The following is a 113,469-nucleotide window of genomic DNA, read 5'->3' on the forward strand; positions in this document are numbered from 1 at the left end:
GGACCACGGCGCCGGTGCGCTTGGCGGTATCGACGATCTCGAGGGCCGACTGATCGATCAGGCGATAGTCGAAGGCTTTCAGGCGGATGCGGATCTTCTGGTTCTGCATGATGTATTTCCTAAAGAGCTGATACTGCGAAAAAAGAGCGCAAAGAGCGATGGGGCGGCTCCGCGAGAGCCGCCCCGGATCGAGCGATTACTCGATGATCTTGGCGACGACGCCGGCGCCGACGGTACGGCCACCTTCGCGGATCGCGAAGCGCAGACCTTCTTCCATGGCGATCGGGGCGATCAGCTTGACGGTGATCGACACGTTGTCGCCCGGCATGACCATCTCGGTGCCCTCGGGCAGCGAGATCGAACCGGTCACGTCGGTGGTGCGGAAGTAGAACTGCGGACGGTAGTTGTTGAAGAACGGGGTGTGACGACCACCCTCTTCCTTCGACAACACGTAGATCTCGCCGGTGAAGTGGGTGTGCGGGGTGATCGAACCCGGCTTGCACAGCACCTGACCACGCTCGACGTCTTCACGCTTGGTGCCGCGCAGCAGCACGCCGACGTTGTCGCCGGCCTGGCCCTGGTCGAGCAGCTTGCGGAACATCTCCACGCCGGTGCAGGTGGTCTTGACCGTCGGCTTGATGCCGACGATCTCGATTTCCTCGCCGACCTTCACGATGCCGCGCTCGACACGACCGGTCACCACGGTGCCGCGACCCGAGATCGAGAACACGTCTTCGATCGGCAGCAGGAAAGGCTTGTCGATCGCACGCTCGGGCGTCGGGATGTAGCTGTCCAGCGCGTCAGCCAGGCGGAAGATCGCCGGCTCGCCGATGTCCGACTGGTCGCCCTCGAGCGCCTTCAGCGCCGAACCCTTGACGATGGGGATGTCGTCGCCGGGGAAGTCGTACTTCGACAGCAGCTCGCGCACTTCCATCTCGACGAGCTCCAGCAGCTCCTCGTCGTCGACCATGTCGCACTTGTTCAGGAAGACGATGATGTACGGCACGCCGACCTGACGGGCCAGCAGGATGTGCTCGCGCGTCTGCGGCATCGGGCCGTCGGCGGCCGAGCACACCAGGATCGCGCCGTCCATCTGCGCGGCACCGGTGATCATGTTCTTGACGTAGTCGGCGTGGCCCGGGCAATCGACGTGCGCGTAGTGACGGCTCGCGGTCTCGTACTCGACGTGCGCGGTGTTGATGGTGATGCCGCGCGCCTTCTCTTCGGGCGCCGCGTCGATCTGGTCGTAGGCCTTCGCCTCGCCGCCGAACTTCTTCGACAGGATGGTGGTGATCGCAGCGGTCAGCGTGGTCTTGCCATGGTCGACGTGGCCGATGGTGCCGACGTTGACGTGCGGTTTGGTACGTTCGAACTTACCCTTCGCCATGTTCTCGGGTCCTTGAGTTGAGGTTGCTGAATAAGGTTGCGGTCTGGGTTACTTGCGGCTGCTGATCACGGCCTCGGCCACGCTCTTCGGCGCCTCGGAGTAATGCTTGAACTCCATCGAGTAGGTCGCGCGACCCTGGGTCAGCGAGCGCAGCTGGGTAGCGTAACCGAACATCTCGGCCAGCGGCACCTCGGCCTTGATCTCCTTCATGCCACCCGGGATGTCGTCCATGCCCTGAACGATGCCGCGACGACCGGAGAGGTCGCCCATCACGTTGCCCATGTAGTCTTCCGGGGTCTCGACGACCACCGCCATCATCGGCTCGAGCAGCGCCGGGCTGGCGCGCCGCATGGCTTCCTTGAAGGCCATGGAGCCAGCCATCTTGAACGCGTTTTCGTTCGAGTCCACATCGTGGTACGAACCGAAATGCAGCGTGACCTTGACATCGACCACCGGGAAGCCGGCGAGCACGCCGTTCGGGATGGTTTCCTGGATGCCCTTGTCGACCGCCGGGATGTATTCGCGCGGAACCACACCGCCCTTGACCGCATCGACGAACTCGTAGCCCTTGCCCTGCTCGGCCGGCTCGAGGTTGATGACGACGTGACCGTACTGGCCGCGACCGCCGGACTGCTTGACGAACTTGCCTTCGACATCCATCGCGGCCTTGCGGATGGTTTCGCGGTAGGCCACCTGCGGCGCGCCGACGTTGGCTTCGACGTTGAACTCGCGCTTCATGCGGTCGACGATGATCTCGAGATGCAGCTCGCCCATGCCCGAGATGATGGTCTGACCCGACTCCTCGTCGGTACGGACGCGGAAGGACGGGTCTTCGGCAGCGAGACGCGACAGCGCGAGGCCCATCTTCTCCTGGTCGCCCTTGGTCTTGGGCTCCACGGCGACGTGAATCACCGGATCCGGGAAGACCATGCGCTCGAGGATCACCGGTGCGCTGGTGTCGCACAGGGTCTCGCCGGTCGTGACGTCCTTCAGGCCGACCACGGCGGCGATGTCGCCCGCGAGCACTTCCTTGATCTCCTCGCGATCATTGGCATGCATCTGCAGGATGCGGCCGATGCGCTCCTTCTTGCCCTTCACCGAGTTCAGCACGGTGGAGCCGGACTCGAGCACGCCCGAATAGACACGGATGAAGGTGAGCTGGCCGACGAAGGGGTCGGTCATCAGCTTGAACGCCAGCGCCGAGAACTTCTCGTCGTCCTTGGCGTAACGGACCACTTCCTTCTCGTCGTCATCCACGCCAGCGACCGGCGGGATGTCGATCGGCGAGGGCAGGTACTGGATGACCGCGTCGAGCATGCGCTGCACGCCCTTGTTCTTGAACGCGGTGCCGCACAGCATCGGCTGGATCTCGCAGGCGAGAGTGCGCGCACGCAGGCCGGCGATGACCTCCTCCTCGGAAAGCTCGCCTTCCTCGAGGTACTTGTTCATCAGGTCTTCGTTGGCCTCGGCGGCCGCCTCGACCATGCTGGCACGCCACTCCTCGGCGGTCGCGACGAGCTCGGCGGGGATCTCGTGGTAGTCGAACTTCATGCCCTGGGAGGCCTCGTCCCAGATGATCGCCTTCATCTTGAGCAGATCGACGACGCCCTTGAAGGTGTCTTCGGCACCGATGGGGATCACCACCGGGACGGGGTTGGCCTTCAGGCGGGTCTTCATCTGGTCGACGACCTTGAAGAAGTTCGCACCCGAGCGGTCCATCTTGTTCACGAAGGCGAGACGCGGCACCTTGTACTTGGTGGCCTGACGCCACACGGTCTCGGACTGCGGCTGCACACCACCCACGGCGCAATACACCATGCAGGCACCGTCGAGCACGCGCATCGAACGCTCCACCTCGATCGTGAAGTCCACGTGTCCCGGAGTGTCGATGATGTTGAAGCGATGCTCCGGATAGGAGCTGTCCATACCCTTCCAGAAGCAGGTCACCGCAGCCGAGGTAATGGTGATGCCGCGCTCCTGCTCCTGAACCATCCAGTCGGTCGTGGCCGCGCCGTCGTGCACCTCACCCAGCTTATGGCTCACGCCGGTATAGAAGAGGATACGCTCGGTCGTAGTCGTCTTGCCTGCGTCGATGTGAGCGGAGATACCGATGTTGCGGTAACGCTCGATGGGTGTCTTGCGAGCCACGTTATACCTGCCTTCTGTTGTGCGCGCTTTTGGCACGCTGAACGAATTCTTGCGTTAGAAAACAATCGAGCCCTTCACAGGGCCCGAGATACCGCCACCAAGGAAGATCAGAAGCGGTAGTGCGAGAACGCCTTGTTAGCTTCGGCCATGCGGTGAACTTCTTCACGCTTCTTCATGGCGGAACCACGCCCCTCGGAGGCCTCGAGCAGCTCGCCGGCGAGGCGCTGGGCCATCGACTTCTCGGCGCGCTTGCGGGCCGCCTCACGCAGCCAGCGCATGGACAGCGCCATGCGGCGGGACGGGCGGACCTCCACCGGGACCTGGTAGTTCGCACCGCCGACGCGGCGACTCTTGACCTCGACCACCGGCTTGACGTTCGCAACCGCGACCGAGAAGACCTCGAGCGGATCCTTGCCGGACTTGGACGAGATGTGATCGAACGCACCATAGACGATGCGCTCTGCGACGGACTTCTTGCCCGACTGCATGATCACGTTGATGAACTTGGAAACGTCCTGGTTACCGAACTTGGGGTCCGGCAGGACTTCGCGCTTGGGTACTTCACGACGACGCGGCATGGCAACCTCTCGCTAAATTTCTTTGACCAACAATCAGGCTTTCTTCGGGCGCTTGGCACCGTACTTCGAGCGCGACTGCTTGCGATCCTTGACGCCCTGAAGGTCGAGCGAACCGCGGACGATGTGGTAGCGCACACCCGGAAGGTCCTTCACACGACCGCCGCGGATCAGCACGACCGAGTGCTCCTGCAGGTTGTGACCTTCACCGCCGATGTACGAGATGACCTCGAAACCGTTGGTCAGGCGCACCTTGGCGACCTTACGCAGCGCCGAGTTCGGCTTCTTCGGGGTCGTGGTGTAGACGCGGGTGCAAACGCCGCGCTTCTGCGGACAAGCCTCGAGTGCCGGAACCTTGCTCTTGGCAACTTCCAGTTGGCGCGGCTTGCGAACAAGCTGATTGATTGTTGGCATAGCTTAAGAATTTCCCATAAGACCGCGGCAGCCCACCATGGGCCGCCGCGGGCGGATTATTCCGGCTGAGACTGACTACGATTGGTCAGCCCACAAAAAAGAGGCCGGAGTTTAGTCCGAGACTGTCCGAAAAGTCAACTCGCCTCGATGTCCTGCTGTGTTTCCACAACCTCTTCCGCCTGCGCCCAGGCATGCCCCGCACCGAGATCGCGCCCCTCTTCCTGCGCCTTGCGGCTGCGGTGGTAGGCCAGACCGGTACCGGCCGGGATCAGGCGACCGACGATGACGTTCTCCTTCAGGCCGCGCAGTTCGTCGCGCTTGCCCATGATCGCCGCCTCGGTCAGCACGCGGGTGGTCTCCTGGAAGGAGGCCGCGGAGATGAAGGAGTCGGTCGACAGCGAGGCCTTGGTGATGCCCAGCAGCACGTTCTCGTACTGCGCCGGCAGCTTGCCTTCGGCTTCGACGCGGTCGTTCTCGTCCAGCACCTCGGAGCGCTCGACCTGCTCCTCGCGGATGAACCGGGTATCGCCCGGATCGGTGATGACCACGCGACGCAGCATCTGGCGGACGATCACCTCGATGTGCTTGTCGTTGATCTTCACGCCCTGCAGGCGATACACGTCCTGCACCTCGTCGATGATGTAGCGCGCGAGTTCGCTGATGCCCTGCAGGCGCAGGATGTCGTGCGGATCGGACGGACCATCCACGATCAGTTCGCCCTTGTTAACCACCTGGCCGTCGTGCACCATCAGGTGCTTGTCCTTGGGGATCAGGAACTCGTGCGAGGTCCCGTCCGGCTCGGTGATCACCAGACGCTGCTTGCCCTTGGTCTCCTTGCCGAAGGACACCGTGCCGGTGTACTCGGCGAGCATGCCGGCATCCTTGGGCGCACGCGCCTCGAAGAGCTCAGCCACGCGCGGCAGGCCGCCGGTGATGTCGCGGGTCTTCGCCGACTCCTGCGGGATGCGCGCGAGGATGTCGCCGACGTTGATCTGCTGGCCGTCCTTCACGGTGATCAGGGAGCCGACCTGGAAGGTGATCGCAACCGAGTGCTCGGTGCCGGCGATCTTGACCTCCTCGCCGTTCTCGTCCAGCAGCTTGACCTGCGGGCGGACGCCCTTGGGGCTGCCGGTGGACGAGCGACGCTTGGCATCGATGACCACCAGCGTGGACAGACCGGTAACTTCGTCGATCTGCTTGGCGACGGTGACGCCCTCCTCCACGTTCTCGAACTTCACCGTACCGGTGTATTCGGTCACGATCGGGCGGGTGTGCGGATCCCACGAGGCGAGCTGCGTGCCAGCCTTGACGGGAGCAGCGTCATCGACCAGCAGCATGGCCCCGTAGGGCAGCTTGTGGCGCTCGCGCTCGCGGCCCATGTCGTCGGCCACCACGAGCTCGGCCGAGCGCGCGATGACGATCTTTTCGCCCTTGGCGTTCGAGACGTAGCGCATGTTGCCGGCAAAGCGGATCGAACCTGCCGACTTGGCCTCGACGCCACTCGCGGCGGCGGCTCGCGAAGCCGCCCCCCCGACGTGGAAGGTCCGCATGGTCAGCTGCGTGCCCGGCTCGCCGATCGACTGCGCCGCGATGACGCCGACGGCCTCGCCGACGTTGACCCGGGAACCACGACCCAGATCGCGGCCGTAGCACTGTGCGCACAGGCCGTAGCGGGTTTCGCAGGTGAGCGGCGTGCGCACCTTGACCTCGTCCACGCCCAGGCTCTCGATCAGGTCCACCGCGTCCTCGTCGAGCAGGCTTCCCGCCTCGATCATGGTTTCCTGGCTTTCCGGATTGACGATGTCCTCAACGCAGACGCGGCCCAGGATGCGCTCGCGCAGCGGCTCCACGACCTCGCCGCCCTCGATGAGGGCCTTCATGTTGAAGCCTTCGCGCGTGCCGCAGTCGTCCTCGATGACCACGAGATCCTGGGTCACGTCGACGAGACGGCGAGTCAGGTAGCCCGAGTTCGCGGTCTTCAGCGCGGTGTCGGCCAGGCCCTTACGGGCGCCGTGCGTCGAGATGAAGTACTGCAGGACGTTGAGGCCTTCACGGAAGTTGGTCGTGATCGGGGTCTCGATGATGGAACCGTCCGGTTTCGCCATCAGGCCGCGCATGCCGGCGAGCTGCCGGATCTGCGCCGCGGAACCACGCGCGCCCGAGTCGGCCATCATGTAGATCGCGTTGAAGGACTCCTGGTCGACGTCCTGCGCGACCGCCTTCTCGCCGCTCGCGTACACCTGCTTCCAGAACTGCTCGCGCGGCAGGCCCTTGAAGCGGTCCTGCGCCTTCTCCTTGCCGAGCTGCTCCATCATCGCCTTGGCCACCTGGTCGCCGCAGCGGCCCCAGATGTCCACGACCTTGTTGTAGCGCTCGCCGTCGGTCACCAGACCCGAGGTGTATTGCTGGGCAATCTCCTTGACCTCGGCTTCCGCCGCGCGGATCAGCTCGTGCTTGGCATTGGGGACGAGCATGTCCTTGACCGCGATCGAAAGGCCGGCGCGGGTCGCCAGACCATAGCCGAACTGCATCAGCTTGTCGGCGAAGATGACCGTCGCGCGCAGGCCGCAGCGCCGGTACGAGGCGTTGATCAGCTTGGAGATCTCCTTCTTCTTCAGCGGCTTGTCGATGACGCTGAAGGGCAGCCCGGCAGGCAGGATCTCGGACAGGATCGCACGTCCGGCGGTGGTGTCGTGGCGCACGATCTTCTCGATGCGCTCGCCATTGGGGCCCAGGTCGGCCTCCTTCAGGCGCACGGTGACGCGCGCATGCAAGGCGATCTGGCCGGATTCGTAGGCGCGCTTCACTTCGGAGACGTCGGCGAAGATCATGCCTTCGCCCGGCACGTTCACCCCTTCGCGGGTGGCGTAGTAGAGGCCGAGCACGATGTCCTGCGAGGGCACGATGATCGGCTCGCCGTTGGCGGGCGACAGCACGTTGTTGGAGGCCAGCATCAGGGTGCGGGCTTCCATCTGTGCCTCGAGCGACAACGGGACGTGCACAGCCATCTGGTCGCCGTCGAAGTCGGCGTTGAAGGCCACGCAAACCAGCGGGTGGAGCTGGATCGCCTTGCCTTCGATCAGCACCGGCTCGAAGGCCTGGATGCCGAGGCGGTGCAGCGTCGGGGCGCGGTTCAGCAGCACAGGATGCTCGCGGATCACCTCCTCGAGGATGTCCCACACCACCGGCTCCTGCGACTCCACCATCTTCTTGGCCTGCTTGATGGTCGTGGCCAGCCCCATCAGCTCGAGCTTGTTGAAGATGAAGGGCTTGAACAGCTCGAGCGCCATCAGCTTGGGCAGGCCGCACTGGTGCAGCTTGAGTTGCGGGCCCACGGTGATGACCGAGCGTCCGGAGTAGTCGACGCGCTTGCCGAGCAGGTTCTGGCGGAAGCGGCCGCCCTTGCCCTTGATCATGTCGGCCAGCGACTTCAGCGGACGCTTGTTGGCGCCGGTCATGGCCTTGCCGCGGCGACCGTTGTCGAGCAGCGAGTCGACAGCCTCCTGCAGCATGCGCTTTTCGTTGCGCACGATGATGTCGGGCGCCTTGAGCTCGAGCAGACGCTTGAGGCGGTTGTTGCGGTTGATGACGCGACGGTAGAGGTCGTTCAGATCCGAGGTGGCGAAGCGGCCACCGTCCAGCGGCACCAGCGGGCGCAGGTCGGGCGGGAGCACCGGCAGCACCTCGAGCACCATCCACTCGGGCTTGATGCCCGACTGCTGGAAGGCCTCGAGCACCTTCAGGCGCTTGGAGAACTTCTTGATCTTGGCTTCGGAGTTGGTGGTCTCCAGGTCGCCACGCAGCTTCTCGGCCTCGAGGTTGATGTCGAGCGTGCGCAGCAGGGAACCGATACCCTCGGCACCCATGACCGCGTCGAACTCGTCACCGTACTCCTCGACCTTGGCGAGATAGTCGTCCTCGGTCAGCAGCTGGCCGCGGTTGAGCGGCGTCATGCCCGGCTCGACGACGACGAAGGCTTCGAAGTAGAGCACGCGCTCGATATCGCGCAGGGTCATGTCGAGAACCATGCCGAGACGGCTCGGCAAGCTCTTCAGGAACCAGATGTGGGCGACCGGCGAGGCCAGCTCGATGTGGCCCATGCGCTCGCGCCGCACCTTCGACAGCGTCACCTCGACGCCGCACTTCTCGCAGATCACGCCACGGTGCTTGAGGCGCTTGTACTTGCCGCACAGGCACTCGTAGTCCTTGACCGGCCCGAAGATCTTGGCGCAGAACAGGCCGTCACGCTCGGGTTTGAACGTGCGGTAGTTGATCGTCTCGGGCTTCTTGACTTCGCCATAGGACCACGAGCGGATCTTGTCCGGCGAGGCGAGGCCGATCGTGATCGCGTCGAACTCTTCCTCGTTCGGCAGGGTTTGCTTGAACAGGTCAGCAAGCAGGCTTTTCATGGTTCACTCCATCCGGGCCGCCGCGTCGTGGGCGGCGGCCCCGGGATTCAATCGCAGGCAGGGGACGGGAAGGAAATCGCGACGCTCACTCGCGGTCGAGGTCGATGTCGATCGCCAGCGAACGGATTTCCTTCACCAGCACGTTGAAGGATTCCGGCATGCCGGAATCGATCTTGTGCTCGCCCTTGACGATGTTTTCGTACACCTTGGTCCGGCCGGTCACGTCGTCGGACTTGACCGTCAGCATCTCCTGCAGCGTGTAGGCGGCGCCGTAGGCTTCCAGCGCCCACACTTCCATCTCGCCGAAGCGCTGGCCGCCGAACTGCGCCTTGCCGCCCAGCGGTTGCTGTGTGACGAGCGAGTACGGGCCGGTCGAACGCGCGTGCATCTTGTCGTCGACCAGGTGGTGCAGCTTCAGCACATGCTTGTAGCCCACGGTGACCTTGCGCTCGAAGGCCTCGCCGGTGCGGCCGTCGTAGAGGGTGACCTGGCCGCCGGTGGGCAGGCCGGCCAGCTCGAGCATCTGCTGGATTTCCTCTTCCTTGGCACCGTCGAACACCGGGGTCGCGAAGGGCACGCCCTTCTTGAGGTTGCCCGCGAGCTCGCGAACGTCCGAGTCGCCGAGGTTGGCGATGTCCTCGGGGTGGCCGCTGCCGTTGTAGATCTGCTCGAGGAAGCCGCGCAGCTCCAGCGCCGAGGCCTGCGCCTGCAGCATCTTGTCGATCTTCTGACCGAGTCCCTTCGCTGCCCAGCCGAGGTGGGTCTCGAGGATCTGGCCGATGTTCATCCGCGACGGCACGCCAAGCGGGTTGAGCACGATGTCGAGCGGGGTGCCGTCTTCCATGTACGGCATGTCCTCGACCGGGACGATCTTGGAAACCACGCCCTTGTTGCCGTGACGGCCGGCCATCTTGTCGCCCGGCTGCAGGCGGCGCTTCACCGCCAGATACACCTTGACCATCTTCTGCACGCCCGGGGGGAGCTCGTCGCCCTGGGTGAGCTTCTTCTTCTTGATCTCGAAGGCCTGCTCGAAGTCCTTGCGGGTGTTCTCCAGACCTTCACGCACGGCCTCGAGCTGCACCGCGAGGGTCTCGTCGGCGAGGCGGATGTCGAACCAGTGGTAGTGCTCCAGGCTGTCGAGGTAGGGATCGGTGAGCGCCGCACCCTTGGCGAGCTTCTTCGGACCACCGTTGGCAAGCTGGCCCACGATCATGCGGCGGATACGCGCGAAGGCGTCGCGCTCGACGATGCGCATCTGGTCGGCGAGGTCGGTCTTGAAGCTGCGCAGCTGCTCGTCGATGATCGACTGCGCGCGCTTGTCGCGCTCGATGCCCTCCCGGGTGAACACCTGCACGTCGATGACGGTGCCGACCATGCCCGAGGGCACGCGCAGCGAGGTGTCCTTCACGTCGGAGGCCTTCTCGCCGAAGATCGCGCGCAGCAGCTTTTCCTCGGGGGTGAGCTGGGTCTCGCCCTTGGGCGTGACCTTGCCGACCAGCACGTCGCCGGCCTCGACCTCGGCACCGATATACACGATGCCCGACTCGTCCAGGCGCGACAGCTGCGCCTCGCCGAGCGAGGCGATGTCGCGGGTGATCTCCTCGGGTCCGAGCTTGGTGTCGCGGGCGACGACGGTGAGTTCCTCGATGTGGATCGAGGTGAAGCGGTCGTCGGCGACCACGCGCTCGGAGATGAGGATCGAGTCCTCGAAGTTGTAGCCGTTCCAGGGCATGAAGCCGACCAGCATGTTCTGGCCGAGCGCGAGCTCGCCGAGGTCGGTGGAAGCGCCGTCGGCCACCACGTCACCGCGGGCGATCAGGTCGCCCACCTTCACCACCGGGCGCTGGTTGATGTTGGTGTTCTGGTTGGAACGGGTGTACTTGATCATGTTGTAGATGTCGACGCCGACTTCACCCGGCAGGGTCTCGTCGTCGTTCACCCGGATCACCACCCGGTTCGCATCCACGTAGTCCACGATGCCGCCACGGGTGGCCTGCACCGCAGTGCCCGAGTCGACCGCCACGCGGCGCTCGATGCCGGTGCCGACCAGGGGCTTTTCCGGGCGCAGGCAGGGCACCGCCTGGCGCTGCATGTTGGCGCCCATCAGCGCGCGGTTGGCGTCGTCGTGCTCCAGGAAGGGAATCAGCGAAGCCGCGACCGACACGATCTGGCCCGGGGCCACGTCCATGTACTGCACCATGTCCGAGGTGGCGAGCAGGAACTCGCCCTTGTGGCGGCACGACACCAGGTCGCCGGCGAGCATGCCCGCCTCGTCGATCTCGGCGTTCGCCTGCGCGATCACATACTGCCCCTCCTCGATCGCCGACAGGAAGTCGATCTGGTCGGTGACCTTGCCGTCATTGACCTTGCGGTACGGCGTCTCGAGGAAGCCGTGGCGGTTGGTGCGCGCATACACCGCGAGCGAGTTGATCAGGCCGATGTTCGGACCTTCCGGGGTCTCGATCGGGCACACGCGGCCGTAGTGCGTCGGGTGCACGTCGCGCACCTCGAAGCCGGCGCGCTCACGCGTCAGGCCGCCCGGGCCCAGTGCCGAGACCCGACGCTTGTGCGTGATCTCGGACAGCGGGTTGGTCTGATCCATGAACTGCGAGAGCTGGCTGGAGCCGAAGAACTCCTTGATCGCCGCCGAGATCGGCTTGGCGTTGATCAGGTCGTGCGGCATCAGGTTGTCGGACTCGGCCTGCGACAGGCGCTCCTTGACCGCGCGCTCGACGCGCACCAGGCCCGCACGGAACTGGTTCTCGGCGAGCTCGCCCACCGAACGCACGCGGCGGTTGCCGAGGTGGTCGATGTCGTCGATCTCGCCGCGGCCATTGCGCAGCTCGACCAGCACGCCCACCACCGCGAGGATGTCGTCATTGACCAGCACGCCCGGGCCGTCCTCGCCCTGCGCGCCGACGCGCTGGTAGAAGCGCTTGAGCCAGCCCGGCGCCTTGTCGTCGATCTTCTCGGGGTAGGCGCGGCGATTGAACTTCATGCGGCCGACCGAGGACAGGTCGTAGCGCTCCTCGGCGTAGAACAGCCCCTGGAAAAGCCCCTCTACGGCATCCTCGGTGGGCGGCTCGCCCGGACGCATCATGCGGTAGATCGCAACCTTGGCCGCCCACTGGTCGGCGGTCTCGTCGATGCGCAGCGTCTGCGAGATGTAGCCACCGCGATCGAGGTCGTTGATGTACAGCGTGCTCAGGCCGGTGACGCCGGCCAGGCGCAGCTTGTCGAGCAGGTCCTCGGTGATCTCATCGTTGGCGCGCGCCAGCAGCTCGCCGGTGGCCGGATCGACGACGTTGGTCGCGATCACCCGGCCGAGCAGGAAGTCGTCCGGCACCGCCATGGTCTTCACGCCGGCCTGGTCGATCTCGCGGATGTGCTTGGAGGTGATGCGCTTCTCGCGCGCGACGATGATCTTGCCGTCGGGCGTGGTGATGTCGAAGCGCGCGACTTCGCCGCGCAGGCGCTCGGGAACGAGCTCGAACTGCGCACCCTCGCCCTGCAGGTGGAAGGTGTCGGTGTCGTGGAAGGTCGCGAGGATCTCCTCCGGCGTCATCCCGATCGCGCGCAGCAGGATGGTGACCGGCATCTTGCGCCGACGGTCGACGCGGAAATACAGGTAGTCCTTGGGATCGAACTCGAAGTCCAGCCAGGAGCCGCGGTAGGGAATGATGCGCGCCGAGAACAGCAGCTTGCCCGAGGAGTGGGTCTTGCCGCGGTCGTGCTCGAAGAACACGCCCGGCGAACGGTGCAGCTGCGAAACGATGACGCGCTCGGTGCCGTTGATCACGAAGGAGCCGGTGGTGGTCATGAGCGGGATCTCGCCCATGTAGACCTCCTGCTCCTTGACCTCCTTGATGGTCTCCTTCGGCGCCTCGCGATCCATGATGACCAGACGCACGCGCGCGCGCAGCGGCGAGGCGAAGGTCAGGCCGCGTTGCTGGCATTCCTTCACGTCGAAGGCGGGCTCGCCCAGCATGTACTGGACGTACTCGAGCCGCGCGTTGCCGCTGTGGCTCGAGATCGGGAAGATCGAGGTGAACGCGGCCTGCAGCCCCTGGTTGCGCCGGACGTCCGGCGGGGTGTCGGCCTGCAGGAATTCGGCGAAGGACTCGATCTGGGTGGCGAGCAGGAAAGGCGCATCGAGCACGGCCGCGCGCTTGGCGAAGCTCTTGCGGATACGTTTCTTTTCGGTGTAGGAATACGCCATGGATGCTCCGGCTAGAGGGCTAACATCGGAAAGACAGGACACAACGTTCGGGCGGCTCCGGCAGCCTGCAGCCTGACTGCAAGCCCGGCCGGACGATCGGCAAACGCTCTGGCCTGCCATCGAGAAGTGCGGCTCGACCCGCAATCTCGATTACAAAGCACGAAAGGGCCGGCACTCCGAAGAGTGCCAGCCCCGCTGGGAAGCCGAATATTACTTGATTTCGACCTTCGCGCCAGCTTCTTCCAGCTGCTTCTTGAGCGCCTCGGCGTCGGCCTTCGGAGCGCCTTCCTTGACGGTCTTCGGCGCGCCGTCGACCACGTCCTTGGCTTCCTTCAGGCCCAGGCCGGTGGCGGCACGGACGACCTTGATGACCTCGACCTTCTTGGCGCCGGCTTCGAGCAGCACGACGTCGAATTCGGTCTTCTCTTCCACCGGGGCGGCGGCGGCACCGGCGCCCGGAGCGGCCACGGCCAGCGAGGCCGCGGACACGCCGAACTTCTCTTCGAACGCCTTGACCAGGTCGTTCAGTTCCATCACGGTCATGCCGGCGACGGCTTCCAGGATGTCTTCTTTGCTGATTGCCATTTCAAATCACTCCAGAATCGATAATCTTGCGAAAATTTTCGTAGCGGAAGGCTGCGGTCAGGCGGCAGCGCCTTCTTCCTCGCGCTTCTTGGCGAGGGCGGCGAGCGCACCGGCAAAACCGGACACCGGCGCCTGCATGACGCCCAGCAGCTTGGCGAGCAGCTCTTCGCGGCTCGGGATCGAAGCGAGCGCCTGCACGGCGGCCTTGTCGAGCGTCTTGCCCGCGTAGGAACCGGCGCGCAGCACGATCTTGTCATTGCCCTTGGCGAAGTCGTTCAGCACCTTGGCTGCAGCGACCGGATCGGCCGAAATGCCATAGATCAGCGGACCGGTCAGATCGCCCGCCAGCCCCTCGAACGGGGTGCCGGCGATCGCACGACGGACCAGGGTGTTCTTCAGCACGCGCAGGTACACGCCAGACTCGCGGGCCTTGGCACGCAGCGCGGTGAGGTCGCCCACCGCAATGCCGCGATACTCGGCCACCGCGATCGTCTGGGCATTGGCCACTTGTGCCGACACCTCAGCCACTACGGCTTTCTTGTCATCGAGATTGAGACCCACAGGTCTTTCCTCCTTTCAAGTCAACACGCGAACCGCTCGCGCGGCTCGCACCTACGGCGACCTGGATCAGGAGCGCGGCCGGCGAACCGGCCAAATCCTGTTCTGAGCACACCGTCTACGCAGGCCATTCACATGCTTAAGCGGCACCTTGCCGGGGCCACACCTGCGGTCTTTGACGATCCGCAGCCCCGGACTGGCGGCTACGGCTCAAAGTTCGGCGGAGCGTCCGCCCTCTGGGCGGACGTCCTGGCAATCAGGCAGGGTTGAGGCTGCCCGGCTCCACGCGCACGCCGGCACCCATGGTGCTGGAGACGGCGATGCGGCGCAGGTAGATCCCCTTCGCCGCGGCCGGCTTGGCCTTGACGAGGGCATCGACGAAGGCGGTCAAGTTCTGCTGCAGCGCATCGACCTCGAACGAGGCGCGGCCGATGGTGGCGTGCACCAGGCCCGCCTTGTCGGTGCGGTACTGCACCTGGCCGGCCTTGGCGTTCTTCACCGCGGTGGCGACGTCCATGGTCACGGTGCCGACCTTGGGGTTCGGCATGAGGCCGCGCGGACCGAGAATCTGGCCGAGCTGGCCGACCACGCGCATGGCGTCAGGGGTCGCGATGCAGACGTCGAAATCGAGATTGCCGGCCTTGACCTGCTCGGCGAGATCGTCGAAGCCGACAACCTCGGCACCGGCGGCGCGGGCGGCCTCGGCCTTGTCGCCCTGGGCGAACACGGCGACGCGAACCGACTTGCCGGTACCCGCGGGCAGCACGACCGAACCGCGTACGACCTGGTCGGACTTGCGCGCATCGACACCAAGGTTGACCGCGATGTCGATCGACTCGTCGAACTTGGCAGTGGCGCACTCCTTGACCAGACGCAGGGCGTCGGCAACCGGGTAGGCCTGGTTACGGTCGACCTTGGCGCGCAGCGCCTGAACTCGCTTGGACAGCTTCGCCATGATTACAGGCCCTCCACGGTGATGCCCATGCTGCGGGCGGAACCGGCGATGGTGCGCACGGCGGCTTCGAGGTCGGCAGCGGTGAGGTCAGGCTGCTTGGCCTTGGCGATGTCCTCGACCTGGGCACGAGTGATCTTCCCGACCTTGTCGGTGTGCGGCTTGGCCGAACCCTTCTGGATCCCGGCGGCCTTCTTGATCAGGATCGTGGCCGGCGGAGTCTTCATGATGAACGTGAAGGACTTGTCGGCGAAGGCGGTGATCACCACCGGAATCGGCAGACCGGGCTCCATGCCCTGGGTCTTGGCGTTGAACGCCTTGCAGAATTCCATGATGTTCAGGCCGCGCTGACCGAGCGCCGGACCGATCGGGGGGCTGGGGTTGGCCTTGCCGGCCGGAACCTGCAGCTTGATGTAGCCAGTGATTTTCTTTGCCATCTAGGCTTGCTCCTGTGATGAGTGCTAGCGCACCGGAGAACCCGGCGCTCCTCGCAGTGCCCGCGCTCGTCGGCCGAGTGCACGGGCTTCGGCAGGCCTCGCGGCCTGCCGTCTTGCTCAGGTCTTCTCGACCTGGGCGAAATCGAGTTCCACCGGCGTGGCGCGACCGAAGATGGTCACCGACACGCGCAGCTTGTTCTTTTCGTAGTTTGCATCCTCGACGCTGCCATGGAAGTCGGTGAACGGCCCTTCCTTGACGCGAACCACCTCGCCGATCTCGAACAGCACCTTGGGACGCGGCTTGTCGACGCCTTCCTGCATCTGCTGCATGATCTTCTCGACCTCCTTTTCGGAGATCGGGGCGGGCTTGTTCGCCGTACCGCCGACGAAGCCGGTGACCTTGGGCGTCGACTTCACCAAGTGCCAGGACTCGTCGTTCATTTCCATTTCGACGAGAACATAGCCGGGGAAGAACTTGCGCTCGGTGACGGTCTTCTGGCCGCCGCGCATCTCGATGACCTCTTCGACGGGCACCAGGATCTGACCGAAACTATCCTGCATGCCCGACCGATTGACGCGGTCGATCAGCGCGCGCTGAACGGACTTCTCGAAGCCCGAATAGGCGTGAACCACATACCAACGCTTGCTCATATCACTTCCAACCCAGGACCAGATCGTACAGGACCCACTCCAGGCTCTTGTCCGTCAGCCACAGGAAGAGCGCCATCACCACCGCGAACGCGAACACCAGACCGGTGGTCTGCGTGGTTTCCTTGCGGCTCGGCCAGACGACCTTCTTCGTTTCGGTGATCGATTCGCGGGCGAAACCGATGAAGCGGCGACCCGGCTCGGAGAGGGCGGCAACGGCGATGCCGGCACCCAGGCCCGCAAGCACGGAAAGCACGCGCAGCACGAGAGGCTGCTCGGACAGCACGTAGAAGCCGACTACGCCGGCTGCCAACAGTGCCAGCGCCAGCGCAAATTTCAACTTATCGGCCATTGCGGATGAACACCCGGAAAATGTTGGCAGGGGCAGAGGGAATCGAACCCCCAACCTTCGGTTTTGGAGACCGACGCTCTGCCAGTTGAGCTATACCCCTGCAGCGGACACTGCAAGGCGCACCCGAGCGGGTGCGCCTGTCTGGCAATAATCGAGCAATTACTCGATGATCTTGGCGACGACGCCGGCGCCGACGGTACGGCCACCTTCGCGGATCGCGAAGCGCAGGCCTTCTTCCATGGCGATCGGGGCGATCAGCTTGACGGTGATCGACACGTTGTCGCCCGGCATGACCATCTCGGTGCCTTCGGGCAGCGAGATCGAACCGGTCACGTCGGTGGTGCGGAAGTAGAACTGCGGACGGTAGTTGTTGAAGAACGGGGTGTGACGACCACCCTCTTCCTTCGACAGCACGTAGATCTCGCCGGTGAAGTGGGTGTGCGGGGTGATCGAACCCGGCTTGCACAGCACCTGACCGCGCTCGACGTCTTCACGCTTGGTGCCGCGCAGCAGCACGCCGACGTTGTCGCCGGCCTGGCCCTGGTCGAGCAGCTTGCGGAACATCTCCACGCCGGTGCAGGTGGTCTTGACCGTCGGCTTGATGCCGACGATCTCGATTTCCTCGCCGACCTTCACGATGCCGCGCTCGACACGACCGGTCACCACGGTGCCGCGACCCGAAATCGAGAACACGTCTTCGATCGGCAGCAGGAAAGGCTTGTCGATCGCACGCTCGGGCGTCGGGATGTAGCTATCCAGCGCGTCAGCCAGGCGGAAGATCGCCGGTTCGCCGATGTCCGACTGGTCGCCCTCGAGCGCCTTCAGCGCCGAACCCTTGACGATGGGGATGTCGTCGCCGGGGAAGTCGTACTTCGACAGCAGCTCGCGCACTTCCATCTCGACGAGCTCCAGCAGCTCTTCGTCGTCGACCATGTCGCACTTGTTCAGGAAGACGATGATGTACGGCACGCCGACCTGACGGGCCAGCAGGATGTGCTCGCGCGTCTGCGGCATCGGGCCGTCGGCGGCCGAGCACACCAGGATCGCGCCGTCCATCTGCGCGGCACCGGTGATCATGTTCTTGACGTAGTCGGCGTGGCCCGGGCAATCGACGTGCGCGTAGTGACGGCTCGCGGTCTCGTACTCGACGTGCGCGGTGTTGATGGTGATGCCGCGCGCCTTCTCTTCGGGCGCCGCGTCGATCTGGTCGTAGGCCTTCGCCTCGCCGCCGAACTTCTTCGACAGGATGGTGGTGATCGCAGCGGTCAGCGTGGTCTTGCCATGGTCGACGTGGCCGATGGTGCCGACGTTGACGTGAGGCTTGGTGCGCTCGAACTTACCCTTAGCCATATCGCTATCCTTAAAATCAGAACCATAAAAACCGGCGCGGCGACCACACTCGTTGGCCGCCGCCCAGGCCAGGCAGAAAATGGATGGTGCCCATGACGTGGATTGAACACGTGGCCTCTCCCTTACCAAGGGAGTGCTCTACCACTGAGCTACATGGGCCCCGAAACCTCGGGCAAACCGCAGCGAACCTGGAGCGGGTGAAGGGAATCGAACCCTCGTCATAAGCTTGGAAGGCTTCTGCTCTACCATTGAGCTACACCCGCACACGCCTGCAACTGTGTTCTCTTGCCTGCGCGCAACTCCGCGCCTATCACAACTCGCAGCCATACACTGCATTTGCCACGCCGACCGTGACGAGCACGGCACGACTGAAACTTGGTGGAGGGAGAAGGATTCGAACCTTCGAAGGCTGAGCCGTCAGATTTACAGTCTGATCCCGTTGACCGCTTGGGTATCCCTCCGTCCGGGAAGCCCCGCACTATAGAGGCCTTCCCCGGAGAAGTCAAAGCCTTTTGAAAAAAACTTTCGAGCCTCGATGTGCGAGCTGCGCCGCCTGCGCTTCGCCGGAGGCGCGGCTGGCGCGAATCCGGCGTCGACAACCCACGCGGCTCGGCGGCGGATCATCGAACTGGGGCGGTATGATCCCCCGGTTCGGATCCTTTCGGCAGACACGCCATGCCCCCCGCCCTGAAGGCCCTCCTCGCCCAGCTCGCCGGTCTGGCCGCCGCGGTCGCGCTCGCGCGCACCGGCGCGCTCGTCGGACTGTGGCCGCTGGTGAGCGTGCAGGCGCTCATCGCGGCGACGGTCGCGGCCGGCTTGCGCAGCGCGCGCTGGTGGCTGCCGATCCATCTCGGCTTCTTGCCGCTGGCGGTGGTCGCGCACGGCGCGGGCATCCATCCCGGGTGGTATCTCGCCGCCTTCGTCATCCTCGTACTGGTGTATTGGACGAGCTTCCGCACCCAGGTCCCGCTCTACCTCAGCAACCCGGCCACCGCAGCGGCGGTAGGGAAGCTGCTGCCGGCCCATCCGGCGCGGATGCTCGACATCGGCGCCGGCACCGGTGCGCTGCTGCGCCCGCTCGCGCAGGCGCGTCCCGACTGCCGCTTCACCGGCATCGAGCTGGCGCCGGCGACGTGGGCGATCGGACGCCTGCTGCTGCGCCGTCACGCCAACATCGAGTGGCTGCGCGGCGACCTCTTCTCCGCCGACTGGAGCGGCTACGATCTGGTGTACGCCTTCCTCTCGCCGGTGCCGATGGCGGCGGTCTGGGCCAAGGCGTCCGCCGAGATGCCCCCGGACAGCACCCTGGTCAGCAACAGCTTCGAGGTGCCCGGCCACGAGCCGGACGCGGTGATCGACGTCGGCGACCGCCGTGGCACGCGCCTCTTCCTCTATCGCATGGGCGCACGCGGAGAGCGCCGAAGCGGCTGACGCGGAGAGCGCCGAAGCGGCTGAATTGGCCCCGCGAAGCGGCGCTTTTCCGCGCTCGCCCGCTTGCGTGCGGCGTCGATAATCCCCGTCATGCAAGGACTGCATGCAAAGGACTGAAGCGTCATGGCTGAGATCATCTGCGTGATCGGCAACAAGGGCGGTACCGGCAAGACCACCCTCTCGCACATGCTGTGCCAGGGCCTCGGCCTGCTTGGCCAGCGTGCTGCCTGCGTGCTCACCGACACGTCGCGCGAGCCGCTGGTACCCGCCGGACGGCGCTACGTGCTGGCCGACGCGCGCACACGCGACTCGCTGACCAAGGTGGTCGACAAGCTGCGCACGCTGGAGAACTGGATCGGGGTCATCGACGGCGGCGGCAACCGCACCGAGATGGACCGCAAGCTCTACGCGCTCTCCGACCTCGTGCTGCTGCCGTTCCGCGAGTCGCACGAAGACATCCGCACCGTGCTGCGCGACCTCGAGATGTTCCCGCGCGCCTACGCGATCCCCACGCAGTGGCCCACCAACCCCTGGCAGCGCGAGGCCGCCGACCGCAGCGTGGCGCGCCTGCTCGGCGCGCACCGCGATCGCATCCTGCGCCCGGTCAACGCGCTCTCCTCCACCAAGCTGCTGCTGCAGAAGCAACTGCCCGAGCAGCTGCCGACCCCGCTCGCCAACGCCTGCCGCGCGGTCGCGCGCCAACTGCTGGAAGTGCTGGAGATCGACTTCATCGACCACAACGAGGACACCTCCGGCGAAGAGCAGGATGAGCGCCTGTCGCCCGCCGAGATGCCGATGCGCCTGGTCGGCGGCGCTCGACGATCGCACTGAGCCGCGAATCGCGGCACGACGATTCTCTCAGGACTCCTCGTTCCTGCGCGAGAGCAGCACCAGCGCCTGGCTGCGGCTGCTCACCCCCAGCGCGCGGTAGATCGCCGTCATGTGCACCTTCACCGTCCCCTCGGTGAGGCCCAGCCGACTGGCAATCTCGCGATTGCTGCCCCCGGTGGCGAGGAGTTCCATCACCCTGGCCTGGGCGAGGGTCACCCCGTAGCGCTCGGCGGAGCGACGCGTGCGGGCGCTCGTCGCGGACGGGCTGGCACGCGGCGTCGGCATGCCGCCCTCCAGGACTTCGCGCACGGCCTGGGCCAGCACCTCGCCGGAACTCGCCTTGGAGACGAAGCCAGAGGCGCCGGCCGCGAGGGCGCGGCGCACCGCGGCGTCGTCGTCCATCGCCGACACCACGATCGCCGGCAGGTCGGGGTAGCGCTTCGCCAGCACGCCGAGCAGCGAGAACCCGCTCGCCCCCGGCAGCATCAGGTCGACGATCGCCAGATCGACGTCGTCATGCGCCTCGAGCAAGGCCAGCGCCTCGTCCGCGCGCGCCGACTCGAGACACACCAGGTCGGGCTCCAGGCGCCCGATGCGCTGCGCCATCGCCTCGCGCACCAGCGCATGATCTTCCACGATCAGGATCTTCGTCATACCCTCCCCTCCGCGTGCCTCTTTCCGCACCGAACATAGCATGAGGCGGCCGCCGGGCTTCACGCTCCATGCGAGCGCAAGCGCTACGCCGGCGCCGATAAACGCAGGAGAATCGACTCCCCGGGCGGAGTCCCACCGTCGGCAAGCCTCGCAGAACGGTCTTGCCGTCCACGGCTCGCCCCGCCCCACCGGAGGCCCTCGCCATGCCCGCCCCTTCCTGCCCTGCCGAACCCCGCAATGCCGTGCCGAGGAGGCGGCCTTGATCCACCGTTGGGGCATCCGCGCCCGCGTCACGCTGGTCGCCTTCATCCCGATGCTGGTCCTGGCCGGCCTGATGACGGCGACCCACACCACGCTGCGCCTGGGCGAACTCGACAACGCCTTGCGCGCACGCGCTCAGGCCTACGTCCGCCAGACCGCGGTGGCGAGCGAGTACCCGCTGTTCATCGGCGACCACATCGCCCTGCAGCAGCTGCTCGACAGCCTGCTGCTCGAGGAGGACATGGCGGCACTCGCGCTCATCGCACCGGACCGCAGCCTGATCGCCCGGGCGGGCAGTTTCGAGCACACCACGCCGCCACAGGCGGCCGTCGCGGGCACGACGCGGAGCGCAGGTCGCCTGCGCATCGTCGAGCCGATCCGCCCGCGCCCGCTGCCGATCGACGCCGTGTCCGATCCCGTGCCGGCGGACGAACTCCTCGCCACCCTCATCATCGAGATGTCCCTGGAACGCCTCGACCAGCGCCGCGCCGAGCTGTTGTGGATCGCCGCCGGCTGGATGCTGATGGTCGCCGTCGGCAGTCTCGCGCTCGCAAGGGGGATGAGCTACAGCGTCAGCGGCCCGATCCGCAACATCGCGGACACCGTGCTCCGCATCGGCCGCGGCGAACTCGACCGCCGTGTCCCGGTGGTCGGCGGTGGCACGCTGCGCATCCTGGCCGAGGGCGTGAACGAGATGGCCGGGCGCCTGAGCACCGCGCACGCATCGATGTCGCGCCAGATCGAAGAGGCGACCGCCGAGCTGCGCGCACGTCGCGACGAGGCCGAACGCGCCAGCATCGCCAAGTCGCGCTTCCTCGCCGCCGCCAGCCACGACCTGCGCCAGCCGCTGCATGCGCTCGGGCTGTTCGTGTCCGAGCTCTCCCAGCACGAGCTCGACGCGGGCAGCCGGCAGATCCTCGAGCGCATCACGGCCGCGGCCGAGACCATGGACGGCCTGCTCGGCAGCCTGCTGGACATCTCGCGACTCGATTCGGGTGCGCTCACCCCGGTGCCGCAATCCTTCGACCTGCAGGCGCGCCTCGAGCGTCTGGTCGCCGGTCAGTCGGCCGTCGCCGCCGAGCGCGGGCTCGACCTGCACCTGCGCTGTGCGCCCTGTCGCGCCCACACCGATCCGCTGCTCCTCGACCGCATCCTCGCCAATCTGTTGTCGAATGCCATCCGCCACACCCCGCACGGCCGCGTGCTGGTCGCCTGCCGGCGTCGCGGCGACCGGCTGCGCGTGGAGGTACGCGACAACGGCCCCGGCATCGCGCCGGAATCGCAGGAACTGATCTTTCACGAGTTCGTCCAGCTCGACAATCCGGAGCGCGGCCAGGACAAGGGCCTCGGGCTCGGGCTGGCGATCGTGCGCCGCCTCAGCACCCTGCTCCGGCTGCCGCTCGACCTGCGCTCGCGGCCCGGCCACGGGACGGTGTTCGCGGTGGAGGTCCCCGCCGCACAGCCGGAAGGCGCCTCCCGGGCGCATACGCCGGGCAGCTTCGAAGGGGTCCGGGTACAGCTTGCCGGCGCGGATCCCGCCGCCCTCGAGGCGACCGCCGAGCTGCTCGCCGACTGGGGCTGCACGGTGGACGACGGCACCCGCACGGCGCCGGCGGACGACCGCCCCCACGGCACCGAGCTGCTGATCCTCGCGCCGGTGCCCGCCGGCACGGCCGACGGCCTTGTCCTGCTCGCAGCCCTGCGCATGCGCCCCGACCTGGCCGACGTGCCCGCGATCCTGCTCGTCGTCGACAGCACCGACGAGCAGCGCGATCGCGCCCGCGCCCTGAATGCCCATCTGCTCGCCCGTCCGCTGCGCCCCTCGCGCCTGCGCGCCCTCATGAACCGCCTGCTCGGCGCGCGCGACGGCGATGGAGCGCAGGGCAGCGGCATCGGGTAATATTGTTCCGTCACCTCAACCCCCCGAACGGAGCAGCCCGATGTCCAATGACCAGAACGCCCAGGATCCGCTCGAGTTCGTGCGCGGCATGTGGAACCAGATGGGTTTCTCCCTGCCCGGCATGGTCACGCCCACGCTCGATGTCGATGAGCTGGACAAGCGCATCACCGACATGCGCGCGGTCGAGGGCTGGCTCAAGATGAACCTGAACATGCTGCAGATGAGCATCCAGGGACTCGAGATGCAGCGCGCCGCGCTCGCCGCGGTCAAGGCGATGAGCCAACAGGCCCAGCAGGCAGGCGAAGGCGGCGGCGCGACCGAGCCTGGAGCCAATCCCTTCGCCGCCGCGGCGGCGATGTGGCCGTGGAACCTGATGGGCGCGCAGGCGGCCGCCACGCCCGCTCCCGCGACCCCGGCCGAAGCGAAGGAAGGCGCGCGTGGCACCCGCCGCAAGCCGGCCACCGACAAGTAATCGACCCGCCGCGGGCTACACCACGCCCGCGCCCCGCAGCCGGGCAAGCTCCTCGGCATCCACGCCGAGCGCCTCCAGGATCGCATCCGTATCCGCCCCCGCACACGCCGGTGCCGGCGCGTCGGGTATCGGCGGCATCCCGCCCAGACGCACCGCCGCGCCGGCGTGGCACAGGCCGTTCGTCTCCACCACCATGCCGCGTGCGCGCAGCTGCGGGTCGCGCAGGCTCTCCTCCAGGCGCAACACGGGCGTCACGCAGCAATCGACCGGGTCGAACACCTCCACCCACTCGCGCTGGCTGCGTCCGCGGAAGATCGTCGCAAGCTCGCCCCGCACGCGTGCTCCGTCCGCCCCGGTGGCGAGATGCCCCGGGATCAGGTCCGCACGCCCGAGCGTAGTGCACAGCAGCCCCCAGAACTTCTCCTCCAGCGCACCCACCGCCATGTAGCGGCCGTCCGCGGTCTCATACACGCCGTAGCAGGGCACCCCGCCGGTGAGCAGGTCCTCGCCGCGCGGCCGCACGCCACCGTGGGCAAGCACCTCGGCGAGCGGGAAGATCATGTGCGCGAACGCGGCGTCGGTCATCGACACGTCGACCTCGCGGCCGCGGCCGCTGCGGCGCGCGTCGAACAGCGCCACCAAGATGCCCATCACCGCGCCCATGGTGCCGCCGAGCAGGTCGCCGATCTGCAGGTTCGACAGCGCCGGCGCGCCGCCGGCGCAGCCGATCTGGTCGAGCACGCCGGCGTAGCCGAGATAGTTGATGTCGTGACCGGCACGCAGTGCGTACGGCCCGGTCTGTCCGTAGCCGCTGATGCTGCACAGCACTACGCGCGGATTGCGCTCGGCGAGCACGGCGTAGCCGAGGCCGAGGCGCTCCATCACCCCCGGGCGGAAGCCCTCGACCACCACATCGGCGCTTTCCACCAGACGCAGGAACAGCGCACGCCCCGCCTCCTGCTTGAGGTCGAGCCGCAGGCTGCGCTTGTTGCGGTTCACCAGTTGGTAGAACCAGCTGGTGTCGCCCCCCATCGCGCCCATCGTGCGCGCGTAGTCGCCGGCACCGGTGTCTTCCACCTTGATCACCTCGGCGCCGTAGTCGGCCAGGTGCTGGGTGGCGAGCGGCCCGGGCAGCAGCCGGGTGAGGTCGAGGATGCGCACGCCGGCGAGCGGCGCGCGTGCGGGAGCGTTCGATGCGGGGTTCATGTGCGCGTCCATCGTTTTGCGGGAAGACGGCAGTATGCCAGCGGGAGGCACCGGGACACGCAGGGACAGGGCCTCCTCGGGGCTATTCGTAGGTGCGCACGTCGTCGATGACCTTGCCGTCGTTGGCGAGCGCGCCCGCGGGCAGGAAGGCGACCTCGCCGCGCAGCTTGGTCAGCTCGCGGATGCTGGCGGCAACGGCAGCGGCGAGGGCCTCGCTGCCGCCACCGGCCGCCTCGCACATCAGCGTCATGCGATCGTTGAGCTCGGGGTTGTCCACCACCAGGCGCGCGCGCGTGATCTCGGGGTGGCGGCGCACAACCTGCGCGATCTGCCCCGGATGCACGAACATGCCCTTGACCTTGGTGGTCTGGTCGGCGCGCCCCATCCAGCCCTTGATGCGCACGTTGGTGCGCCCGCAGGGCGAGTCCCCGGGCAGCACCGCGGAGAGGTCGCCGGTGCCGAAGCGGATCAGCGGGTAATCGGGGTTGAGGGTGGTCACCACCACCTCGCCCACCTCGCCCGGCGCTACCGGGTCCCCGGTGCCGGGGCGGACGATCTCGAGCAGCACATCCTCGTCCACCACCATGCCCTCGCGCGCCGGCGTCTCATAGGCGATCAGGCCGATGTCTGCAGTGGCATACGCCTGGAAGGCCATGATGCCGCGCGCGGCAAGGGCGTCGCGCATGCTGGGCGGAAAGGCCTCGCCGGAGACGAAGGCCTTGGTGAACGACACCCGCACGCCGAGCTCGTCCGCCTTGTCGAGCAGGATGCGCAGGAAGGACGGCGTGCCCACGTAGGCGTTGGGCTGCAGGTCGGCGATCGCCGCGAGCTGCTGCTCGGTCTGGCCGACGCCGGCGGGAAAGACGGTGCAGCCGAGCGCGTGCGCGGCCGTCTCCATCATCGAGCCGGCGGGCGTGAAGTGGTACGAGAAGGTGTTGTGCACCAGGTCGCCGGCACGGAAGCCCGCGGCGAACAGCGCGCGCGCCAGGCGGTAGTAGTCGGGCCGTGCGCCTTCGGGTTCGTAGAGCGGGCCGGGCGAGGCGAACACCCGCCTGCACGCCGCACCCCAGCCCACCGCCGAAAAGCCGCCGAAGGGGCGCGCCGCCTTCTGCAGCTCGAGCAGTTCCGACTTGCGTGTGACCGGCAGCGTGGCGAGCGCCTCGCGACTGGTGACCGAATCCGGGTCGACGTCGGCCAGCAGGCGGCCGAAGGCGGGCGCGGCGGCGCGCGCATGGGCGATCTGCGCCGGCAGGCGGCTCAGCAGCTCGCGCTCGCGCGCCTCGGGATCGCGGGTCTCGCGCGTGTCGTGGAAGTTCATCTCGGCTCCCCTGCTCGATGCATTGTCGGGTGATGTCGCGGCGGCGGTGGCGCTCAGCTCAGCCAGCGCTTGCGGCGGCGATAGTGCTTGATGTCGCGGAAGCTCTTGCGGCCCTCGCCCGCCAGACCGAGGTAGAACTCCTTGACGTCCTCGTTGCTGGCCAGATCCTTGGCGGCACCTTCCATCACGATGCGGCCGTTTTCCATGATGTAGCCGAAGTCGGCATAGCGCAGCGCGACCATGGTGTTCTGTTCGGCGAGCAGGAAGCTCACCCTTTCCTTGGTGTTGAGATCCTTGACGATCTCGAACACCTCTTCCACGATCAGCGGTGCAAGGCCCATCGAGGGCTCGTCGAGCAGCACCAGCTTGGGCTTGGCCATCAGCGCACGACCGATCGCGCACATCTGCTGTTCGCCACCCGAGGTGTAGGCGGCCTGGCTGTTCCGTCGCGTCTTCAGGCGCGGGAAATAGTTGTAGACCTTCTCCAGCGTCTCTTCGACCGCGGCCTTGCCGTCGCTGCGGGTGTAGGCGCCGGTGCGCAGGTTTTCTTCGATGGTGAGGTGGCCGAAGCAATGCCGCCCCTCCATGACCTGGACGACACCGCGCTTGACGAGGTCCGCCGGCGTCAGCGCGTCCACGCGTTCGCCGTTGTAATCCACCGAGCCCTTGGTCACCTCGCCACGCTCGCCCTTGAGCAGGCTGCTCACCGCGCGCAGCGTGGTGGTCTTGCCGGCGCCGTTGCCACCGAGCAAGGCGACGATGCTGCCCTCCTGCACCGACAGCGACACACCCTTCAGCACCAGGATGACGTGGTTGTAGATGACCTCGATGTTGTTGACGCTGAGGAAGGCCGGATTGGGAGCGTTCATGTTCGATTCCAGGAAAAGGCCTCCGCACCGCGCGGCGCGGAGGCACGTTTCAACTCAGTTTCAATTTACTGCGCGCACTGCTCCGCGGTACGGCGCTGCAGATTCTTCTCGGCGGCATACTTCGAGGCCGCCTCGAGCACCATCGGCCGCAGCACCTTGTCGTCGGCCTGATACCAGTCGGAGCTGAACGCCCACTTGCTGCCATCCCACGTATGCACGCGCACCCACGACGAGCCCATGTGGTCGGTGCACGACGTCTGCACCGGGCGCATCACGCCGGCAAAACCCATCGCATCGAGCTTGCCCTGGTCGAGGTTGAGGTTCTCCAGGCCCCAGCGCACCTGCTCGCCGGTCATGACCTTGCCCTTGCCGTAGCGCTCCTGCGCCTGCCGCACCCCTTCGACACCCAGCATCGCCGAGATCAGGCCGCGCATGTAGAGCACCGAGCCCACCTCCTCCTTCGGGCCGGTGCCCTGGCCCTTGTCATGCACCATCGCCAGCATGTCCTTGACGACCTTGCTGTTGGGCTCCGCGCCGTGCTGAAGCGTCAGGGCGCTGTAGCCCTTGGCACCCGCGCCGACGTCCTTGACGTCCGGCTCGGCGCCCGCCCACCAGATGCCGAGCATCTTCTCGCGCGGGTAGCCCGTGGCCTGGGCCTCCTTGATCGCGGTCGAGTTCATCACGCCCCAGCCCCACAGCAGCACATGGTCGGGACGATCGCGGCGGATCTGCAGCCAGGTCGCCTTCTGCTCCACGCCGGGGTGGGCTACCGGCAGCAGCTGCAGCTCGAAGCCATGCATCTTCGCGCGCTCCTGCAGCAGCGGGATCGGCTCCTTGCCGAAGGGGCTGTCGTGATAGACCAGCGCGATCTTCTTGCCCTTGAGCTTGTCCAGCCCGCCCTCCTGCTTGCCGATATGCTGGATCGCGACGTCGGCGCCCACCCAGTACGAGCCCAGCAGCGGGAAGTTCCAGGTGAACACCGAGCCGTCCTGCGACTCGCTGCGGCCGTAGCCGGCGGTGATCAGCGGGATCTTGTCCACGGTGGCCTTGTCGGTGAGCGCAAAGGTCACGCCGGTCGACAGGCTCTGGAACAGGGTGGCGTTCTTGCCCTTCAAGCGCTCGTAGCACTCCACCCCGCGGTCGGTGGCGTAGCCGAACTCGCACTCCTCGTAGGTCAGCTTGACGCCGTTGATGCCGCCCTGGGCATTGATCAGCTTGAGGTAATCGACATAGCCGTTCGCCCATGGGTTGCCGTTGGCGGCATAGGCGCCGGTCCGATACACCAGCACCGGGAAGAACTGATCCTGCGCCTGAGCTTGCGCGGCGGTGGAGAACACGGCGGACGACAGGCCCACCGAGGCGATGGCGGCCGCGAGGGCCAGGTTGCGGAATTTCATGAGTCTCCTCCTTTTATAGGCTTCTTGGGCACTGCGGGAAATGGCGCTGCATCAGTGCGGGAACGGCCACAGGCGCAGCTTCTGCTTCGCGATCGACCACAGTCGGGCGAGGCCATGCGGCTCGACGATCAGGAAGAAGATGATCAGCGAACCGAAGATGATGAGTTCGGCATGCGAGATGCCGGCGGTCGACACGGTGACACCGACCAGGCTTCCGAGCAGGGGCAGGAACTGGTTGAGGAAGATGGGCAGGATCACGATGAAGGCGGCGCCGAAGAAGCTGCCCATGATCGAGCCCATGCCGCCGATGATCACCATGAACAGCAGCTGGAAGGAGCGATCGACCGAGAACGCCGCCGGCTCCCACGACCCCAGGTGCACGAAGCCCCACAGCGCGCCGGCCACGCCGACGAAGAAGGAGCTCACCGCGAACGCCGACAGCTTGGCGAACATCGGGCGGATGCCGATCACCTCGGCCGCCACGTCCATGTCGCGGATCGCCATCCACTGGCGGCCGATCGCGGCGCGGGTGAGGTTCTTGGCGATGAACGCGAACGCGATCACGAAGGCGAGGCAGAACAGATACTTCTCGGTCGGCGAGTCGATCACCCAGCCCAGCATCTCCAGCTTGGCGACCGACACCGAGCCGGACGACGAATGGTTGGTGAACCAGCCGATGCGCAGGAAGGCCCAGTCGCACAGAAACTGCGCCGCCAGCGTCGCCACCGCGAGGTAGAGGCCGCGCACGCGCAGGCTGGGAATTCCGAACAGGATGCCGAAGGCTGCAGCCGACACGCCGCCCAGCAGCATCGCCAGCACCAGCGGCATGCCGTCGATGCGCACCATGAAGTTGTACGCCGCATATGCCCCGATCGCCATGAAGGCCCCCGCCCCCAGGGTGATCTGGCCACAATAGCCCACCAGCAGATTGACCCCGAGCGCGGCGAGCGACAGCACCAGAAAGGGGATCAGGATGGCGCGGAACATGTACTCGTCGGCCAGCATCGGCACGGCGAGTGCGGCAAAGGCGATCAGCCCCCAGACGAACCACTTGTCCTGGGCGATGGTGAAGATCTGTTGGTCGGCCGCGTAGCTCGTCTTGAACTGGCCGTTTTCGCGATAGAACACTGTGTTGTCTCCCGGTCAGACGCGGTTGATGATCTTTTCGCCGAACAGGCCCTGCGGCCGGAACAGCAGCACGATCAACGCCATCACGTAGGCGAACCAGATCTCGATGCCGCCGCCGACGTAGGGTCCGAGATAGACCTCGGAGAGCTTCTCGCCGACGCCGATGATGAGGCCGCCGACGATCGCGCCCGGCACCGAGGTCAGGCCGCCGAGGATCACCACCGGCAGCGCGCGCAGCGCCACGGTGACGAGCGAGAACTGCACGCCCATCTTCGAGCCCCAGATGATGCCGGCCACCAGGGCCACCAGGCCGGCCACGCACCACACGATCACCCAGGTCTTGTTGAGCGGGATGCCCACCGATTGCGCGGCCTGGTGGTCGTCGGCCACCGCGCGCAGCGCGCGGCCGATCGCGGTCTTCTGGAAGAACACCGTGAGCCCGGCGACCAGCACGGCAGCGAGCGCCGCTGCGATGAAGTCTTCCTTGTTGATCAGCACGCCGCCCTCGAAGAGGCCTTCGAACATGATCACCGGATCCTTGGGCATGCCGACGTCGATCGAGTAGATCTCGCTGCCGAAGAAGGTCTGGCCGAGGCCCTCGAGCACGTAGGCGATGCCCAGCGTGACCATCAGCAGCGTGGCGCCCTCCTGGTTCACCAGCTTGCGCAGCACGAAGCGCTCCACCGCCCAGGCCACCACAAACATCACCGCGCCGGCGCCGACGATGCCGATCACGTTGGCGAGGAAGAGGCTGTCGCCGCCCAGTGCGGCGTTGCTCCACTCGGAGAAGCGCGCCATCGCCAGCGCGGCGACCAGCACCATCGCGCCCTGGGCGAAGTTGAACACGCCCGAGGCCTTGAAGATGAGCACGAAGCCCAGGGCCACCAGCGAATACAGCATGCCGGTCATCAGCCCGCCCAACATCGTTTCAATGAAAAATGCCATGACTCGCTCCGCTCAATGCCCGCTGCCGAGATAGGCGTTGATGACATCCTGGTTGTTGCGCACCTCGTCGGGTGTGCCGTCGCCGATCTTCTTGCCGTAATCGAGCACCACGACGCGGTCGGAGATGTCCATCACCACGCCCATGTCGTGCTCGATGAGCACGATCGTGGTGCCGAACTGGTCGCTGATGTCGAGGATGAAGCGGCACATGTCCTGCTTTTCCTCGACGTTCATGCCCGCCATCGGCTCGTCGAGGAGCAGGATCTGCGGCTCCATCGCCAGCGCGCGGCCGAGGTCGACGCGCTTCTGCAGGCCGTAGGGCAGCGCGCCCACCGGGGTCTTGCGGATGTGCTGGATCTCGAGGAAGTCGACGATCTCCTCGACCTTCTCGCGGTGGGCGATCTCCTCGCGCAGCGCCGGGCCGAGCCACAGCGCCTGCTGGAAGAGGTTGCACTTCATCTTGAGATTGCGCCCGGTCATGATGTTGTCGAGCACGCTCATGCCCTTGAACAGCGCGATGTTCTGGAAGGTGCGCGCGATGCCCTGCTGGGCCGCCATGTGCGGCTCCATCTTCTGGCGCTGCTGCCCGCGGAACATGATCCTGCCTTCCTGCGGGTGATACACGCCGTTGATCACGTTGAGCATCGAGCTCTTGCCCGCGCCGTTGGGGCCGATGATGGCGCGCACCTCATGCTCGCGGATGTTGAAGCTGATGTCGGTCAGCGCCTTTACACCGCCGAAGCGCAGCGAGATGTTCTGCAGGTCGAGGATGACCTCGCCCTGGCGACGGCCCGAAGGCGTGGTGGTGGCAGCGGAATTCATGTCGGTCATGTCCATTCTTCGTCCCCTCAGGCCGCGCGCTTGCCGGCCTGCGGCGCGAAGGTCTTCACCTCCTCGATGCGCAGGTCGGCCGAGACCTTGCCGGTGCGGCCGTCCTCGTACTTGACCTGGGTCTCGATGAACTGGGTCTTGCGGCCTTCGAACATCGCCTCGATCAGCACGCCGTACTTCTCGGCGATGAAATTGCGCCGTACCTTGCGCGTGCGCGTGAGCTCGCCGTCGTCGGCGTCGAGCTCCTTGTGCAGGATCAGGAAGCGCTTGATCTGCGAGCCGCTCATGTTGGGGTCGGCGGCGAGGTCGGCGTTGACCTTCTCGACGCAGTCGCGGATCAGCTCGTACACCGCAGCCTGCTGGGCGAGGTCGGTGTAGCCGGAGTAGGCCATGCCCTTCTTCTCGGCCCAGTTGCCCACCGCCTCGAGGTCGATGTTGATGAAGGCGGTAGCGAATTCCTTGCCGGCACCGAAGGTCACCGCCTCCTTGATGTGCTGGAAGAACTTGAGCTTGTTCTCGATGTAGTTGGGCGCGAACATCGTGCCGTCGGCCATCTTGCCGACGTCCTTGGCACGGTCGATGATCTTCAGGTGGCCGTCGGCGTCGAAGAAGCCGGCGTCGCCGGTCATGAAGTAGCCATCGGCGTTGATCGACTCGGCGGTCGCGTCGGGGCGCTTGTAGTAGGCCTTGAGCAGCATCGGCCCCTTGACCAGGATCTCGCCGTTGTCGGCGAGCTTGACCTCGACGAAGGGTGCCGGCTTGCCGACCGAATCCAGCTTGATCTCGCCGTCGGGCTGCAGGCACACGTAGGCGCAGGTCTCGGTCTGGCCGTAGAGCTGCTTGAGGTTGATGCCGATCGAGCGGTAGAAGCGGAACAGGTCGGGCCCGATCGCCGCGCCGGCCGTATAGGCCACGCGGATGCGGCTCATGCCGAGCACGTTCTTCAGCGGCCCATACACCAGCAGGTTGCCCAGCCAGTACTGGAAGCGATCGCCACCCGACACCGGCTTGCCATCCAGGATGTCGGCGCCGCAGCGCCGCGCCACGTCCATGAAGTGATGGAAGATCTTGCGCTTGAGGCTGCCGGCGTCTTCCATGCGGATCATCACCTGGGTCAGCAGGTTCTCGAACACGCGCGGCGGGGCGAAGTAATAGGTGGGTCCGATCTCGCGCAGATCGTTCATCACCGTCTCGCCCGACTCCGGGCAGTTGATCGTGAAGCCCGCCACCGTGGCCTGCGCGAACGAGAACAGGTGGTCGCCCACCCAGGCCATCGGCAGGTAGGACAGGATGTCCTCCTTGTCGGTGAGCTTGTCGAACTGGATCGCGCCGCGCGCCGCGGCGATGAAGGCGCCGTGGGTCTGGCACACGCCCTTGGGCTTGCCGGTGGTGCCCGAGGTGTACAGCATGATCGAGATGTCGTCGGAGGCGCCCTTGTCGATCTCGCCGTCGAGGAAGTCAGGCTGGTTGCGGTCGTGGATGCGCCCCATCTCCTGCAGCTCGTCCAGGCCCATCAGCAGGGTCTGGGTGTAATGGCGCATGCCACGGGGGTCGTCGTAGATCACATGCGCGAGCAGCGGCGCATCGGGCTGGATCTCGACCATCTTGTCCACCTGCTCCTGGTCCTCGACCACGGCGAACTTGATCTCGGCGTCCTGCAGCACGTAGGCCATCTCCTGGGCCACCGCGTCCTGGTACATCATCACCGGGATGCCGCCCAGGCACTGGCAGGCCGCCACCGACCAGTACAACCGCGGGCGGTTGTCGCCCACCACCGCGAGGCGGTCGCCGCGCTTGAAGCCGAGCTGCGCCAGCCCGCAGGCGATCGCGCGCACGTTCTCGGCCACTTGCGCCCAGGTATAGGTCTGCCAGATGCCGTATTCCTTCTCGCGCATCGCCGGCTGCTGGGGGCGCGCCTTGGCGTGGTGCATCAGCCAGCGCGGAAAGGTATCCGGCCCTGCTCCGCCCTGTCCGGGCTCGGACGCGCTCGTGCGTGTGTCCATGCCACACTCCTCCTTTGGTCTTGTCCTGTCTGTCTCCGCACCCGGGCCCCTGGTGCTTTTTGTCAGGGCCCGGGCGGGACGCGCGAACGCGTCCGTTCCAGTTCAGGCTGGAGTGTGGCAAGCCACTTTTGCGCAACTGTTTGTGGAATGTACTGAATTGTTGCAGGCCGCCTGCGTACCCGCGGCCGGCCCTCAGACCGGGAACGCGAAGCCGTACTGCGACTTGCCGGCCTGTCGGCCGATCCCGCGCGTGACGCCACGCCCGACCCGCTTGGCGCTACCGATCGCGGCGATGCCGCCCCCCACCAGCCGGCCGACGGCGGGCTCAGGGACCAAGGCGCAGCACCACCCGCGCGCGGGGATCGTCGGGGACGAGATCGACGAACGCGATCGCATCCGGATCCTGGGCGACCCGCGAAATCGCGGCCGCGCTGTCGGCGACCCGCAGCGGCGGTTGTGTCCGCCCGGAGAACTGCAATCGCGCCCAGTACGCGTTGATCTCGGCGATGTCGCGCCCGAGCAGGCGGCGATAGAAGCTTGCGCGCAACGGTTCCACTTCGACCACGTTGGCGCGCGCCCCCGAAGGCAGCATCTTCACGCGCCCGAGGAAGAGATGGCTGGCCTGCTCGCGACTCAGGGCGGAGATGCCGCTGTCGCGATTGACGATGAGGACGAGTTCCTCGGCCGCCACGTCGTGCGTCGGGAGCAGCAGCACGAGGAGCGCAGCGACGAGCGTATGGATTCGCATGGCCGGACGCTCAGAAGACGAAATCCAGCGTTGCGGAAAACACCGTCGGCGAGCGCGGGCCGGTGACGAAACCACGATCGTCGAGCAGCGCGGAGGAACGCTTCGCGTCGATGCGATCGAACTGCAGCTTCAAGGCCATGTTGTCGGCGAAGTCATAGCGCACGCCCACGCCGATGGTGGTCTGGTCGTGGCGGGTGTAGCCGTGGACGGTCTGCCAGAAACCGCGCAGCTGGCCCGCGGGGTCCAACGCCGGCGGCACGTCGAGGGCCCGATCGACAGGATCGAGGATGCTGCGCGAGCCGGTAAGGTAAGGCTTCCAGCGCCCGACCCGATAGGCGGCGGTCGCCCCCGCCCCCCAACCTTCGAAGCGCGGGTACACGGACATCGACATGTCGGTGGCCATGAGCTGCAGCGAGAACGGTCCGCGCTCCCAGCCGAGCGCCGCCCCCAGGTAACCGATCCGGTTGGACCCCGCGATCTCGGATGCACGGGCCACGGCCTGCCCTGCGAATTCCGTCCCCGGGGCCAGGCTCGCGAGATGACGCAGCGTGAACGGCAGCTCCCGATAGATGGCGTTGCGCGTGGACACCATGTTGCCCCAGGACAGTTTCAGGCTCAGTTCCGGCCCGATCCAGTCCAGGGTGACGCCGAAGCTGCGGCCGATCGGCACCGGATGCTCCATCCCGTTCAGGAACACGCTGCCGCGCGTACGCCCGCCGAACAGCTTGAAGCGCAGCAGGCCGTCGCCGAGCGCGTGCTGGAGGGTCGCATCCAGGCCGTCGAAGTTGTCATAGGTCAGACGGCCGTACACGTCGGCATACGGCCTCACCGGCGTGTAGGCGTAGCCGACGTGGCGCGAGTCGCCGTCGAGGTAGATATCGGTGACCAGGCGACCGGCGCGCAGTTCGAGCCAGTCGCTGGGCACGTGCTTGACGAAGCCCCATACCAGGTGCGGTCCCCACTCGCCGTGGCGCCCCTGGTTCATGACCGCCTGCGCCATGACCGACCACTGCGGCGTCAACGCACCGTGCACCTGCAGGCCGAGCGAGCTGTCGACACCGAAGTCGAGTTCGTTCGCACGCGTGCCACGATGCTGGTCCACGCTGCGGCGGAACTGCGTATCGTCCTCGTCGTGCCAGGCGGCGCCGAGCGTGCCGAAGCCGCTCGCGCTCCAGCGCGGGGCGTCGGCCTGCACAGGCCGTCCTGCCGCCAGCGCGGCGGCGCTCGTCGCGCACAAGCTCATCGCCGCGATCGCGGCGATGCAAACGGGTCTCACGGTCGACACCGGGCAACACCTCTCCCGATCGCGGATCGGGTCCGAGTGAGCAAAAGGCTCGAAGATAGCGAGCCCACCACCCCTCATCCCATGACATGGATCACGACTCCGCCATTTAACGCGGTTCGCGCTAGACTCGCAGTCGCCACGCGACCCCGAATGGGCACTCGTCACCCAAAGCTCCGGAAAAACACCCGATGGAACGCAAGGATTTCACCAGACCCGTCCATGTCACGACCTGGATGGCCGTGTTTCTCGCCCTCGTCGCCGCGCTCGCCGCCGCCCTGGTCCCGCAACTCAAGCACGCCTTCATCGCCAACGCCGCATTCAACGGCGTGATCCTCTTCGTCCTCGCGGTCGGCATCGCAGTCAATCTGCGCCAGGTGTGGCGGCTGCAGCGTGAGGTGCTGTGGATCGAGGAATTTCAGCACAGCGCCGGCGGCGGCTCGGCCACCGGCCTGCAGCCGGTGCTGCTCGCCCCGATGGCACGTGTCCTCTCCAACCGCCGTCGCGGCCAGGCCCACCTGTCGCCGGCCTCCACCCGCTCCATCCTCGACGGCGTGCAGATCCGCCTCGAGGAGCAGCGCGACCTCTCGCGCTACCTGATCGGCCTGCTGATCTTCCTCGGCCTGCTCGGCACCTTCTGGGGCCTGCTCGCCACCATCCGGTCCATCGGCGAGATCATCGGCAGCCTGAGCGTCGGCAGCGATCCCGTCGCCATGTTCGAGGCGCTCAAGGCCAAGCTCGACGCGCCGCTCGGCGGCATGGCGACGAGCTTCTCGACCTCGCTCTTCGGCCTCGCCGGCTCGCTCGTGGTCGGCTTCCTCGACCTGCAATCCGGCCATGCACAGAACCGCTTCTACAACGAGCTCGAGGACTGGCTCTCGCACATGACCAAGCTGCCCTCCGGCGTCGGCGCCGAGGGCGAGGGCAACGTGCCCGCCTACGTCCAGGCCCTGCTCGAGCAGACCGCCGAAAGCATCGAGCGCATGCAGCGCTCGGCCGCGGAATCCGAGCGCGAGCGCCGCGCCACCGCCGAGCACCTCGGCGAGCTCAACACCCAGCTCACCCGCCTGGCCGATCTCATCGGGCGCGAATCGCGCGACCTGTCCACGCTGTCCACCACCCAGGACGAGCTGCGCGGGCTGCTGCGCCAGCTCGCCCAGCAGCCCGCCCAGGGCGTGCAATTCACCGAAGACCTGCGCGCCGAGTTGCGCCTGCTGTCGCGCACGATCGGCGCCGCGCTCGGTGGTGCCGGCGCCGGCAAGGCGGACTGAGCCATGGCCCGACTCGCGCGCCGCCGGCCGCTGGATTTCTGGCCCGGCTTCGTCGACGCCCTCGCCTCGCTGCTGATGGTGATGGTGTTCGTGATCCTGATCTTCGTCATCGGCCAGTTCGTGCTCGCCGACGCGGTGAGCGGCCGCGACCGCGCGCTCGCCCAGCTCGAGGCCGAGCTCGCCACCCTCGCCAGGACACTGAGCCTGGAACAGAGCGCGCGCCAACGAGCGGAGGCCGAGGTCGGCGAGCTCTCGGCCTCGCTGAGCGCCGCCCGGCGCGAGAGCGAAGCGCGCGGCAACGAGCTGCTCGCCGCGCGCGACGAGCTCCACGCCGCCCAGGACGAGGCGCGCAGCCGCCGCGAGGAGGCCACCCGCATCGTTGCCGACATCGAGGCCCTGCAGCGCCTGAAGACCGAGCTCGAGGCCGAGGCCGCCCGCCTGGCGAGCGCACTCGACACCTCGGAGCGCGGCCTGAAGGAACACAAGGAGATGTCCGCCGCCGCGATCGCCCAGGTCGAGTTGCTCAATCGCCAGCTCGCCGCGGTGCGCGAGCAACTCGAGCAGCTCAATGCGGCACTCGACGCCGCCAAGCTCGCGGCCAAGGACAAGGATCTGAAGCTCGAGGAGCTCGGCCGCGAGCTCAACCTGGCGCTTGCCGGCCGCGTCAAGGAACTCGCACGTTACCGCTCCGAGTTCTTCGGCCGCCTGCAGGAGGTGCTCGGCAAGCGCAAGGACGTGCAGATCGTCGGCGACCGCTTCGTCTTCTCCAGCGAGGTGCTGTTCGCCTCCGCCTCGGACGAGGTCAGCGCCGACGGCATGGTCCAGCTCACCCGCCTGGCCGAGACGCTGAAGACGCTGTCCGCCGACATGCCCAAGGACCTGCCCTGGGTCCTGCAGGTGGACGGCCACACCGACCGCCGCCCGATCGCCACCGCCCGCTTCCCGTCGAACTGGGAGCTATCGACCGCCCGCGCCCTCGCCATCGTCAAGTTCCTGCGCGGCCAGGGCATCCCGCCCGAGCGCCTGGCCGCGACCGGCTACGGGGAGTTCCACCCGCTCGATGCGCGCAGCACCGAGGAAGCCTACACGCGCAACCGCCGCATCGAGCTCAAGCTGACAAGCCGGTGAGGCGATGCCGCGCAGGAGGCGACGCACAGGGGCACGACGTCAGGAGCAAGGCGTCCCCCCTTCCCGCTTCGCCTGCTCCAGGTCGCGGACGACCAGCGACAGCGCCTCGGTCGACAACAACACCTCGACCAGCGAAAGCACCAACGACACCGCGAGCGTCACGATGCTGGTGCCGAACATCCATTTGCCGGCCACCTCGGCCTCGAGGAAGAGCGCGAGCATGGACAGCGCGCAGAGCAGGAAGCTCAGCACGCCAAAGCCTTGCATGTACTGGGTGAGGGTGATCCGGCGCTTGAGCCCGGGGAGCTGGCACTGCACCAGCGCGGCGCCGCGATCGGGCGAGGCGTTGAGCTGGCGGATCACCTGGGCAAGCGTGAGGAAGCGGTTGGTGTAGGCGAGCAGCAGCAGCGAGATCGCCGGGAAGAGCAAGGCGGGGGTGGTGAGGTTCATGGCTGCGGGCGCGTTCGGGGACGGCCGCCATTGTCACACACCGCACGATCGCGACTTGCGTCGCTCCCACATATCGCGACTCGCGTTGCTCCTTCCGCCACCTCCCGAAGCGCGGAGGTTTTCCGTAGGAGCGACGCGAGTCGCGATTGCAGCGTGATTACATGCTGCGGCGGTACTGCCCGCCCACCTTGTACAGCGCCTCGGTGATCTGCCCCAGCGAGCAGTAGCGCACCGCATCGACCAGCACCTCGAACACGTTGGTGTTGTCGATGACGGCCTGCTGCAGCTTGGCCTGCCACTTGGGCGCCTGGTCCTTGTTGCGGGCGTGGAAGTCGGCAAGGCGCTTCAACTGGCCCTGCTTCTCCTCCTCGGTCGAACGGGCGAGCTCGATCTCCTGCTGCGCCTGGCCCTTCGGATTGAGGAAGGTGTTCACGCCGATGATCGGGTAGGAGCCGTCGTGCTTCTTGTGCTCGTAGTAGAGCGACTCCTCCTGGATCTTGCCGCGCTGGTAGCCGGTTTCCATGGCACCGAGCACGCCGCCACGCGACGCGATGGCCTCGAACTCCTTCAACACGGCTTCCTCGACGAGGTCGGTGAGCTCCTCGATGATGAAGGCGCCCTGGTTGGGGTTCTCGTTCTTGGCCAGGCCCCACTCGCGGTTGATGATGAGCTGGATCGCCATCGCACGCCGCACGGACTCCTCGGTCGGCGTGGTGATCGCTTCGTCGTAGGCGTTGGTATGCAGCGAGTTGCAGTTGTCGTAGATCGCGATCAGCGCCTGCAGCGTGGTGCGGATGTCGTTGAAGTCCATCTCCTGCGCGTGCAGCGAGCGGCCGGAGGTCTGCACGTGGTACTTCAGCTTCTGGCTGCGCTCGTTGGCGCCGTACTTGTTCTTCATCGCCACCGCCCAGATGCGACGGGCGACGCGGCCGATAACCGAGTACTCGGGGTCCATGCCGTTGCTGAAGAAGAAGGACAGGTTGGGCGCGAAGTCGTCGATGTGCATGCCGCGCGCGAGGTAGGACTCCACGTAGGTGAAGCCGTTCGACAGCGTGAAGGCGAGCTGGCTGATCGGGTTGGCGCCGGCTTCGGCGATGTGATAGCCGGAGATCGACACCGAATAGAAGTTCTTCACGTCGTGATGGACGAAGTACTCCTGGATGTCGCCCATCATCTTGAGCGCGAACTCGGTACTGAAGATGCAGGTGTTCTGGCCCTGGTCTTCCTTCAGGATGTCGGCCTGCACGGTGCCGCGCACGGTCGACAGCGTCCATTCCTTGATCTTCTGCAGCTCGTCCTCGGTGGGATCACGGCCGTTGTCGGCCTTGAACTTGGCCACCTGCTGGTCGAGCGCGGTGTTGAAGAAGAAGGCGAGGATGATCGGCGCCGGGCCGTTGATGGTCATCGACACCGAGGTGGTCGGGCAGCACAGGTCGAAGCCGTCGTAGAGCACCTTCATGTCGTCGAGCGTGGCGATCGACACGCCGGAGTTGCCGATCTTGCCGTAGATGTCCGGACGCAGGTCGGGGTCGCAGCCGTACAGGGTGACCGAGTCGAAGGCGGTGGACAGGCGGTGCGCCGGCATGCCCTCGGAGACCTTCTTGAAGCGGCGATTGGTGCGGAAGGCATCGCCCTCGCCCGCGAACATGCGGGTGGGGTCCTCGCCCTCGCGCTTGAACGCGAACACGCCGGCGGTGTAGGGGAAGGAGCCGGGAACGTTCTCCTTCATCAGGAACTTGAGCGTCTCGCCCGCGTCCTCGAAGTTGGGCAGCGCCACCTTGCGGATCTTGCTGCCCGACAGCGAGGTGCTGGTGAGCTGGGTGCGGATCTCCTTGTCGCGGATCTTCACCACGTACTCGTCGGCGGCGTAGAGCTCGCGCGTCTTCGGCCACATGTCGAGCAGCTTCTTCGCGGCCGGGGTGAGCTCGCCGTCCTTCCAGTCGATGAGTTCCGCGAACGAGCCCGCGTCCTTGCCGCACTGCTCGAAGAGGCCCTTGGCGATCTTCAGCGACTGGCGCTCGCGCGCGACGCGAGCCTGCTGCTCGATGTGCTTGTGGTAGCCGCGCACGGTGTCGGCGATCTCGGCGAGGTAGCGCGTGCGGTCGGCGGGGACGATGGCGCGACCTTCGGACGAGGCGCGCACCTTGACCACCGGCAGCTTGCTCTTGGCGACCTTGAGGCCCTTGCCGACGAGCGCCGGCAGCACGGCCTGATAGAGCGCGGTGACGCCGTCGTCGTTGAAGCGCGCGGCCATGGTGCCGAACACCGGCATCTCTTCGGGGCGCTGGTTGAACAGCTCGCGGTTGCGCTGGTACTGCTTGGCAACGTCGCGCAGCGCGTCCAGCGCGCCCTTGCGGTCGAACTTGTTGATGGCGACGAAGTCGGCGAAGTCGAGCATGTCGATCTTCTCGAGCTGGCTGGCGGCACCGAACTCCGGGGTCATGACGTACAGCGACAGATCGACGAAGGGCACGATCGCGGCGTTGCCCTGGCCGATGCCGGAGGTCTCGACGATGACGAGGTCGAAGCCCGCGAGCTTGCACGCGGCGATGACTTCGGGCAGCGCGGCGGAGACTTCCGAGCCGGTGTCGCGGGTGGCGAGCGAGCGCATGTAGATGTTGGCGTGCTCGATCGCGTTCATGCGGATGCGGTCGCCGAGCAGCGCGCCGCCGGTGCGCTTGCGCGAGGGGTCGATGGAGACGATGGCGAGCTTGAGCTTGTCGTCCTGGTCGAGGCGGAAGCGGCGCACCAGCTCGTCGGTCAGCGAGGACTTGCCCGCGCCGCCGGTGCCGGTGATGCCGAGCGTCGGCACCTTGGTCTTGGCCGCGGCCTCGATCAGCGCCTTCTTGACCTCGTCGCCGTAGCCGCCGTTCTCCAGCGCGGTGATGATCTGCGCGAGCGCGCGGCGATCGCCGGCGGCGAGCGCCTTGAGCACCGCATCGGCCTTCTGCGGCGCGGCCTTGGCGACGTCGACGTCGCAGCGCTCGACGACGCTGTTGATCATGCCCTGAAGGCCCATCTTGGCGCCGTCTTCGGGCGAGAAGATGTGGGTGACGCCGTACTCGTGGAGTTCCTTGATCTCGGCCGGCACGATCACGCCGCCACCGCCGCCGAAGACCTTGATGTTCTCGCCGCCGTTGGCGCGCAGCAGGTCGATCATGTACTTGAAGAACTCGACGTGACCACCCTGGTAGGAGGTGATCGCGATGCCCTGCACGTCCTCCTGCAGCGCCGCATTGACGATCTCGCCGACCGAGCGGTTGTGACCGAGGTGGATGACCTCGGAGCCGGTCGACTGCAGGATGCGGCGCATGATGTTGATGGACGCGTCATGGCCGTCGAACAGCGCGGCAGCGGTGACGAAACGCACCTTGTTCTTCGGCTTGTAGGGCGACAGCTTGTGCGCAACGCTCAGATCGGTCATGTCGTTCGTCTCCAGGTGGGTGTGAACATCCCTGCAATATTAGAAGGGTCTTCACGCCTTTGCCATTGCGCTTGCCGACGAGGATCGTGCAAAATCCGCCAAATCGAGCAACCGATGGCGCGCTCGGCGGCTTGCCGGTTGCCGCTTTCCCGTGGGAGCGACGCAAGTCGCGATTGCAGCGCTACCACGGACGATGACGACGGCAGGCACCGGATGCGGAAATCGCAACGTGTGCCGCGCCTGCACAGCGCAGCGTCGCGAAGCCTCTGCGCAGCGCCGGCTCGATCCCTCCACCCAAGCCAGGAGCCCGCCCTGTCGACTCCCAGCCTTTCCGCTTCAGCGATCCCCCGCCGTAGCCGCGCCACGGTCGCGCCCGGCTTCGTCACCGGCATGCTGGCCGGGCTGCAGCGGCGCGGACTCGATGCGACGCCGCTGCTCGCACGCGCCGGGATCGACCTTGCAGAAACCGACACGCGCATCCCAGTCGAGCGCTACGCCCTGCTCTACAACCTGTGCGTGGAGGCACTTGAAGACGAGGCCTTCGGTCTGCTCCCGGAGCCGATGCGCCCGGGCAGCTTCGAGTTCCTCTGCCGCGCGCTGCTCGGCGCGCCCACGCTGGGCGAGGCCCTGCTGCGCGCGATCCGCTTCCTGCGCATCGTGTTGCCCGCCTTCCGCATCGAGCTGCGGATGGACGGCGCGCGCGCCGAGTTGCTGCTGGACGACGGCGGCAGCCTCGGCCCCGGGCTCGACGCCCCGGCGCGCGTGTTCGCCTACGAATGGCTGCTGCGCCTGCTGCACGGCGTGGCGAGCTGGTTCGTCGGCCGCGGCCTGGCGCTCGACGCGGTCGCCTTCCCGTACGCACGCCCGGCCCATGCGGACGACTACGCGCTCGTCTACACCGAGCATTCGAGCTTCGACGCGCCGCAGCTGGCCGCCCGCCTGCAGGCCAACCTGCTGGCGCTGCCGCTGCGCCGCGACGAGGCGGCGCTGGTCGGCTTCCTCGAGGGCGCACCGGGAAAGATCACCACCCTCTACCGGCGCGACCGCGAGATGGTCTTCCGCGTGCGCGACATCCTGCGCGACGCGCTGCCGCAGAACCTTTCGCTCGAAGAGGTCGCCGAGCGCCTGCACGTGTCGCCGCGCACCCTGCACCGGCGGCTGGAGGATGAGGGCTCGGGATTCCGCAACATCAAGGAGGCCACCCGCCGCGACATCGCCTATGCGCGCCTGGCCAAGACCCGCCAGCCCATCGCCCGCATCGCGGCCGAGCTCGGCTACGCCGACCCGTCCACCTTCTACCGCGCCTTCGTCGCCTGGAGCGGCATGTCGCCGGAGCAGTTCCGGCACCGGCTGGCGGGCAACGACAGTCTTCCCGCGGCGTCTGCCGGTCCGGACAGGCGCCCTGCCCCAACCCCCCGTGTCACCGCCGGACGGCAGCGATCACGCGAATTCGGTCCGACCGAGGCATAGCTGGAGTCGCCCCTTGCGGGCGTCGATGCGATACAGGGGCGCATGCCCAGCAAGCGCTGCGTCGTCCGCTCCCGCTCCCCCCGCCAGGGTCCTGACCACCTCCGCCATGAACTCGTCGAGCGGGCCCAGCTCGTGCACGAACGAGGGCACCACCGCGAGCACGGCGCGACTGTAGGATGCCGCCTGGTCGATGAAGTCGAACGCGTCCACCGCCGGGGCGGGCGGGAACAGCGCAGCGGCCAGGCGCCCCGGGTCGCCGGCATCCAGCGCTGCATTCAGTTCGTCGCGTTCGTCGCCGATGCCGCAATGCGTCCGCCAAGGCCGCCAGAAGGCGTGGAGCGCAAGCGCCAGCGCGCGGCCGCGCGGGTCACCCGATCCGCAGCGCGCGATCGATGCGGCGACACGACCGACGATCTCGCCATAGAAGTCCATCGTGTAGGTGTCCACCGGCTCGGGGATCGCCTGGAAGACGTAGGCGTAGAGCGTGGCCCGACCATGGGCACGGGCAGCCGCGTCGACCTCGTCGGCAGCCAGCGCGAGATCGCCGAGCAGGCGATAGTCGTTGGCGATGAGTTCGGAGTCGCGCCCCGCGAGCGGCGCCCGCTCGCCAAACTCGCCGGCGCCCTCGGCCAGGGAACGCAGGGCATGCGGGCGGGCATCGGCGAACTCGCCGCGCTCGAGCAGGTATTGGGCCACATAGAACTCGATCCAGGCCGCGACCCAGGACACGCCGTCGTCGAGAAACAGCGAGCGCGCCGCCTCGTAGAAGCGCAAGGCCTCGTCGCGCTCGTCACGCCCATAGGCCCGTGCTTCGGCAAGGAAGAAATCGGTGAAGGCACGCACCCGTCGGGCGTCCTCGCCGGTGATGTGGCGGCCATCGCCATCGAGGCCGAGCGCCTTGCGTATCCCGAGCAGCGCGCTCTCGGCGCGCACCCAGTCGCCGCCGGCACGCTTGTCGGGGCCCGCCGGGTAGGCATCCTGGAACGCGGCCACCTGATCGATCAAGGCACGCGCCCGCGCGTCTAGTTCGCGCTGCCTCCACTCTACGACCAGCCGCTCGCAGAACGGGAAGCGCTGGTAGTAGCCCCACCACCAGAACGCATCGAAGAACACGCGCAGGAAAGCCAGCACGCCCGCCACCGAGTCGCCGCTGTGGGCGGTGTGGTACAGGCAGGCGTCCTTGGTCTCCTGCCACTCCGCCCATTCGTGGCGATACCAGCTCAGATAGGCATCCGGATCGCTCTCGATCGAGCCCCGCAGCTTCTCGGCATAGAAGGCGAGCGCCTTGCGATGCAGCGCCTGCGAGCGCTGCAGGGGCAAGCGGGTGCGCGCGTACTCGGCGATGATGCGGTGCATCGTGAACACGTCCTTGCCCACCTGCTCGATCAGCCCGATGTCGCCGATGTCCTCCAGTGTCTGTTCGTCGGCCTCCCCCACGGCGAGCGCGATGTCGCGGCCGAAGGCGTTCGGCTTGGGACGGAAGATGGACAGCGCGGTCGCCGCGTCGCGCGCCGCGTCGCTGCGCAGCGCGCCGAAGGACAGTTCGATCACCTCCCCCAGCGTGCGCTGGTCTTCAGGACGCAGCAGCCCGAGCCGGCGGCCCGCCTGCGCCACCTCGTCGTAGGCGCGGCGCAGGCGTGCGGGATCGGCATGCGCTTCGCTCGCCGCCCGGCGCAAGACCTTGCCCACCAGCACGATCGCCAGCGGCAGGCCCTGCAGGGTTCCGAGCAGGGCCTTGGCGGCCATCGGATCCGCCTCGACGGCGCCCGGGGCGACCTCGCACAGGAGGCCGAAGGCCTGCGGCGGGTCCAGCTCCGGGACCAGCTCGCCGGCGCCGAGCTCCTTCGCCACCGTCTTCGAGCGCGTGGTGGACAGGAAGACACAGCGCGGACCCAGCTCCATGAAACGCCTTGCATCCTCGGTGCGCCACACGTCGTCGAGCACCACGAGCATGCAGCGGTCGCCGATGGCGTCCTGCAGCGCACGCAGCCAAAGCTCCTTGTCGTCGAAACTGTTCATGCGCTCGGCCGGGATGCCGAGCGCTTCGCCCCATGCACGCAGCTCCGCGCTGTCGACGTGTTGCCGGCCGAGATTGGCCCACAAGACGCCGTCGAAATGCCCGAGGATCTTGTCGCGCTCGCGCAGCAGTTCCTGCGCGACCGTGGTCTTGCCGACGCCGGGCAGGAACAGCAGGCTGGTGTCGACGCCGTCCCGCAGCTTGCGCCACACACGGTCGACGAGCTCCGCGCGCCCCACCACGTGGTAATCGCGCACGGGCTCGCGCACCAGCCAGGGCTTCGCCCCTGCGCCCGCCCCGCCCGCGGGCGCACGCGGACTCGCGCCCCGCAGGGCATCGATGCGCCGCGTGATGAAGGCCTCGAGGTGCTCTCCGAGCGCCTTCCCGAAGCTGGTCGGCGTATCGAAGGTGTTCACGCCGCCCTTGAGCGAACCATCGGGATTCTGGAATGCCCGCACGAAGTAAGCTTCCACCGCCCTGTACTGCGCGAGCTTTTCGTCGACGCGTTGGGCCTTGAGGTCATCACCCGAGATCTCGAGCGGACGGGTGCATCGGTAGACCCACACATCGCGGCCGCGATCCCTTGCATCCTCGAGTTCCCAGACGGTTCCCGACTCGAAGGCACTGCCGTCGTCACGGCGGAACGAGTTCGGCAGGCGCGTGCCGATGCGGGACCACAGGATGACCACCGTGAGCTCGCAATCCCGCGGCCGGCCCAGGTAGTCGATGACCGAATCCTCCGGCGTCGCCGACGCCGCCATCGGCACCTGGGCAAGGTCGTCGTCCCATTCGACGGTGTCGAGCGTCACCTTTCCGCGCGCGAACCAGCGCCGCTGCATGCCGTTGATGACCTCGAGCGCCAGCTTGCGCTCGGCCGCGACATCACCTGGCGAGGCGACGAAGACGCGCAGATTCTCGGGCGGCGCCGGCATTCACAAAGCCCCTTCGACCCGCCCGCCGTCCAGCGTGAAGGCGTACTCGCGCACGGTCGTGCACACCTGTACCCGGTAATCGCTGAAGTACCGACTGCGGCCCCGCGCCTGGATCTCCCGGTGCTCGGGGTGGTCGCGCCATGCGGCGAGGGTCTCCAGCGAGTCGAACTCGACGATGGAAACGAACTCGCCATCGTCCGCCGCGAAATCCTTGTACGAGACGTAGCCCGGCATGGATGCGGCCACCTGGAACATGCGGGCGCCCACACCTTCGAGTTCCGCCTCGTCGACGCCCGCGCGCAGGCGCGTGCGGAATACGATCACGACCATGACGTCCTCCCGCGCTTCCGGTTCGCATCCGCGCCCCGCCCGCCGGCGAATCGGATGCATTCCCATGATAGTCAAGCTTTCGCGCCCGCGCCGAGGAGAGGCCGCCCGACACAAGGTCGCGGAGCCTTGTCGCCCACCGCGGTGAACGCCACAGGCATCGCGACGCGAGATGTGCAAACATCGCGCTCATGATCCTCGAAACTCGCCACACCGGAGACTGCCGCGAGCATGGCAAGATCGCCCTCCCCTCAGGCTGAACCCGCCGCCTTCACTCCGGAGCAGCTCCGGCGGCACGACCTGCTGCTGGCCGGACTCGATCTGCTCGACCAGGCCATCGCGGTGTTCGACACCACGCCCAAGCTCGTCACCTGGAACAAGGCCCTGGTGCGCCTGCTCGATTTCCCTGAGGCGCTGGTGCGCGTCGGCACCCCGTTCGAGGCCTTCGTGCGCTTCAACGCCGAACGCGGCGAATACGGCGAAGGCGACATCGAAACCCTGGTCGCGAAGCGCATGGCGGCGGCACGGGCCTTCCTGCCGCACTACGTCGAACGCGCACGGCCCAACGGCACGGTGCTGGCGGTACGCGGGGTGCCGATTCCCAACCTCGGTTTCGTGTCGCTATGGACCGACATCACCGAGCAGCGTCGCTACGAGGCGCTGATCCAGCAGCAGAACGCGCAGCTCGAAGCGCGCGTGCGCGAGCGCACGGCGGAGCTGGAGCAGGCCAACAGCGAGATCGACCAGATCGCCGGCGCGCTGCGTCGCAGCGAACACCGCCTGCAACTGATCATCGACTCCATCCCCGCGCTGATCGCGTATGTGGACGGCGGCGAGATCTACCGCTTCGCCAACCGCGGCTACGCCGAATGGTTCGGCTATCCGAAGGACGAGATCGTCGGCCGCAGCATTCGCGAGGTGGTCGGCGAGGACGCCTACGCCCAGATCCGCTCGCAGGTCGAGCGCGCGCGCACCGGCGAGCGTGTGTGCTACGAATACAGTCGCGTCGGGACCGACGGTCGCACGCTGCATGCACGCAGCGTGGTGGTGCCCGAGATCGGCACCGACGGGCGCACGGTGGTGGGCTTCTTCGTCATGACCACCGACATCACGGAACAGAAGGCCAACCAGGCCGCGCTGGTGCAGGCGCAGAAGATGGAGGCGGTGGGCCAGCTCACCGGCGGGCTGGCGCACGACTTCAACAACCTGCTCACCATCATCATCGGCAACCTCTCCGCACTGCAGCAGCGCATCGGCGCCGGGCCGGGGGCGGAGTTCGTCGATCCCTCGCTGCAGGCGGCACGGCGCGGCGCCGAGCTGATCCGCCGCCTGCTCACCTTCTCGCGCCGGCAGTCGCTCGCCCCCACCGCGGTCGAGGTCGGCGCGCTCGTGCACAACATGACGCACCTGCTCGCGCGCACCCTGGGCGAGACCATCCGCATCCATCTGCGCCTGCCCGGCGAGCCGGTGCACGCGCTGGTCGACCCGCACCAGCTCGAAAACGCGATCCTCAACCTCGCGATCAACGCACGCGACGCCATGCCCGTGGGCGGCGAGCTGACCATCGGCGTGAGTCGCCGCCAGCTCGACGAGGCCCTCGCAGGGGTGGTCGAGGTGGCGGCCGGCGACTACGTGCAGATCGACGTCGGCGATACCGGCAAGGGCATCGAGCCGGCCGTGCTGCAGCGCGTGTTCGAGCCCTTCTTCACCACCAAGGACTTCGGCAGCGGCAGCGGGCTGGGCCTGTCGATGGTGTATGGCTTCGTACGCCAGTCGGGCGGCAACATCCGCATCCTCAGCACGCCGGGGCGCGGCACGCACGTGCGCTTCGTGCTGCCCACGGCGGCGGCGGCCGTGACTGCCCCCGAGCGCGCAGCGCCCGCGACGGCCCGCGCGCGCGCGCTCGACGGCCCGGTGCTGCTGGTGGAGGACGAGCCCGAGGTGCGCAAGGTGGTGCGCATGCAGCTCACCAGCCTGGGCCACGTCGTGATCGAGGCCGCCGACGGCGTCGAGGCGCTCGGGCTGCTGCAGAACGTCGACGACATCGCGCTGCTGGTGAGCGACACGGTGATGCCGGGCGGCATCGGCGGCCGCGAGCTCGCCCGCCGCGCGCGCACGCTGCGCCCGCAGCTGCCGATCCTGCTGGTGACCGGCTACGCCAGCGAGGCGACGCCGACCGACGAGCTCCCCGCCGACGTGCCGACGCTGCGCAAGCCCTTCGATCAGGCCGCGCTGGCGGGCGCGCTGGCGGCCCTGCTCGGGCCCGAACCGGGGGCGGCGGCAGGGGTCGAAGACGCGTCGCCGACTGCGCCGGCCGCCGACGGAGAAGCACGATCCCGCATCATGAACACCACCACGGAGCCTCGCCCCCAATGACCCAGAGCCCGATCGACCCCTCCCAGGCCCGGATCTTCGTGCTCGAGGACGACCCCGAGGTCGCCCGCCTGATCTGCATGAGCCTGGCCGAATACGGCTTCCGCTGCGAACAGATGCGCGCCGGCCGTCAGCTGCTCGAGCGCGCGCGCCAGCTCGCCCCCGACCTCTGCATCGTGGACCTCGGCCTGCCCGACATGGACGGCATGCAGGTGGTGCGCGAGCTACAGGACGGCAGCCCGTGCGCAGTGCTGATCCTGACCGGCCGCAACGACGTGACCGACCGCGTGCTCGGTCTCGAGCTCGGCGCCGACGACTACATCGTCAAGCCCTTCGAGCCGCGCGAGCTGGTCGCCCGCGTACGCTCCATCCTGCGCCGCTACCAGCGCTCCGCCAGCGCCGACAGCGCCGGCGAACGCAGCACGGCGCGCTTCGCCGGCTGGACCTTCGACGCCAACCGCCACGCCCTCCTCGCCCCCGACGGCCGCGAGGTCCCGCTTTCCGCAGCCGAGGCCGGCCTCCTCGCCACCCTGCTGCGTCGCCCCAACAAGATCCTGTCGCGCGAACAGCTCCTCGGCGAACGCGACGTCGATCCCTTCGACCGCAGCATCGACGTCCGCATCTCGCGCCTGCGCCGCAAGCTCGACGACGACCCGCAGAACCCCCGCCTGATCAAGACGGTGTATGGCGCGGGGTATCTGTTTGCGGTGCAGGTGGAGTGGGTGTGAGAGGCCAAGGGGCAGGCCGGGACCACCACAGCTTCAGGAGCCGCGCTGGCGCCTGGCCTCGAACAGGCAGATGCCGCTGGCGACGGACACGTTGAGGCTCTCGACGCTGCCGTGCATCGGGATGCGCGCGAGCTCGTCGCAGGTCTCGCGGGTGAGGCGGCGCAGGCCGTCGCCCTCGGCGCCGAGCACCCAGGCGACGGGGACCTTCTGGTCGACCCCGTAGAGGGTCTTCTCGGCCTCGCCGGCGGCGCCGACGACCCACACGCCGGCGTCCTGCATCTCGCGCAGCGCGCGCGCGAGATTGGTGACGGTAATGTAGGGCACGGTGTCGGCGGCGCCGCTGGCGACCTTGACGGCGGTGGCGTTGAGACCCACCGCGCGATCCTTGGGCGCGACCACGGCGTGGGCGCCGGCAGCATCGGCCACGCGCAGGCAGGCGCCGAGGTTGTGCGGATCCTGCACGCCGTCGAGGACGAGGATGAGCGCGTTCTCGTCGAGGCTGTCGAGCACGTCGGCGAGCTTGATCTCGCGCCGGGTGGCGTCGACCTTGGCGACCACCCCCTGGTGGCGGCGGGTCCCGACGAGGGCGTCGAGCTTGTCGCCCTCGCTCTGGGTGATGCGTACGCCGGCACTCTCGGCCTGGGCGAGGAACTTGCGCACGCGCGCGTCCTTGCGATCGGCGGTGAGGAAGATCTCGAGCACCGAGTCGGGCGCGTGGCGCAGCTTGGCGGAGACGGCGTGGAAGCCGTAGATCAGCCGGGTGGGTGTGTTTTCGGGTGCTTTAGCCACGGTCGGAGCCCTTTGTGGTGGTCTTGCGGCCGGCACGTCGGGCCGGTACCGGGGGCGCGGATTCTAGCGCCTCGGCGGCGGACGCGGCGGGGACTTCGGTCGCGGTGCCGGCGACGGCCTTCTTCGCGCGCTTGCCGCGTGTCTTGGGCGCGGCGGGCGGAGCCGCATCCGGCGTAACCTCGAGCACCGGTGCGACGACGACCTCGGCGACCGTTGCGATCGCAGCCTTCTTCGCACGCTTGCCGCGCGCCTTGGGCGCGACAGGTTCCGCGGCGGCGGGCACAGGCTCGATCGCCGGCGCAGCCACGACCTCGGCCACCTGCCCGGCGACCACCTTCTTCGCGCGCTTGCCGCGCGCCTTGGGCGTCGCCGACGCCTCGGCAGCAGTCACAGACTCGCCCACCGGTGCGACGAGCACCTCCGCGACCACTTCGGGCGCAGCCTTCTTCGCCCGCTTGCCGCGCGCCTTGGGCGCGGCGGGCTCCGCTGGGGCAGCCGTGGACTCGACCGCCGGCGCGACGGGCACCTCCGCAAGCGCTTCGGGTGCGGCCTTCTTCGTCCGCTTGCCGCGCACCTTGGGCGCGGCGGGCTCCGCTGCGGCAGGCACAGCCTCGACCACCGGCGCAGGTGTGGCCTCGACCCTCTCCTCCACCTCAGCCTTCTTGCTGCGCGGCTTGCGCGCCTTCTTCCCTTCCACGGGCACGACCTCCGCGGCCACCACTTCGGCGACCTTCGGCGGGGCTTTGGCCTCGACCGGGAGCGGCCCCTCGATGAGGCGGAAGTCGATCTTGTTGGTGGCCATATCCACCCGCACGAGCTGCACCTTGACCCGGTCGGACAGGCGGAACTGCTTGCCGGTGCGCTCACCCATGAGCGCATGGCGGGTCTCGTCGTAGTGGAAGTAATCGCTGCCGAGGTCGGAGATGTGCAGCAGCCCCTCGATGAAGATGTCGTCGAGCGCCACGAAGAGACCGAAAGGCACCACCGCCGACACGCTGCCAACGAACTCCTCGCCGACGCGGTCCTGCATGAAGTAGCACTTGAGGAAGGCGACCACGTCGCGGGTGGCGTCGTCGGCGCGGCGCTCGGTCATCGAGCAGTGCAGGCCGATCTGCTCCCAGTCGCCGGGGCGGTACTGCTCGCCGGCGAGCGCGGCCTTGATGCCGCGGTGGATCAGCAGGTCGGGATAGCGCCGGATCGGTGAGGTGAAGTGGGTATAGGACTCGTAGGCGAGGCCGAAGTGGCCGACGTTGTCCGGGCTGTACATCGCCTGCTTGAGCGAACGCAGCATGACGGTCTGCAACAATTGGGCGTCGGGGCGGTCCTTGACCTGCTCGAGCAGCCTGGCGAAGTCGGCGGCGCGCGGCTCGTCGCCGCCGCCGAGGCCGAGGCCGAACTCCTTGAGGAACTCGCGCAGCTTGGCGAGCTTGTCCTCGGAGGGCGAGTCGTGGACGCGGTACAACGCCGGGTGCTCGCGCGTGGCGAGGAAGTCGGAGGCGCACACGTTGGCGGCGAGCATGCACTCCTCGATCAGGCGGTGGGCATCGTTGCGCACCTCGGGGACGATCTGCGCGATCTTGCCGTTATCGTCGAAGATCATGCGCGTCTCGGTGGTCTCGAAGTCAATCGCGCCGCGCTTCGCGCGCGCCTTGAGCAGCACGCGGAAGAGCTGGTCGAGCTGCTCGAGGTGGGGGAGCAGCGCGGCAAGTTCGGCGCGCACGGCCGGGTCCTTGTCGTACAGGGACGCCGCAACCTTCGTGTAGGTCAGGCGCGCGTGCGACCAGATCACCGCGGGGTAGAAGCGGTAGTTCCTGATCTCGCCGGTGGCCGCGATGTTCATGTCGGCGACCATGGCCAGGCGCTCGACCTGCGGGTTGAGCGAGCACAGGCCGTTGGAGAGCTTCTCGGGCAGCATCGGGATGACGCGGCGCGGGAAGTACACCGAGTTGCCGCGATCGAAGGCATCCTTGTCGAGCGCGCTGGCGGCATCGACGTAGTGCGAGACGTCGGCGATGGCGACGATGAGGCGGTAACCCTTGCCCTGGCGCTCGCAATACACCGCGTCGTCGAAGTCCTTGGCGGTCTCGCCGTCGATGGTGACCAACGGCAACTTGGTGAGGTCCTCGCGGCCGGCCCAGTCCTTCTTGCGCACCACGTCGGGCAGCTTGCGCGTCTGCGCCTTGGCCTCGGAGGAGAACTCGAAGGGCAGGTCGTGCTTGCGCAGCGCGATCTCGATCTCCATGCCGGGGTCGGCGTAGTTGCCCAGCACCTCGACGATGCGCCCGATCGGCTGGGCGAACTTGGTGGGCTGCTCGACCAGCTCGACGGTGACGATCTGGCCCGGCTCGGGCTTCTTGCGCCCGCCCGGGGCGACCAGGATGTCCTGCGCCAGGCGGCGGTTCTCGGGCACGACGATCATCACGCCGTGCTCGTTGATGACACGACCGACGACGCGGGAGTTGGCGCGCTCGAGCACCTCGACCAGCTTGCCCTCGGGACGGCCGCGGCGGTCCGTGCCGGAGATGCGCACCATGACGCGGTCGCCGTGCAGCACCTCGCGCATCTCCTTGGGACCGAGAAAGACGTCGGGCTCGCCGTCATCGCGGCGCAGGAAGCCGAAGCCGTCGGGGTGGCCCTCGACGCGCCCCTTGATGAGGTCGGCCTTGGCCGGCAGCAGGTAGGCGTCGCGGCGGTTGCGCACGACCTGGCCGTCGCGCTCCATCGCGCGCAGGCGACGGTCGAAGAAGTCGAGCTCGTGCGGGGCGATGTCGAGCGCGCCGGCGAGCTCGGCGAGGGGCATCGGCACGCCGCGCTCGGCGAGGATCTGCAGCACGTATTCGCGGCTGGGGAGCGGGTTGTCGTACTGCTGCGTCTCACGCTCGTAGAAGGGGTCGGCGAGACGGACGGCGCTGGCCTGCACGGCTGCCGCCTTGCGCGCGGCCCGACTGCGGCCAGGGCCGCGCGCCGGGGAGCCGGTGTGCCGAGTGCTGCCTTGGGCGGCGGGTTCGGGCGCGGCGTGCGCGGCAAGTGTGCCGCGCCCGGCCTTGCGCCCGGGCGGGTTGGCGCGCGGCGCAATCTCGCCCTGCTGCGGCGCGGCCTGCGTTCTGCGGGAGGGGGCGCCGGAGCGCTGCTGATCGGTTTTTTTCGTTTTGCGAGTCATTGACAATCTTCTTTGCGTGCTTATAATGCGCGTCTTCTTGCCCAGATGGCGGAATTGGTAGACGCACTAGTTTCAGGTACTAGCGCCGCGAGGCGTGGAGGTTCGAGTCCTCTTCTGGGCACCAGTTTCACGGGAAAGCCGCTCTTCGGAGCGGCTTTTTTGTTTTTGCGCCGTGTTGACGCGGACAAATGCGGCGCACTGGAGGACGCGCGGTGCAGGCTGCATTCGCAGGTCGCGACTTGCGTCCTTGCGGCGGCTCCCACGATGACCTGCGCACAATCGCCGCACGGCGCGGGATCCACGGACACTGCTGCGGGCCGTCCGCAGGAACGATCCGAGTCGCGAGCGGGCGTCGAGTGGGAACACATGCTGGGCGGGATCGAGGTGCCGGCATCGCGAGTCAAAGGCAGCCCCTTCGCTCGGCGACGGAAGGATGCGCCCGATGATGCAAAAAAAACCTTTGCGGAAGTTAAGGCCTTTGCTATTATGCGCCTCCCTGCCCAGATGGCGGAATTGGTAGACGCACTAGTTTCAGGTACTAGCGCTGCGAGGCGTGGAGGTTCGAGTCCTCTTCTGGGCACCAGTTTCACAGGAAAGCCGCTCTTCGGAGCGGCTTTTTTGCGTTTGTGCCATCGTCGCGCGAAGGAAGGTGCGCCATGCGGGCCGGACACGAGGATCGCGACTTGCGTCGCCCCTATGAAAAACGGCGCGGAATTCGCGAACGCTGCGGATGGCGCAACATTCACGGACGGCGCGGGTTGGCCCCGTGCAGGAACGACTCGAGTCGCGATCGAGCGTCGTGCTGGAATTGCGCGGGGGGTGCATTGCCCCCCGGCGGGCGCGGCGGCCGCGGAGTGCGGCCGCACAGGGTGCGGCGGATGCTCAGGCGCCAAAGGGATGGCGGCGGAGGATGGTTTCGTCGCGCTCGGGACCGGTCGAAATGACGTCGATCGGGATCTCGCAGATCTCCTCGATGCGGTGCAGGTAGGTGCGCGCCTCCTGCGGCAGGGCGTCCCAGCTCTGCGCGCCAAACGTGGTGCCGCTCCAGCCTTTCAGGGTCTCGTAGATCGGCTCGCAGCGCGTGACCTCCTCCGAACCCATCGGCAGCAGGTCGATGCGCCTGCCGTCGAGCATGTAGCCGGTACACAGCTTGAGCTCTTCGAGACCGTCGAGCACGTCGAGCTTGGTGATGCACAGGCCGGTCACGCCGTTGATGATGATCGAGCGCTTGAGCGCGGCGAGATCGAGCCAGCCGCAGCGGCGCTTGCGGCCGGTGACGGTGCCGAACTCGCGGCCCTTGGTCGACATCTGCTCGCCGGGCACGCCCTTGGTCTCGATGTCGAGTTCGGTCGGGAAGGGCCCCCCGCCGACGCGGGTGCAATAGGCCTTCGTGATGCCGAGCACGTAATGCAGGCGGCCGGGGCCGACGCCCGAGCCCGCCGCGGCCTGCCCGGCCACGCAGTTGCTCGAGGTGACGAAGGGGTAGGTGCCGTGGTCGATGTCGAGCAGGGTGCCCTGCGCGCCTTCGAACAGCAGCGAGCCGCCCGACTTGTTGATCGCGTAGAGCTCGGCCGAGACATCGGCGACCATCGGCAGCAGCTCGTCGGCGTCGGCCATGGCCTGGTCGAACACGGTCTGGAAATCGACCGGCTCGGCGCCGAGGTGTCGGGTGAGCACGAAGTTGTGGTACTCGAGGTTGGCCTTCAGCTTGGCGGCGAAGCGCTCGCGGTCGAAGAGGTCGTACACGCGCAGCGCACGGCGGGCGACCTTGTCCTCGTAGGTGGGGCCGATACCCTTGCCGGTGGTGCCGATCTTGTCGCCGGCGGACTTGGCGGCCTCGCGCGCACGATCGAGCGCGGCGTGGTAACCGAGGATCAGCGGACAGCCCGGGCTCACGCGCAGGCGGTCGCGCACCTTGATGCCGCCGGCTTCCAGCGTGCGGATCTCGGACAACAGGTGGTGCGCATCGAGCACCACACCGTTGCCGATGAAGCAGGCCACGCCTTCGCGGACGATGCCCGAGGGCACCAGGTTCAGCTTGTATTCGGTCTTGCCGACGACCAGCGTGTGACCGGCGTTGTGGCCACCCTGGAACCGCACCACGCCCTTGGCGTGGTCGGTGAGCCAGTCGACGATCTTGCCCTTGCCTTCATCACCCCACTGGGTGCCGACGACGACGACGTTTTTTGCCATTTCCTTACTCTCCCTGTAACGGCACGACCGCCCAGCGATCGCCCCGCTTCACCAGTTGCCGGTCGCAGCCGGCTTCGTTCCAAGTTCCTTCGTGTCCCGGCAGCGCCACCATCACGATCTCGCCACGTGCGCGCAGCGCGGAGACCTCGGAGGCCAGCCCCGCGTCGTCGTCCGGCGGCGCCAGCACCGCGCCCGCCGGCGCCGCCGGGATGGGCAGGTGCCAGGCGAGTTCGCGCAGGTCGAGGCTGAAGCCGGTGGCCGGCCGTGCGCGCCCGAACGCCTGGCCGACGCGGTCGTAGCGGCCGCCGAGCGCGAGCGCGGCGGGCGATTCGGCGCCGTAGGCGGCGAACACGACGCCGCTGTGATAGTGGTAGCCGCGCAGGTCGGCGAGATCGAAGCTCACCGGGAGGTCGCCCAGCGCGTCGGCGAGTTGGCGCAGTTCGGCAAGCGGGCCGGCGATCTCGGCATCCTGCGGCAGTCGTGCGGCGGCCTCTGCGAGCACCTCGGGGCCGCCGTAGAGTTCGGGCAGTGCCAGCAGCGCGCTGCGCGCCGGCTCGGAGACGTCGGCGAGCATGCGGCGCAGCTCGGGCACGTCCTTCGCCTGCAGCAGGTCGAAGAGCTCTTCCTCGCGGCCCGGCACCAGCCCTGCGCGCGCGGCGAGCGCATGGAAGAGTCCGACATGGCCGATGTCGATGCGCGAGGCAGGCACTTCGGCGAGGCGCAGCACCTCGGCGAGCAGGCGCAGGATCTCGACGTCGGCCTCGATGCCGGCATGGCCGTAGAGCTCAGCGCCGAGCTGCAGCGGCTCGCGCGTGCCGGTGAGCGTGGACGGCAGGGTGTGCAGCACGCTGCCGCAATAACACAAGCGCGACACGCCGCGGCGGTTGAGAAGGTGGGCGTCGATGCGGGTGACCTGCGGAGTCATGTCGGCACGCACGCCCATGCTGCGGCCGGAGAGCTGGTCGACCAGCTTGAAGGTGCGCAACTCGAGGTCCTTGCCGGCGCCGGTGGTGAGCGAGTCGAGGTATTCGAGCAGCGGCGGCATCACGAGCTGATAGCCGCGCAGCCGGAAGGCGTCGAGCAGGCGGCGGCGCAGGCTCTCCAGCCGGTGGGCGTCGGACGGCAGGGCGTCCTGGATGTGGTCGGGCAGTACCCAGCGCATGGCGGTGTCAGAGAACGATGAAAAGCATTGCGAGCCCCGCCAGCATGGAACTCAGACCGATGAAGCGGATCTGGCCGTCGGCCATGCTGGCGAGGCGAAGGAAGGTCTCGCGCCATGCGGCGGGCGCGATGAAGGGCAACAGGCCTTCGACGATCAGCATCAGCGCGAAGGCCGTGAGGAGCGAGCTTGCCATGAAGACGTCAGTTGCGCGGCGCGCCTCCGGCATCCTTCATGAAACGGAAGAAATCCGAGCTCGGATCGACCACCATTACGTCGTCCTTGCCCGAGAAACTCGCGCGGTAGGCCTCGAGGCTGCGGTAGAAGGAGTAGAACTCGCGGTCCTTGCCGAAGGCTTCGGCGTAGATGGCGGTCGCCTTCGCGTCGCCCGCACCCTTGACCTCCTGCGCACTGCGGTAAGCCTCGGCGATGATCACCTCGCGCTGACGGTCGGCGTCGGCGCGGATGCGTTCGGCCTCCGCGGCACCCAGCGAGCGCAACTCGTTGGCGACGCGCTTGCGCTCGGCCTCCATGCGACGATAGACCGACTCCGAGACCTCGTTGGGCAGGTCGACCCGCTTCAGGCGCACATCGACGATCTGCACGCCGATGGTGCGGGCGTCGCGGTCCGCGCGCTCGCGCATCTGCTCCATGATGCGGTCGCGTTCGCCGGAGACGACGTCGTGCACGGTACGGCGGCCGAACTCCTCGCGCAGACCGGCGTTGACCGTCTGCGTCAGGCGGGTGCGCGCACGCGCCTCGTCGCCGGCCACCGACTCGTAGTACAGGCGCGGGTCGACGATGCGCCACTTGACGAAGTGGTCGACCAGCACGTTCTTCTTCTCGGAGGTGATGAAACGCTCGGGTTCGGGCGTGTCCATCGTCAGGATGCGCTTGTCGAAGTAGCGCACGTTCTGGATGAAAGGCAGCTTGGCGTTGAGGCCGGGCTCGGAGATGACCTCCTTGACCTCGCCGAGCTGGAAGACGATCGCATACTGGCGCTGGTCGACGGTGAACAGCGACATCGAGGCGATCACGACGAGCAGCAGCAGCGTGCCGCCGATCAGGGACATCTTGTCACGCATCAACGTACTCCCCGCTCACGACTGAACATTCCATCCCGGTTGCGCGGATCGAAGGACGGCACCGGAGCGTTGGCCGCGAGGCCCGCGGCCGACTGCGAGTCGGGAGGCGCCGCCGCGGCGGGCTTGGCGCCCGTCTGCTGCATCAGCTTGTCGAGCGGCAGCATCAGCAGGTTGCCGTTGCCCTTCGCGTCGACCATCACCTTGGAGGTGCTGGACATGACCTGCTGCATGGTGTCGAGATACAGGCGCTCGCGGGTGACCTCCGGTGCGCGGTTGTATTCTGCGAACACCTGGCTGAAGCGGCTCGCCTCGCCCTCGGCATTGGCGACCACGCGCTCGCGGTAGGCGTTGGCTTCCTCGACCAGGCGCGAAGCGGTACCGCGTGCCCGCGGCACGACGTCGTTGGCGTAGGCCTCGCCCTCGTTCTTCTGGCGCTCGCGGTCCTGCCCGGCCTTGACCGCGTCGTCGAACGCAGCCTGGACCTGCTCGGGCGGCTGGGCGTTCTGCATGGTGACGCGGCTGACCTGGATGCCGGTCTCGTAGCGGTCGAGGATGCGCTGCATGAGCTCGTGCGCGGTGGTCGCGATCTCCTCGCGGCCCTCGTAAAGCACGAAGTCCATGCGGCTCTTGCCGACGATTTCGCGCATCGCGGTCTCCGCGGCCTGCGCCACGGCCTCGTCGGGGAAACGGTTGTTGAAGATGTAGTTCTCCGGGCTGTTGAGGACGTACTGAACGGCGAACTGGATATTGATGATGTTCTCGTCGTCGGTGAGCATCAGCGATTCGCGCAGCACCTTGTTGCGCTCGGAACCGCGATAGCCCACCTCGACCGTGCGCACGCCCGTGAGGTCGACGATCTCGTGGGTCTCGAAGGGTGCGGGCAGGCGCCAGCGCAGGCCGGGCTCGGTGGTGGCGACGTACTCGCCGAGGCGCAGCACCACGGCGCGCTGGTTGGCGTCCACCGTGTACAGGCCGCTCGCCAGCCAGACCACCAGCACCAGCGCCGCAAGGACGCCGAAGCCGCCACGGAACTGCTTGAAGGAGAAGCCGGGGAGCTCGGGGCGGTTGCCGCCACCATTGCCGCCGCCGAAGCCGCCGCCACGCCCGGGGCGTTTGCCGCCGAACATGCCGGAAAGGCGCTGGTTGAAGTCGCGCCAGACCTCCTCGAGGTCGGGCGGCCCCTGGTTGCCACCGCGATTGCGATCGCCGCGCTGGTCGTCGTTGCGGTTGTCGTCGCCGCGATTGCCGTCTTCGCGGTCGCCGCCGCCTTGGCCACCCCAGCGTGGGTCGTTCAGTGACATGAGAATGCCTGTTATCACGTTTCTTGTCGTCGCTCGTCATCCCGACCGGCGGGCCGGTCGGCGTTGTCACCAAAGGTCTGCCGAGCTACTTCGGCAAGCGCGTCGCGAAGCAGATCGAGGCCTTCCCCGGTTCGGGCGCTCAAAAAAATGCGCCTGATGGTACCACAGTCCCCCCTCTCGACCGCCGCAGCGGCGCGGGTGAGGTCGATCTTGTTCCACACCAGGATCTGCGGCACGTCGGCCGCGCCGATCTCGGCGAGAACCTGGTTCACCGCCCCGATCTGCGCATCGCGGTCCTCGCTCGCCGAGTCGACGACGTGCAACAGCAGGTCGGCCTGCGCCGTTTCCTCGAGAGTGGCCTGGAAGGCCGCCACGAGGGCGTGCGGAAGGTCGCGGATGAAGCCGACGGTGTCCGACAGCACAACGCTCGCACCTGCCCCCTCGCCGCCGACGTACAACCTGCGCGAGGTGGTGTCGAGGGTGGCGAAGAGCTGGTCCGCCGCGTAGGCGCCCGCCTTGGTCAGCGCGTTGAACAGCGTCGACTTGCCCGCATTGGTGTAACCGACGAGAGAGACAGACAGAACGTCGCGGCGTTCCCGAGCGCGCCGACGAACCTTGCGCTGCTTCTCGATCTGGGCGAGCCGGGATTTGAGCATCTTGACCCGGTTGCCGAGCAGGCGGCGGTCCGTCTCGAGCTGCTTCTCGCCCGGGCCGCGCAGGCCGATGCCGCCCTTCTGGCGCTCGAGGTGGGTCCAGCCGCGCACGAGGCGGGTCGCCAGGTGCTCGAGCTGGGCGAGTTCGACCTGCAGCTTGCCTTCGTGGCTGCGCGCGCGCTGCGCGAAGATGTCGAGGATCAGCGCGGTGCGGTCGATGACCATGCACTGCAGTTCGCGCTCGAGGTTGCGCTGCTGCCCGGGCGACAAGGCATGGTTGAAGATGACGATGTCGGCGCCGTAGGCGCGCAGCGCCTCGCCGATCTCCTGCACCTTGCCGCTGCCGGCGAAGAGCTTGGAGTCGGGCGCGGCGCGGCGGCCTTGCACGACCGCTTCGACGCTCGCGCCGGCGCTGAGGACGAGCAGCTTCAGCTCGGACAGGCGCTCGTCGATCGCGCCCTGCCCGAGGTCGAGCTGCACGAGGACCGCACGCTCACCGGAGGCGGGACGTTCAAACACGACGCGCGCCTCCCGCAGCCGGCAGACGCCGGCCGCGCCGGGTGGACCGCGGCCTCAGTTGGCACCCTCTTCCTGCTGGATGACGACCGGGCGGGCGGGCACGACGGTGGAGATCGCGTGCTTGTAGACCATCTGGGTGACGGTGTTCTTGAGCAGCACGACGTATTGGTCGAAGGACTCGATCTGGCCCTGCAGCTTGATGCCGTTGACCAGGTAGATCGACACGGGAATGTGTTCGCGACGAAGGGTGTTCAGGAAGGGGTCCTGGAGGAGTTGCCCTTTGTTGCTCATTGTGGAACCTCTTTATATTGTGTTTATAAGAATATTGCAGACACGTTGTGCACTGCCGCATGGCAGTATGCAACGAAATCCAGGCGTGGAAACGGGTTCTTTCGCGAAAAATGCTCAGGTCCGCGTCGCGTAAGGATTGTGCGTGGTGCGGAACTGGATGCGCAAGGGCGTGCCCTTGAGGTCGAAGGCATCCATGAAACAGCGCTCCAGGTAGCGCACATACGACTGCGGGATGTCGTCCAGCGCGTTGCCGTGGATGACGATCACCGGAGGGTTCATGCCGCCCTGGTGGGCGTAGCGCATCTTCGGGCGCGCCAGCCCGTGGCGCGGTGGCGCCTGGCGCGCGACCGCCTGCTGCAGCGCACGCGTCAGCCGCGGCGTGGCGAGGTTGGCGGTGGCCGCGGCATAGGCGGCATCCACCGACTTCAGCAGCCCTGCGATGCCCTCGGCCTTGAGCGCGGAGATCTGGTGGAAGCGCGCGAACGAGAGGAAGGCCAGCTTGCGCGCGATGTCGGCCCTGAGACGATCGCGGCGGTAGTCGTCGACCGCATCCCACTTGTTGATCGCCACCACCAGCGCGCGCCCGGCCTCGAGCGCGAAGCCGGCGATGTGGGCGTCCTGGTCGGAGATGTCCTGCGCGGCATCGAGCACCAGCACGACGACGTTGCACTCCTGCACGGCCTGCAGGGTCTTGATGACGGAGAACTTCTCCACCGCCTCGAAGACCTTGCCGCGGCGGCGCAGGCCGGCGGTGTCGATCAGGGTGTAGCGCTTGCCACCGCGCTCGAAGGGGATCGCGATGGCGTCGCGGGTGGTACCCGGCATGTCGAAGGCGATGACGCGCTCTTCGCCGAGCAGGGTGTTCACCAAGGTGGATTTGCCGACGTTGGGACGACCGACGATGGCGACCTTGGGGCCCTCGTCGTCGGAGTGCTCCTTCTCGTCGTCGGCCGGGAAGGGCGCGAGCACGAGCTCGACCAACTGCTTGACGCCGTCGCCGTGCGCCGCCGAGACCGGCAGCGGATCGCCGAGGCCGAGCGCATGGAAGTCGGCGGCGACCATCGCGCGGTCGATACCCTCGGCCTTGTTGACGACCACATGCACCGGCCGCCCGGCACGGCGCAGGCGCGCGGCGATGTTCTCGTCGTGCGGGGTGCGCCCGGCGCGGCCGTCGACCAGGAACAGCAGCACGTCGGCCTCGGCGATGGCCTGCTCGGCCTGGCGCGCCATCTCGTGCATGATGCCGTCCTTGGCCACGGGGTCGAAGCCGGCGGTATCGACGACCAGATAGTCGCGGTCGCCGACGCGGCCGATGCCGTAGTGGCGGTCGCGGGTGAGGCCGGGCTGGTCGGCGACGAGCGCGTCGCGGGTGCGCGTCAGGCGGTTGAACAGGGTCGACTTGCCGACATTGGGCCGGCCGACCAGAACGATGGTGGGTTTCACTGGCTACCGTACCTCAGCGTACTTCGTACGCGGTGATGTCGCCGCCGGCGCCCTGCACCACGAAACCGCGGCGCAGCGGGACCGGATCGGCCACGATCGGATCACTGCCGGCGCGCTCGCGCGCGGCGAAGGCGCCGGTCTCGCGCGAGAGCGCATGCACATAGCCCTCGAGGTCGCCGACGATCACGTAGTCGCCGACGATCAGAGGACGGGAGACGTGGCGGCGCGCGAGCGCGTCCTGCTTCCACACGCTGGCGCCGCTGCCGGCGTCGAGCGCATGGACCGCATCGCGGTCGTCGGTGATGAGCGCGAAGCGCGCGTCGCGGTCCATGCCGACGCTGCTGGAGAACTCGCGCGACCAGATCGCGTTGCCGTTCGAGGTGTCGAAGCAGGCGGCGCGGCCCTGATAGGCGACCGCGCAGACCTCGCGACGCCCGACCACCGGCATGCCGGCCACGTCGGCGACGCGTTCGAGTTCGGTCGCTCCGCGCGGCACGGCGACGTTGAGCTCGGTGATCGCGCCGCCATTGGCAGCGTTGATCACGGCGAGCTTGCCGCCAGGGAAGCCGGCGAGCACGACCGGGCCTTCGAGGACCACGCCGGCGAAGCTGCGCAGCGCGAGCGGCGGGTTGTTGCGCTGGTACACCCAGCGCCGGCTGCCGTCGCGCGCGCTGAGCGCGATCAGGCGGTTGTCGGAGGCGCGCACGATCACCAGCTCGAGGCTGACCGCGGGCGGCGCCAGCACCTCGGCGCCGATCGGCGCGCGCCAGCGCTCGCTGCCGTTGTCGGTGTCGAGGGCGATCACCGTGCCGTCGGTGGCGACCACCACCGCGAGGCGGCCATCGGTGCCGACCCCGGAGGAGAGTTCGCTGCCGGTATCGATCCGCCACACCGTGCGGCCGTCCTCGAAGCGCGCGACCTCGCCCTCGTTGCCGGCGGCGTACACGCTGTCGCTCCACACCGCGGGCTGGAAGCGGTAGTGTTCGGCCTCGCCGATGTTCGCCTGCCATTTGGCCACGAGCTGCGCGCCGGGCTTGAAGTCGACCAGCGGCGCGGGCTTGGGTGCGGAGCTGGCGAAGGGGTTGAGCGAGGAGCAGCCCGCGGCGAGCAGCGCGGCGACGAGCAGCGGGACGAGACGCAGCGAGGGGGTTTTCATCGCTCAGGCTCCGAGGGATTCGAGTTTGACGCGGACGACTTCGCGCAACGTGACCGCATCGTCACCGACGGCGGCGAGCGCGTCGATCGCGGCCTGGTAGGCGGCGCGCGCCTCCGCGACCTTGCCTTGGGCGGCGAGCACGTCGCCGCGCAGGTCGTCGAAGCGCGCCTTGTAGGCGGCCGAGGGCGCGGCCTGCAGGCGGGCGAGCGCGGCGTCGAGTTCGCCCGCCTGCAGCAGCACCGCCGCCAGACGCAGGCGTGCGAGCTCGCGCAGCGCGGGGTCGCTGCCCTTGTCGGCCGCCCACTCGAGCTGCGCGCGCGCGTTGGCGAGGTCGCCGGACTCGAACTGCATCGCCGCCGACAGCAGCGCGCCGAGTTGGGCGCCTACACTGCCGCCGTGCTCGCTCACCAGGCGACCGGCCGCCTCGCGGGCCTTCTGCGGCTCGTTCTTCTCCACCGCCTGCTGCACCGCGTAGTACAGCGCACCGGCCTCGCCGGCATTGCGGCTCTGGTACCAGTTCCAGGCCTGCCAGCCCACCGAGGCGAGCGCCGCCACCACCGCGAGGGTGACGACGAAGTTGCCGTACTGCGCCCACCACGCCTTGAGTTCGGAAATCTGTTCCTGCTCTTCGAGATCGTAGACCGCCATCATCAAACCTCTTCGTCTTCTTCTTCGGGGAACATCAGCGCGGCCATCGCCTCGACCAGGTCGTCGATCGCCACGCGCTGCTGGGCGCCCGCGACGCGCAGGGGCTTGAGGCCGACCTCCCCCGCCGCGGCCTCGTCCTCTCCGATCACGATCGCCACCGGCGCCTCGCTGGCGTCGGCCTTCTTCATCTGCGACTTGAAGCTGCCGCCACCGCAATGCATCAGCACCGCGAAGCCGTGCTCGCGCAAGGTCTCGGCGGCGCGGAAACCGAGGCGCTGCGCGGCCTCGCCCACGCTCACCACATACACGTCGGGTACCGGACGCTCGGCCTCGCCACCGCAGGCCTGCCACAGCAGCAGCAGGCGCTCGATGCCGATCGCGAAGCCCGCGGCCGGCTGCGGCTTGCCGCCGAGCTGCTCGAACAGGCCGTCGTAGCGCCCGCCGGCGCAGATCGTGCCCTGCGCGCCCAGGCGCGTGGTGACCCACTCGAACACCGTGCGGTTGTAGTAGTCCAGGCCGCGCACCAGGCGGTGGTTGATGCGATACGGGATGCCGGCGTCCTTGAGGAAGACCTGCACCGCCTCGAAGTGCGCCTTCGATTCGTCGCCGAGATAGTCGGCGAGCCTGGGCGCGGCTTCGACGATCGCCTGCAGTTCGGGATTCTTGGTGTCGAGGATGCGCAGCGGGTTGGTGTACAGGCGGCGCTTGCCGTCCTCGTCGAGCTTGTCCTGATGCTGCTCGAGGTGGGCGATCAGCGCGGCGCGGTGCTGCGCGCGCTCCTCGGGCGAGCCGAGCGAGTTGATCTCGAGCGCGACATCCTCCAGGCCGAGGTCCTCCCACAGCCGCGCGCACATCAGGATCAGCTCGGCGTCGGTATCGGCTCCGGCGAAGCCGAGTGCCTCCACGCCGATCTGGTGGAACTGGCGGTAGCGGCCCTTCTGCGGACGCTCGTGGCGGAACATCGGGCCGTAGTAGTACAACCGCTGCGGGCCGCCCGCGGGGATCAGGTTGTGCTGGATCGCGGCGCGCACGCAGGAGGCCGTGCCTTCGGGGCGCAGCGTGAGGTGCTCGCCGTTGAGCGCGTCCTCGAAGGAGTACATCTCCTTCTCGACGATGTCGGTGACCTCGCCGATGGCGCGCTTGAACAGCGGCGTCGGCTCGACCAGCGGCATGCGGATCGGGCGGTAACCGTAGCTCTGCAGCCAGTCGCGCACGATGTCTTCGAAGTATTCCCAGGTTTCGGCGTCGGCCGGCAGGATGTCGTTCATCCCGCGCACGGCCTGCAAGGTCTGGCTCATGTGGTTCTTTTCGGTTGTGCCGCGCGCTCGCGCGCGACGGTCGTTGTTCGTTGCGGCGCTCAGGCGCCCTTCTTCACGTAGCGGGTGGCGACGTAATCGTCGACGAGCGCCTTGAACTCTGCAGCGATGTTGTCGCCGCGCAGGGTGACGACCTTCTCGCCGTCGACAAACACCGGCGCCGCCGGGGTTTCGCCGGTGCCCGGCAGCGAGATGCCGATGTTGGCGTGCTTGCTCTCGCCCGGGCCGTTGACCACGCAGCCCATCACTGCCAGCGTCATGTTCTCGACGCCGTCGTACTGTTCGCGCCACACCGGCATCTGCGCGCGCACGTAGTCCTGGATACCGGAGGCGAGCTCCTGGAAGAAGGTGCTGGTGGTGCGGCCGCAGCCCGGGCAGGCAGTCACCATGGGGGTGAAGGCGCGCAGGCCCATGGTCTGCAGGATCTCCTGCGCGACCACGACCTCCTGGGTGCGGCTGCCGCCCGGCTCGGGGGTGAGCGAGATGCGGATGGTGTCGCCGATGCCTTCCTGCAGCAGCACGGCGAGCGCGGCGGTGGAGCCGACGATGCCCTTGCTGCCCATGCCGGCCTCGGTGAGGCCCAGATGCAGCGCGTAGTCGCTGCGCCGGGCGAGATCGCGGTACACCGCGATCAGGTCCTGCACGCTGGAAACCTTGGCCGACAGGATGATGCGCTCGCGGCCGAGGCCGTATTCCTCGGCCTTGGCCGCGGATTCGAGCGCCGAGACGACGAGCGCCTCGCGCATCACCGCGCCGGCGTCGCGCGGCTCGGCACGCTTGGCGTTGGCGTCCATGATGCGGGCAAGGACCGACTGGTCGAGGCTGCCCCAGTTCACGCCGATGCGCACCGGCTTGTCGTAGCGGCAGGCAAGCTCGACGATCGCGGCGAACTGCGGGTCGCGCTTGCGGCCGGCGCCGACGTTGCCCGGGTTGATGCGCAGCTTGGCGAGCGCCTCGGCGCACGCCGGGAAGTCGGTGAGCAGCTTGTGGCCGTTGTAGTGGAAGTCGCCGACCAGCGGCACGTCCATGTTGAGCGCGAGCAGGCGGTCGCGGATCTTCGGCACCGCCGCCGCCGCGGCCTCGTTGTTGACCGTGATGCGCACGATCTCGGAGCCGGCGCGGGCGAGCTCGGCGACCTGCATCGCGGTGGCGAGCACGTCGGCCGTGTCGGTATTGGTCATCGACTGCACGACGACCGGGGCTTCGCCGCCGATCCTCACCTTGCCGACGCGCACCTGATGGGTGCGATGACGGGCGAGCGGGCGGGCTTCGATCGGCTGGAGTTCGTGTCGGGGATTCATGGCGTTCGGATCAGGGAAGCGTCAGGCGGGCGACGGAGCCGCGGGTGTGGGCTGCGAGATCGACCGCCTTGCCGTCCTGCTCGAGCACGACGTTGGCGGAGTTGCCCACCACCAGGCGGAAGGGCGGCGTGCCCTGGACCACCCGACTGCTGCCGGCACGGTTGGTGCCGGAGTGCAGGATGGTGCCGCTGGCGTCGCGCACCTCGATCCAGGAGTCGCCGCCGAAGCGGAAGCTGAGGCGGTTGCCGCCGGCACCTTCCTCGGCGACGGGGGTGGCCGCCTGGGCCGGCGACTGCACCACGGGAGACACGATGGCCGAGGCTGAGGCCGGGGGCGTTGCGCTCGCCGGCGCGGCGAGCGGGGTCACCGGGACGCCTGCACCCACCGCAGCGGGAATCGCCACCGGGCTGGCGTGCGGCGCCGCGGGCGCGCTCGCCTCCAGCGGAGCGGGCGTGGCCACCGGCTCGCTCGTGGCCGGCGCGGCGCCGCCACCCTCGGTGGGCGCGGGCATGAAGGCGGGCGCAGGCTCGGTCTGCAGTTCGAGCCCGGGCAGGGGCTCGGTGCGGAACCAGTCGAAGTACCAGCCCACGCCGAGCAAGACCAGCAACAAGGCCACGACGACCCCAGCCGGGAAGCTGCCGCGACGCCCGCCGCCACCGGCGGGCAGGTCGCCATCGGCATTGCGAATCGGCGACAGGTCGGGCTGCCCGGCGCCGGCCAGGTGCTCGATGCCATCGAGCAGCGGCGTCGCGTCGAGTCCGAGGTAACGCGCGTAGTTGCGCGCGAAACCACGCACGAAGGCCATGCCCGGGAGCGCGGCGAAGTCGTCGTTTTCCAGCGCCTCGATCTGGCGCGGGCTCAGCTTGATGGCGAAAGCGGCCTCGTGCACCGACTCGCCACGCGCCTCGCGCGCCCGGCGCAGGCGGGCGCCGGGCGAGGCGGCGGACTCGGCGCCAAGTGCAAGGTGGTCGGACTGCATGCTGCTCACTCGAACTTCCCTTGATTCATCGATTTGAACTCCTCCGATTCGGCGAAGCGGCTGCGCAACTGGGCAGCATAGCTCGCCTCGGCGTCGGCGTTGCCGAGGCGGCGCTCGGTGCGCAGGCCCAACCAGGCCGAAGCCGCGCTCGGTCCGTGCGCCTGGTGCAGCCGGATCAGCTCGCTGCGCGCCTGCTCGTAGCGACCGCCGCGATAGGCGATGTCCGCGAGCAGGTAGAGTGCCTGCGCGTTCTCCGGGTCGGCCTGCACCGCGCGCTGGAATTGCGCCTCGGCTGCAGCCTCCTCGCCGAGGCGCAGATGGCACAGGCCCGCGTTGGTGAGCGGGCGCGTCTGGTGGCGGTAATACGGGTTGCGCGCCGCGAGCGCGAGGTACTCGAGGCCTGCGCGCTCCTGGCCCTGAGAGCACAGGAACCAGCCGTAGCTGTTGTTGAAGTCGGGGTCACCCGGTGCCTCGCGCAGCGCACGCTCGAAGTTCTCGCGCGCGGCGGCGTGCTCCTCGACGGACATGTAGGCCAGCCCGAGCAGGTGGTAGGCCGGGGCGTAGGACGGGCTGTCGGCGAGCGCGATCTTCGCCTCGTCGAGCGCGACGTCGTAGCGCCCCACCTCGAAGTAGGCCATGCCGAGCTCCACATGCACGCGTGCGCGCGCATCGGCCGGCGTCGCCGGGTTGGTGTCGGACATCGGCCGGCTGATCGAGGACGACCCGGCGGGTACGCCGGGCGCACCCGCGCAGCCGCCGAGCACGAGCGCCACCGCCAGCACGACCGGTGCCAGTGTCGATTTCATCGCATGTTCTCCCTCGCCTGGTGCAGGCGCACGGTACGCCGCGTCCTGTCCTGGACCTGGCCGGCGAGCTGGCCGCACGCAGCGTCGACATCGTCGCCACGCGTCTTGCGCGTGGTGGTCACGATACCGGCGTCGATCAGGATACCGGCAAAACGCCGGATACGCTCCGCGGGCGAGCGCTGGAAGCCGGAGTCCGGGAAGGGGTTGAACGGGATCAGGTTGAACTTGCACGGCGTGTCGCGCACCAGCGCGACGAGTTCGCGAGCGTGCGCGTCGCTGTCGTTGACGCCTTCGAGCATCACGTACTCGAAGGTGACGAAGTCGCGCGGCGCGCGCTCGAGGTAGCGCTGGCAGGCGGCCATGAGCTCGCGCAGCGGGTACTTCTGATTGATCGGCACGAGGCGGTCGCGCAGCGCGTCGTTGGACGCATGCAGCGACACCGCCAGCGCCACCGGACATTCGTCGCGCAGGCGGTCCATCGCCGGCACGATGCCCGAGGTCGACACCGTGACCCGGCGGCGCGACAGGCCGTAGGCGTGGTCGTCCAGCATGAGGCGCAGCGCGGTGACGACGTTGTCGAAGTTGGCGAGCGGCTCGCCCATGCCCATCATCACCACGTTGCTGATGATGCGGCCGTTGTCCTTCTCGCCGGCCTCGAGGTCCGTGGCGTGCTCCTCGGCGTCGGCCCGCGCCGCGCCGAGCAGCTTGTTGGCCAGCCAGAGCTGGCCGATGATTTCCGCGGCCGACAGGTTGCGGTTGAAGCCCTGCTTGCCGGTGGAGCAGAACGCGCAGTCGAGCGCGCAGCCCGCCTGCGAGGACACGCACAGCGTGCCGCGGCTGGTCTCGGGAATGAACACGGTCTCGACCGCGTTGGCGTTGCCCACGTCGAGCAGCCACTTGCGCGTGCCGTCGGCCGAGATCGAGTCGCGCACCGGCACCGGCGGGCGGATCACGGCGAGGTCCTTCAGCTTCGCGCGCAGGGACTTGGCGACGTCGGTCATGGCGTCGAAGTCGTCGCAGCCCTCGTGATGCATCCAGCGCATCACCTGGCGGGCGCGGAACGGCTTCTCGCCCAGCCCGGCGAACCAGGCGACGAGGCCGTCTACGTCGAAATCGAGCAGATTGACCGGATTGGGAGTGCTCATGCCTGAAACTTCACCTCTCGGGAGCGGAGGCCCGCGATGACGGGCCGACCGTAATGCAAACGGCCCGCTCACGCCGCGCGCGGTGCGGGAGGCACCGCGAAGCGTGCGCGACGGGCCGCTGGTACGGACCGCTCAGCGCGAGTACACGTTCATGCCCGGGAAGAAGAAAGCCACTTCCACGGCAGCGGTCTCGGGGGCGTCGGAGCCGTGCACGGCGTTGGCGTCGATCGACTCGGCGAAGTCGGCGCGGATGGTGCCCTTGTCGGCCTTCTTCGGGTCAGTGGCGCCCATCAGCTCGCGGTTCTTGGCGATGGCGTTCTCGCCTTCCAGGCACTGGATCATCACCGGGCCGGAGGTCATGAAGGAGACCAGATCCTTGAAGAAGGGGCGCTCCTTGTGCACGGCGTAGAACTGGCCGGCTTCCTGCTCGGACAGGTGCACCATCCTGGCGGCGATGATCTTGAGGCCGGCGGCTTCGAAGCGGGCGTAGATCTGGCCGATCACGTTCTTGGCGACGGCGTCGGGCTTGATGATGGAGAGGGTGCGTTCGATTGCCATGGAAAGACTCCGGGACGGTGTGTGGAAAAAAGCGCGAAATTTTAGCAGGTTTCCGCCCCTTTCCGGGCGACGCGAAGCAAGCGCCACGACCTTCCGGTCATCCTGCGCCCACCGAGGCTGCACGATGACGCAGCCACCCGACGAAAAGCGGCAGCAGCGACAGCAGGATGATGCCGAAGATCACCAGGGTGAGATTGTTCTTGATCAGCGGCAGGTTGCCAAACCAGTAACCCGCCATGACAAGAGGTCCGACCCAGAGCGCAGCGCCGAGCACATTGAAGGAGAGGAAACGCGGGTAGCGCATCGCCGCCATGCCCGCGACGAAGGGCGCGAAGGTGCGGATGATCGGCATGAAGCGGGCGATGATGATGGTCTTGCCGCCATGACGCTCATAGAACTCGCGTGTGCGCTCGAGCGCCCGGCGGTTGAAGAGGCGGCTGTCGGGCCATTGCAGCATCCGCCCACCGAAACGGTTGCCGATCGTGTAGTTCAGCGAGTCGCCGGCCACGGCTGCGACGAACAGCACGGTGATCAGGACACCCGGGTCCATGCCGCCACCGGCGGCCAGCGCGCCGGCCACGAAAAGCAGCGAATCGCCGGGCAGGAAGGGGGTGACGACCAGACCGGTCTCGCAGAAGACGATCAGGAAGAGGATCGCGTAGATCCAGTTGCCGTAGTTCGCGAGCAGTTCGGCGAGGTGACGATCGACGTGCAGCACGAGATCGACGGTGAAGGCGAGGTATTCCATGAAGGACCCGACGGGCAAGGACGCGCGATTCTAGCGCAGCGCAGCATCCGGAGCCGGGAATGAAACACCTCGATGCAGCATCCGCGCACGGCCCGAGCACCGGATCGTCCTCGAAAAGCCGGACCCGGCACACGGCCGGGTCCGGGATCGAGCTCGCTACGCCCTCACATCATGCCGAGCGTGCGCGGCAGCCACAGCGACATGGCGGGCCAGTAGGTGACCAGCACCAGGAACACCAGCATCGACAGCAGCCACGGCCAGACCGCCACCGTGAGCTCGGTGATGCCCATCTTGGTGATGCCACTGGCGACATACAGGTTCAGGCCCACCGGCGGGTGGCACATGCCCACTTCCATGTTCACCACCATGATGATGCCGAAGTGCACCGGATCGATGCCCAGCTTGATGGCGATCGGGAACAGGATCGGCGCCAGGATCAGCACGATCGATGACGGCTCCATGAAGTTGCCCGCGATCAGCATCAGGATGTTGGCCATGATCAGGAAGCCGATCATCCCCACGCCGGTTCCGATCATGAAGTCGGCCATTTCCTGCGGGATGTTCTCGTGCGTGAGCAGGAAGGAGAACAAGACCGCGTTGGTGATGATGTACAGCAGCATCGCGCTCATGTTGGCGGAGTTCAGCAGCACCTTGGGCACGTCCTTCATGCCCAGATCCTTGTACACGAACACCGCGACGAAGAACGCATACACCGCACTCATCGCCGCCGCCTCGGTGGGCGTGAAGATGCCGGTGTAGATGCCGCCCATGACCACCACGATCAGGAACAACCCCCAGGCCGAATCCTTGAACGCCTTCGCACGCTGTGCCCAGGTCGCCTTCGGAAGGCGCGGGTAGCCGAACTTGCGCGCACGGTTCCAGGTCGTGAAGCCGAGGAAGGCCGCAAGCAGGATGCCGGGCACGACGCCCGCCATGAACAGGGCGCCGACCGAGGTGTTGGTCGACACCGAGTACATGACCATCACGATCGAGGGCGGAATCAGGATCCCGAGCGCACCCGAGGTGGTGATCACGCCGGCACCGAACTTGTTCGGAAAGCCCTGCTTGACCATCGCCGGCAGCAGGATCGCGCCGATCGCAACCACCGTCGCCGGGCTCGACCCCGACACCGCGGCGAACAGGGCGCAGGCGACTACGCCGCCCAGCCCCAGGCCGCCGTGCCAGTGACCGACCATCGAGGTGGCGAAATTGATCATCCGCCTCGCGACGCCGCCATGGGTCAGGAAGTTGCCTGCGAGGATGAAGAACGGGATCGCCATGATCTCGAACTTCTCGATGCCGGTGAACAGCTTGAGTGCCACCGACTCGATCGGCACCTCGGTCATCGTGAAGAGGAAGGTCAGCACGGTGAGGCCGAGCGAAATGGAGATCGGCATGCCGGTGAGCATCAACACCAGCAGCAGGATGAAGATGATTGCGGCGCTCATTTCTTGCCTCCTTGCTGCTTGTCACGACCCTCGCCGATCTGCTTGTGCTTGAGGTCGCGCGGGTGCAGGTTGTCGCCCATGTCGTAGGGATTGACATCGACCGGCACGTGCTCCTCCTCGATGCCGTCGACATGGCCGTGATCGTGATGCGGCAGCTCGCCGGTGCGGATGAAGGCGACCATCACCTGCAGGAAGCGGAAGCACATCAGGTAGGAACCGAACGGGATCGCCGCATAGACCATCCAGGTCGGCCACTCGAGATCGGGCGTGGTGGGGCCTTCGAAGAGATCGCCGGTATCCATGCCGAGCCAGGACAGGATCTGGTAGTGGGCCCCGTTCTCGAGCACGAAGGTGGCCCCGAGCGTGCCGACGATGCCGGTGAAGAGGGCGCCGGCGGCGAGCCCGATGACGACGAACCGGGCACGATTGGGCGCGGACAGGCGGTTGATCAGCACGTCGACCCCGACGTGGATGCCGGTGCGAACGCCGTACGCCGCGCCGAACTTCGCCATCCACACGAACATGATGATGGTCAGCTCCTGCGCCCATCCGAGGTTGAGCCCGAGCAGCCAGTCCTGCAGCCCGGGGATCTCCAGGCCCGAGCCATAGCGGTGAACGACCGAGACGAAGATGATCAGCGTCGCGGCCCCCATGAGGAAGGTGATGAGCCATTCCTCCAGATGATCCAGAATCTTCAGCATTGCGACCTCCTCAAACAAAACGCCCGCGAGCGCGGATGCAGCCAGCGGGCGTGCGACAGATCAATCAGGGAAATCAGAGCTTGGCCGGATCGAACCCGGTTTCCTTGTAGATCGACTGGATCAGCTCTGCGCCGATGCGCGACTCCATCTTCTTGTGCACCGGGACGAGCGCCTTCTTGAACGCGGCTTTCTCTTCGGCGGTCGGCGCATAGACCTCGGTCTTGCCGGAGGCACGCACCGCCGCGAGCGACTTGTCGTTCTCTTCCTTGGCGATCTGGTTGGCGTAGACGGTCGATTCCTTCATCGCCTTGTCGAGCTGCGTGCGCACCTCGGCCGGCAGGCCGTCCCAGAACTTCTTGTTGGTGATGACCGCATAGCCCAGGTAGCCATGGTCGGTCAGGGTCATGTGCTTCTGCACCTCGTGCATCTTCTGGGTGTAGAGGTTGGAGTGCGGGTTCTCGGTCCCATCGACGACGCCGGTCTGCAGCGCTTGGTAGACCTCGGAGAAGGCCATCACCTGCGGCAGCGACTTGATCTCGCGCATCTGCTCTTCCAGCACCTTGGACGACTGGATGCGCATCTTCTTGCCCTTGAGGTCTTCCGGCTTCCTGATCGGGCTATTGGCCGAGAACGACTTGAAACCGTTGTCCCAGAAGGCTAGGCCCTTGATGCCCTTGGGCTCGAGCTTGGCGAGCAGCTGCTGGCCGACCGCACCTTGGGTGACCTTGTTCAGCGCCTCGTAGCCGTCGAAGATGTAGGGCAGATCGAAGACCTCGAACTCCTTGACACCGAGCGGACCGAACTTGGCCAGAGACGGCGCCAGCAGGTGCACGGCACCGAGTTGCAGCGCCTCCATCTCCTCCTTGTCCTTGTAGAGGGTACTGTTCGCGTACACCTCGACCTTGACCGCGCCGCCGGTGTATTTCTCGGCGAGCTCCTTGAATTTTTCGGCAGCCTTGCCCTTGGGCGTGTCCTGCGCCACCACGTGGCTGAACTTGATCACGATGGGGTCTGCGGCGACCGCTGCAGCAGACAGACCCACGGCAACCAGACCGACCAGAAGCGAACGGATCTTCATGAAAGCATCTCCTCCGAGAGAACTGCATCTAGGTAGTTTTCGCCGCCCGGACAGCTCCTTACCGGGCGCATGCACGGCGATAAGTTTCGCTGTGTCGGGGATCAGTATCGTTTCGCCCTGTGAGGGCTGCTATTGTGGATCTCCGCATGCGTGACAACCGCAAGCCGCCGGATCCCGACCCGCAGCCTTTTCCGATGAGCCTCTCCGACCCTCTCCCGCCCCCGGCGCGCCGGCGCTGGCTGCAGCAGCTGCCCTACCTCAGCCTGGCGCTCTTCCTCGCCGCGATCGCCGCGCTGGTGTGGCTCACCCGCGAGTACGACGACGAGGCCCAGCGCGCGACGCTGATCAGCGACGTGCTGTGGATGGAGCAGAACCTGCGCTTCAACCTGGACCGCAACGAGAACCACCTGCAGGAGATCGGCCCCGAGCTGCTCGCCACACCCACGCTGTCGGCGCAGACCGAGGCTCGGCTCGCCAGCCTGCTGACATCCGAGCGCGGCCTCGCGCGCATCCTGTGGCTGTCGCCGGAAGGCGAAGTGCGCGGCGCGATGCCGCCGCTGGCTCCCGCCCAGGCGGTGCACGACGCCTCCGCGGATGCTGCCGCGGTGCCGGTCGACGAATCCAGCGTGCGGCTGGCACGCGCCATCGGCCGCCCGGTGTATGGCCCCGCGCATCCGGCGCCCGGTGGCACCCACCACTTCGAGGTGCACGTGCCGGTGTGGTCGGACGAGGCGCAGGTCGGCATGGTGGTCGGCGTGTATGCGCTCTCGGACGTGGTGATGCGCGAGCTGCCGTGGTGGTTCTCCGAGCGCTACCACGTCGCCGTGCTCGACAGCGACGGACGCACGATCGCCGCCAAGTCGAAAGTCGCGCCGGTGTCGCCGCGGCTGTCCTATTCGATGCCCTTCGATCCGCCCGGACACGGCCTCACGCTGCAGATCTCCGCCTACCGCTCCGACCCGCGCTGGATCCCGGTGCTGCTCGGCGCCTCGATCGTGCTGCTGGCCGGCATCATCGTGTGGAGCGTGATGCAACTGCGCCGCCAGCTCGCACGCCGTCAGCAGGCCGAGGTGGCGCTGCGCGCCGAGTCGGTCTTCCGCAAGGCGATGGAGGACTCGATGCTGACCGGCATGCGTGCGCGCGACCTCGAAGGCCGCCTCACCTACGTCAACTCCGCCTTTTGCCGCATGACCGGCTTCAGCGCGGACGAGCTGCTCGGTCGCAAGCCGCCGATGCCCTACTGGGACCCGGAAAGGCTGGAGCAGACCTTCGAGCTGCACCGCCAGATCATGACCAGCGGCAGCGCCAGCGAAGGCACCGAGGTGCGCCTGCGGCGCAAGAACGGCGAAACCCTCGACGTCCTCGTCTTCGAGGCGCCGCTGATCGACGCTTCCGGCCGCCACGCCGGCTGGATGGGTTCGGTGCTCGACATCACCGAACAGAAGCGCGCGCGCGAACAGGCCCGCCAGCAGGAGGAGCGCCTGCAGCAGAGCTCGCGCCTGATCACCATGGGCGAGATGGCGTCCACGCTCGCGCACGAGCTCAACCAGCCGCTCGCGGCGATCGCAAGCTACACCACGGGCTGCATCAACCGCCTGCAGGACGAGGCGCCGCTCGACCGCAGCGAGCTGCTCGACGTGCACCAGCGCATCGCCCGCCAGGCCCAGCGCGCCGGCGAGATCATCCGCCGGGTGCACGATTTCGTGCGCCGCTCCGAACCCAAGCGCGAGGCGCTCGACCTCGCCGCGGTGATCCGCGACGCCATCGGCCTGATCGAGGCCGACGCGCGCAAGCGCGGCATGCGGATCCGCAGCGAGCTCGCCGACGGCCTGCCGCAGGTGCCGGCGGACGCGGTGATGATCGAGCAGATCGTCGTCAACCTGGTGCGCAACGCGATGGACTCGATGCGCGACACCCCGCCAGCCGAGCGCGTCGTCGCCGTGCACACCGCACGCGAGGGCCGCTTCGTCACCGTCACCGTCGCCGACCGCGGCGCAGGCATTCCCGCCGAAACCGCCGCGCGGCTGTTCGAGCCCTTCTTCACCACCAAGCAGGAGGGCATGGGCATGGGACTCAACATCTGCCGCTCGATCGCCGAGCTGCACCGCGGCCGCCTGGCCTTCGAATCGCGGCCGGGCGGCGGTACCATCTTCACCCTTTCCCTCCCGGTGGACGCCGAGTTCGAATGAATCCCGCCTGCACGCACATCATCGACGACGACGAAGCCATCCGCGACGCCCTCGAATGGCTGTTCAAGACGCGCGGCGTACCCTGCCGGAGCTGGGCCTCGGCCGAGGCCTTCCTCGCCGACTGGCGCGGCGACTGGCGCGGCTGCATCGTGCTCGACATCCGCATGCAGGGCATGAGCGGGCTGGAGTGCTTCGACGAGCTGCTCGCGCGCGGCTGCCAGCTGCCGGTGATCTTCATCACCGGCCACGGCGACGTGCCGATGGCGGTGGCGGCGCTCAAAAAGGGCGCCTTCCACTTCATCGAGAAGCCCTTCAACGACCACGATCTCGTCGACCTTGTCGAGAAGGCGCTCGCCACCGACGACGAGCGCCTGCGCGCCGCCGCCAGCCGCGAGACCATCGAGGCACGCCTGGCCACGCTCACCCAGCGCGAGCGCGAGGTCATGGAGCTGATCCTCGAAGGCAAGTACAACAAGGTGATCGCCGACGACCTGTCGATCTCGATGCGCACCGTGGAGGCGCACCGCTCGCGCATCTTCGAGAAGATGGAGGTGCGCTCGGCGGTCGAGCTGGCACAGCTGCTGACCACGCTGCGCACCTGAGCGCGGGCGCCACCGTTCAGCGCTCAGGGTGGCGGCGCGGGGGTGACGCCGCCCGGTCGCCACTCCGGCACGAGCCCCGCTGCCCCCGGCGCGCAGGCGAACTCCGCCGCCACGCCGATGCCGCCCACCCACGCGGGCTCGCCGTCCACCCACAGCACCGGCAGGCGGTCGCGCAGCCACGCGGGAATCGCGGCCTCCTGGCAGAGCTTGCGCAGCTCGCGCCGCGGCCGCGCGGGGTGCAGTCGCATGCGCAGACCCTCGCGCCGGGGCCCGAGCAGGACCTCGCCGGCATCTTCGAGGCAGCCCCTGCCCAGTCCGGCGCCGATCGACGCCACGAGGCGTACTTCATCCCCGCCCCAGTGCATCGCCGCCTCGCCCTGCCAGTGCAGCGCCTGCGGAGCGGGCGGCTGCGCCGGCTCCAGCCACACACGATCGCGGTAGGCGCAGCACACCCAGGCGCCGAGCGGCAGACGCAGGGGGTGGGCGGGTTCGCACGCGCGCAGCTGGCGCAGGGCTTCGCCGAGCGGCGCCGCGCCGGGCAAGGGCGCACCGGACCCGAGCAGCAGCCAGCGCAGCAGGTTGGCCTGGCGCGCCGGCGTCAGGGCGAGCAAGTCCGCGCGGCACAGCACGGGCGCGCCGCAGGCCGCGGCATCGATCGCGGCGAGTTCGCCGAGCAGCGCGTCGGCCTCGGCGAAATGCGCGGCAGCGCGCGCCAGGTTCGGCACCGCCGCCGGGAAGAGGCCTTCGGCCACCGGCAGCAGACGATGGCGGAGGGCGTTGCGGGTGAAGCGCAGCTCGGCGTTGCTCTCGTCCTCCACCCAACCGAGTCCGTGCGCGCCCGCCCACTCGAGCAGCTGCGCGCGGCGCACCCCGAGCAGCGGGCGCAGCCGCCCCACCCGCCCTGCCCCGCCCGGCTCCACCGCGCGCATCGCCGCCGCCCCGCGCACGCCCGTGCCGCGCAGCAGGCGGAACAGCAGGGTCTCGGCCTGGTCGTCCTCGTGATGGCCGAAGGCGAGCCAGTCGCAGTCCACTTGGGCGAGCGCGGTGTGGCGCGCGGCGCGCGCGGCGGCCTCGAGGCCGTCGGCGTGGGCGCGCTCGACTTCGACGCGGAAGACTTGCAGGTGAACGTCCGCGGCCAAGCAGCGCTCGGCGCAGGCGCGCGCCCAGGCGGCGGCATTCGGGCTGAGGCCGTGGTCGACGTGGGCGGCGCGCAGGCTGAAGCCGAAGCGCGGCTGCAGGCGGCGCAGGAGCTCGAACAGCACCACCGAATCGACTCCGCCGGAGAGCGCGCAGCACACGCGACTGCCGGCGCCGACACCGGCAGCCGCGAGGACCGCGGCGGCGGATTCGGGCAGCACGTCGGCGGGCGGGGTCCTCATCGATGGAGTCGCGAGCGCAGGCGCAGCAGCGCGCGCCCGACCGGGCTCGAGCGGCGAGAAGGCCTCAGGCCGCCTTTTCCTTGTAGCGGCCGTAGCTCATCAGCTTCTGGTAGCGCTGCTCGACGAGCTCGGAGGGCGACAGCGCCTCGAGCTCGCGCAGCGCGTCGGCGAGCGCGCGCTTGAGCGTGGCGGCCATCGCACGGTGGTCGCGGTGGGCGCCGCCGATCGGCTCGTCGACCACCTTGTCGACCAGGTCGAGCGACTTCAGGCGCGCCGCGGTGATGCCCATGGTCTCGGCCGCGTCGGCGGCCTTCTCCGCGCTCTTCCACAGGATCGAGGCGCAACCTTCGGGCGAGATCACCGAGTAGGTCGAGTATTGCAGCATCAGCACGCGGTCGGCGACCGCGATCGCGAGCGCGCCGCCCGAGCCGCCTTCGCCGATGATGGTGCTGATGATCGGGGTCTTGAGCTCGGACATCAGGTAGATGCTGTGCCCGATCGCCTCGGACTGGCCGCGCTCCTCGGCGCCGATGCCGGGATAGGCCCCCGGCGTGTCGACGAAGGTGAACACCGGCAGCGCGAACTTCTCCGCCATCTTCATCAGGCGCATCGCCTTGCGGTAGCCCTCGGGGCGCGGCATGCCGAAGTTGCGCGCGATCTTTTCCTTGGTGTCGCGACCCTTCTGATGACCGATCACCACGCAGGCCTGGCCGTTGAAGCGCGCCAGCCCGCCTACGATGGCCTTGTCGTCGGCGTAGTTGCGGTCGCCGTGCAGCTCGTGGAAGTCGGTGAACATCAGGCTGGCGTAGTCCAGCGTGTAGGGGCGCTGCGGGTGGCGCGCGACCTGGGCGATCTGCCAGGGGCTGAGCTTGGCGTAGAGGTCCTTGGTCAGCGACTGGCTCTTGGCCTCGAGCCGCTTGATCTCGTCGGAGATGTCGACCGCCGGATCGTCCTGGACGAAGCGCAGCTGGTCGATCTTTTCCTCGAGTTCGGAGATCGCCGTTTCGAAATCAAGAAAGGTGGTCTTCATCCCGGGCTGTCCCAGTCAAAAATGTGCGCCATTGTAACGCCAGCCGCCCGGCCGCGCGCGGCGCGCGTGCTGCAGCGCAAAACCCGTGCTCGCGCGCAAAAGAATGGGGCGGCGCCTCGCGGCCACCGCCCCATTCCGGAAGGCGCCCGCCGTGGCGGGCGCTCCGGGTCAGTCGTTGTTGGCGAACCCCAGCAGGTGCAGCAGGCTGGTGAAGAGGTTGAAGATCGACACGAACAGCGACACCGTGGCCATGATGTAGTTGGTCTCGCCGCCGTGGATGATGTTGCTGGTCTCGTACAGGATGAGGCCCGACATCAGCATCACGAAGGCAGCCGAGACGGTCAGCGACAGCGCCGGGATCTCGAAGAAGATCGCGCCCAGGCCGGCAAGGAAGGCCACCAGGATGCCGACCATCAGGAAGCCGCCCATGAAGGAGAAGTCCTTCTTGGTGGTCACCGCGTAGGCCGACAGGCCAAGGAAGATCGCCGCGGTGCCGGCCATCGCCTGCATCACGATCGAGCCGCCATTGGGCAGGGCGAGGTAGGACGAGATGATCGGGCCGAGGGTGAAGCCCATGAAGCCGGTCAGCGCGAACACGAACACGATGCCCAGGCTGCTGTCGCGGAACTTGGTAGTGGCGAAGAGCAGGCCGAAGTAGCCGGCCAGCGTGATCAGGATGCCCAGGCGCGGCGCGCCCATCGCCATCGACAGGCCGGCGGTCAGCGCCGAGAAGGCCAGCGTGAGCGACAGCAGCATGTAGGTGTTGCGGATGACCTTGTTGGTCTGCAGGACCGAGGCTTCGGCCCGGCCCAGGGTACTGATGCGGTTTTCCATGGTGGAGGTCCTCCAGTGGGATCGTCGATTTGTTTTGGAACCGGCGCCGAACGGGCGGACGACCGGGGGTTTGCTGCAGGAACTACGAGAAAATCATGCCGGGATCGCGGCCATCGCCGGCCCGCGCTGGTGGCGGCGCACGCGCTGGGCGAGCACGCGGGCGACCCGGTCGGCGGCCTCGTCCACCGCCGCGCGCACGTCGAGCTGAGTGATGGCGAAAACCACATCGGGGAGGTTGCGCAGGCGCAGCTGAACCACGCAACGCTTGTCGGCGCCGCCCTCCGCACCATTCACATCGGCGACCTTCACGCGCGCCCACTGGATGTGGTCGCGGAAGCGGCCAATCGAAGCACGCATCCGCTGCGCCACGTAGTCGCGCAGGCCGGGGGCGGTCTCCACACCGTCGCAATGCAGATCGATACGCATGTCCAGTCTCCTTCGTTTTCGTTGCACGGATCCATCGGGCCCTGTGCTCCGGTGGATACTACCGCTCAGACTGTTCGATAGAATCTCGGTTCAGCAGAATTTGAATCCGATTTTTCCGAAGTATCGAAGTGCGCACGCCGGAGGCGCCCCATGCTGAACTACAAGCAGCTCCATCATTTCTGGACGGTGGCCCGCGCGGGTGGGATCGTGCGCGCGGCGGAACGTTCCGGCCTGGCGCCGCAGACCCTGTCCGGCCAGATCGCCACCCTGGAGACCGATCTCGGCGTAAACCTGTTCAAGCGCCAGGGCCGCGGCCTGGTGCTGACCGAGACCGGGCGCATGGTGCTGGACTACGCCGAGGAGATCTTCCGCCTCGGCAACGAGCTCGAGGAAGCGCTGCAGAGCCGCGCGACGGGGCGCGCGGTGCCTTTCCGGGTGGGCATCGCCGACGTGGTGCCGAAGGCGATCGCGTGGTTGCTGCTGGCACCCTCGATGGATCTCCCCGAGCCGATGCGCATCGTCTGCCGGGAGGGCAAGTTCGACGCCCTGCTCGGCGAACTCGCGATCCACAAGCTCGACGTGGTGCTCGCCGACAGCCCGCTGCCGCCCGCCATGGACGTGCGCGGTTTCAGCCACGCGCTCGGCGAATCGACCATCGGCTTCTACGCCGCGCCCGCGCTCGCCGCCCGCCTTGCCGGCGACTTCCCCGCCCGCCTCGACGGCGCACCGCTGCTGCTGCCCGGGGTGGAGGCGAGCGTGCGCGGGCCGCTGCTGCGCTGGATCGAGGCCGCCGGGCTGCGCCCGCGCATCGTCGGCGAATTCGACGACAGCGCGCTGATGCGCGCCTTCGCCGAGGCCGGCGCGGGCATCTTCCCGAGCGCTTCGCTGGTCGGCGAGCAGCTCTGCCGCCAGGGCGGGCTGGTGCATCTGGGGGACGCGAAGGGCGTCACCGAAACCTACTACGCGATCTCGGTGGAGCGCAGACTGACCCACCCCGCGGTGCGCGCGATCAGCGAGGGCGCGCACGCGAAGCAGAACTTCGCCTGATTTGATTTTCGCCCCGGGGCGCTACAGAATCGCGGGCCGGGAACGGACGGCGACCGGCAACGCTGGCAAGCGCGCTCCCTCAGCAAGAAGGCAGGCAGCCGGAACGCAGGAAGAGGAAAAGCGAGCGGAGGACTCCGTCGCGAACGACTACTCGACGGGCGGGGTCGAACGCCGCGTTCATCGAAGAGCCGCCGGCGGTCGATGCCGACCGGCGGAGCCGAAAACTGGTGCGAGAGTGGAACCCACAAAAACAGCCCAAGCCCATAAATGACGGGCTTTTTGCTCAATTCGATTTCCGCGCTACCGTCAAAGTTACCGTCATCCGGGCTGACTGCCCCGTCAAGCAGGTCACCGCCAGAGCACCGGACGCACCCGGAAGGACACGCCGAGACCGCCACCGTGCTCCGCAGGCGGCTCCAGGCTGAACGAACCATTCACCCATCCCGCCATCACGCACGCCCACCCGCAGCAGACGCCATCCAGGGGCAGCAGGCCGGCAGCACGGCGGCGCGGAACAGCTGGTGGGAGTGGCGGACGGACGCGCAACCAACCAGGAGCAGACGCGCCAATCCCCACCACCCTTCCCTGGCCGGCGAATGCGGACGCATCAGCTCGCGAGGACGAAGCGGCGACAACGTGAGCCGCTGACCCGAAGGCGCAGACACGGCAGGCGAGAGGGGAAGGACAGGAAGGTGACGCGAAACGACCAGCGCACGAAAGCCGAACCGCGAAGGCTGAGAGAGCATGGGCGCTGCCCACACCCGCCAAGGGGCTGCCCCTTGTGACCCCGTAGAGATCATAAGAGGGGGCACGCTTGAAACCCGCGCCGTTGCTGGAGGGCACCGACTTTAAAGTCGGCCCGACCGACAATAAAGTCGGTTCGCCTCAAGGTGAAGCAAGAAGCGCGCCAGCCCCGAAAAAGCACTGTATGCACGAACAGTGCAAACCCGTTTCGCACAGGTCTCGAATGGTATAATCGAAGTTGTGAAGCGATTACAGCGTCTCCCCAGACACCGCCTCACATCAACCGAATCAACCAGCTGCAAAGCCGATCAACCACCGAGATGGAGCCGAGAGTATGACCACTGCCACCCACGAAATCAAGCCCGCCGCCAGCAAGCTGCTCTACCGCGTCAATCAGCTGACCGCCGAAATCGGCATCAGCCGTGCCCACCTGTACCAGCTCGTCAAGCGCGGCGAATTCCCGCAGCCGATCAAGATCGGCGATCGCGCGATTGCATGGCCCGCCCAGGCTATCGAGGCATGGATCGCCGAGCGCGCAGCCGCATCCCAAGGGGCGGCCTGATGTTCAAGATCGACAGCCACGTTCCAATCCCACCGCCGGAGACCCGCCGCAAGCCCCGGCCAACCTGCCGCGAGAATGATCCACTGACCGCCGAGCGGGCGCGCGAACTGCTGGACTACAGCCCCGATACCGGCGAACTCCGGTGGAGGGCAGGCCCACGGAAAGGGCGAAAGGCCGGCAAGATCGACACAAAGGGGTATGTAACCGTTCTGATCGACGGCCTGACCTACCGGGCGCACCGCGTTGCATGGCTCATCGTACATGGCCGATGGCCGGTCGAGGTGATCGACCACATAAACAGAGTCACGAGTGATAACCGCATCTGCAACTTGCGTGAATGCACCCTTGCCGAGAACGCGCAGAACACCGCGTTGCGCGCCAACCAGCAGAGCGGCCTGCCCGGCGTGATCAAGCGTGGGGGCCGTTGGGCGGCGCAGGTTTGGGAGGGCGGCTGGCCGCGCATCGTCGGTCAGTTCGATGACAAGCACGAAGCACACCGCGCCTACCTTGCAGAGAAGGCCCGCATTCACCCGATGTTCAACCCACATGCGGAGGCATTCGCATGAACAAGCGGGCGATCAGAGAGGCGAAAGCCCAGGTACGCTGGTTCCTCAGTCAGCACGTTCCGCCCGCATTCCGCAAGATTTTCGAGCGGGCGCTATCTAGCGGAGCGAGCCCCGACGCCGTAATCGCGGCCTGCTGCTTTGCCTGCCGTCGATTCGACCCGTCAAAGGTCAGTCGCTGCGCCAAGTCAGATTGCGATCTGCACCAGTGCCGCCCCATCGGCGACGACTGGCGGGAGGTGGCCGCGTGAAGCCGATGCCGTATCCGTGGGCCATGATCGATACGGACTTCATTTTCCAGAAGCTAGCCAAGCATCCCGCCGCCCTCAGCGTCGCCATGTATGCGGCGCGCGAGTTGCAGAACGCTGGCATTGACGGAAGTGTCGTGATGTTGAGAAAGTCGGACATCATGAAGGATCTCAAAATCACCGAGAAAACGGTTGAGCGGGCCGTTAAGCATCTGGTCGAGACTCGCGCTTTCGTTCGCCCAGGCGGGAAGGGCTCTTACGAGTTCCAGCTGACCTATGCTCGAGTCGGGAAAACGGCGGCGCACAAGGAGGCCAAGCGCACCCAAAAGGAGAGCACCGAGGCACGCGAAAGCCGCCAGATGCAGCGGGAGTCATGGACATGGGCCACCCATCCGAACGCCGAGCACGCCAACCAACCCCAAGAGGAGGTAGCATGAACGCCCATTCACGCAAGGCGCTTCGTGCTCTGATCGAGGGCGGCGCGACGATCCGATACGAACAGGATGGCGACCGGCTGATGCTGGGCGGCGAGGAGCAGACGAGGAAACGCCTGCGTGATCGCATCGTGAAGCACCGCGCCCACCTGATCCCCGTCGTCGTGGATGCCGAGCAGATGGCCGAACAGCTGTTGAGCCGGATAATGGCCGACGTGAAGGCGGGAAGCCCGGCGCCTGCACCGATGGCCCGACGCAGGAAGGCACGCCACCCGGAAGCGAAGGGCGCCCGGTAACAGCACAGAGGCATGGGGAGGGTGAAACACCCACCTCTTGCCACACCGGCAGCCGGCCGGAGACTCGGATGCTGGCGACGGGCGGAAGCGAGTGCATTCAACGCAACACCCCGGCCGGCACGCCACCGCACCCCGAGCGCGGCACGCTGGCTACTGGCTGCTAGCTGGCCCTCCTGGCTGGCGGATCGGTCGTCAGGCCGGCATAACCACCGCCGGGAAGCCGCTACCACCAAGCGGCACGTCCAAATGCAACCATGTTGCATGGTCCCGCGTTTCCGCTCTGTCCGCTCGGTCACGAAAGTCCGCAGCGGAAGCGAGCCGCCCCCACCATCCCGCCATGCGAAACGCAACCGAGGCGCAGAAAGCCGGCATTGTCCCGCCATTGCCTGAAGCTCCCGCCATTGCTGGCGCTCTGGCTGCCGTATGGGCCGCAGGAGCCGACGAAACGACCGAAGGCACCCTACCCCATGTCGGCGGGCTCAGGATGGCGTAGCGGGGCTGTATTGAAGCCGAGAGGGTGTGGAGCTGGTCAAGCGATGTTCAGCGGGTGCGAGTAAATGCGAGCCGTTCTCATTTGCGGCCGCCGCCACACTCCCACCGAAGCCGGAACGCTGATACATTCCTGTCATGAACCAACATGCCAAGCTCATTGCAGCCGGCGTCATACTCGGCGCCGCCATCCTCGCCCACTTCTTCCGCTTTGAGGTCATTCCCACTGCTACGGGCCTTGCATACCGCCTTGATCGCTGGACCGGAGAGGTAACGCTCCTTCGGCTGAACAAGGAAGAGAGGATTGCAGCCCCGAACGTATTCGATGATCTTAAGATGCCCACCCTTCCGCAATAAGATAGCAACCTAAGTTGTTGATTTACAAACAGTAGTTGTATTGCATATTCGTTCATGCGATGGCATGATGGCTGCACCTGATGACTTTCAACCAAGGAGCAGAACATCATGCAAACCACCTTCGCCGCCGAACGTAACGCCCGCGCCGCTCACGCCATCGCCGTCCTGCTGGAAGAGGCCGCACTTGCGCGCGAGAACGGGGAAGCCCTGAGCGTGAATCTTGATCGTGGTCTGGAGTCTGCGCTACAGACAGCCGTGGTCGAGCTGCTGCGCCCGGTTGCCTGATCGAGCCGGAAAGGGCTGGCAGCTGAGAGGCCCGCCCGCAGGATCAAGCGCCGTCCTTCGTGGCGGCGTTTTCCTTTTCGCGCTCGGCCGCAACCTCGCCCGCCTGCTGCATCAGGCGCAGCCTCTCGTTGGCCAGCTTCTCGGCCACCAGCTTGAGCACGTTGGCGCGGCGCTCGAGTGGCAATGCTGCCAGCTTCGCTCTGGTCTTCTCGCTCAGAGGCATGGTTTTCACTCCGTCATCATGGAGCGGTCATCGTAGCCGGCGGCGCGGTGACACACCAGGGAGGAAGCAGCCGGCGAACAGCTGTTGATCGCAGAATGCGGAAGCAATAGGCGAGGGCTATCGAACCCCAACCCCGTTCGACTTCGAGGGCGCCGCCGTGCGCGTGGTGAAGATCGACGGCGAGCCGTGGTTCGTGGCGAAGGATGTTGCGGGCCTGCTTGGCTTTTCGCACGCGCCGCACATGCTGCGCATCCCGGACGAAGACGAGATAGCCGTCCGCATTGTGGACACCCCTGGCGGAAAGCAAGAAGCCGCGATCATCAGCGAGTCCGGCCTGTACGCGATCGTCCTCAAGAGCCGTAAGCCCACTGCCAAGCGGTTCAAGAAGTGAGTGACGGGCACCGTGCTGCCCGCGATCCACAAGGATGGCGCCTACATCATGGGCGAGGAGAAGGCTATTCTCAGGATAGGGCTGCCGCTGCACGCTCCCTGCTGCCCGCCCTGGCTGGCGAACAGCTGTTACGCCGCGACCGGCCCACGGATCGGCACGACCTGCGCGCCGCGCTTCAGCTTGTCCAGGTGGTCCGCCCATTCCTGCATCATCGTCCGCCGCTCGGGCAGGTACTCCGCGAAGTTGTAGGCGGCACTGACTGCGTTGCGCTCGGCGTGGGCAAGCTGGCGCTCGATGACGTGGTGCGGGTAGCTCAGTTCGTGCAGCAGGGTCGATGCCATGCTGCGGAAGCCGTGGCCGGTCATCTCGTCGCGCGTGTAGCCGAGTCGGCGCAATGCGGCGTTGATCGTGTTCTCGCTCATCGGGCGCCCGCCGCCGCGCTCGGACGGGAAGACGTACCGCTTGCCGGCGGTCAGCGGCTGAATCTCCCGCAGGATCGCCACAGCCTGAGCAGATAGCGGGACGATGTGCGTCTCAGCCATCTTCATCTTGTCGGCGGGGATGCGCCATTCCGCCGCGTCAAGGTCGATTTCGGCCCACTCGGCATAGCGCAACTCGCCGGGACGCACGAACACAAGGGGCGCGAGCTGAAGGGCGCACTTCGTCACGAACGAACCGACGAAGCCGTCAATCGCCCGCATCAGGGCGCCGACCTGCTTGGGATCGGTGATGCTGGCGTGGTGCCGGGTCTTCACCGGCTGGAGCACGTCCCGCATTTCGATGTCGCGCGACGGGTCACGCACGCAGAGGCCATGCCCGACGCCATAGCGGAAGATTCGGCCGATCGCCTGATGCATTCTCCTGGCGATGTCGTGGGCGCCGCGCCCGTCGATGCGCTTGATGACCTTCAGCACGTCGGGGGCTGTGATCTGGTCGATTGGCTGGGCGCCGATGAAGGGGAATACATCGCCTTCCAGACGCCGCAGCAGCTTGTCTGCCGTGCTCGCCTTGATGACGGTAACCTGCTTGCCGTACCACTCGCGAGCTACCGCCTCGAACGTGTTGCCTACCGTCGCGACCTTCGTTGCCTTGCGGTGCGCGCTCGGATCGATCCCAGCGGCGACCAGCTTGCGCGCATCCTCCCGCCTCTCCCTGGCCTGCTTCAGCGAGACATCCGGATACACGCCCATGCTCAGGGTCTTGCGCTTGCCGGCGAGGCGGTAATCGAAGCGCCACCACTTCGCGCCCGAGGGCTGGACGAGTAGATAGAGCCCGTCGCCGTCTGTTATCTTCACGGGCTTGCCGGCCGGCTTGGCGTTGCGGATTGCGGTGTCTGAGAGAGCCATGACGGTAACTCGGTGGCGGTAGTTGATGGGTTACCGTCGAAGCTACCGTCAAAGCTACTGGAAATCAAGACACGAATCTGGACGCAGGAAGACGTAAAGAACGGCTAACTGCTTGAAGAGTAAAGCGTTAATGAACGATTGAAGACATCCAAAAACATCCATATGGTGCCGAGAGTGGGACTCGAACCCACACACCTTGCGGCGGCGGATTTTGAGTCCGCTGCGTCTACCGATTCCGCCATCCCGGCACGGGACGCGCATTATCCCCGAACACGAGGCGGGGCGGCAAGCGAGCCGTCAGCCGCTCCGGACCAGAACAATCTCCACCGAACACAACACGATGTCCCTCACCCTCGCCGACTTCGACTACACCCTGCCTCCCGAGCTGATCGCCCAGGCACCGCTGGCCGAGCGCAGCGCCAGCCGCCTGCTCGTGCTGGAGCCGCAGGAGGGCGCCACGCCGCGGCTCACCGACGCGGTGTTTTCCGCCCTTGCGGAGCGCGTGAATCCCGGCGATCTGCTGGTGTTCAACGACACCCGCGTCATCCATGCCCGTCTGCACGGCGTCAAGGACAGCGGCGGCCAGGTCGAGGTGCTGATCGAGCGGCCGGTCGGCCCGCACGAGGCGCTCGCCCAGGTGCGGGCGAGCAAGTCGCCGAAGACCGGCAGCCGGCTGCGCCTGGCGGACGCGTTCGAGGTCGAGGTGCTCGGCCGCGTGGGCGAGTTCTTCCACCTGCGCTTTCCGCCCGACGAAGACCTCCTTGCGCTGCTCGAGCGCCACGGCAAGCTGCCGCTGCCGCCCTACATCCAGCGCGCCGCAGGCGAGGCCGACGAGTCCCGTTACCAGACGGTCTATGCACGCGCGCCCGGCTCGGTCGCCGCGCCCACCGCCGGCCTGCACTTCGACGACGCGCTGCTCGCGCGCATCGCCGCGCGCGGCGCCCAGTGCGCCTGGCTCACCCTGCACGTGGGCGCCGGCACCTTCCAGCCGGTGCGCGTCGACGATCTCGGCGAGCACCGCATGCACCGCGAGCGCTACGTGATCCCGCAGGAGACGGTGGACGCCATCGCCGCCACCCGCGCCGCCGGCGGGCGCGTGATCGCGGTCGGCACCACCAGCATGCGCGCGCTCGAGGCCGCGGCGCAGGAGGGCGCGCTCGAAGCCGGCAGCGGCGAGACCGAGATCTTCATCCTGCCCGGCTTCCGCTTCCAGGTGGTGGATGCGCTGGTCACCAACTTCCACTTGCCCAGATCCACCCTGATGATGCTGGTGTCGGCCTTCGCCGGCATGGACAGCATCCGCCGCGCCTATGCGCATGCGGTCGAGCAGCGCTACCGCTTCTTCAGCTACGGCGACGCGATGTTCATCACCCGCCGCAACGAATCCGAGAACGACAAGAACGACGATGCAGTTTGAACTCCTCACCACCGACGGCGGCGCCCGCCGCGGACGCCTCACCCTCGCCCACGGCGTGGTCGAGACCCCGGTCTTCATGCCGGTCGGCACCTATGGCACGGTCAAGGCGATGACGCCGGCCATGCTCTCCGACATCGGCGCGCAGATCTGCCTGGGCAACACCTTCCACCTGTGGCTGCGCCCGGGGCTGGACATCATCTCCGCGCACCAGGGCCTGCATCGCTTCATGGCCTGGGACAAGCCCATCCTCACCGACTCGGGTGGCTTCCAGGTCTTCAGCCTGGGCGCGCTGCGCAAGATCAGCGAGGAAGGCGTGAAGTTCGCCAGCCCGATCGACGGCGCGAAACTCTTCCTGACGCCCGAGATCTCGATGCAGATCCAGAGCGTGCTGAACTCGGACATCGTGATGATCTTCGACGAATGCACGCCCTACCCCGCCACTCGCGACGAGGCGGCCAAGTCGATGCGCCTGTCGCAGCGCTGGGCGAAGCGCTCGCGCGACGAGTTCGATCGCCTCGAGAACAAGAACGCCCTCTTCGGCATCGTCCAGGGCGGCATGTACGAGGACCTGCGCGACGAGTCGCAGGCCGCACTCGAAGACATCGGCTTCCACGGCTTCGCCATCGGCGGCCTGTCGGTGGGCGAACCCAAGGACGACATGGCGCGCATCCTCGCCCACACTGCGCCGCGCCTGCCGCAGGGCAAGCCGCGCTACCTGATGGGCGTGGGCACGCCCGAGGACATCGTCGCGGGCGTCGCCGCCGGCATCGACATGTTCGACTGCGTGATGCCCACCCGCAACGCCCGCAACGGCTGGCTGTTCACCCGCTACGGCGACATCAAGATCAAGAACGCGGTGCACAAGGCCGACACCCGCCCGCTCGACCCAAGCTGCGACTGCTACACCTGCCGCAACTTCAGCCGCGCCTACCTGCACCACCTGCACCGCACCGGCGAGATCCTCGGCAGCATGCTCAACACGGTGCACAACCTGCGCTACTACCAGACGCTTACAGCCGAGCTGCGCGCCGCGATCGCGGCCGGCGAGTTCGCGCCCTACGTACAGCGCTTCCGCGGCGAGCGCGCCACCGGCACGGGCTGAACCCTTCGCCGCGCGGGCCGTCTCACCCCTCCCGGGCCCCGTCCCGGCTGCTGCTATACTTCATCGTTTTTCTTCCAACCGGAGTTTCAACGTGCTGATTTCCAATGCCTACGCCCAGGCCGCTGGCGCCGCCGACCCCACCGGAGGCCTGATGGGCCTGCTGCCGCTGATCCTGATGTTCGTGGTGCTGTGGTTCCTGATGATCCGCCCGCAGATGAAGCGCGCGAAGGAACACAAGGCCATGGTCGAGGCGCTCGCCAAGGGTGACGAAGTCGTCACCGGCGGCGGCATCGCCGGCCGCGTCGTCGAAGTCGGCGACAGCTTCGTGCAGATCGAAGTCGCCCCCAACACCGTGGTCGCCGCGCAGAAACAGGCCGTCGCCACCGTGCTGCCCAAGGGCACGCTGAAGGCGATCTGACCCTCCCGGCGCGGTGGCGGGCGGCTCGACCGCGCCGCCGCCGCGGGCCCATGGCCGGCCCCTGCAATCCGTCGCCGCCCCCACGGGTGCGGCCAGGCGCCCGGCAGGCGCAGCCCGACGCCTCCCGTCGGGCCCCGCTCCACCCAAATTCCCGCCGACGATGAACCGCTATCCCCTCTGGAAGAACCTCCTGATCGGCCTCGTGCTGCTCTGGGGCCTGATCTACACCCTGCCCAACTTCTACGGCGAGGTGCCGGCGGTGCAGGTGTCCAGCGCCAAGGCCACGCTCAAGCTCGACACCGCGGCCACCACCGACCGCATCGCCGGTGCGCTCAAGGCGGCCGGCATCGAGAACACCGGCATCTTCTCCGACGCCACCAGCGTGCGTGCCCGCTTCAAGGACACCGAGACCCAGCTGCGCGCCAAGGACGTCATCGAGCAGACCTTCAACCCCGACGCCGCCGACCCGTCCTACGTGGTCGCGCTCAACCTGCTGTCGGCCTCGCCGAGCTGGCTCACCTCGATCCAGGCGCTGCCGATGTATCTCGGCCTCGACCTGCGCGGCGGGGTGCACTTCCTGCTCGAGGTGGACATGCCGGGCGCGCTGGTCAAGCGTCTCGACTCGACCACCGGCGACCTGCGCACCCTGATGCGCGACAAGAGCGTGCGCCACGCCGGCATCACCCGCGAAGGCAACACCGTGGTGATCCGCTTCCGCGACGCCGCGCAGCGCGAGGCGGGCCGGCGCGCGATCCTCGACAGCACCACCGACCTGCAGCTCGTCGAGCGCGACGATGCCGCCGACGACCTCAAGCTGGTCGCCACGCTGACGCCGCAGGCGCAGCAGACCATGCGCGACTTCGCGATCAAGCAGAACATCACCACCCTGCACAACCGCATCAACGAGCTCGGCGTCGCCGAGCCGGTGATCCAGCAGCAGGGTGCCGAGCGCATCGTCGTGCAGCTGCCCGGCGTGCAGGACGTGGCCAAGGCCAAGGACATCCTCGGCCGCACCGCCACGCTGGAAGTGCGCATGGTGGACGACACCCCGGGCGCGATCGAGCAGGCGCTCGCCGGCAGCGTACCCTTCGGCACGGAGCTCTACAACGAGCGTGGCGGCTCGCCGCTGCTGGTCAAGAAGCAGGTCGTGCTCACCGGAGACCGCCTCACCGACGCCCAGCCCGGCTTCGACGGCCAGACCAACGAACCCGCGGTACACCTCACGCTCGATGCCGCAGGCGCGCGCATCTTCCGCGACGTCACGCGCGAGAGCGTCGGCAAGCGCATGGCCATCCTGCTGTTCGAGAAGGGCAAGGGCGAGGTCGTGACCGCGCCGGTGATCCGCAGCGAGATCGGCGGCGGGCGCGTGCAGATCTCCGGTCGCATGAGCACCGTCGAGGCCAACGACGTCGCGCTGCTGCTGCGCGCCGGCTCGCTGGCGGCGCCGATGGAGATCATCGAGGAGCGCACCGTCGGCCCCAGCCTGGGCGCGGAGAACATCGCGAAGGGCTTCAACTCGACGCTGTGGGGCTTCCTCGCCATCGTCGTGTTCATGTGCGGCTACTACCTGCTGGTGGGCCTCGTTTCGTCGATCGCGCTCGCCGCCAACCTGCTGCTGCTGGTGGCGCTGCTGTCGCTGCTGCAGGCCACGCTGACCCTGCCCGGCATCGCCGCGATGGCGCTGACCCTGGGCATGGCGATCGACTCCAACGTGCTGATCAACGAGCGCATCCGCGAGGAACTGCGCAACGGCGCCAGCCCGCAGGCGGCCATCGCGGCCGGTTACGACCGCGCCTGGGACACCATCCTCGACTCCAACATCACCACGCTGATCGCGGGCATCGCGCTGCTGGTGTTCGGCTCCGGTCCGGTGCGCGGCTTCGCGGTGGTGCACTGCCTGGGCATCCTGACCTCGATGTTCAGCGCGATCCTGGTGTCGCGGATGCTGATCAATTTCATCTACGGCCGTCGCCGCAAGGTCGAAAGCCTGTCGATCGGCCAGGTGTGGAAGCCGGATACGAAATAAGCGGACGAACGCACAGGAAACACGACCATGGAATTCTTCCGCATCAAGAAAGACATCCCCTTCATGCGCCACGCGCTGGTGTTCAACGTCATCTCGTTGCTCACCTTCGCGCTGGCGGTCTTCTTCCTCCTCACCCGCGGCCTGCACCTGTCGGTGGAGTTCACCGGCGGCACCTTGGTCGAGGTCAGCTACGCCCAGGCACCGCAGCTCGAGCCGATTCGCGAGGCGCTGGCGGGCAGCGGCTACCCCGACGCGCAGGTGCAGAACTTCGGCAGCGCACGCGACCTGCTGATCCGCCTGCCCAACCGCGAGGACCTGGAGACATCGCGCGTGTCCGAGACGGTGATGAACACGCTGCAGCAGGTCGGCGGCCCCGCCCCCGAGCTGCGCCGGGTGGAATTCGTCGGCCCGCAGGTCGGCAAGGAGCTCGCCGCCGACGGCTCGATGGCGCTGCTGCTGGTGATCGTCGGCATCATGATCTACTTGGCGCTGCGCTTCGAGTGGCGCTTCGCGGTGTCGGCGATCATCGCCAACCTGCACGACGTCATCATCATCCTGGGCTTCTTCGCCTTCTTCCAGTGGGAGTTCTCGCTCCCGGTGCTGGCGGCGGTGCTGGCGGTGCTGGGCTACTCGGTGAACGAGTCCGTGGTGGTGTTCGACCGCGTGCGCGAGACCTTCAAGAAGAAGCGCAACATGACCACGCCGCAGGTGCTGGACCACGCGATCACGAGCACCATCTCGCGCACCGTGATCACCCACGGCAGCACGCAGGTGATGGTACTGTCGATGCTCGTCTTCGGCGGCGAAACGCTGTACTACTTCTCGCTCGCGCTGACGATCGGCATCTGCTTCGGCATCTACTCCTCGGTGCTGGTGGCGAGCCCGCTGGTGATGTGGCTGGGCGTGTCGCGCGAGCAGTTCATCAAGCCGAAGAAGGAGAAGGAAGAGGCGGTGGTCTGAGGCTGCTGCGCGCTTCCCGACCGGAAAAGGCGCCCGCGCGGCGCTTTTTTCTTGCCTGTGGGAATCAGCGCCTCGGCAACGCCTCCGTCCCTGCGAACGCGGCGCAACTGGAAAACGCCAGCCTGCGACACCCCCGAACGCAAGGCTGCGGGTCGGGGCTCGGGGCGGCGGGCGCCAACTTCAGGAGCGCCGAGGTGGAGGGCGTCGCGGGGGAAACAAGGCGACGCATGCCCGAGGAGCGCAGCGACGAGTTTGCGTCGCCGCCGCCGCCGCGCAGGCGATCACACCATGCGGAACCTCACACCGCGAACACCTGCTTCACCCGCAGCGTTTCCCCACGCTCGATCAGCCCGATCAGGCGGTCGATGTTGGGATGCTTGCCGGGGTTGGCGCGGGCATCCTCAGTGTGCTCGGCATAGAGCTCCAGACCCTTCTTCGCCGCCTCGGGGCTGATCGCGCCGTAGAGCTGGGCGAGGTGGTTGTAGACCGCCAGCGAGCCGGCCTGGCCGGGCTTGTTCTCGATGGTGGCGACGACCGCGTCGGCGGCGTCGATCAGATTCAACGCGGCGAGGTGAGACACGCCGGGCAGGGTCTTGAGGTTGTCGGCGAAGGCCATAGGGTTTCTCCTGGATTGAAAACGCCACCGCAAGGGTGGCGTCGGGATGGGCGCCGGCGCGCGGCCGGCGGATTCGGGCGACGCTCAGATGCGGCGGGCGAGCTCCGCCGCCTTGCCGACGTAGCTCGCCGGCGTCATCGCCAGCAGGTGGTCACGCGCCTCGGCGGGGATGGCCAGGGTGCGGATGAATTCCTGCAGCGCCTCGCGGGTGATGCCCTTGCCGCGCGTCATGGCCTTGAGCTGCTCGTAGGGGTTGGCGATGCCATAGCGGCGCATCACGGTCTGCACCGGCTCGGCGAGCACCTCCCAGCAGTCATCCAGGTCCGCCGCCAGGCGCGTGGGCTCGGCCTCGAGCTTGCCCAGGCCGCGCAGGCAACTGTCGAGTGCGAGCACCGTGTGGCCGAAGCCCACGCCCATGTTGCGCAGCACGGTCGAGTCGGTGAGGTCGCGCTGCATGCGCGAGATCGGCAGCTTCTCGGAGAAGTGCTTGAGCACCGCGTTGGCGAGGCCGAAGTTGCCCTCGGCATTCTCGAAGTCGATCGGGTTGACCTTGTGCGGCATGGTCGAGGAGCCGACCTCGCCTTCCTTGAGCTTCTGCTTGAAGTAGCCGAGCGAGATGTACATCCAGATGTCGCGGCAGGCGTCGATCAGCATGGTGTTGGCGCGCGCGATGGCGTCGAAGAGCTCGGCCATGGCGTCGTGCGGCTCGATCTGGATGGTGTATTCGTTGAAGGTCAGCCCCAGGGACTCGATGAAGCGGCGGTTGAAGCCCTCCCAGTCGAATTGCGGCCAAGCCGACAGGTGGGCGTTGTAGTTGCCGACCGCGCCGTTGAACTTGGCGGTCATCGCCACGCCGGCGATGGCTGCGCGCGCCCGCATCAGGCGCGCCGCGATGTTGGCCATCTCCTTGCCGAGCGTGGTCGGGCTGGCGGGCTGGCCGTGGGTGCGCGACAGCATCGGCAGGTCGGCGAGCGCGTGGGCCAACTCGCGGAACCGGGCGATCACCGCGTCGAGCGCCGGCAGCAGCACACGGTCGCGGCCTTCGGCCAGCATCAGCGCGTGCGAGGTGTTGTTGATGTCTTCGGAGGTGCAGGCGAAGTGGATGAACTCGGACACCTTCATCACCTCGGCGTTGTGGCCGAGGCGCTTCTTGAGCCAGTACTCCATGGCCTTGACGTCGTGGTTGGTGGTGGCCTCGATCGCCTTCACCGCTTCGCCGTCGTCGGTCGAGAACTGCGCCACCACGGCGTCGAGCTCCACCACCGTGGCCGGCGAGAACGGGGCAATCTCGGCCAGTGCCGGCTCGGCGGCGAGTGCCTTCAGCCATTCGACCTCGACGCGCACGCGGTTGCGAATCAGGCCGTGCTCCGAAAAGTGTTCGCGCAGGCCGGCGACCTTGCCATGGTAGCGACCATCGAGCGGAGACAGGGCGGTGAGCGGGGACGGGGCGGCGTTCGACATGGCGGGAGCTTCCGGGAAAAACTGCTATTTTAACGCCTGCCCCTCTTCCCCACCGAGAACAAAAGACGATGAGCGAGACCACGCCTTACCGCGTCCAGGTGACCGCGGTCGCCGAATACGTCGCCGACCAGTCGCGCCCGCAGGACGAGCACTTCGTGTTCGCCTACCACATCACCGTCCTCAACACCGGCGAGGTGCGCGCCCAGCTGCTCGCGCGCCACTGGGTGATCACCGACGGCAACGGCAAGATGCAGGAAGTCCACGGCCAGGGCGTGGTCGGCGAGCAGCCGGTGCTCGGCCCCGGCCAGGCCTTCCGCTACACCAGCGGCTGCGTGCTCGCCACGCCGGTGGGGACGATGCAGGGCAGCTACCGCATGCGCGCGGACGACGGCCACGAGTTCGAGGCCGAGATTCCGGCCTTCATGCTGGCGGTGCCGAAAGCGCTGCACTGAGCGCGCTGCCGGTCACGGCGGACGATCGTGCCCAGCTGCTAGCCCGGGCGCGCGCTCCCCGGGGCGACGAATGGCAGCGGATACTCCACCACGTGACCACGGCCGCCGTGCTTGGCGGCGTAGCACGCCTGGTCGGCGGCGATCATCAGCGCGTCGGCCTCCTGCAGGTCCGGGTCCATGCGCGCGAGCCCGATGCTGGCGCCGACGCGGAAGGCCCTGCCGTCGGACTCGAACGCATGCGCGGCGATCGCCGCGCACAGCCCCTCGGCGATGCGGCGCGCGTCCTCGCGGCCACAACCGCGCAAGATCGCGGCGAACTCGTCGCCACCGATGCGGAACACTTCGTCCTCGGAGCGCAAGCGACCCTTGAGCAGGGCACCGAGCTCGCTCAGCAGCCGGTCTCCCGCAGCATGGCCGCAGCTGTCATTGACCACCTTGAAGTGATCGAGGTCGATATAGAAGAGGGTGATCTGGTCGCCCGAGCGCCGGTGCGCACGCACCGCCTGCTCGATGCGCTCCTCGAAGGCGCGCCGGTTGGCGAGCCCCGTCAGCGGGTCGTGGCGGGCCTGCCAGGCCAGTTGCACGGTGGCCTCGTCGATGCGGGCCTGCAGCGTGCGCTGGTTCTCGGCGATCGCCTCGGCCATGGCGTTGAATCCCGCTTCGAGCGCCTTCAACTCGCCGTTGCGCGCACGCGCCGGTACGCGCGCCGCGAGGTCGCCGTCGGCCATGCGCCCGACCGCATCCACCAGGGCAGCGACCGGCTCGCCGACCGATCCGGCCAGACGCACCGCGATTGCCATCGCCGTCGCGAGCACGCCCAGCACCAACAGGCTCACGGTCAGGAAGACCCCGCGCTTCTCGGCATCCAGACGCGCGGTGCCGAGCACCACGCGGACGTGGCCGACGACCGGCGCCGTCTTCGACGACGAATCCTCCGCATAGTCGTCCACCGTCGCGGGCACCGCCACCACCGGCGCCTCGAAGCCGATCGCACCGTCCGCGAGGTCGACACGGATCTCGTCCCCCTCGGCGCGCGACGGCGCGGCCAGCCGTGGCGACACCCCCTCTCCCAGCGTCGCCAGCGCGTCGCCGCCCGCATCGTAGAACCCGACGCCGACCACGTCGGGCTGGACCTGCACCCGCGCCATCAGCGCGCCGAGCGCTTCGCGGTTGCCCGACACGAGCACATATTCAGCCGCCGGCGCGAGGAAGCGCACCATGGCACGGCCGCGTTCGAGCAGGGCCTGGTCGAGCGCGCGACTGCTCTGGTAAGCGAAGAGCGCGGCGATGCAGAGCACGAACACGACGCTCGGCAGGCCGAGCACCAACAGCATCTGTCGCCGCAGCGAATAACGGGAAAGCGCGGCGATCATTGCGCCCCTCCGTCGGCAATCCGCTCGCGCAACACCTGCTCGTCCGCGACCACGAGCCCCAGCGCCCGCGCCACCGCGCGATTGACCGCGACATCGAAGCGGCGCGGCGAGTGGATCTTGCGCACCAGGGCCGCAGGCTCCTTGGCTGCCGCCAGCAGGTCCGCGACATCCACCGCGACGTGCTCTGGCGTGCTGAACACCGCGGCGAGCGCACCCGCGGTGACATAGGCGGCCGAGTGGGCGAACACCGGCCGGCGGTGGCGGTAACTGGTGAGCAGGATCGTGCGCGCCGCGGCCGGCCCCGAGACAAGGCCGTCGGGCAGGGGCAGCAGGGCGTCGCCGGCAAAGAGCAGGTGATCGAGCGCCGGCACGAGGTCCGCCACCTCGCGCACCTCATGGACGTCGGCCTGCAAGCGCAGCGCGTCCGCTGCATGCTGGAGGCCGGGCAGTTGCACGACGCTGTCCGGTCCGAGCAGCACGCCGACGCGCTTCGCGTCGGGCAGGACCGCGCGCACGAGACGGAGATGACGTTCGAGCGGCTGGTCGAGCACCACCGCGCCGAGATCCCGCGCGGGATGCGCCCGCTTGAGGCGATCCAGGTCGCGCAGGCCGACGAGCACGGCCAGCACCGGCCGCGAGAAATCCCGCAGGGCACGCTCCGCCGCCGCGTGGCCGACCGCGAGTACGAGATCGGCGCGGCCGAGCAGCGCCGTATCTGCCTCCCCGCCGGCGAGCCCCGCGCCTGCCAGCCGATGCACCCCGGGCGCGAGCGCGGCATCGAGCGCCTCGACGAAGCGCTGACCGCGCCCCCCCGGCTCGGAAACCAGCACCGCCACCTCCATCGCGTGCGCAACGGACAGGCCGAGCACAGGCAGCAGCGCGAGCATGGCGAGCGCCGCTGCGACGCGCAGGCCGCCGGGGAGGAGACACGACAGGCAGGCTCGCATGCGCGCCGTCACCATCCGATACGCACGCCGAGATAGAGGTCCGGCTCGTGGCGGAACTTGTCCTCGTGGAAGTCCGCGTAGCGCCCCTTCAGGCTCAGCGCGGTGAGCGAGACCTCGTTGTCCGAACCGGGCGGACCGAAGCGGCGCGCGACGCGCAGGTCGAAGCGATCGGTGCGCGGCACGATGTCGCCGCCGTTCATCCAGTAGTACAGGCCGTTGTGGTAGTAGCCCAGGCTCGCCTGCCAGCGTCCGGGGAAGTCCTTGATCAGCAGCAGCGAGGTGGTCGCATGCGGTGCGCTGTTCGGGATGTCGCGGTCGCTGTAGGGCTCGCCATGGTCGATGCGGATGAAGGCCTGGGACAGTACCGCCCTGCCCCAGCCCGGCTTGCGCCAGTCGAGGGTGAATTCCGCACCGGTCATGCGGAAGTCGTCGACGTTGAGGAAATAGAAGCTCTTCTTGCCGGGGTCGATCGGAACATAGTCGGCCGGCTCGGGGCGCGGGCACTCTCCGAACACGCAGCTCTTGTCGTCGATGAAACGCCGGTAGTACTCGCGAAAGACACGCGCATCGAAGCCGAGTCCGAACGAACGCAGCTGCGCGACATAGCCCAGATCGACGAAGCGCATGCGCTCGCTCTGCAGCGGGTCGAAGACACGGAAGCCGATACGCCGGATCGTGTCGCCCTCGCGGTCGGTCTGGAAGGCTCGCGACTCCATCAGGCTGGGGGCGCGGTACGCCGTCCCGGTGGACAGGCGCAGGGCCGAGTCCTCGTCGAGGGCGTAGTTGAACGCAAGGCGGGGCGAGAACAGCCTGCCGCTGTAGTCATGGTGCTCGAGCGTGCCGCCGAGATCGATCTTGAGCGGATCGAGCGGGTTCCACGTGAGGCTGCCGAAGACCTGCCCATGGGTCGAATCCAGCCACCGTGTGGTGCCGAACAGGTGCAGCGAGCGCGCATGCTCGCTGCGCAGCCCGATACCGAGCATGCCGGTGAGACGCCGGCCGAGCCGGGTGTCGTATTGCAGCTCGAGATCGTGCCGCCTCGCCTCGCTGGCCCGGCTGGTCGGGAAGCTCGCGGTCGTCGTGCCTTGCGCCTGGATCACCGGCCAGCTCCCGCCGGCACGCTCGCCCTGGTGGAAATACTGCACGCTCAGCACGGATTCCGCATCGATGTGGCGCCGCCAGCCGAATTGCAGGTGAAGCGCGCGGTCCTCCTCGGTGTGGGGCGGATAGTCGAGGTAGGCCTGGGCGCCGCGCTTGCTGTCGCCCTCGCTGACGCCAACCTGGAGGCCGAGCTCTTCGGCTGCGGACAACTGCAGCACTGCGCTGAAGTGGGCGGTGTTGCGGGTGAGCGACTCGGAAGAGTGCCAGTCCCCGAGCCGTTCCCGAAAGTGCGGTTCGAACGTCGTCAGCTCGCGCCGCGAGGCGGAGAGGCGCCAGTCGAAGGCGCTTCCGCCAGCCCCGTTCAGGCGCACGCCGTAATCACGGAAACCGTTCTTTCCAGTGCGCACGACGAACGCCCGCCCGCTCTCGGTGGAGGGAGCCCTCGTGATGATGTTGACCACCCCCTGGAAGGCATTGACGCCATAGGCCGCACCGTTGGGGCCGCGCACCACCTCGATGCGCTCGACATCGTCCACCCGCAAGGGCAGGTTGTCCCAGATCACGTTGCCCCACAGCGGGCTGTTGACGGTGCGCCCGTCCACCATCACCTTGATGCGGCGCGCATGGGCGTCGCCCAGGCCGTGGGTCGCCACCGTGGGGGGACCATCGGGATGGTCGGCCACGAGGAAGCCGGGCGCCAGGCGCAGAAGGTCGTGGATCTCGTTGAAACCCGAGGCGACGATCATCTCGCGATCGATCACGGTCACCGGCGCAGGCGCGTCGAGCGGCGACTGCGCCAGGCGCGATGCGGTCAGCACCATCGGAATCTCGCTGAAGAACGGGTCCGGGTCGCCCCATTCCGCACGCGCGTCGAGCGCGAGCAGGCCAAGCAGGACGAGGGGCCCCGCGTGCGAAGCCAGACCCCGCGTGCGCGGGTAGCGACTGGTATACGGATCCTGCATGACAAAGCGATTCCTACGGCTCCATGGCGAACTGAGCGCACCATCCAGCCTGCATTCTGCCCATTCCGGGGGCGCCGACAAGATACGTGCGCCGCCTTGGGTGAACCACGTCACGCATGCCAGCACACGGTCGCCGCCCGCCCTGCATGACATGACACGGCCCCGGCGCCGAGTGGCTGCCGGGGCCGTGGCGCACGCCGGAAGGCGCTCAGCTGCGGTAGTCGGCGTTGATCTTCACGTAGTCGTAGGAGAAGTCGCAGGTCCACACCGTGGCGGCGGCGTCGCCGCGGGCGAGCGCGATGTGCACCGTGAGCTCGGCGTGCTTCATGATGCGCGAGCCCGCCTCCTCGAGGTAGCTCGCCGCACGACCGCCGTGCTCGGCGACCAGCACCGACTCCTCGGGGTTGCCCAGCCACACGCGCAGCTTGGCGACGTCGAGGTCGTCGATGCCGGCATAGCCGATCGCCGCGAGGATGCGGCCGAGGTTGGGGTCGGAGGCGAAAAAGGCGGTCTTGACCAGGGGCGAGTGCGCCACCGCATAGCCCACCTTGCGGCATTCCTCGCGGTCGCGGCCGCCCTCGACCGCGATCGTCATGAACTTGGTCGCGCCCTCGCCATCGCGCACGATCGCCTGCGCGAGCCCGACCGCGACCTCGATCACCGCCGCGCGCAGGGCGCGGTAGTCCTCGCTGTCGACGTCGGCGATCTCGGCATTGCCGGCGGCGCCGGTGGCGATGAGGATGAAGGAATCGTTGGTCGAGGTGTCGCCATCGACGGTGATGCTGTTGAAGGACAGGTCGGCCGCCTCGCGCACCAAGTCATCGAGCAGGTCCTGCGCGATCGCCGCGTCGCAGGCGAGGAAGCCGAGCATGGTGGCCATGTTGGGCCTGATCATGCCTGCGCCCTTGCTGATGCCGGTGAGGGTGACCGTGCGCTCGCCGATGCGGACCTGACGCGACACCGCCTTGGCGAGGGTGTCGGTGGTCATGATCGCGTGCGCGGCGTCGAACCAGCCGTCGGCACGCAGGTCTGCGACCGCTCCGGGCAGCCCGGCGACCAGGCGGTCGACCGGCAGCGGCTCCAGGATCACGCCGGTCGAGAACGGCAGCACCTGACCCGCCTCGATGCCCAGTTCGCGCGCCAGCGCGGCGCAGCAGGCATTGGCGTTGGCCAGGCCCGGCTCGCCGGTGCCGGCGTTGGCGACACCGGTGTTGATGAGCAGCGCGCGGATCGCCCCGCCCGTCAGATGCTGGCGGCACACCTGCACCGGCGCCGCGCAGAAGCGGTTCTGCGTGAACACGCCGGCGACGCGGCTGCCCTCGGACAGCTCGATCACGGTGAGGTCGCGCCGGTTGGCCTTGCGGATGCCGGCTTCGGTCACGCCGAGGCGCACGCCCTTCACGGGCAGCAGTTCGGCAGGGTTCGGGGTGGCGAGATTGACGGCCATGCGGTTCTCCGGGACGGAAGGATCAGTTCAGTTTGCCGTGGCAGTGCTTGTATTTCTTGCCCGAGCCGCAGGGGCAGGGGTCGTTGCGGCCGACCTTGGGCCCGGCAGTGGCCGGCTGCGCGCCCGCCTGCTCGGCGCCACCGCCGAGCGCCTCGTCGTAGTCGGCGTGCTGGTACTGCACGTTCTCGACCTGCTGCGGCGTCTCGGCTTCCTCGAGCTGCGCCTCGGTGCGGATCTGTACCGTCATCAGGATCTTGGTGACGTCGGTGCGCACGGCGTCGAGCAGGCTCTCGAAGAGCTCGAAGGCCTCGCGCTTGTATTCCTGCTTGGGGTTCTTCTGCGCATAGCCGCGCAGGTGGATGCCCTGGCGCAGGTGGTCGAGCGCCGCGAGGTGCTCGCGCCAGTGGGTGTCGAGGCTCTGCAGCATCACGTTGCGCTCGAACTGGTGCCAGGCCGCCGGGTCGACCATCGCGGTCTTGGCGGCGTAGGCCTCCTCGCCGGCCTGCACCACGCGCTCGAGGATGGCCTCGTCGTCCAGGCTGGGCTCGGCCGTCACCCACGCGGCCACCGCCAGCTTGAGCTGGCACTCGGCGAGCAGCGCCTGCTCGAGCGCGGGCAGCTCCCATTGCTCCTCGACACTGTCGACCGGCACGTAGCGGCGGAAGATGTCGTGCAGCACGCCCTGGCGCATCGCGCGCACGGTGTCGGAGATGTCCTCGCTCTCGAGCAGCTCGTTGCGCTGCTGGTAGATCACCTTGCGCTGGTCGTTGGCGACGTCGTCGTACTCGAGCAGCTGCTTGCGGATGTCGAAGTTGCGCTGCTCGACCTTGCGCTGCGCCGACTCCAGCGAGCGCGTCACCATCGCGTGCTCGATCGCCTCGCCCTCGGGCATCTTCAGGCGGACCATGATCGCGTTCAGGCGTTCGCCGGCGAAGATCTTCATCAGCGGATCTTCGAGCGAGAGGAAGAAGCGGCTCGAGCCCGGGTCGCCCTGGCGCCCGGAGCGGCCGCGCAGCTGGTTGTCGATGCGGCGCGACTCGTGGCGCTCGGTGCCGATGATGTGCAGGCCGCCGGCGGCGATCACCTCGTCATGCACCTTCTGCCAGGCCTCGCGCAGGGCGGCGATCCTGGTCTCGCGCTGCACGGGGTCGAGCGTGGCGTCGTCGCGCACCGCGGCGACCGGCTTCTCGATGTTGCCGCCGAGGACGATGTCGGTGCCGCGCCCGGCCATGTTGGTCGCGATCGTGACCATGCCGGGCCGGCCGGCCTGCGCGACGATCTGCGCCTCGCTGTCGTGCTGCTTGGCGTTGAGCACCTGGTGCTCGATCTTCGCCTTCTTGAGCACGCCGGAAAGGAATTCGTTGGTCTCGATCGAGGTCGTGCCGACCAGCACCGGCTGGCCGCGCTCGACGCAGGCACGGATGTCCTCGATGACCGCGTTCCACTTCTCGCTCGCGGTGCGGTAGACCTTGTCGTTCTCGTCCCTGCGCCGGGTCGGGCGATTGGTCGGGATCACCACGGTCTCGAGCCCATAGATCTGCTGGAACTCGAAGGCCTCGGTGTCGGCCGTACCGGTCATGCCCGCAAGCTTGCCGTACATGCGGAAGTAGTTCTGGAAGGTGATCGAGGCCAGGGTCTGGTTCTCGGCCTGGATGCGCACGCCCTCCTTGGCCTCGACCGCCTGGTGCAGGCCGTCGGACCAGCGCCGGCCAGGCATCAGGCGGCCGGTGAATTCGTCGACGATGACGACCTCGCCGTTCTGCACCACGTACTGCTGATCGCGGTGGTAGAGGGCGTGGGCACGCAGCGCCGCGTAGAGGTGATGCACCAGCAGGATGTTGCCGGGGTCGTAGAGGCCGCCGCCCTCGGCAAGCAGGCCCATGCGCACGAGGATCTGCTCGGCGGTCTCGTGGCCCGCCTCGGTGAGCAGCACCTGGTGCGCCTTGAGGTCGACCGTGTAGTCGCCCGCCTCGATGACCTCGTCCTTGTCGTCGAGGCCGCCTTCCTGGCGCTTGAGCATCGGCGCGACCTGGTTCATCTTCAGGTAGAGATCGGTGTGGTCCTCGGCCTGGCCGGAGATGATCAGCGGCGTGCGCGCCTCGTCGATCAGGATGGAGTCGACCTCGTCCACGATCGCGAAGGCGAGCGCGCGCTGCACGCGCTCGCCGACCGCATACACCATGTTGTCGCGCAGGTAGTCGAAGCCGAACTCGTTGTTGGTGCCGTAGGTGATGTCGGCGGCGTAGGCGGCCTGCTTCTGGTCGTGCGACATGCGCGACAGGTTGCAGCCGGTGGTGAGCCCGAGGAAGCCGTAGATGCGCCCCATCCACTCGGCGTCGCGGCTGGCGAGGTAGTCGTTCACCGTGATCACATGGACGCCCTTGCCCGACAGCGCGTTGAGGTAGGCGGGCAGCGTGGCGACCAGGGTCTTGCCCTCGCCGGTGCGCATCTCGGCGATCTTGCCGTGGTGCAGCACCATGCCGCCGACGAGCTGGACGTCGAAGTGGCGCATGCCATGCACCCGCTTGCCGGCCTCGCGCACCACGGCGAAGGCTTCGGGCAGCAGTGCGTCGAGCGACTCTCCGTCGGCCACGCGCTGCCGGAACTCGGCCGTCTTGCCGCGCAGCGCCTCGTCGGACAGTGCGGAGATCTCCGCCTCGAAGGCGTTGATCTTGCGCACGGTGTGCATGTACTGGCGGACGAGGCGGTCGTTGCGACTACCGAAGATTTTCTTGAGCAGGCCGGAGATCATGTTTTTGGGTCGACGTCGATTCGGCAAAGGCGGGAGTTTATCATGGCGCACCCAGGCTCCCCGTGACGGTTCTCGCACGCATCCATGACCCGGCTGCTCTCACGCTTTCTCGGCGGCGACGCCCTCGCCCGCCTGCAAGATCATGCCGCGCGCCTGAACCGGCTGCAGGCGGTGCTCGACGGCATGCTTCCGCCACAGCTGCAGGGCCAGTGCCGGGTCGCGAACCTCAAGGAAGGCAGCCTGGTCGTGGCCGCACGCGGCGGCGCGGCGGCTGTGCGAGTGCGCCAGATCCTGCCCAGCCTGCTGGAGCGCCTGCAGCATGGCGGACATCCGGTGCAGTCGATCAAGGTCAAGGTCGGCACGCCCGAGCAGACGGCTCCCGAACGCCACGCTCCGCAGCGACAGATCTCGGAGGCCGCGAAGGCCGAGCTGCACGACTTCGCCGACAGCCTGCCCGTCGACTCGCCGCTGCGCGCCTCCATCGAACGCCTGATCCGGCGCGCCTGAAGAGGCGCACGCCGGTCGCCGAACGGAGGGATCGCGACTTGCGTCGCTCCTACGAGAACCGCGACGCCCTCGCAGACCCCGCGTAGGAGCGCCGCAAGTCGCGATCGCGGCGCTGCGGTCCGCGCCGCCCCGTAGGAGCGACGCGAGTCGCGATATCGGCGCTCCGGTCCGCGCCGCCCCCCGCGGAAGTCAGGCGACCGGGGCGAGTACGCGCTCGATGGCGAACAGCGCGAACAGCACGAACAGCATCACCAAGGTGGCGCGCAAGGCCTTCCATGCCCACGCCTTGTAGCGCGGGTTGCCGGTGAGCAGCCACAGGATCGCCGAGCCACCGATCGACAGCACCGCGAGCAACAGCAGCACGCGCATGATCAGCATGCGTACGCCCCTCGACGGCGCGCGTCGACCGCCTCGCCCGCAGCGGCGGCGCGCATGCAGCCGGGATCGAGGCCAGGCGCGGCGCGTGCGATCACCGGGATACGACCGGACACGAAGCGCCCGTTCATGCGAGGGCTACGAGCGGCGCGAACTGGTGCGAGACCGCGGGCGGGGTCGCGGCCTCCTGGTCGAAGCTCACCAGCTCCCAGGCCTCCTTGTCCTCGAGCAGCACGCGCAGGATCTGGTTGTTGAGCGCATGGCCGGCCTTGTGCGCCGAATACGACGCGAGCAAGGGGTGGCCGCACAGGTAGAGGTCGCCGATCGCGTCCAGCACCTTGTGCTTGACGAACTCGTCGGCGTAGCGCAGGCCCTCGGCATTGAGCACGCGGTACTCGTCCATCACGATCGCATTCTCCAGGCTGCCGCCGAGCGCCAGCCCGTTGGCCTGCATGAACTCGACGTCCTGCATGAAGCCGAAGGTGCGCGCGCGCGCGACGTCGCGTATGTAGGAGTCACGGGCGAAATCGACCTCGACCCGGGTCGAGGTGCTGTCGATCGCGGGATGGTTGAACACGATCGAGAACGCCAGGCGGAAGCCATCGTAGGGTTCGAGCCGGACCCACTTGTCGCCCTCCACGTACTCGACCGCCTTCTTCACGCGCAGGAACTTCTTCGCCGCCCTCTGCTCCTCGATGCCGGCCGACTGGAGCAGGAACACGAAGGGGGCGGAGCTGCCATCGAGGATCGGGATCTCGGGCGCATCGACGTCCACATGCAGGTTGTCGATGCCCAGCCCGGCCAGCGCCGACATCAGGTGCTCGACCGTTCCGACCTTGTGCCCGCCCTGCTCCAGCCCGGAGCACATGCGCGTGTCGCACACTGCATAGGGATCGGCAGGAAGGGTCAGGGGCGGGTCGAGGTCGACGCGGTGGAAGACGATGCCGGTGTCGGGCGCCGCCGGCCGCAGGGTCAGGGTCACCTTGCGACCGCCGTGCAAGCCGACGCCGGTCGCCGTGACGACGGATTTCAGGGTGCGCTGCCGGATCATGGTCTTTTTCCTCTTCGATGCGCGATTTTAACATGCACCCCCGCAGCCCCCCGGCGATCGCGCCGATGCATCCGGGCTATTGCGCAAGCGGATGTTGCGCGCCCGACGCCAGCCGGTAAACGGCGGAACCCCCGCAGGGGCCGGAGGCGACGGCCCGTGCGGGGGTTCCGGTTCGTGGCCGCCGCGGCGGCGGCCACCCGGGCGGAGGTCAGTCCGCCTGGCGGCGCAGGAAGGCCGGGATGTCGTAGGTGCCCACACCGCTGGTGCTCATCGCCTCGACGGTGGTGCGGCGACCGCTGCGCATCACCGCCGGCACGTCGAGATTGGTCACGTCGACCGCGCCACCCATGGCCGGGCCGTAGGTGCCGGTGCCCTGCACCACCTGCATCACCGGCTGGCGCGCGGCGCGCGGCGCGCCGAGTCCGGTGGCCACCACGGTGATGCGGATGCGGTCTTCCATGGTGTCGTCGAACACGGTGCCGTACTTGACGAAGGCTTCGGGCGCGGCGAAGGCCTGCACGGTCTTCACCGCGTCGCGCACTTCGGACATCTTCAGCGACTTGCTCGCGGTGATGTTGATCAGCACGCAGCGCGCGCCGGAGAGCTCGGTGCCCTCGAGCAGCGGCGACACCGCGGCCTGCTCGGCGGCGATGCGTGCGCGGTCCATGCCGGCGGCCTCGGCCGAGCCCATCATCGCGCGGCCCATCTCGGCCATCGCGGTGCGGACGTCCTGGAAGTCGACGTTGACCAGGCCGGGCACGTTGATGATCTCGGCGATGCCGCCCACGGCCGAGCGCAGCACGTTGTCGGCCGAGCGGAAGCACTCCTCGAAGCCGGCGTCGTCGCCGAAGACCTCGAGCAGCTTGTCGTTGAGCACGACGATCAGCGAGTCGACGTGGCGGGTGAGTTCCTCGATGCCGCTCTCGGCGACGCGGATGCGGTTCTCGAAATCGAACGGCTTGGTCACCACGGCGACGGTCAGGAGACCCATCTCCTTGGCGATCTCGGCCACCACCGGTGCCGCACCGGTGCCGGTACCGCCACCCATGCCGCCGGTGATGAACACCATGTGCGCACCCTCGAGCGCGGCGGAGATGGCATCGCGCGACTCCTGCGCGGCGGCGCGACCCGCCTCCGGCTTGGAGCCGGCACCCAGGCCGGTGATGCCGAGCTGGACCTTGACCGGGGCGAGGCAGCGCTTGAGCGCCTGCGCGTCGGTGTTGGCGGAGATGAAATGCACTCCCTTCACGCCCTCGCGGATCATGTGGTCGACCGCGTTGCCGCCCGCACCGCCGACGCCGACCACCTTGATCACCGTACCGGTGGCTTCCTTCTCAACGATTTCAAACATTAGCCTCGCCTCCTGAATTGACTGCCCCGCGCGGCACCGATCGCCAGCCGGCCTGCATCTAGTAATTCGGCCGGGAGTTTACTACTAAATAAGCGATGGTGATCGGCCCACATCCAAAATGAAAACCGCCCGAAAACCCGTTCAGAAATTGCGTTCGAACCAGGCCTTCATGCGCCCGAAAAACTGTTTCACGCTGCGCGTGTCGCGCGCCTGCAGCCCCCTGCGACGCTGCACGGCGCCCTCCATGACCAGGCCCATCGCGGTGGCGTAGCGCGGCTGGCAGACCACGTCGGCAAGGCCGCCGTCGTACTGCGGCGCGCCCACGCGCGCGGGCATGTGGAAGACGTCCTCGGCGAGCTCGGCCATGCCGCGCATCACCGCCGAGCCCCCGGTCAGCACGATGCCCGAGGACAGCAGCTCCTCGTAGCCGCTGCGGCGCAGTTCGGCCTGCACCAGCTCGAAGAGCTCGGAGACGCGCGGCTCGATCACGTCGGCGAGTGCCTGGCGCGAGAGCTTGCGCGGCGGGCGATCGCCCACGCCCGGGACCTCGATCATCTCCTCGGGGTCGGCCATGTGGTGCATCGCCACGCCATGGCGGATCTTGATCTCCTCCGCCTCGGCGGTGGGCGTGCGCAGCGCCATGGCGATGTCGTTGGTGATCTGGTCGCCGGCGACCGGGATCACCGCGGTATGGCGGATCGCGCCCTGGGTGAACACGGCGATGTCGGTCGTTCCGCCGCCGATATCGACCATGCACACGCCGAGTTCCTTCTCGTCCTCGGTCAGCACGGCGTGGCTGGAGGCGAGCGGCTGCAGGCTCAGATCCATGACCTCCAGCCCGCAGCGGCGCACGCACTTGATCACGTTCTGCGCCGCCGACACCGCGCCGGTGACGATGTGCACCTTGACCTCGAGCCGCACCCCGCTCATGCCGATCGGCTCGCGCACGCCGCCCTGGCCGTCGATGATGAACTCCTGGGTCAGGATATGCAGGATCTGCTGCTCGGCCGGGATCGGCATCGCGCGCGCGACCTCGATCACGCGCTCGACGTCGAGCGGCGAGACCTCCTTCTCCTTGATCGCGACCGTGCCGCTGGAGTTGAAGCTCTTGATGTGGCTGCCGGCCAGCCCGGTGTAGACCTCGTGGATCTTGCAGTCGGCCATCAGCTCGACCTCCTGCACCACGCGCGAGATCGCGTCCACCGTGGCCTCGATGTTCACCACCACGCCGCGCTTGAGGCCGTTGGTGGACTGGGTGCCGAGGCCGACGACGTTGAGTCGCCCGTCGGGCTTCACCTCGGCGACCATGCAGGTGACCTTGGCGGTGCCGATGTCCAGGCCGACGATCAGTTCGTTGTATTGCTTGCTCATTTCCTGCCTTTCCGGGCGGCGGGCGCGACGGGCTGGTGGAGCACCGAGGCGTCGGCCGGGGTCAGTGCGAACCCGCCCGCATAGCGCAGGTCCGCGGTCTTGATGTCGATGTCGATCTGTTCGTGAACGCGCGGCCACACCGCGATGAAGCGGCGCAGCCGTTCCATCAGCGGAGACTTGTCCTGCTCGCGCCCGAGCACGATGGTCATGCCGTTATCGAGCTGCAGCTGCCAGGCCTCGCGCGCCGACAAGGCCAGCCCGACCAGGCGCACGCCGAGCGGCTGCAGCATGCTGGAGAACTCGGCATGGCGTGCGAGCAGCCAGCCCGCCGACCCCTGCGGGCCGTCGAACTGGGGCATGTCGGCGTTGGAAGCGGCGACGAAAACCTCGCCCTGGCGGTTGACCAGGCGCGCCTCGCCGCTCTCGGACACCGTCCAGTAGGCCACCGCCTCGTGTTCTTCCAGGCGCAGCTCGAGCGCGTCGGGCCAGCGCCGGCGCACCTCGGCCTTGCGCACCCAGGGCAGCTTCTCGAAAGTTTCCTTCACGCCGTCGAGGTCGACGGTGAAGAAGTTGCCCTGCACCGCGAGGCGGGCGGCGTAGTCGAGCTGTTCGACGGTGACCTGGCCGGGGTCGGTGAGCACCACCAGCTCGCGCAGCGGGAACAGCGGCCGCGACACGAACCAGATCACCAGCGCCCAGCCGAGCGCCACCGCCGCACCCAGGGTGAGCAGATCGGAGATCAGGTTGAGCAACGCGGGCCGATGCCACAGGCCGCGCTCCGCACCCGCGCGCGCCGCTCCGCCCGCCGCCGGACGGCGGGCGGAGCGGATCGACGCGGGACGGATGCCGGCTTCAGCCAAGGCGGGCTCCCTGCAGGATCTCGAGGCACAGCGCGGTGAAGTCCAGCCCCGCCACGCGCGCCGACATCGGCACCAGCGAGTGGCCGGTCATGCCGGGCGAAGTGTTCATCTCGAGCAGGTAGGGGCGGCCGTCCTCGGTGAGGATGAGGTCGGCGCGGCCCCAGCCGCGGCAGCCGAGCACGCGCGCGCACTTCATCACCATCGCCTGCAGCTCCGCCTCCTGCGCGGCAGGCAGGCCGCTGGGGCAGTCGTAGCGCGTGTCGTCGGTGAAGTACTTGTGCTGGTAGTCGTAGTTGCCGCCGGGGGCGACGATGCGCACCAGCGGCAGCGCGCGGTCCTCGAGGAAGGGGGCGGTGAGCTCGGCGCCGCAGATGAACTCCTCGGCGATCACCAGGCGGTCGTAGCGCGCCGCGAGCTCCCACGCGGCGCGCAGCTGGCCCGCCTCGACCACCTTGGTCGCGCCCATGCTCGAGCCCTCGTGCACCGGCTTGACGAAGATCGGCAGGCCGAGTTCGGCCACCACCGCGTCCCAGTCGGAGTCGTGCTCCAGGATCGCGTAGCGCGGCGTCGGCAGGCCGGCGGACAGCCACACCATCTTGGTGCGCCACTTGTCCATCGACAGCGCGGAGGCCATCACGCCGCTGCCGGTATAGGGGATGCCCATCAGCTCGAGCGCGCCCTGCACCGTGCCGTCCTCGCCACCGCGCCCATGGAGGGCGATGAAGGCGCGCTCGAAGCCCTCTTCCTTGAGGACGTGCAGGTCGCGCTCCGCGGGATCGAAGGCGTGCGCATCCACCCCCGCGGCCTGCAGCGCGGCGAGCACCGCAGCGCCCGACATCAGCGAAACCTCGCGCTCGGCAGACGAACCGCCGAACAGCACCGCAACCTTTCCGAACCGGGCCTTCACGCTGCTTCCTCGATGCTGGCGAGCTTGCCCGGCACCGCGCCGATGCTGCCCGCTCCCATGGTGATGACGACGTCGCCATCGCGCGCGGCGGACAGGATCATGCGCGGCATGTCGGCGATCTCCTCGACGAAGACGGGCTCGACCGTGCCGGCGACGCGGATCGCGCGCGCGAGCGAGCGGCCGTCGGCGGCGACGATCGGGGTCTCGCCGGCGGCATAGACCTCGGCCAGCAGCAGCGCATCCACGGTCGACAGCACCTTGACGAAGTCCTCGAAGCAATCGCGTGTGCGCGTGTAGCGATGGGGCTGGAAGGCCAGCACCAGGCGGCGGCCGGGGAAGGCGCCGCGTGCCGCGGCGATGGTCGCCGCCATCTCCACCGGGTGGTGGCCGTAGTCGTCGACCAGCGTGAAGCGGCCGGCCTCATCGCCGTCCTGGTCGTGCAGCGCGACCTCGCCGTAGCGCTGGAAGCGCCGGCCGACGCCGTTGAACTCGGCGAGCGCCTTGACGATCGCCGCGTCCGGCACCTGCACCTCGGTGGCCACCGCGATCGCGGCGAGCGCGTTGAGCACGTTGTGCAGGCCGGGCAGGTTGAGCTCGATCGACAGGCGCGAGGTCGTGCCGTTGACCCGCACGCAGTCGAACCGCATGCGCCCGCCCTCGGCGCGCACGTTCTCGGCGCGGATGTTGGCGGTCTCCGAGAAGCCGTAGCGCACGATCTGCTTGGCCACCTGCGGGATGATCTCGCGCACGTTGGGGTCGTCCTCGCACAGCACCGCCACGCCGTAGAAGGGCAGGCGGTGGAGGAAGTCGACGAAGGCCTGCTTGACCCGGCCGAAGTCGTGGCCGTAGGTGTCCATGTGGTCGGCGTCGATGTTCGTGACCACCGAGATCACCGGGTTGAGCAGCAGGAAGGAGGCGTCGGACTCGTCCGCCTCGGCCACCAGGTAGTCGCCCGTGCCGAGGCGCGCGTTGGCGCCGGCAGCGTTGAGGCGCCCGCCGATCACGAAGGTGGGGTCGATGCCGCCCTCGGCGAGGATGCTCGCCACCAGCGAGGTGGTGGTGGTCTTGCCGTGGGTGCCGGCGATCGCGATACCGTGCTTGAAGCGCATCAGCTCGGCGAGCATCTGCGCGCGCGGCACCACAGGAATGTGGCGCTCGCGCGCCGCGACCACCTCCGGGTTGTCGGCCTTCACCGCGGTCGACACCACCACCACGTCGGCGTCGGCGACGTTGGCCGCGTCATGCCCGCGCACCACATGCGCGCCCATCTTGTGCAGGCGGCGGGTGGCGGCGTTGTCGCCAAGGTCCGAACCGCTGACGCGATAACCCTGGTTGGCGAGCACCTCGGCGATGCCGCTCATGCCCGCGCCGCCGATGCCGACAAAGTGGATGTTCCTGACCTTGTGCTTCATGCTTGTTCTCCACCGCCCAGCTCGGCGCACACGTGCGCCACCGCGACGGCCGCGAGCGGCTTCGCGAGCGCGCGCGCGTTCTCGGCCATGTGCAGCAGGCGGCCGCGGTCAAGACTGGACAGGATGCCCGCCAGGCGGTCGGGCGTTAGTTCGGATTGCGGCAGCAGATAGGCGCCGCCGCGGTCGGCGAGGAAGCGCGCGTTGCCGGTCTGGTGGTCGTCCACCGCGTAGGGGAAGGGCACCAAGAGGCTGGCCACCCCGGCCGCGGCGAGCTCGGCCACGGTGAGCGCGCCGGCGCGGCAGATCACCAGGTCGGCGTCGGCGTAGGCCGCCGCCATGTCGTCGATGAAGGGGCGCAGCTCCCCGTCGACCTGGGCGCGCGCGTACGCCGCGCGCAAGGCCTCGATCTGGCGTTCGCCAGCCTGATGCACCACCACCGGGCGCTGCTCGGCGGGAAGGCGCAGCAGCGCCTGCGGCACGGTCTCGTTGAGCACCGCGGCGCCCAGGCTGCCACCCACCACCAGCACGCGCAGCGGGCCCGAGCGTCCGGCCATGCGTTCGGCCGGCGGCAGTACCGCGGCGATCTCGGCGCGCACCGGGTTGCCCATCCACTCGGCCTGTTCCAGCACCTCGGGGAAGCCGCTCAGCACGCGGTCGGCCACGCGCGCGAGCACACGGTTGGCCAGGCCGGCGACCGAGTTCTGCTCGTGCAGCACGAGCGGACGCCCGAGCAGCGCGGCCATCATGCCGCCCGGAAAGGTGATGTAGCCCCCCATGCCCAGCACCACGTCGGGGCGGACGCGGCGGATCTCGCGCAGCGCCTGCCAGAAGCCGGAGAGCAGGGTCACCGGCAGCAGCAGCTTGCGCAGCAGGCCCTTGCCGCGCAGCGCACCGAAGCGCACCCAGGCGGTGTCGTAGCCGCGCGGCGGCACGATGCGCGCCTCCATGCCCTCGGGGTTGCCCATCCAGACGATGCGCCAACCCCGGGCACGCAGTTCCTCGGCCACCGCGATGCCCGGGAAGATGTGGCCGCCGGTGCCGCCGGCCATCACCATCAGCGTCTTCATGCACGCCCCCCACGCAGGAGCTGGCGGTTCTCCCAGTCCACCCGGAGCAGGATGGCGAGCGCGACGCAGTTGGCGACGATGCCCGAGCCGCCGAAGCTCATCAGCGGCAGGGTCAGGCCCTTGGTGGGCAGCAGCCCCATGTTCACACCCATGTTGATGAAGGACTGGATGCCGATCCACAA

The 113,469-nt window shown here is 67.8% G+C and carries 102 protein-coding genes and 7 tRNA genes (2 of these 109 cut by a window edge); 29 read left to right on the plus strand and 80 right to left on the minus strand.

The window, feature by feature from the left end; all coding sequences use genetic code 11:
* The 18 genes from rpsJ to ACZ5PP_RS08430 all read right to left on the minus strand — a co-directional run.
* A protein-coding gene (gene rpsJ, locus ACZ5PP_RS08345) for a 30S ribosomal protein S10 (RefSeq protein ID WP_002931577.1) crosses the window boundary here: on the minus strand, nt 1-109 show its start. 203 nt of this gene lie to the left of the window's left edge; only the first 109 of its 312 coding nucleotides appear in the window; its start codon is at nt 107-109; its stop codon lies off the left edge, out of view.
* An 87-nt stretch (nt 110-196) separates the two neighbouring features.
* Nucleotides 197-1,387 carry an elongation factor Tu gene (tuf, locus tag ACZ5PP_RS08350; RefSeq protein ID WP_004298398.1) on the minus strand — a complete coding sequence of 397 codons (1,191 nt, stop codon included), beginning with the start codon at nt 1,385-1,387 and terminating at the stop codon, nt 197-199.
* Between the two features lie 48 nt (nt 1,388-1,435).
* Nucleotides 1,436-3,535: an elongation factor G gene (gene fusA / locus ACZ5PP_RS08355; RefSeq protein WP_464826950.1), complete on the minus strand. Its 2,100-nt coding sequence runs from the start codon at nt 3,533-3,535 to the stop codon at nt 1,436-1,438.
* A 107-nt stretch (nt 3,536-3,642) separates the two neighbouring features.
* Complete coding sequence (gene rpsG, locus ACZ5PP_RS08360) at nt 3,643-4,113, minus strand: 30S ribosomal protein S7 (RefSeq protein ID WP_004298416.1); 471 nt, start codon at nt 4,111-4,113, stop codon at nt 3,643-3,645.
* Nucleotides 4,114-4,146: 33 nt separating this feature from the next.
* Nucleotides 4,147-4,524 carry a 30S ribosomal protein S12 gene (gene rpsL, locus ACZ5PP_RS08365; protein ID WP_004298415.1) on the minus strand — a complete coding sequence of 126 codons (378 nt, stop codon included), beginning with the start codon at nt 4,522-4,524 and terminating at the stop codon, nt 4,147-4,149.
* A 134-nt stretch (nt 4,525-4,658) separates the two neighbouring features.
* Entirely contained in the window at nt 4,659-8,933 is a 4,275-nt protein-coding gene (gene rpoC, locus ACZ5PP_RS08370; RefSeq protein ID WP_464826951.1) for a DNA-directed RNA polymerase subunit beta', read from the minus strand.
* Nucleotides 8,934-9,018: 85 nt separating this feature from the next.
* The gene (gene rpoB, locus ACZ5PP_RS08375; protein WP_004298411.1) at nt 9,019-13,152 is read right to left on the minus strand and encodes a DNA-directed RNA polymerase subunit beta; all 4,134 of its coding nucleotides are present in this window, start codon (nt 13,150-13,152) and stop codon (nt 9,019-9,021) included.
* 210 nt (nt 13,153-13,362) lie between these two features.
* Nucleotides 13,363-13,737, minus strand: coding sequence for a 50S ribosomal protein L7/L12 (gene rplL, locus ACZ5PP_RS08380; protein WP_004298409.1), 375 nt, complete (start codon nt 13,735-13,737; stop codon nt 13,363-13,365).
* 57 nt (nt 13,738-13,794) lie between these two features.
* Nucleotides 13,795-14,298 (minus strand): 50S ribosomal protein L10, encoded by a 504-nt coding sequence (rplJ, locus tag ACZ5PP_RS08385; RefSeq protein WP_004298407.1) that lies wholly within the window; start codon nt 14,296-14,298, stop codon nt 13,795-13,797.
* A gap of 253 nt (nt 14,299-14,551) precedes the next feature.
* Nucleotides 14,552-15,250 carry a 50S ribosomal protein L1 gene (gene rplA / locus ACZ5PP_RS08390; protein ID WP_004298405.1) on the minus strand — a complete coding sequence of 233 codons (699 nt, stop codon included), beginning with the start codon at nt 15,248-15,250 and terminating at the stop codon, nt 14,552-14,554.
* 2 nt (nt 15,251-15,252) lie between these two features.
* Nucleotides 15,253-15,684 (minus strand): 50S ribosomal protein L11, encoded by a 432-nt coding sequence (gene rplK, locus ACZ5PP_RS08395; protein WP_004298403.1) that lies wholly within the window; start codon nt 15,682-15,684, stop codon nt 15,253-15,255.
* A 117-nt stretch (nt 15,685-15,801) separates the two neighbouring features.
* A complete protein-coding gene (nusG, locus tag ACZ5PP_RS08400) occupies nt 15,802-16,335 on the minus strand; it encodes a transcription termination/antitermination protein NusG (RefSeq protein WP_004298401.1) in 534 nt (177 codons plus the stop codon).
* 1 nt (nt 16,336) lies between these two features.
* On the minus strand, nt 16,337-16,684 hold the full coding sequence (gene secE, locus ACZ5PP_RS08405; protein WP_004298399.1) for a preprotein translocase subunit SecE: 348 nt from the start codon (nt 16,682-16,684) through the stop codon (nt 16,337-16,339).
* 24 nt (nt 16,685-16,708) lie between these two features.
* Nucleotides 16,709-16,784: transfer RNA gene (locus ACZ5PP_RS08410), tRNA-Trp, on the minus strand.
* Nucleotides 16,785-16,843: 59 nt separating this feature from the next.
* Nucleotides 16,844-18,034 (minus strand): elongation factor Tu, encoded by a 1,191-nt coding sequence (tuf, locus tag ACZ5PP_RS08415; RefSeq protein ID WP_004298398.1) that lies wholly within the window; start codon nt 18,032-18,034, stop codon nt 16,844-16,846.
* 84 nt (nt 18,035-18,118) lie between these two features.
* Nucleotides 18,119-18,193: transfer RNA gene (locus ACZ5PP_RS08420), tRNA-Thr, on the minus strand.
* A 30-nt stretch (nt 18,194-18,223) separates the two neighbouring features.
* Nucleotides 18,224-18,297: transfer RNA gene (locus ACZ5PP_RS08425), tRNA-Gly, on the minus strand.
* A gap of 113 nt (nt 18,298-18,410) precedes the next feature.
* A tRNA-Tyr gene (locus ACZ5PP_RS08430) sits at nt 18,411-18,495 on the minus strand.
* A 214-nt stretch (nt 18,496-18,709) separates the two neighbouring features.
* On the opposite strand from ACZ5PP_RS08430, the gene ACZ5PP_RS08435 reads away from it, so the two are divergent.
* Both ACZ5PP_RS08435 and ACZ5PP_RS08440 read left to right on the plus strand, forming a co-directional pair.
* Nucleotides 18,710-19,465 (plus strand): class I SAM-dependent methyltransferase, encoded by a 756-nt coding sequence (locus tag ACZ5PP_RS08435; RefSeq protein ID WP_004298396.1) that lies wholly within the window; start codon nt 18,710-18,712, stop codon nt 19,463-19,465.
* Between the two features lie 123 nt (nt 19,466-19,588).
* Entirely contained in the window at nt 19,589-20,296 is a 708-nt protein-coding gene (locus ACZ5PP_RS08440) for a P-loop NTPase family protein (protein WP_004298394.1), read from the plus strand.
* Nucleotides 20,297-20,323: 27 nt separating this feature from the next.
* Here the strand turns inward: ACZ5PP_RS08440 and ACZ5PP_RS08445 are convergent, their stop codons facing one another.
* Nucleotides 20,324-20,950, minus strand: a complete 627-nt coding sequence (locus ACZ5PP_RS08445; RefSeq protein ID WP_004298392.1) for a response regulator transcription factor — start codon at nt 20,948-20,950, stop codon at nt 20,324-20,326.
* A 259-nt stretch (nt 20,951-21,209) separates the two neighbouring features.
* On the opposite strand from ACZ5PP_RS08445, the gene ACZ5PP_RS08450 reads away from it, so the two are divergent.
* Both ACZ5PP_RS08450 and ACZ5PP_RS08455 read left to right on the plus strand, forming a co-directional pair.
* A complete protein-coding gene (locus tag ACZ5PP_RS08450) occupies nt 21,210-23,111 on the plus strand; it encodes a hybrid sensor histidine kinase/response regulator (protein WP_012585920.1) in 1,902 nt (633 codons plus the stop codon).
* Between the two features lie 40 nt (nt 23,112-23,151).
* Nucleotides 23,152-23,583: a PhaM family polyhydroxyalkanoate granule multifunctional regulatory protein gene (locus ACZ5PP_RS08455; RefSeq protein ID WP_012585921.1), complete on the plus strand. Its 432-nt coding sequence runs from the start codon at nt 23,152-23,154 to the stop codon at nt 23,581-23,583.
* Between the two features lie 15 nt (nt 23,584-23,598).
* On the opposite strand, the gene ACZ5PP_RS08460 is transcribed toward ACZ5PP_RS08455, so the two are convergent.
* The 11 genes from ACZ5PP_RS08460 to ACZ5PP_RS08510 all read right to left on the minus strand — a co-directional run bounded on the left by ACZ5PP_RS08460 (nt 23,599) and on the right by ACZ5PP_RS08510 (nt 35,304).
* A complete protein-coding gene (locus ACZ5PP_RS08460; RefSeq protein ID WP_012585922.1) occupies nt 23,599-24,789 on the minus strand; it encodes a CaiB/BaiF CoA transferase family protein in 1,191 nt (396 codons plus the stop codon).
* 82 nt (nt 24,790-24,871) lie between these two features.
* On the minus strand, nt 24,872-26,107 hold the full coding sequence (locus ACZ5PP_RS08465) for a phenylacetate--CoA ligase family protein (protein ID WP_464826952.1): 1,236 nt from the start codon (nt 26,105-26,107) through the stop codon (nt 24,872-24,874).
* Nucleotides 26,108-26,160: 53 nt separating this feature from the next.
* The gene (locus tag ACZ5PP_RS08470; RefSeq protein ID WP_004298382.1) at nt 26,161-26,976 is read right to left on the minus strand and encodes an ABC transporter ATP-binding protein; all 816 of its coding nucleotides are present in this window, start codon (nt 26,974-26,976) and stop codon (nt 26,161-26,163) included.
* A gap of 65 nt (nt 26,977-27,041) precedes the next feature.
* On the minus strand, nt 27,042-28,373 hold the full coding sequence (locus ACZ5PP_RS08475) for an ABC transporter substrate-binding protein (RefSeq protein WP_043743868.1): 1,332 nt from the start codon (nt 28,371-28,373) through the stop codon (nt 27,042-27,044).
* A 51-nt stretch (nt 28,374-28,424) separates the two neighbouring features.
* Nucleotides 28,425-29,501 (minus strand): branched-chain amino acid ABC transporter permease, encoded by a 1,077-nt coding sequence (locus ACZ5PP_RS08480; RefSeq protein ID WP_004298380.1) that lies wholly within the window; start codon nt 29,499-29,501, stop codon nt 28,425-28,427.
* Nucleotides 29,502-29,516: 15 nt separating this feature from the next.
* The gene (locus ACZ5PP_RS08485) at nt 29,517-30,446 is read right to left on the minus strand and encodes a branched-chain amino acid ABC transporter permease (RefSeq protein ID WP_004298379.1); all 930 of its coding nucleotides are present in this window, start codon (nt 30,444-30,446) and stop codon (nt 29,517-29,519) included.
* 12 nt (nt 30,447-30,458) lie between these two features.
* Nucleotides 30,459-31,283: an ABC transporter ATP-binding protein gene (locus ACZ5PP_RS08490; protein ID WP_012585924.1), complete on the minus strand. Its 825-nt coding sequence runs from the start codon at nt 31,281-31,283 to the stop codon at nt 30,459-30,461.
* 11 nt (nt 31,284-31,294) lie between these two features.
* Nucleotides 31,295-33,280 carry an AMP-dependent synthetase/ligase gene (locus ACZ5PP_RS08495; protein ID WP_012585925.1) on the minus strand — a complete coding sequence of 662 codons (1,986 nt, stop codon included), beginning with the start codon at nt 33,278-33,280 and terminating at the stop codon, nt 31,295-31,297.
* A gap of 192 nt (nt 33,281-33,472) precedes the next feature.
* The gene (locus ACZ5PP_RS08500) at nt 33,473-33,616 is read right to left on the minus strand and encodes a hypothetical protein (protein ID WP_156147806.1); all 144 of its coding nucleotides are present in this window, start codon (nt 33,614-33,616) and stop codon (nt 33,473-33,475) included.
* Nucleotides 33,606-33,995, minus strand: a complete 390-nt coding sequence (locus ACZ5PP_RS08505; protein WP_231570696.1) for a hypothetical protein — start codon at nt 33,993-33,995, stop codon at nt 33,606-33,608. Before ACZ5PP_RS08505 ends, ACZ5PP_RS08500 begins: the two co-directional genes overlap by 11 nt.
* Nucleotides 33,996-34,038: 43 nt before the next feature.
* Nucleotides 34,039-35,304, minus strand: coding sequence for a signal protein (locus ACZ5PP_RS08510; protein ID WP_261788997.1), 1,266 nt, complete (start codon nt 35,302-35,304; stop codon nt 34,039-34,041).
* A gap of 197 nt (nt 35,305-35,501) precedes the next feature.
* Here ACZ5PP_RS08510 and ACZ5PP_RS08515 point away from each other — a divergent pair, with 197 nt between their 5' ends.
* Both ACZ5PP_RS08515 and ACZ5PP_RS08520 read left to right on the plus strand, forming a co-directional pair.
* On the plus strand, nt 35,502-36,581 hold the full coding sequence (locus tag ACZ5PP_RS08515) for a hypothetical protein (protein ID WP_043743872.1): 1,080 nt from the start codon (nt 35,502-35,504) through the stop codon (nt 36,579-36,581).
* Nucleotides 36,582-36,584: 3 nt separating this feature from the next.
* Nucleotides 36,585-37,709 carry a peptidoglycan -binding protein gene (locus tag ACZ5PP_RS08520; protein WP_004298373.1) on the plus strand — a complete coding sequence of 375 codons (1,125 nt, stop codon included), beginning with the start codon at nt 36,585-36,587 and terminating at the stop codon, nt 37,707-37,709.
* A gap of 39 nt (nt 37,710-37,748) precedes the next feature.
* Here ACZ5PP_RS08520 and ACZ5PP_RS08525 read toward each other — a convergent pair whose 3' ends face one another.
* Both ACZ5PP_RS08525 and icmF read right to left on the minus strand, forming a co-directional pair.
* Complete coding sequence (locus ACZ5PP_RS08525) at nt 37,749-38,159, minus strand: DUF2721 domain-containing protein (protein ID WP_004298372.1); 411 nt, start codon at nt 38,157-38,159, stop codon at nt 37,749-37,751.
* Nucleotides 38,160-38,316: 157 nt separating this feature from the next.
* The gene (gene icmF, locus ACZ5PP_RS08530; protein WP_043743878.1) at nt 38,317-41,583 is read right to left on the minus strand and encodes a fused isobutyryl-CoA mutase/GTPase IcmF; all 3,267 of its coding nucleotides are present in this window, start codon (nt 41,581-41,583) and stop codon (nt 38,317-38,319) included.
* Between the two features lie 390 nt (nt 41,584-41,973).
* On the opposite strand from icmF, the gene ACZ5PP_RS08535 reads away from it, so the two are divergent.
* The gene (locus ACZ5PP_RS08535; protein WP_464826953.1) at nt 41,974-43,053 is read left to right on the plus strand and encodes an AraC family transcriptional regulator; all 1,080 of its coding nucleotides are present in this window, start codon (nt 41,974-41,976) and stop codon (nt 43,051-43,053) included.
* Here ACZ5PP_RS08535 and ACZ5PP_RS08540 read toward each other — a convergent pair.
* Together ACZ5PP_RS08540 and ACZ5PP_RS08545 are read right to left on the minus strand one after the other, a co-directional pair.
* Entirely contained in the window at nt 43,024-46,002 is a 2,979-nt protein-coding gene (locus ACZ5PP_RS08540; protein ID WP_464826954.1) for an NB-ARC domain-containing protein, read from the minus strand. The two genes, ACZ5PP_RS08535 and ACZ5PP_RS08540, sit on opposite strands and share 30 nt — an antisense overlap.
* Complete coding sequence (locus tag ACZ5PP_RS08545; protein ID WP_004298368.1) at nt 46,003-46,332, minus strand: antibiotic biosynthesis monooxygenase family protein; 330 nt, start codon at nt 46,330-46,332, stop codon at nt 46,003-46,005.
* 228 nt (nt 46,333-46,560) lie between these two features.
* Between ACZ5PP_RS08545 and ACZ5PP_RS08550 the strand changes: the two genes are divergently transcribed.
* Nucleotides 46,561-48,705 carry a PAS-domain containing protein gene (locus ACZ5PP_RS08550; RefSeq protein WP_012585929.1) on the plus strand — a complete coding sequence of 715 codons (2,145 nt, stop codon included), beginning with the start codon at nt 46,561-46,563 and terminating at the stop codon, nt 48,703-48,705.
* A complete protein-coding gene (locus ACZ5PP_RS08555; protein WP_043743884.1) occupies nt 48,702-49,430 on the plus strand; it encodes a response regulator transcription factor in 729 nt (242 codons plus the stop codon). The genes ACZ5PP_RS08550 and ACZ5PP_RS08555 overlap by 4 nt, the downstream gene beginning before the upstream one ends.
* A gap of 33 nt (nt 49,431-49,463) precedes the next feature.
* Here the strand turns inward: ACZ5PP_RS08555 and rlmB are convergent, their stop codons facing one another.
* On the minus strand, nt 49,464-50,219 hold the full coding sequence (gene rlmB / locus ACZ5PP_RS08560) for a 23S rRNA (guanosine(2251)-2'-O)-methyltransferase RlmB (RefSeq protein WP_004325955.1): 756 nt from the start codon (nt 50,217-50,219) through the stop codon (nt 49,464-49,466).
* Entirely contained in the window at nt 50,212-53,379 is a 3,168-nt protein-coding gene (gene rnr / locus ACZ5PP_RS08565) for a ribonuclease R (RefSeq protein WP_464826955.1), read from the minus strand. The genes rlmB and rnr overlap by 8 nt, the downstream gene beginning before the upstream one ends.
* 39 nt (nt 53,380-53,418) lie before the next feature.
* On the opposite strand from rnr, the gene ACZ5PP_RS08570 reads away from it, so the two are divergent.
* Together ACZ5PP_RS08570 and ACZ5PP_RS08575 are read left to right on the plus strand one after the other, a co-directional pair.
* Nucleotides 53,419-53,503 (plus strand) — tRNA-Leu (locus ACZ5PP_RS08570).
* 374 nt (nt 53,504-53,877) lie between these two features.
* Nucleotides 53,878-53,962: transfer RNA gene (locus tag ACZ5PP_RS08575), tRNA-Leu, on the plus strand.
* Nucleotides 53,963-54,261: 299 nt separating this feature from the next.
* Here the strand turns inward: ACZ5PP_RS08575 and ACZ5PP_RS08580 are convergent.
* From ACZ5PP_RS08580 to ACZ5PP_RS08675, 20 genes are all read right to left on the minus strand, one after another.
* Nucleotides 54,262-55,572 carry an adenylosuccinate synthase gene (locus ACZ5PP_RS08580; RefSeq protein ID WP_004322299.1) on the minus strand — a complete coding sequence of 437 codons (1,311 nt, stop codon included), beginning with the start codon at nt 55,570-55,572 and terminating at the stop codon, nt 54,262-54,264.
* A 4-nt stretch (nt 55,573-55,576) separates the two neighbouring features.
* Complete coding sequence (locus ACZ5PP_RS08585) at nt 55,577-56,734, minus strand: ATP phosphoribosyltransferase regulatory subunit (RefSeq protein ID WP_012585931.1); 1,158 nt, start codon at nt 56,732-56,734, stop codon at nt 55,577-55,579.
* Between the two features lie 7 nt (nt 56,735-56,741).
* On the minus strand, nt 56,742-56,927 hold the full coding sequence (locus ACZ5PP_RS08590; protein ID WP_012585932.1) for a DUF2065 domain-containing protein: 186 nt from the start codon (nt 56,925-56,927) through the stop codon (nt 56,742-56,744).
* Between the two features lie 7 nt (nt 56,928-56,934).
* Nucleotides 56,935-57,816, minus strand: a complete 882-nt coding sequence (gene hflC / locus ACZ5PP_RS08595; protein WP_464826956.1) for a protease modulator HflC — start codon at nt 57,814-57,816, stop codon at nt 56,935-56,937.
* Complete coding sequence (hflK, locus tag ACZ5PP_RS08600; RefSeq protein WP_004322291.1) at nt 57,816-59,117, minus strand: FtsH protease activity modulator HflK; 1,302 nt, start codon at nt 59,115-59,117, stop codon at nt 57,816-57,818. Before hflK ends, hflC begins: the two co-directional genes overlap by 1 nt.
* A 14-nt stretch (nt 59,118-59,131) precedes the next feature.
* A complete protein-coding gene (hflX, locus tag ACZ5PP_RS08605) occupies nt 59,132-60,289 on the minus strand; it encodes a ribosome rescue GTPase HflX (RefSeq protein WP_004322289.1) in 1,158 nt (385 codons plus the stop codon).
* 54 nt (nt 60,290-60,343) lie between these two features.
* Nucleotides 60,344-60,580 carry an RNA chaperone Hfq gene (gene hfq / locus ACZ5PP_RS08610; protein WP_004322287.1) on the minus strand — a complete coding sequence of 79 codons (237 nt, stop codon included), beginning with the start codon at nt 60,578-60,580 and terminating at the stop codon, nt 60,344-60,346.
* Nucleotides 60,581-60,694: 114 nt separating this feature from the next.
* Entirely contained in the window at nt 60,695-62,023 is a 1,329-nt protein-coding gene (gene der / locus ACZ5PP_RS08615) for a ribosome biogenesis GTPase Der (RefSeq protein ID WP_004322285.1), read from the minus strand.
* Nucleotides 62,024-62,036: 13 nt separating this feature from the next.
* Complete coding sequence (gene bamB / locus ACZ5PP_RS08620) at nt 62,037-63,179, minus strand: outer membrane protein assembly factor BamB (protein WP_004322283.1); 1,143 nt, start codon at nt 63,177-63,179, stop codon at nt 62,037-62,039.
* Between the two features lie 3 nt (nt 63,180-63,182).
* Complete coding sequence (locus ACZ5PP_RS08625; RefSeq protein ID WP_171047751.1) at nt 63,183-63,827, minus strand: tetratricopeptide repeat protein; 645 nt, start codon at nt 63,825-63,827, stop codon at nt 63,183-63,185.
* A 2-nt stretch (nt 63,828-63,829) separates the two neighbouring features.
* Complete coding sequence (hisS, locus tag ACZ5PP_RS08630; protein ID WP_004327075.1) at nt 63,830-65,125, minus strand: histidine--tRNA ligase; 1,296 nt, start codon at nt 65,123-65,125, stop codon at nt 63,830-63,832.
* A gap of 59 nt (nt 65,126-65,184) precedes the next feature.
* Nucleotides 65,185-66,444 (minus strand): flavodoxin-dependent (E)-4-hydroxy-3-methylbut-2-enyl-diphosphate synthase, encoded by a 1,260-nt coding sequence (ispG, locus tag ACZ5PP_RS08635; RefSeq protein ID WP_004327074.1) that lies wholly within the window; start codon nt 66,442-66,444, stop codon nt 65,185-65,187.
* A 10-nt stretch (nt 66,445-66,454) separates the two neighbouring features.
* The gene (locus tag ACZ5PP_RS08640; protein ID WP_012585937.1) at nt 66,455-67,423 is read right to left on the minus strand and encodes a RodZ domain-containing protein; all 969 of its coding nucleotides are present in this window, start codon (nt 67,421-67,423) and stop codon (nt 66,455-66,457) included.
* A gap of 5 nt (nt 67,424-67,428) precedes the next feature.
* Nucleotides 67,429-68,229, minus strand: a complete 801-nt coding sequence (gene pilW, locus ACZ5PP_RS08645; RefSeq protein ID WP_004321726.1) for a type IV pilus biogenesis/stability protein PilW — start codon at nt 68,227-68,229, stop codon at nt 67,429-67,431.
* Nucleotides 68,226-69,374, minus strand: coding sequence for a dual-specificity RNA methyltransferase RlmN (rlmN, locus tag ACZ5PP_RS08650; protein ID WP_004321723.1), 1,149 nt, complete (start codon nt 69,372-69,374; stop codon nt 68,226-68,228). The genes pilW and rlmN overlap by 4 nt, the downstream gene beginning before the upstream one ends.
* A gap of 132 nt (nt 69,375-69,506) precedes the next feature.
* Nucleotides 69,507-69,932, minus strand: a complete 426-nt coding sequence (ndk, locus tag ACZ5PP_RS08655) for a nucleoside-diphosphate kinase (protein ID WP_004321721.1) — start codon at nt 69,930-69,932, stop codon at nt 69,507-69,509.
* Between the two features lie 97 nt (nt 69,933-70,029).
* The gene (locus ACZ5PP_RS08660; protein WP_004321718.1) at nt 70,030-70,680 is read right to left on the minus strand and encodes a DedA family protein; all 651 of its coding nucleotides are present in this window, start codon (nt 70,678-70,680) and stop codon (nt 70,030-70,032) included.
* Between the two features lie 164 nt (nt 70,681-70,844).
* Entirely contained in the window at nt 70,845-72,128 is a 1,284-nt protein-coding gene (locus ACZ5PP_RS08665; RefSeq protein ID WP_004321715.1) for a TRAP transporter large permease, read from the minus strand.
* Nucleotides 72,125-72,829 carry a TRAP transporter small permease gene (locus tag ACZ5PP_RS08670; RefSeq protein WP_004321712.1) on the minus strand — a complete coding sequence of 235 codons (705 nt, stop codon included), beginning with the start codon at nt 72,827-72,829 and terminating at the stop codon, nt 72,125-72,127. Before ACZ5PP_RS08670 ends, ACZ5PP_RS08665 begins: the two co-directional genes overlap by 4 nt.
* 73 nt (nt 72,830-72,902) lie before the next feature.
* Nucleotides 72,903-73,907 carry a TRAP transporter substrate-binding protein gene (locus ACZ5PP_RS08675; RefSeq protein WP_004321711.1) on the minus strand — a complete coding sequence of 335 codons (1,005 nt, stop codon included), beginning with the start codon at nt 73,905-73,907 and terminating at the stop codon, nt 72,903-72,905.
* 146 nt (nt 73,908-74,053) lie between these two features.
* On the opposite strand from ACZ5PP_RS08675, the gene ACZ5PP_RS08680 reads away from it, so the two are divergent.
* Both ACZ5PP_RS08680 and ACZ5PP_RS08685 read left to right on the plus strand, forming a co-directional pair.
* Nucleotides 74,054-76,096: an ATP-binding protein gene (locus ACZ5PP_RS08680; protein WP_004321709.1), complete on the plus strand. Its 2,043-nt coding sequence runs from the start codon at nt 74,054-74,056 to the stop codon at nt 76,094-76,096.
* Nucleotides 76,093-76,698 carry a response regulator transcription factor gene (locus tag ACZ5PP_RS08685; RefSeq protein ID WP_004321707.1) on the plus strand — a complete coding sequence of 202 codons (606 nt, stop codon included), beginning with the start codon at nt 76,093-76,095 and terminating at the stop codon, nt 76,696-76,698. The genes ACZ5PP_RS08680 and ACZ5PP_RS08685 overlap by 4 nt, the downstream gene beginning before the upstream one ends.
* A 23-nt stretch (nt 76,699-76,721) precedes the next feature.
* Here the strand turns inward: ACZ5PP_RS08685 and tilS are convergent, their stop codons facing one another.
* From tilS to ACZ5PP_RS08705, 4 genes are all read right to left on the minus strand, one after another.
* A complete protein-coding gene (gene tilS, locus ACZ5PP_RS08690) occupies nt 76,722-78,077 on the minus strand; it encodes a tRNA lysidine(34) synthetase TilS (protein WP_052484410.1) in 1,356 nt (451 codons plus the stop codon).
* A 64-nt stretch (nt 78,078-78,141) separates the two neighbouring features.
* On the minus strand, nt 78,142-79,107 hold the full coding sequence (locus ACZ5PP_RS08695; protein WP_043743239.1) for an acetyl-CoA carboxylase carboxyltransferase subunit alpha: 966 nt from the start codon (nt 79,105-79,107) through the stop codon (nt 78,142-78,144).
* Nucleotides 79,108-79,275: 168 nt separating this feature from the next.
* Nucleotides 79,276-79,941 (minus strand): Bax inhibitor-1/YccA family protein, encoded by a 666-nt coding sequence (locus ACZ5PP_RS08700; protein ID WP_004306308.1) that lies wholly within the window; start codon nt 79,939-79,941, stop codon nt 79,276-79,278.
* A gap of 93 nt (nt 79,942-80,034) precedes the next feature.
* The gene (locus ACZ5PP_RS08705) at nt 80,035-80,367 is read right to left on the minus strand and encodes an HPF/RaiA family ribosome-associated protein (protein ID WP_004306307.1); all 333 of its coding nucleotides are present in this window, start codon (nt 80,365-80,367) and stop codon (nt 80,035-80,037) included.
* A gap of 150 nt (nt 80,368-80,517) precedes the next feature.
* Here ACZ5PP_RS08705 and nhaR point away from each other — a divergent pair, with 150 nt between their 5' ends.
* From nhaR to ACZ5PP_RS08745, 8 genes are all read left to right on the plus strand, one after another.
* Nucleotides 80,518-81,414, plus strand: coding sequence for a transcriptional activator NhaR (nhaR, locus tag ACZ5PP_RS08710; RefSeq protein ID WP_004306305.1), 897 nt, complete (start codon nt 80,518-80,520; stop codon nt 81,412-81,414).
* A 1,078-nt stretch (nt 81,415-82,492) separates the two neighbouring features.
* Nucleotides 82,493-82,720, plus strand: coding sequence for a helix-turn-helix transcriptional regulator (locus ACZ5PP_RS08715; RefSeq protein WP_464826957.1), 228 nt, complete (start codon nt 82,493-82,495; stop codon nt 82,718-82,720).
* Nucleotides 82,720-83,286: an HNH endonuclease signature motif containing protein gene (locus ACZ5PP_RS08720; protein WP_464826958.1), complete on the plus strand. Its 567-nt coding sequence runs from the start codon at nt 82,720-82,722 to the stop codon at nt 83,284-83,286. The genes ACZ5PP_RS08715 and ACZ5PP_RS08720 overlap by 1 nt, the downstream gene beginning before the upstream one ends.
* Nucleotides 83,283-83,534: a hypothetical protein gene (locus tag ACZ5PP_RS08725; protein ID WP_464826959.1), complete on the plus strand. Its 252-nt coding sequence runs from the start codon at nt 83,283-83,285 to the stop codon at nt 83,532-83,534. Before ACZ5PP_RS08720 ends, ACZ5PP_RS08725 begins: the two co-directional genes overlap by 4 nt.
* Complete coding sequence (locus ACZ5PP_RS08730) at nt 83,531-83,968, plus strand: hypothetical protein (protein ID WP_464826960.1); 438 nt, start codon at nt 83,531-83,533, stop codon at nt 83,966-83,968. The genes ACZ5PP_RS08725 and ACZ5PP_RS08730 overlap by 4 nt, the downstream gene beginning before the upstream one ends.
* The gene (locus ACZ5PP_RS08735) at nt 83,965-84,261 is read left to right on the plus strand and encodes a hypothetical protein (RefSeq protein WP_464826961.1); all 297 of its coding nucleotides are present in this window, start codon (nt 83,965-83,967) and stop codon (nt 84,259-84,261) included. Before ACZ5PP_RS08730 ends, ACZ5PP_RS08735 begins: the two co-directional genes overlap by 4 nt.
* 627 nt (nt 84,262-84,888) lie before the next feature.
* Entirely contained in the window at nt 84,889-85,107 is a 219-nt protein-coding gene (locus ACZ5PP_RS08740) for a hypothetical protein (protein ID WP_464826962.1), read from the plus strand.
* Between the two features lie 108 nt (nt 85,108-85,215).
* Nucleotides 85,216-85,392 carry a hypothetical protein gene (locus ACZ5PP_RS08745; RefSeq protein ID WP_464826963.1) on the plus strand — a complete coding sequence of 59 codons (177 nt, stop codon included), beginning with the start codon at nt 85,216-85,218 and terminating at the stop codon, nt 85,390-85,392.
* Nucleotides 85,393-85,435: 43 nt separating this feature from the next.
* On the opposite strand, the gene ACZ5PP_RS08750 is transcribed toward ACZ5PP_RS08745, so the two are convergent.
* The gene (locus ACZ5PP_RS08750) at nt 85,436-85,615 is read right to left on the minus strand and encodes a hypothetical protein (RefSeq protein ID WP_464826964.1); all 180 of its coding nucleotides are present in this window, start codon (nt 85,613-85,615) and stop codon (nt 85,436-85,438) included.
* A gap of 157 nt (nt 85,616-85,772) precedes the next feature.
* Here ACZ5PP_RS08750 and ACZ5PP_RS08755 point away from each other — a divergent pair, with 157 nt between their 5' ends.
* Nucleotides 85,773-86,006 (plus strand): BRO-N domain-containing protein, encoded by a 234-nt coding sequence (locus ACZ5PP_RS08755; RefSeq protein ID WP_464826965.1) that lies wholly within the window; start codon nt 85,773-85,775, stop codon nt 86,004-86,006.
* 128 nt (nt 86,007-86,134) lie between these two features.
* Here ACZ5PP_RS08755 and ACZ5PP_RS08760 read toward each other — a convergent pair whose 3' ends face one another.
* Both ACZ5PP_RS08760 and ACZ5PP_RS08765 read right to left on the minus strand, forming a co-directional pair.
* A complete protein-coding gene (locus ACZ5PP_RS08760) occupies nt 86,135-87,352 on the minus strand; it encodes a tyrosine-type recombinase/integrase (RefSeq protein ID WP_464826966.1) in 1,218 nt (405 codons plus the stop codon).
* Nucleotides 87,353-87,515: 163 nt separating this feature from the next.
* Nucleotides 87,516-87,600, minus strand: a tRNA-Leu gene (locus tag ACZ5PP_RS08765).
* Nucleotides 87,601-87,692: 92 nt separating this feature from the next.
* On the opposite strand from ACZ5PP_RS08765, the gene queA reads away from it, so the two are divergent.
* From queA to secF, 5 genes are all read left to right on the plus strand, one after another.
* Nucleotides 87,693-88,769 carry a tRNA preQ1(34) S-adenosylmethionine ribosyltransferase-isomerase QueA gene (gene queA, locus ACZ5PP_RS08770; protein ID WP_043743235.1) on the plus strand — a complete coding sequence of 359 codons (1,077 nt, stop codon included), beginning with the start codon at nt 87,693-87,695 and terminating at the stop codon, nt 88,767-88,769.
* Nucleotides 88,759-89,871, plus strand: a complete 1,113-nt coding sequence (gene tgt / locus ACZ5PP_RS08775) for a tRNA guanosine(34) transglycosylase Tgt (protein ID WP_004306301.1) — start codon at nt 88,759-88,761, stop codon at nt 89,869-89,871. Before queA ends, tgt begins: the two co-directional genes overlap by 11 nt.
* 91 nt (nt 89,872-89,962) lie before the next feature.
* Nucleotides 89,963-90,289 carry a preprotein translocase subunit YajC gene (yajC, locus tag ACZ5PP_RS08780; protein ID WP_004306300.1) on the plus strand — a complete coding sequence of 109 codons (327 nt, stop codon included), beginning with the start codon at nt 89,963-89,965 and terminating at the stop codon, nt 90,287-90,289.
* A gap of 160 nt (nt 90,290-90,449) precedes the next feature.
* Nucleotides 90,450-92,315 (plus strand): protein translocase subunit SecD, encoded by a 1,866-nt coding sequence (gene secD, locus ACZ5PP_RS08785; protein ID WP_004306298.1) that lies wholly within the window; start codon nt 90,450-90,452, stop codon nt 92,313-92,315.
* Between the two features lie 27 nt (nt 92,316-92,342).
* Complete coding sequence (gene secF / locus ACZ5PP_RS08790; protein WP_043743233.1) at nt 92,343-93,275, plus strand: protein translocase subunit SecF; 933 nt, start codon at nt 92,343-92,345, stop codon at nt 93,273-93,275.
* Between the two features lie 298 nt (nt 93,276-93,573).
* Here secF and ACZ5PP_RS08795 read toward each other — a convergent pair whose 3' ends face one another.
* Together ACZ5PP_RS08795 and purB are read right to left on the minus strand one after the other, a co-directional pair.
* Nucleotides 93,574-93,891 carry a DUF2322 family protein gene (locus ACZ5PP_RS08795; protein WP_004306294.1) on the minus strand — a complete coding sequence of 106 codons (318 nt, stop codon included), beginning with the start codon at nt 93,889-93,891 and terminating at the stop codon, nt 93,574-93,576.
* A gap of 84 nt (nt 93,892-93,975) precedes the next feature.
* Entirely contained in the window at nt 93,976-95,352 is a 1,377-nt protein-coding gene (gene purB, locus ACZ5PP_RS08800) for an adenylosuccinate lyase (RefSeq protein ID WP_004306292.1), read from the minus strand.
* Nucleotides 95,353-95,420: 68 nt separating this feature from the next.
* Between purB and apaG the strand changes: the two genes are divergently transcribed.
* Entirely contained in the window at nt 95,421-95,804 is a 384-nt protein-coding gene (apaG, locus tag ACZ5PP_RS08805) for a Co2+/Mg2+ efflux protein ApaG (protein ID WP_004306290.1), read from the plus strand.
* 38 nt (nt 95,805-95,842) lie between these two features.
* Here the strand turns inward: apaG and ACZ5PP_RS08810 are convergent, their stop codons facing one another.
* The 5 genes from ACZ5PP_RS08810 to secA all read right to left on the minus strand — a co-directional run bounded on the left by ACZ5PP_RS08810 (nt 95,843) and on the right by secA (nt 104,386).
* Nucleotides 95,843-97,177 (minus strand): diguanylate cyclase, encoded by a 1,335-nt coding sequence (locus tag ACZ5PP_RS08810; protein ID WP_004306289.1) that lies wholly within the window; start codon nt 97,175-97,177, stop codon nt 95,843-95,845.
* The gene (locus ACZ5PP_RS08815) at nt 97,174-98,064 is read right to left on the minus strand and encodes an ABC transporter substrate-binding protein (protein WP_464826967.1); all 891 of its coding nucleotides are present in this window, start codon (nt 98,062-98,064) and stop codon (nt 97,174-97,176) included. Before ACZ5PP_RS08815 ends, ACZ5PP_RS08810 begins: the two co-directional genes overlap by 4 nt.
* 68 nt (nt 98,065-98,132) lie before the next feature.
* Nucleotides 98,133-100,187 carry a TonB-dependent receptor plug domain-containing protein gene (locus ACZ5PP_RS08820; protein ID WP_012585941.1) on the minus strand — a complete coding sequence of 685 codons (2,055 nt, stop codon included), beginning with the start codon at nt 100,185-100,187 and terminating at the stop codon, nt 98,133-98,135.
* A gap of 208 nt (nt 100,188-100,395) precedes the next feature.
* Entirely contained in the window at nt 100,396-101,634 is a 1,239-nt protein-coding gene (argJ, locus tag ACZ5PP_RS08825; RefSeq protein WP_464826968.1) for a bifunctional glutamate N-acetyltransferase/amino-acid acetyltransferase ArgJ, read from the minus strand.
* A 22-nt stretch (nt 101,635-101,656) separates the two neighbouring features.
* On the minus strand, nt 101,657-104,386 hold the full coding sequence (gene secA / locus ACZ5PP_RS08830) for a preprotein translocase subunit SecA (RefSeq protein ID WP_004306281.1): 2,730 nt from the start codon (nt 104,384-104,386) through the stop codon (nt 101,657-101,659).
* Between the two features lie 84 nt (nt 104,387-104,470).
* Here secA and ACZ5PP_RS08835 point away from each other — a divergent pair, with 84 nt between their 5' ends.
* Nucleotides 104,471-104,893, plus strand: coding sequence for a DciA family protein (locus ACZ5PP_RS08835; RefSeq protein ID WP_004306279.1), 423 nt, complete (start codon nt 104,471-104,473; stop codon nt 104,891-104,893).
* Nucleotides 104,894-105,082: 189 nt separating this feature from the next.
* On the opposite strand, the gene ACZ5PP_RS08840 is transcribed toward ACZ5PP_RS08835, so the two are convergent.
* The 10 genes from ACZ5PP_RS08840 to ftsW all read right to left on the minus strand — a co-directional run.
* Nucleotides 105,083-105,271, minus strand: a complete 189-nt coding sequence (locus tag ACZ5PP_RS08840; protein ID WP_012585943.1) for a hypothetical protein — start codon at nt 105,269-105,271, stop codon at nt 105,083-105,085.
* Nucleotides 105,265-105,399, minus strand: a complete 135-nt coding sequence (locus ACZ5PP_RS08845) for a hypothetical protein (RefSeq protein WP_464826969.1) — start codon at nt 105,397-105,399, stop codon at nt 105,265-105,267. The genes ACZ5PP_RS08840 and ACZ5PP_RS08845 overlap by 7 nt, the downstream gene beginning before the upstream one ends.
* Entirely contained in the window at nt 105,396-106,319 is a 924-nt protein-coding gene (lpxC, locus tag ACZ5PP_RS08850) for a UDP-3-O-acyl-N-acetylglucosamine deacetylase (RefSeq protein ID WP_004306276.1), read from the minus strand. Before lpxC ends, ACZ5PP_RS08845 begins: the two co-directional genes overlap by 4 nt.
* 208 nt (nt 106,320-106,527) lie before the next feature.
* The gene (ftsZ, locus tag ACZ5PP_RS08855; RefSeq protein WP_004306274.1) at nt 106,528-107,670 is read right to left on the minus strand and encodes a cell division protein FtsZ; all 1,143 of its coding nucleotides are present in this window, start codon (nt 107,668-107,670) and stop codon (nt 106,528-106,530) included.
* Nucleotides 107,671-107,811: 141 nt separating this feature from the next.
* Nucleotides 107,812-109,041 (minus strand): cell division protein FtsA, encoded by a 1,230-nt coding sequence (ftsA, locus tag ACZ5PP_RS08860; RefSeq protein WP_004306272.1) that lies wholly within the window; start codon nt 109,039-109,041, stop codon nt 107,812-107,814.
* Entirely contained in the window at nt 109,038-109,901 is an 864-nt protein-coding gene (locus tag ACZ5PP_RS08865) for a cell division protein FtsQ/DivIB (RefSeq protein ID WP_012585945.1), read from the minus strand. Before ACZ5PP_RS08865 ends, ftsA begins: the two co-directional genes overlap by 4 nt.
* Nucleotides 109,894-110,808, minus strand: coding sequence for a D-alanine--D-alanine ligase (locus ACZ5PP_RS08870; protein ID WP_004304325.1), 915 nt, complete (start codon nt 110,806-110,808; stop codon nt 109,894-109,896). Before ACZ5PP_RS08870 ends, ACZ5PP_RS08865 begins: the two co-directional genes overlap by 8 nt.
* Nucleotides 110,805-112,220, minus strand: a complete 1,416-nt coding sequence (murC, locus tag ACZ5PP_RS08875; RefSeq protein ID WP_004304323.1) for a UDP-N-acetylmuramate--L-alanine ligase — start codon at nt 112,218-112,220, stop codon at nt 110,805-110,807. The genes ACZ5PP_RS08870 and murC overlap by 4 nt, the downstream gene beginning before the upstream one ends.
* The gene (murG, locus tag ACZ5PP_RS08880; protein ID WP_004304321.1) at nt 112,217-113,287 is read right to left on the minus strand and encodes an undecaprenyldiphospho-muramoylpentapeptide beta-N-acetylglucosaminyltransferase; all 1,071 of its coding nucleotides are present in this window, start codon (nt 113,285-113,287) and stop codon (nt 112,217-112,219) included. Before murG ends, murC begins: the two co-directional genes overlap by 4 nt.
* Nucleotides 113,284-113,469, minus strand: partial view of a putative lipid II flippase FtsW gene (gene ftsW / locus ACZ5PP_RS08885; RefSeq protein ID WP_004304320.1) — the 3' portion only. 1,044 nt of this gene lie beyond the right edge of the window; only the last 186 of its 1,230 coding nucleotides appear in the window; its start codon lies off the right edge, out of view; the stop codon is at nt 113,284-113,286. Before ftsW ends, murG begins: the two co-directional genes overlap by 4 nt.

The sequence above is a fragment of the Thauera sp. DNT-1 genome (genome assembly GCF_055393985.1).

Coding starts and splice junctions, on each gene's coding strand:
- apaG (WP_004306290.1), top strand. CDS start 95,421: ATGAGCGAGACCACGCCTTACCGCGTCCAGGTGACCGCGGTCGCCGAA.
- ACZ5PP_RS08470 (WP_004298382.1), bottom strand. CDS start 26,976: ATGAACGCTCCCAATCCGGCCTTCCTCAGCGTCAACAACATCGAGGTC.
- icmF (WP_043743878.1), bottom strand. CDS start 41,583: ATGACCGATCTGAGCGTTGCGCACAAGCTGTCGCCCTACAAGCCGAAG.
- nusG (WP_004298401.1), bottom strand. CDS start 16,335: ATGAGCAAGCGTTGGTATGTGGTTCACGCCTATTCGGGCTTCGAGAAG.
- rplK (WP_004298403.1), bottom strand. CDS start 15,684: ATGGCAAAGAAAATCACTGGCTACATCAAGCTGCAGGTTCCGGCCGGC.
- ACZ5PP_RS08555 (WP_043743884.1), top strand. CDS start 48,702: ATGACCCAGAGCCCGATCGACCCCTCCCAGGCCCGGATCTTCGTGCTC.
- tilS (WP_052484410.1), bottom strand. CDS start 78,077: ATGAGGACCCCGCCCGCCGACGTGCTGCCCGAATCCGCCGCCGCGGTC.
- ACZ5PP_RS08535 (WP_464826953.1), top strand. CDS start 41,974: ATGCTGGCCGGGCTGCAGCGGCGCGGACTCGATGCGACGCCGCTGCTC.
- ndk (WP_004321721.1), bottom strand. CDS start 69,932: ATGGCAATCGAACGCACCCTCTCCATCATCAAGCCCGACGCCGTCGCC.
- ACZ5PP_RS08590 (WP_012585932.1), bottom strand. CDS start 56,927: ATGGCAAGCTCGCTCCTCACGGCCTTCGCGCTGATGCTGATCGTCGAA.
- ACZ5PP_RS08525 (WP_004298372.1), bottom strand. CDS start 38,159: ATGAACCTCACCACCCCCGCCTTGCTCTTCCCGGCGATCTCGCTGCTG.
- ACZ5PP_RS08460 (WP_012585922.1), bottom strand. CDS start 24,789: ATGAACCCCGCATCGAACGCTCCCGCACGCGCGCCGCTCGCCGGCGTG.
- murG (WP_004304321.1), bottom strand. CDS start 113,287: ATGAAGACGCTGATGGTGATGGCCGGCGGCACCGGCGGCCACATCTTC.
- ACZ5PP_RS08475 (WP_043743868.1), bottom strand. CDS start 28,373: ATGAAATTCCGCAACCTGGCCCTCGCGGCCGCCATCGCCTCGGTGGGC.
- nhaR (WP_004306305.1), top strand. CDS start 80,518: ATGCTGAACTACAAGCAGCTCCATCATTTCTGGACGGTGGCCCGCGCG.
- tuf (WP_004298398.1), bottom strand. CDS start 1,387: ATGGCGAAGGGTAAGTTCGAACGTACCAAACCGCACGTCAACGTCGGC.
- murC (WP_004304323.1), bottom strand. CDS start 112,220: ATGAAGCACAAGGTCAGGAACATCCACTTTGTCGGCATCGGCGGCGCG.
- pilW (WP_004321726.1), bottom strand. CDS start 68,229: ATGAAATCGACACTGGCACCGGTCGTGCTGGCGGTGGCGCTCGTGCTC.
- ACZ5PP_RS08440 (WP_004298394.1), top strand. CDS start 19,589: ATGGCTGAGATCATCTGCGTGATCGGCAACAAGGGCGGTACCGGCAAG.
- queA (WP_043743235.1), top strand. CDS start 87,693: ATGTCCCTCACCCTCGCCGACTTCGACTACACCCTGCCTCCCGAGCTG.
- hflC (WP_464826956.1), bottom strand. CDS start 57,816: ATGCGTGACAAGATGTCCCTGATCGGCGGCACGCTGCTGCTGCTCGTC.
- ACZ5PP_RS08670 (WP_004321712.1), bottom strand. CDS start 72,829: ATGCTGAAGATTCTGGATCATCTGGAGGAATGGCTCATCACCTTCCTC.
- ACZ5PP_RS08515 (WP_043743872.1), top strand. CDS start 35,502: ATGGAACGCAAGGATTTCACCAGACCCGTCCATGTCACGACCTGGATG.
- ACZ5PP_RS08750 (WP_464826964.1), bottom strand. CDS start 85,615: ATGCCTCTGAGCGAGAAGACCAGAGCGAAGCTGGCAGCATTGCCACTC.
- purB (WP_004306292.1), bottom strand. CDS start 95,352: ATGTCGAACGCCGCCCCGTCCCCGCTCACCGCCCTGTCTCCGCTCGAT.
- ACZ5PP_RS08660 (WP_004321718.1), bottom strand. CDS start 70,680: ATGGAATACCTCGCCTTCACCGTCGATCTCGTGCTGCACGTCGATCGT.
- rpsL (WP_004298415.1), bottom strand. CDS start 4,524: ATGCCAACAATCAATCAGCTTGTTCGCAAGCCGCGCCAACTGGAAGTT.
- hflK (WP_004322291.1), bottom strand. CDS start 59,117: ATGTCACTGAACGACCCACGCTGGGGTGGCCAAGGCGGCGGCGACCGC.
- ACZ5PP_RS08795 (WP_004306294.1), bottom strand. CDS start 93,891: ATGGCCTTCGCCGACAACCTCAAGACCCTGCCCGGCGTGTCTCACCTC.
- hfq (WP_004322287.1), bottom strand. CDS start 60,580: ATGAGCAACAAAGGGCAACTCCTCCAGGACCCCTTCCTGAACACCCTT.
- tuf (WP_004298398.1), bottom strand. CDS start 18,034: ATGGCTAAGGGTAAGTTCGAGCGCACCAAGCCTCACGTCAACGTCGGC.
- ACZ5PP_RS08665 (WP_004321715.1), bottom strand. CDS start 72,128: ATGAGCGCCGCAATCATCTTCATCCTGCTGCTGGTGTTGATGCTCACC.
- ACZ5PP_RS08675 (WP_004321711.1), bottom strand. CDS start 73,907: ATGAAGATCCGTTCGCTTCTGGTCGGTCTGGTTGCCGTGGGTCTGTCT.
- ACZ5PP_RS08845 (WP_464826969.1), bottom strand. CDS start 105,399: ATGAACGGGCGCTTCGTGTCCGGTCGTATCCCGGTGATCGCACGCGCC.
- rplA (WP_004298405.1), bottom strand. CDS start 15,250: ATGGCGAAGCTGTCCAAGCGAGTTCAGGCGCTGCGCGCCAAGGTCGAC.
- secA (WP_004306281.1), bottom strand. CDS start 104,386: ATGATCTCCGGCCTGCTCAAGAAAATCTTCGGTAGTCGCAACGACCGC.
- ACZ5PP_RS08760 (WP_464826966.1), bottom strand. CDS start 87,352: ATGGCTCTCTCAGACACCGCAATCCGCAACGCCAAGCCGGCCGGCAAG.
- ACZ5PP_RS08625 (WP_171047751.1), bottom strand. CDS start 63,827: ATGGCGGTCTACGATCTCGAAGAGCAGGAACAGATTTCCGAACTCAAG.
- ACZ5PP_RS08640 (WP_012585937.1), bottom strand. CDS start 67,423: ATGCAGTCCGACCACCTTGCACTTGGCGCCGAGTCCGCCGCCTCGCCC.
- ACZ5PP_RS08495 (WP_012585925.1), bottom strand. CDS start 33,280: ATGGACACACGCACGAGCGCGTCCGAGCCCGGACAGGGCGGAGCAGGG.
- rpoB (WP_004298411.1), bottom strand. CDS start 13,152: ATGGCGTATTCCTACACCGAAAAGAAACGTATCCGCAAGAGCTTCGCC.
- ACZ5PP_RS08455 (WP_012585921.1), top strand. CDS start 23,152: ATGTCCAATGACCAGAACGCCCAGGATCCGCTCGAGTTCGTGCGCGGC.
- tgt (WP_004306301.1), top strand. CDS start 88,759: ATGCAGTTTGAACTCCTCACCACCGACGGCGGCGCCCGCCGCGGACGC.
- secF (WP_043743233.1), top strand. CDS start 92,343: ATGGAATTCTTCCGCATCAAGAAAGACATCCCCTTCATGCGCCACGCG.
- ACZ5PP_RS08745 (WP_464826963.1), top strand. CDS start 85,216: ATGCAAACCACCTTCGCCGCCGAACGTAACGCCCGCGCCGCTCACGCC.
- ACZ5PP_RS08550 (WP_012585929.1), top strand. CDS start 46,561: ATGGCAAGATCGCCCTCCCCTCAGGCTGAACCCGCCGCCTTCACTCCG.
- ACZ5PP_RS08435 (WP_004298396.1), top strand. CDS start 18,710: ATGCCCCCCGCCCTGAAGGCCCTCCTCGCCCAGCTCGCCGGTCTGGCC.
- hisS (WP_004327075.1), bottom strand. CDS start 65,125: ATGAGCCAGACCTTGCAGGCCGTGCGCGGGATGAACGACATCCTGCCG.
- ACZ5PP_RS08545 (WP_004298368.1), bottom strand. CDS start 46,332: ATGGTCGTGATCGTATTCCGCACGCGCCTGCGCGCGGGCGTCGACGAG.
- ACZ5PP_RS08725 (WP_464826959.1), top strand. CDS start 83,283: ATGAACAAGCGGGCGATCAGAGAGGCGAAAGCCCAGGTACGCTGGTTC.
- ACZ5PP_RS08840 (WP_012585943.1), bottom strand. CDS start 105,271: ATGCTGATCATGCGCGTGCTGCTGTTGCTCGCGGTGCTGTCGATCGGT.
- ACZ5PP_RS08585 (WP_012585931.1), bottom strand. CDS start 56,734: ATGCGCTGGGTACTGCCCGACCACATCCAGGACGCCCTGCCGTCCGAC.
- ftsZ (WP_004306274.1), bottom strand. CDS start 107,670: ATGTTTGAAATCGTTGAGAAGGAAGCCACCGGTACGGTGATCAAGGTG.
- ACZ5PP_RS08735 (WP_464826961.1), top strand. CDS start 83,965: ATGAACGCCCATTCACGCAAGGCGCTTCGTGCTCTGATCGAGGGCGGC.
- ACZ5PP_RS08715 (WP_464826957.1), top strand. CDS start 82,493: ATGACCACTGCCACCCACGAAATCAAGCCCGCCGCCAGCAAGCTGCTC.
- ACZ5PP_RS08820 (WP_012585941.1), bottom strand. CDS start 100,187: ATGCAGGATCCGTATACCAGTCGCTACCCGCGCACGCGGGGTCTGGCT.
- ACZ5PP_RS08705 (WP_004306307.1), bottom strand. CDS start 80,367: ATGCGTATCGATCTGCATTGCGACGGTGTGGAGACCGCCCCCGGCCTG.
- rpsG (WP_004298416.1), bottom strand. CDS start 4,113: ATGCCGCGTCGTCGTGAAGTACCCAAGCGCGAAGTCCTGCCGGACCCC.
- ACZ5PP_RS08835 (WP_004306279.1), top strand. CDS start 104,471: ATGACCCGGCTGCTCTCACGCTTTCTCGGCGGCGACGCCCTCGCCCGC.
- ispG (WP_004327074.1), bottom strand. CDS start 66,444: ATGAATCCCCGACACGAACTCCAGCCGATCGAAGCCCGCCCGCTCGCC.
- ACZ5PP_RS08520 (WP_004298373.1), top strand. CDS start 36,585: ATGGCCCGACTCGCGCGCCGCCGGCCGCTGGATTTCTGGCCCGGCTTC.
- rpoC (WP_464826951.1), bottom strand. CDS start 8,933: ATGAAAAGCCTGCTTGCTGACCTGTTCAAGCAAACCCTGCCGAACGAG.
- rlmN (WP_004321723.1), bottom strand. CDS start 69,374: ATGAGCACTCCCAATCCGGTCAATCTGCTCGATTTCGACGTAGACGGC.
- ACZ5PP_RS08720 (WP_464826958.1), top strand. CDS start 82,720: ATGTTCAAGATCGACAGCCACGTTCCAATCCCACCGCCGGAGACCCGC.
- ACZ5PP_RS08465 (WP_464826952.1), bottom strand. CDS start 26,107: ATGAACTTCCACGACACGCGCGAGACCCGCGATCCCGAGGCGCGCGAG.
- rplL (WP_004298409.1), bottom strand. CDS start 13,737: ATGGCAATCAGCAAAGAAGACATCCTGGAAGCCGTCGCCGGCATGACC.
- secD (WP_004306298.1), top strand. CDS start 90,450: ATGAACCGCTATCCCCTCTGGAAGAACCTCCTGATCGGCCTCGTGCTG.
- ftsA (WP_004306272.1), bottom strand. CDS start 109,041: ATGAGCAAGCAATACAACGAACTGATCGTCGGCCTGGACATCGGCACC.
- ACZ5PP_RS08680 (WP_004321709.1), top strand. CDS start 74,054: ATGCGTGACAACCGCAAGCCGCCGGATCCCGACCCGCAGCCTTTTCCG.
- ACZ5PP_RS08810 (WP_004306289.1), bottom strand. CDS start 97,177: ATGATCGCCGCGCTTTCCCGTTATTCGCTGCGGCGACAGATGCTGTTG.
- ACZ5PP_RS08445 (WP_004298392.1), bottom strand. CDS start 20,950: ATGACGAAGATCCTGATCGTGGAAGATCATGCGCTGGTGCGCGAGGCG.
- ACZ5PP_RS08700 (WP_004306308.1), bottom strand. CDS start 79,941: ATGGAAAACCGCATCAGTACCCTGGGCCGGGCCGAAGCCTCGGTCCTG.
- ACZ5PP_RS08490 (WP_012585924.1), bottom strand. CDS start 31,283: ATGGACATGACCGACATGAATTCCGCTGCCACCACCACGCCTTCGGGC.
- argJ (WP_464826968.1), bottom strand. CDS start 101,634: ATGGCCGTCAATCTCGCCACCCCGAACCCTGCCGAACTGCTGCCCGTG.
- ACZ5PP_RS08685 (WP_004321707.1), top strand. CDS start 76,093: ATGAATCCCGCCTGCACGCACATCATCGACGACGACGAAGCCATCCGC.
- ACZ5PP_RS08580 (WP_004322299.1), bottom strand. CDS start 55,572: ATGGCAAAAAACGTCGTCGTCGTCGGCACCCAGTGGGGTGATGAAGGC.
- bamB (WP_004322283.1), bottom strand. CDS start 63,179: ATGAAAACCCCCTCGCTGCGTCTCGTCCCGCTGCTCGTCGCCGCGCTG.
- ACZ5PP_RS08815 (WP_464826967.1), bottom strand. CDS start 98,064: ATGCTCGCGCTGCTGCCTGTGCTCGGCCTGTCCGTTGCGCACGCGATG.
- lpxC (WP_004306276.1), bottom strand. CDS start 106,319: ATGATCCGGCAGCGCACCCTGAAATCCGTCGTCACGGCGACCGGCGTC.
- ACZ5PP_RS08485 (WP_004298379.1), bottom strand. CDS start 30,446: ATGGCATTTTTCATTGAAACGATGTTGGGCGGGCTGATGACCGGCATG.
- rnr (WP_464826955.1), bottom strand. CDS start 53,379: ATGACTCGCAAAACGAAAAAAACCGATCAGCAGCGCTCCGGCGCCCCC.
- secE (WP_004298399.1), bottom strand. CDS start 16,684: ATGGCCGATAAGTTGAAATTTGCGCTGGCGCTGGCACTGTTGGCAGCC.
- ACZ5PP_RS08540 (WP_464826954.1), bottom strand. CDS start 46,002: ATGCCGGCGCCGCCCGAGAATCTGCGCGTCTTCGTCGCCTCGCCAGGT.
- ACZ5PP_RS08740 (WP_464826962.1), top strand. CDS start 84,889: ATGAACCAACATGCCAAGCTCATTGCAGCCGGCGTCATACTCGGCGCC.
- ACZ5PP_RS08695 (WP_043743239.1), bottom strand. CDS start 79,107: ATGAAGACCACCTTTCTTGATTTCGAAACGGCGATCTCCGAACTCGAG.